The sequence below is a fragment of the Streptomyces sp. NPDC006512 genome (assembly GCF_040611935.1).
Taxonomy (GTDB): domain Bacteria; phylum Actinomycetota; class Actinomycetes; order Streptomycetales; family Streptomycetaceae; genus Streptomyces.
In genome coordinates, this window is the sequence record NZ_JBEXPG010000030.1 from 1 (window position 1) to 98,916 (window position 98,916).

Consider the following 98,916-nt stretch of genomic DNA (forward strand, 5'->3'; position numbering starts at 1 on the left):
TACGCGGGCTTCCGCCCGGCGCACCGAGAGCACGCACCAGACGCCGCAGGGCCGCCCTCCGGGCGACGACGGGAGTTTGACGACAGGCCCTAGGGAGGGTCGTCGGAGCCGGGCCGGCTTCGACGACCCTTCCTAGGAAGCCCGTTCCGGCAGGACGATCCGCTGCTCGCCCGCGTACACGTTCATGTCCCGGCCGCGCAGGAAGCCGACCAGGGTCAGCCCCGACTCCACCGCCAGGTCCACCGCCAGCGAGGACGGCGCCGAGACCGCCGCCAGCACGGGTATCCCGGCCATGACCGCCTTCTGCGCCAGCTCGAAGGAGGCCCGGCCCGAGACCAGCAGCACCGCACCGGTCAGCGGCAGGCCGCCCGCCCGCAACGCCCGCCCGACGATCTTGTCGACGGCGTTGTGCCGCCCGACGTCCTCCCGCAGGTCGAGCAGCTCGCCCTGCGCCGAGAACAGCCCGGCCGCGTGCAGCCCGCCGGTCCGGTCGAACACCTTCTGCGCCGCCCGCAGCCGGTCCGGCAGCTCGGACAGGAGCTCCGGGGTGACCCGTACGGGATCGGCGGCGATCCCCGGGAACCGGCTCGCGGTGCGCACCGCGTCCAGGCTGGCCTTCCCGCACAGTCCGCACGAGGAGGTCGTGTAGACGTTCCGTTCCAGCGTGATGTCCGGCAGCGGCACTCCCGCGGCCAGCTGCACGTTGACGACGTTGTAGGTGTTGGAACCGTCCTCGGTGGCGCCCTCGCAGTAGGTGACGGCCCGGACGTCCGCGGTGTGCGCGATCACGCCCTCGCTCACCAGGAATCCCACGGCGAGCGCGAAGTCGTCGCCCGGCGTGCGCATCGTGATGGCCAGCGGTTTCCCGTTCAGCCGGATCTCCAGCGGCTCCTCGGCGACCAGGGTGTCGGGGCGGACCCCCACCACCCCGTCCCGGATCCGGACGACGCGGCGCCGCTCGGTGACCCGTCCCATGGCGATCAGCCCACCCGTTCTGTCCTCGTCGTGCACCTGACGAGGACATTCTCGCGGATCTGCGGCCAACGGCGTCCCCGGCAGGAAGTTGCTCGGAATTCTCCAAACATAGGTGTCGGAATCCTGTCGGGTCACGCGCACCCGTACCCACCGGTAGCAGGCGAAGCTGGGAAATCCTGACTTCCGTACAGAGGGGGACCCCGCCCATGACCGGTTCACGCGTGGTGGCGCTAGGGCACTACCAGCCCGCGAAAGTGCTCACCAACGAGGACCTCGCGGCCATGGTCGACACGAACGACGAGTGGATCCGGTCCCGGGTCGGCATCCGGACCCGGCACGTCGCGGGGCCCGAGGAACCGGTGGACGAGCTGGCCTACCAGGCCGCCGGCAAGGCCCTCGCGAACGCCGGACTGACCCCCGACGACATCGACCTCGTGCTGGTGGCCACCTCCACCGCCATCGACCGCTCGCCCAACATGGCCGCCCGCGTCGCGGCCAAGCTGGGCATGGGCGGCGGCCCGGCCGTCATGGACATCAACGTCGTCTGCTCGGGCTTCACGCACGCCCTGGCCACCGCCGACCACGCGATCCGGGCCGGTTCCGCCACCCGCGCCCTGGTCATCGGCTCCGACAAGATGACCGAGATCACCGACTACAGCGACCGCACCACCTGCGTGCTCACCGGCGACGGCGCCGGCGCGGCCGTGGTCGAGGCCAGCGCGGAGCCGGGCATCGGGCCCGTCCTGTGGGGTTCGGTCCCGGAGATGGGTCACGCCGTCCGCATCGAGGGCACGCCCCCCGTCTTCGCGCAGGAGGGCCAGTCCGTCTACCGCTGGACCACCAGCCAGCTCCCGCCGCTGGCCCGCAAGGTCTGCGAGAAGGCCGGGGTCACCCCCGAGCAGCTGGCCGGCGTCGTCCTCCACCAGGCGAACCTGCGGATCATCGAACCCCTCGCGGCCCGGATCGGCGCCGTCAACGCCGTCGTGGCCCGTGATGTCGTGGACTCCGGCAACACTTCGGCGGCCAGCATCCCGATCGCCCTCTCGAAACTCGTCGAGCGCGGTGAGATCCCCTCCGGCGCCCCCGTCCTGCTGTTCGGCTTCGGCGGCAACCTCTCCTACGCCGGCCAGGTCATCCACTGCCCGTAACGCCGGGCCGCCCGCACCCCCCGGTGCCGGGCCCGTACGTCCTCCCCACCTTGCGAGACGGCCCGTCTCGCAAGAGGGTGTCGCGCATGCGTGCAGGTCAGCGCGGCGTGGCGGAGCGTGGCCGGTCGGATATGTGGTCGGAACCCCGCCGATCCTTTGCTATTGTTGTCCATGTCGCCGCGGGAAACCGGGGCCGACCACCTGGTCCGGGTGGCGGAATGGCAGACGCGCTAGCTTGAGGTGCTAGTGCCCTTTATCGGGCGTGGGGGTTCAAGTCCCCCCTCGGACACCAGCAAGAGCCCCACACATCGTGTGGGGCTCTTCTCGTTGTGCCCGCCCCCCGTCACATGCGCAGGACCACCAGGCCGTCGGGGGACGGAAGGGTGCCCGGGGCGACCTGGGTGAAGGTGCGGGGGAGCGAGAGGCGCGGGCCGTCCGGGTCGGGCGCGTCGAACAGGTACGCCGTCGCCGCCGCGGGGTCGCTGACCAGGTGGGGGCCGTCCGGCGCGCTGCACGTGATGCGGGTCAGCGGGGTGCGGAAGAGCCGGCCGAGGTGGCGCAGCGTCTCCGGGGTCATCCGGGTCGACGCCTGCGCGGCGCCCGCCGCCCCGGGGCCGCCCGGGGCATCGGCCAGAGGAACGGTCAGCGGATCGGCCGGGGCGTCGGCCGGCGGGGGGTCCGGGGGGATCGCGCCGGACAGGAGCAGGGCCAGGAGCACCGGGACGGCCTTGCGCCGCAGCGCCTCCGTCGCGGAGCGCAGTCGGTGGGCGTGGGCGGCGGGCAGGGACAGGGCGAGACTGCCGGCGGCGTCGCCCGTCGCGATCGGGACCGCCGAGCAGACGACCCCGGGGGAGTACTCGCGCAGGTCGAAGACGGGGGCACCCGGTGCGACCGCGTCGAGGGCACTGAACAGGACCCGGCTGTCGGTGATCGTGCGCGGGGTGAGGCGTGCCGGGCGGTGGCGGGCCACGTGGTCGGCGCGGCCGTCGCGGTCGAGCTGCGTCAGCAGGCACTTGCCGACCGCGCTGGCGTGCGCGGCCGCGCGGAAGTCCACCCACTCCCGCACCGGCGGGGTCCCCGGCCCGTCCGCCATCTGCGTGATCCGGACCTCGCCCTCCGCGTACCGGCTCAGGTAGACGGCGGCGCCCGCGCTGTCGCGCGCCAGGGCCAGGGTGCGCTGGAGCTGCCCCGCCAGGCCGTGGCCGCCGGGGGCCGCGAGCCGGTCCAGGGCCGGGCCGCGCCCGTAGACCCCCGCACCCGGGCGGTACGCATACTCCTCCTCGCACAGCATGGCCAGCAGCGGGCCGAGCTCCACCTCGGACAGGCCCGTCTCCCGGCGCAGCCGGCCGACCCGCACGCCCAGCGGATGGCGCTCCAGGACCCGTACGACGGCCAGCGCGCGGTGGGCCTGGGCCATGGCCTCGCCCGTGCCGGCCGGGGTGGACCGCGGGGTCCGGGGGGCGGTCCCCAGCGCGGCCGGCGCCGGCGCGGGTCGGGGCGGGGCGGGCAGCGGGGCCGGCGGCAGGAACGCGGCCAGTACCGCGGTCAGCCCCGGCCTCGGCAGCGGCACCGGGCCCAGGTCGGGATCGTCCAGCTGGTCGACGTAGCGCAGGACGGCGGCCTGGGCGCACAGCCGTACCTCGCGCAGCTCGCGGCGGCCGCTCGGGCGGAAGCCCCGCAGGCACAGCTCGCGCGCCCAGACCCGGGCGTCGTGGTGCTCGCCGCGCCGGGAGTGGTCGAGGAAGAGGCAGTACGCGGCGGGTGCGGTGCGCGCGCCACCGGATCCGGCCGCGAACTGCCACCAGAAGCGGGAGCCCTCGCGCAGTCCGGCGAGGTGCAGCAGGCAGCCGAAGACGACCGCCCCCGGCAGGTCGGCGTGGCCGCCGTCGAGGAAACGGCCGAGGTCGTGCTCCGCGCGCGGGTCGCAGACGACGGCGAGGCAGGCGGCCTTCAGGTCGCGGCGGGCCCGTTCGGCGTCGAGCGGACAGTCCCGGGCGGGATCGCTCCAGCCGAAGGGGCGGCGCCGGGCCCGGCCGCCGGCGGCCGCGGCCACGCCGGGGACGAGCGGGGCGCGCAGCAGCCGGGCCTCGGCCGCGCCGAGGTCGTAGTGCGGATAGCGGTCGCGGACGCCCGCCCGGGCCAGGAACTCGGCCAGCGCGCGCGGGCTGCCGTCGCCGTCACGGCCCTCGGGCGGCCTCATGATTCGGCGGACGCGTCGAGCAGCCGGGCCAGCCGCCGGTGCGCCTGGCCGAGCTGCGAGCGGACCGTGGCCTCGTCGACGCCCATCACGGCGGCGGCCTCTCCGGGGGTGCACTGGAGTCCGTAGCGCAGCATCACGGTGTCCCGCTGCCGCTCCGCGAGCCGGGAGACGGCGGAGTAGAAACGGATGGTGTCGGTCAGTACCTCGTACTGGTCGGCGTGCGCTTCCTTGAGGGCGGCCTCGAAGGCGCTGATGTCCATCGGTTCGGGCCGGCTGCGGCGGGGGTCGCGACGGCGCTGCCAGTCCACGAGACGCTGCTTGAGGACGGTCCAGGCGTACGCGTCGAGGCGGTCCATGTGCAGCATGCGGAGCCACTCGTTCATGATCGAGTCGAAGGCGGCGTCGACGGCGTCCTCGGCGGCCGCGTCGGAGCCGAGCTGAAGGTACGCGAAGCGCATGTACGCCGGCCGCCGGTTCGCGTGGAAGGCCCAGTACGACAGGCGCGCGGTCGGATCCCACTGGCTCATCGGCGTCGGCTGCCGGCGCCGGCTCGGCAGTCCCACGGCCCCACCGGACTCCTCCGGTCCGCCATCGTTCACCGTTCCCCACCTCATCCCCTGGTGCGGGGGCCATCAGATCAGCGCGGGCGCACTCGGAGGGCGCAGAGAAGAAACCTGGAAATATTACGTTCGGTGATGATCGGTTCATGACCGATGTCGACCGGGCAGCGGCCTGGCCAGCGCGTATGCATATGCCGCTGTGTGCGTCTCCCGAGGTGCAACGCGCACGGCGTGTGACCATCCCATGATTCACTCGTTCGTCTGACCGTGGCCACATCACAGCGATTCGGCTCCACCGCCGTGGAACGAGCAGAGGCGGTGCTCGTCGAGCACTACCCCCACCTGATCCGCCTCGCGTACGTCACCCTCCCGGGCTCCATGGGACGGCACTCCCGCGTCCTGCTGGCGCACCGGGCCGTGCAACGGGCCCTGCCCCGCGCGGGCGGCGGCCCCGACCCGGGCGGCCCCGGCGGCCCCGACAGTCCGGGCGGCCCCCTCGGGGGCGTACGCATCCGGGTACTGCGGGCCGCCCTCGCCCCCGCCGGACGGGCACGCGCCCTGTCGGCCCGGATCGGCACGCCACCCGCACCCCCCTTCGTCTGGGGCCTGCGGCTGTGGCCCCCGGCCGGCGGGATCGACGAGGTGGCCCGGCTGCTGGAGGGCGCGCCCGGCGCGGTCCGCGCCGCCTTCGTCCTGCACCGGCTGGACGGACTGCCCGAGGAGGCCGTCGTCCGGCTGCTCGGCGCGGCCGGAGCCGCCGATCCGGCCGACGCGGTGCGCGAAGCCCTGGCCCGGCCCGTCGACGAAACGCTCCTGCGCCCCCTGCGCACGCCGGAGCACGACGCCAGCGTGATCAGCACCCGGCCCACCGACCTGCTGCGCCGCCGCCGCAGGGTCCGCGCCGGGTGGGCCGCCGCCGCGGCGGTGGTGGCCCTGACCGGCGGGCTCCTCGTCGCCGACGGATCCCCGGCCGGAACCCCGGCGACGCCCGCCGCGGGGCCGGTCGCCGCCGGGGTGCTCGACCCCGCGCGGCTGGTCCGGGTCCCCGCCGAGGCCTGGGCCGACACCGCCCGGGTGGACTTCACCGCGTGGCCCGCCCGCGGCGCCCGCACCGCCGACCGGTCCCTCCTGGCCCGAGCGCTCGGCGCCTGGGCGGCCCGGCCCGGCGGCGTCTCCGTCACCGCCGCCCCCGGAACGGCCACCGACCCGCCGGCGCACCCGCCCCAGCTGCTGTACGCCGGGAACGTCCAGGGCGCGGCCGGCGCGGCGGACGGGCGGGCCCCGGCCGACGCGTCCCGGGCCGTGGTGCTGCTCCTCGACGGCGACCGGGTCGTCCGCTACACCGAAGCCGCGGCCGGCCCCCGCGGCCGGACCCTCGACTTCGCCCGCACCGACGAGGCCGGAGTCACCACCGCGGCCGCCCTCGCCCTCGGCCGCCCGGCGGACGGGCGGCCCGCGCGCTACCTCCTGGCCCCCTGGATCGCCCGGGCCGGCACCCGCGACCTGCTCCGCCCCGGGGACGACGCCACCGCGCTGGCCGTCGGCGCCGACGGGGTCACGGCCCCGGCCGCGGTGCCCCGTACCACCGGGGCCTGTGACGCCTGGCCCGTACTCGAACTGACCTCCTCCGCCCGCATCGTGGAGAAGCACTCCTTCGTCCTCGCCGACCTGGGCGCGCCGACGCCCGTCCACCTGACGCACACCCCGCTCCCCGACGGCCCGGGCGCCGTCCCCGCCCGCCAGCCGCGCGAGGCCACCGGCCCGGCCGCCCGTGCCGCCTGGGCGCCCGTCGCCTGCCGGCTGCGGGACCTGCGCGGCGGGGGCGTACGCGCCGTCAACGTCTGGGACTTCGCCGCCTCCGACCTCCCCGACGGCGCCGGGCGGGCGGTGTGGACCTGTACCCGCGCCTCCGGCTGGGCCGGGCCGGGCGACGTCCTGGTCCAGCTGCGCCTGCCCGCCGGACCACCGCAGGACGTGACGCGGGCCCGGTCCACCGCCGCCTGCGGACGCTTCGGCCAGCACCTCCTCGCCGGCACCCGCTGGCGGTCCCCGGCGGGCCGCTGGTACCTCCTCGCCGCCGGGAGCCGCGAGGTCGCGGCCGTCACCGCGACCGGCGCGGTCCGCGCGGAGGCGAACGGCCGCACCCTGACCGCCCCCGCCGGACCCGAGGGCGCCCCGGTCGCCCTGACGGCCCGGCTCGCGAGCGGCGCCCGGATCACCGCCCTCGACGGCGCGGGCGGCGGCCGCGACTGACGGGGGGCCGCGGGCCGGGGCGGCGCACGGCCGGGACGCGCCGCCACGGCGGTGTCCGCGCGCCGGACACCGGTCGGGGGCCTCGTCCGCCGCCTGTAGCATGGGCCCATCGCGAGGGCCGTGACGGAGAGGTCACTGCCCTCGCTTTTGCGTTACTCCACCCCCGCACAAATGCGGCGCGTGCCGTTTGGGCGGTTCGATACGATGAACCGCATCACGATCCGTCACGGCACATCGTCGCCGCATGAATCCGCACGAATGAAATGAATGGAGCATCCGAGGATGGCTCGACACCTGATCACCAGCGCGCTTCCCTACATCAACGGGATCAAGCACCTGGGCAACATGGTCGGGTCGATGCTTCCGGCGGATGTGTACTCCCGGTACCTCCGCCAGCGCGGCCACGACGTCCTGTACATCTGCGCCACCGACGAGCACGGCACCCCCGCCGAACTCGCCGCCAAGGAAGCGGGCGTCTCCGTCGCCGACTTCTGCGCGCAGGCACACGACGCCCAGAAGGCGGTCTACGACGGCTTCCAGCTGTCGTTCGACTACTTCGGCCGCAGCTCCTCCCGGCAGAACGCCGAGATCACCCAGCACTTCGCGCGGAAGCTCCAGGAGAACGGCTTCATCGAGGAGCGGGCGATCCGGCAGGTGTACTCGCCCGCCGACGGCCGCTTCCTGCCGGACCGCTACGTCGAGGGCACCTGTCCGCACTGCGGCTACGACAAGGCCCGCGGCGACCAGTGCGAGAACTGCACCCGCGTCCTGGACCCCACGGACCTGATCGAGCCCCGCTCGGCCATCTCCGGCTCCACCGAGCTGGAGGTCCGCGAGACCAAGCACCTCTTCCTCCTCCAGTCGAAGCTCCAGGTCGAGGTCGAGGCCTGGGTCGCCGAGCACGAGGAGGAGTGGCCGCAGCTGGCGTCCTCCATCGCCCGCAAGTGGCTGACCGAGGGCCTGCACGACCGCGCGATCACCCGTGACCTCGACTGGGGCGTCCCGGTCCCGGCCGACACGTGGCCCGAGCTGGCCGCCGAGGGCAAGGTCTTCTACGTCTGGTTCGACGCCCCGATCGAGTACATCGCCGCCACCAAGGAGTGGGCGGACGCCGAACCGGAGCACCGCGACTACACGTCCTGGTGGTTCGAGGCCGAGGACGTGCGCTACACGCAGTTCATGGCCAAGGACAACGTCCCGTTCCACACGGTGATGTTCCCGGCCACCGAGCTCGGCACCCGCGAGCCGTGGAAGAAGGTCGACTACGTCAAGGCCTTCAACTGGCTGACGTACTACGGCGGCAAGTTCTCCACCTCGCAGAAGCGCGGCGTCTTCACCGACCACGCGCTGGAGATCCTCCCGGCCGACTACTGGCGCTACTTCCTCATCGCCAACGCCCCCGAGTCCGACGACTCGTCCTTCACGTGGGAGCACTTCACCGCCACGGTCAACAAGGACCTCGCCGACACCCTCGGCAACTTCGTCAACCGCGTCCTCTCCTTCTCGCGCAAGCGCTTCGGTGACGACGTCCCCGCGGGCAACGCGGCCGGCGAGGCCGAGACGAAGCTCGGCGAGCAGATCGCCGAGCTGCTGGCCGAGTACGAGGGCCACATGGAGACGCTCCAGTACCGCAAGGCCGCGGCCGCGCTGCGCGCCCTGTGGTCGGCCGGCAACTCCTACCTGGAGGAGAAGGCCCCCTGGCTGGAGATCAAGACCGACCCGGAGGGCGCGGCGCTCACCCTGCGCACCGCGATGAACCTCATCCACCTGTACTCGGTGGTCTCCGAGCCCTTCATCCCGGCCTCGGCGCGCGCCATGCGCTCCGCGTTCTCCCTCGACGGCGACACCGCGACGTGGGTGACGCCGGAGCAGGCGAAGGCGCTGGACGCGGTCCCGGCCGGGACCCCGTTCACCGTGCCGCCGGTGCTCTTCGCGAAGATCACCGAGGAGGACCTGGAGTCCTACCGCGAGCGTTTCGGCGGCAACCCGGAGGCCTGAGGCCCCGTTCGTGACCGCCCGGAGGGGCGCTGCCGTACGCCGGCAGCGCCCCTCCGGCGCGTCCGGGGGTAGGGAAAACCCCACCACGAAGAGTCCACCTGGGCGTGCAGACCGGGAGGGGGCCGCGCGGCTGGAATGGGTCCATGACCCCTTCCCGTACCGCCCGTTGGACCGCGGCCTGGCTGATCGCCGCCGCCTGGGCGTTCTCGTTCCCCCTCGTCTCCTCGCTGGGCCCGCACCGGCTGTGGGGGTGGTGCGCGGGGGCCGGTTACCTCGCCGCCGCCGGTGCCACCGCCTGCGGCCGCCGCCGCGCCGCGCTGGGGGCGGCCCTGACCGGGGCTATCGCCGTACCGCTGCTGTACCTCGTGCTGACGGGACAGGGACAGTCCGAGGTGGGCGTGATCGAACGGTCCGGGCGGCTCCTGCTCACCTCCGGACGGATGTACGTCGACCAGCCCGCCGGGGTCGAGGACTACACCCCCTACCTGCCCGGGATGGCCCTGCTCGGCATCCCCCGCGCCCTGCTGGAAGGCGCCTTCGGCGCGGGCGGGGACTGGGCGGTACGACTGCTGGGCGACGCCCGGATCTGGTGCGCGGCCGCCCTGTTCGGGGGCATGTGGGCCGGCCGCCGGCTCCTCGGCGGCGTCCGCTCGCCGCTGCTGCCGCTGCTGGTGGCCTCTCCGGTGGTGGCCCTGCCCCTGGCGGTGAGCGGGGTGGACCTGCCGCTGGCGGGCCTGTGCTGCCTGGCGCTCGCCGCGGCCGGCTCCGGCCGGCCGGGCCTCTCCGGGGCGGCATTGGCCGCGGCGTGTGCCCTCAAGTGGACCGCGCTGCCCGCGGTGGCGGTGGCGGTCGCGCTGCTCGGCGTCGTCCGGGGCGCACGGGACGCCGTGCGCTGCGCGGCCGTCGCCGCGCTGGGGACGGCCCTGCTGGTGCTGCCGGGGCTGCTGCTCCAGCCGGCGGAGCTGTGGCGGCAGGTGTTCGCCTTCCCCACGGGCCGCGCGGACGTGCCGACCCCGGCGAGCAGCCCGCTGCCCGGGCACCTGCTGGCCGGACTCGGCCCGTGGGGCTGGCACCTGACGGTGGGTCTGCTGGCGGTCGGCGGGCTGGTCGTCGCGGCCTCCCTGGTGGTGCGCCCGCCGCGTACCGTCGTGGCCGCCGCCGACCGGCTCGCCCTCGGGCTGACGCTGGCCTTCCTGCTGGCCCCGGCGGGCCGCTTCGGCTACCTGGCGCTGCCCGTCCTGCTGGTGGCCTGGGCCCGCTCCACGGCCGGCCCGGGGGTCTCCCGCGTCGTGGCCCGCTCCGGGGAGCGCGTCGCCCGCCCGGCGGGGGCCCCGCACCCTTCGGGCGCCCGGCGCGGCTCTCACGACGCGCCGTAGTGCCGTGACCGCGCCCCGGCCGGGCCCGCGCGGCTACGGCTGTCCGGCGCCGCGGAGGTGGGCGAGTACGGCCAGGACCCGGCGGTTGCCCTCGGTGGGGTCCAGCTCCAGCTTCGAGAAGATGCTGCCGGCGTGCTTGACCACCGAGGCCTCGGTGATGAACAGCCGCTCGGCCAGGGCCTGGTTGTTGAGCCCCTCGGCCATCAGCGCCAGCACCTCCCGCTCGCGCGGGGTGAGCCGGCCGAGGGGGCGGTCGCCCGTCGGGGGAGCGAGCAGGACGCGGACCACCTCCGGATCGATGACCGTCTGCCCGGCGTGGACCCGCCCGAGGGCGTCGAGGAACTCGGTGACCTCTCCGACCCGGTCCTTCAGGAGGTAGCCGAGCCCGGCCGCGGGACCCCCGGAGAACAGCTGGGCGGCGTACGCGGTGGCCACGTACTGCGACAGCACCAGCACCGGCAAAGAGGCGTCGCGGGAACGGAGTTCGAGGGCCGCCCGCAGCCCTTCGTCGCGCTGGCCGGGCGGCATGCGCACGTCGGTGACCACCACGTCCGGCCGCTCTGCCGCCACCGCCGCCAGCAGGCCGGGGGCGTCGCCGACGGCCGCCAGGACCCGGTGCCCGCCGAGCGTCAGCAGCTCCGTCAGCCCGGCCCGCAGCAGGACGGAGTCCTCGGCGAGAATCACCCTGAGCACGGGACCTCCACCCTCAGTTCCGTCGGCCCGCCCACCGGACTGGAGACCATCAGCCTGCCCTGCAACATCGCCACCCTGTCCGCGAGACCCGCCAGGCCCGCCCCCGCGCCGGGATCCGCCCCGCCGCGGCCGTCGTCGCTGATGGTGAGGGTGAGCCGGCCGTCCTCGACCCTACCGGCGACGCCGACGCGCGAGGCGCCGCTGTGCTTGGCCGCGTTGGCGAGGGCCTCGGTGACGGTGAAGTAGGCGGTGATCTCCACCGGTTCGGGCAGCCGGGGCACCGGCAGGTCGACGCTCACCGGTACCGGATGGCGCAGCGCCACCTCGGCCACGGCCGCCGCGAGCCCGTGGTCGGTCAGCACCTGCGGGTGGATCCCCCGTACCAGGTCCCGCAGTTGCTCCAGCGCCCGCTTCGCCTCGCCGCGCCCCCGGCTCACGAGCGCGGCGGCGCCGGCCGACCCGGGGACCTTGCGCAGCTCCAGCTCGGCCAGCCCCAGCGTCATGCTGAGCGCGACCAGTTGCTGTTGCGCCCCGTCGTGCAGGTCCCGCTCGATCCGCCGCCGTTCCGCCTCGAAGGCGTCCACCAGGCGGACCCGGGACCGGGTCAGCTCCAGTACCCGGCCGTCCTCCTCGCGGGGGCCCAGCAGCAGCCGGGCGGTCTTCACCTGCGCCCCGGCCAGCAGCGCGCCCGCGTACGCCGACACCGTCAGCCCCGCCAGCCCGACGGCGGTCGCGGCGAGGGCCTCCAGGGGACCGGCGACCGGCCGGCCGGGGATCAGCATCACCGTGTCGGGGGCGATGGCCCACACGATGACGGGCGTGGCCACCAGGATCGCCGAGAACGCCAGCAGCGTCAGAACCCCGAACCCGGCCGCGCCGAAGACCGGCCCCAGCAGGGCGGCGTACCCGAACTCCCGCCAGGTGGCCCGCTCCCGCATCCGCGTCCGCACCCGGGCGGCCACACCGGCCCCGGCGAGCGAGGTGTGCGGATCCGCGACCGGGAGGGGTTCCACCCAGCGCAGCCGGCCCCGCTCCAGCCTCCCGAGCGGCACCGCCCCGGACACGGCCGCGAGCAGCAGCACCAGCCCGATCCCGGCCACGGACAGCAGGATCCCGAGCCCCACGAGCGCCGCGAGGACCATCAGCACCGCGTACCCGAGGACGGCCCCGCTCCCGAGGTACGCCCAGCACCGCCACGGCCACCACGAGCGGAGGAACCGGGCCGGCCGCCGCAGCATCCCCCACACGGCCACGGGGGGTTCGCCGCCCGGTGCGTCGCCGAATTGCTCCGAGGGGGCGGGCCGGGGCATGGGTCTCCTCGCACGGGGCGGCGTCGAACGGCTGTGGGCTGTGGGCTGTGGGCCGTGTCTGTGGTCTGTGGGCGTGGCCGTGGGCCGTGGCCAAGCCTACGTACGACCCGTCCGGGCGGGCGGGTGGCACCCCGTCACATCGCGGCGCCCACCGCCAGGAAGCCGCAGATCAGCACGAACAGGATCGCCAGGAGGGGCCAGACGAAGCGAAGGTACTTGTCGTAGCCGACCTTGGCGAGGGCGACGCCGCCGATCGTGACGGCCGTGGTGGGCACCCACAGGTTCATCCAGCCACTGGCCGCCTGCCAGGCCGTGACCACCACCGCGCGGGAGACGCCCGCGAAGTCGGCGAGCGGCGCCAGGATCGGCATCGCGAGGGTGGCGTGCCCCGACGTGGACGGGATCAAGAAGGCGAGGGGCAGGTTGACCACGAAGACGATCACCGCGAAGAGGCTGGACGGGGCGCCCTCCACCACGCCCTCGATGGAGTGCAGGACGGTGTCGGTGATCTTCGAGTTGTTCATGATGACGGTGACTCCGCGCGCCAGCATGATCACGAGGGCCGGGGACATGAAGTCGGCCGCGCCCTGGATGATCGTCGAACTGAGCCGCGCCTCGCCCATCCGCGCCACCAGGCCCACGAGCACCGCCGCGCACAGGAAGAGCGCGGAGAGCTGCGGGAAGGACCAGTCCAGCTCCCACCCGTACGGGGCGGCGTCCGCCTTGCCGGTGAGGGCGCCGGACCAGGGCACCACCGAGAAGATCATGAAGCCGAAGACCAGGACGAGCAGGACGAGGACGGTCCTGTGCAGGCGCGTCAGTTCGGGTTCCTCGACGGAGTCGGCGCTCGCCTTCTGCATGCGGTCGCCCGGCAGGAACCCGCACAGGGACTTCGCCGGGTCCTTCTGGACGCGCCGCGCGTAGCGGATGACGTAGAGGACCGTGACGGCGGTGAGCACCACCCACATGACGGAGCGCAACAGGATCCCGTCGCCCAGGGAGATGCCGGCCGCCGAGGAGGCCACGCCGGTGGCGAAGGGGTTGACGGTGGAGCAGAGCACCCCGATGCCCGCGCCGAGGATCGCGGTGCCGGCCGCGACGAGCCGGTCGTAGCCCAGGGCCAGCATCATCGGCACCAGCAGGCCGTAGAAACCGAGGGTCTCCTCGGCGAAGCCCTCCACCGTGCCGAGGACGGAGAAGACCACCATCACGGCGGCGATCAGCAGGGCGCCGCGGTCGCGCAGCCGGTGGGCCAGGCGGGCGATGCCCCGGTCGAGGGCGCCGGTGGCGAAGACGACGGTGATGAAGGAGCCGATGGCGAGGACGAACAGGAAGACGCCGGCGCTGCCGTACAGCGCGCCGGTGAAGCTCGGCCCGACCTCGCCGGTGGCGGTGTCCTGGATGCCGTAGAGGCCGTTGACGGGCGCCAGGAAGAGGTCGTTCAGCCGGTCGGTGAAGCTCTGGGTGGAGTCGACGCGGTGGTAGGTGCCGGAGACCGGGACGCCGTCGGCGTCGCGGGTGTACTGCCCGGCCGGGACGAGGAACGCCAGCAGCCAGACCGCCACCGTCACCAGGGCCAGGACGGTCAGGGCGCTGGGGAAGGCCATCCGCCCGGCCGGTGCGGGCGGCTCCTGCTCGGGGGCCGGCGGCGTGGTGGTGGTCACCCGGCGTCCTCCGCCGCCCGGCGGCCCTCCCGCCGGTGGCCGGCGCCCTGGTGGTCCTCGGGCCGGTGATCGGCGAACCGGTGCTCCTCGGGCCGGTCGTCGGCGGCGCCGCCGTCCTCCGGCGGGCGGGCGGCCGTCCGGTGGTCCGCCGCGTACTCCCGTACGAAGGCGGCCAGCGCGATCACCGTGGCTCGCAGCTCCGACAGCAGCACCCGTTCGTTGGGGGCGTGCAGGTTGCACATCCGGTCCTGGGCGCCGAACAGCAGTACCTCGGCCCCGGGCGCCGCCTTCGCGAGGCCGTTCACCAGCGGGATCGAGCCGCCCGTCGCCACGTACGAGGCCTCCGTGCCCCAGGCCTCCTTGAGCGCGGTGAGCGCGGCCCGGTACGCGGGGCCGCCGGTGCGGGCCTCGAAGCCGGGGCCGGTGTCGCCCGGGGTCACCGTGAGCGGGATGCCGAAGGGCTGCTGCGCACGCAGGTGCGCCACCAGCAGCGCGCGGGCCTCCACCGGGTCCTGACGGGGATGGAAGCGGAGGTTCAGCCTGGCCCGGGCGTAGGGGACCACCGCCGAGGCGGCGTGGTCCACGGCCGGCGCGTCCAGGCCGATCACCGTGACGGCGGGGCCGCTCCAGAGCCGTTCGCCGAGCGAGCCGCTGCCGATCAGCGGCAGGTCCTCCGGTACGGCGGCCAGCGCACGGAACTCCTCCTCGGTGTAGCCGGTCCCCTCCCAGGGCTCGCGCCACAGGCCCGGTACGGCGACGTCGCCGTTCGCGTCGTGCAGGGTCCCCAGGGCCCTGATCAGGACCAGCAGGGCGTCGGGGGCCGCGCCGCCGAACTCCCCGCTGTGGCGGGGCGCGTCGAGGGTGCGGACCTCGACGGTCACCTCGCAGGCGCCGCGCAGGCCCGTCGTCAGGGTTGGGGTGCCGGGGCGCAGGTTGCCGAGGTCGGCGATGACCATGGCGTCGCAGGCGAAGCGCCCCGGGTCGGAGGGCGGGTAGTCGTCGAAGGCACTGCCGTACTCCTCCTGGCCCTCGATGACGATCTTCAGGCCTACCGGGGGGCGGCCGCCGTAGAGCCGGAGCATGCCGATGTGCGCGATCACGTTCGCCTTGTCGTCGGCGATGCCGCGGGCCCGCAGGCCGCCCGGTACGGGGGTCGGCTCGAAGGGCGGCGAGAGCCACAGGTGGGGGGCGCCGGCGGGCTGGACGTCGTAGTGCCCGTAGAGCAGGACGGTGGGGGCCGCCGGGTCCGGCGGCGGGACCTCGCCGTAGACCACCGGGGCGGTACCGGGGAGGTCGATGCGCTCGACGGTGGTGACACCGGCCTCGCGCAGGAGGGAGACGACCAGGTCGTGGGCCTCCTCGACCGGTTCCGACGGGTATCCGGGGAAGGCGACCGAGGGGATCGCCGCGAGCCGTTCCAGATCGGCCCGCAGACCGTCCATGAGGGCGTCCGTCCTCGCCGCGAGGGCGTCCTGACCGTCTGCTTCCACCCGCCACCGTCCCTCTGGTGCCCGTCCGGTCCCCGCTGAGCTGCGGATTCGCTCCTCCGATCATGGGCGGGGCGGCCGGGGGCGGCGTGACGGAATGAGCCAGGAGGGTGAAGGGGGGAGGATGAGGGGGATAGTCGTAAGAGGGCGCGCCCGCCGGTCCCGGACCGGCCGGTACCCATCACCGGACGTGCGTAGGATCCGGTGCCCATCACCGGACGTGCATAGGATCTCGGACATGAACCGGACAGGGCCCAAGGCGGAACTCGGCGACTTCCTGCGGTCCCGCCGTGCGCGGATCCGCCCCGAGGACACCGGGGTGGCCTCCTTCGGCGGCCGCCGCCGGGTGCCCGGCCTGCGCCGGGAGGAGCTGGCGCAGCTCGCCGGCGTCAGCGTCGACTACTACACCCGGTTCGAGCAGGGCCGCGCCGAGAACGTCTCCGAGGCCGTCCTGGGCGCCGTGGCCACCGCCCTGCGGCTGGACGCCGCGGAGCGGGACCACCTGACCCGGCTGGTGCGCAACGCCGGCCGGGGCGCCCCGTCGGCGGCGGCCGCCGGGGCCGCCGCCCCCGAGGACGTGCAGGAGGTCCGTCCGGGTCTGCGCAGGCTGCTGGAGTCGATGCCCGACACCCCCGCCTTCGTCCTGGGCCGGCGGACCGACGTCCTCGCCTGGAACCCGCTCTTCGCGACCCTGGTGACCGACTTCGCCGCGCTGCCGCCGGAGCGCCGGAACAAGGCCTGGCTGGTCTTCCTGCACCCCGAGGTGCGCGGCCGGTTCGTCAACTGGGAGACCAAGGCGCGGGACCTGGTCGCCTACCTCCGCTACGACCTCGCGCGCCATCCGCACGACGCCCGCTTCGCCGCGCTCATCGAGGAACTGGGCGACCGCAGCCCGGAGTTCGGTCCGCTGTGGCAGGCCCAGGAAGTCGCCGAGAAGACCCACGGCGGCTATCACCTGCGGCACCCGCTGGTCGGCGAGTTCACCCTCGCGTACGAGAGCCTCAGCCTCCCGGACGATCCCGACCAGACGCTGATCACCTACACGGCGGAGGCCGGTTCCCCCTCCGAGGCGGCGCTGCGCATCCTGGCGGGCACGGCCTCGGCCGCTCCGGGGAGCCCTGCCCGGCCGCCGGGCACGACCAGCGACAGCCGCGCGTAGCTCCGGCCGCGCGGCGCGCCCCGCACCCGGCCGAGTGCCGGGCCCCGGGCCCGGGCGCGGCTCCCGCGGACGGTGTCCGCCCCGGGCCGGGGACCCGGAAGGGGTTTCGGACAAAGATCTTGACCTGTCTGCCGCGTGTCGAACCCGTCCCTTGATCGTTTCTTCAGCCGTAACCCTCATATCGGCTGCCGAATCGGGAGGACCGCGGTGACGGCTTGGCAGTACTTCGCCGGGGCGGGTCTGGTGGCGGTGCTCTGCCCCCTGCACGGCCACGTGGCCGTGGCGGGCGACGGCCACGGCCACGGGGCCCGCGTGGACGTGTGCGTGCCCGGCGGAACGCCTCGGCCCCCCTCGGTCCCGCCGCGGCCCGTCGAGCCGCCCCGGGCGCGGCCCCCGGCGCCGTCCCCGGTGCCGCCTTCGCCCCGGGTCACGGTGTCCCCGGCGGGGCGGCCCACCGTGCACCACCCCGGGCGGGCTCCCGGCCTTCCCGGAGCTCCCGCCCTGCCGGGGCCCGACGCCCCGGTGCCGGGGGACGATCCGAAGCCCGGCCAGGCTCCGCCGGAGGCCGTCGGGCCGTCGGAGCAGGCGTCGGCCGATGCTTCCGCCCCGCCCCGGCCCAGAGCCGCCGCCGCGCCCGCCAGGGCCTTCCACATGCGCCCGTACCACTCGGCGGCCTTGGAGCGGCGCGGCCCGGACGGCCTCGGGACCATGATGCTCATGGCCGTCGTCACCACCCCCGCCGTGCTCGCGGCCGCCGCGCTGCGCCCCCGCTCCAAGAGCCGCGCCTAGCGGCCCCCGGCCCCGCCCGAAAGCCGCGCCCAGCGGCCTCCGGCCCCGCCCGCCCCTCGTCGTACCACCGCACCCACGAACGGGAGATTTCTCGTGTCCGAATGGCTGGTCCTGGCCATCGCCATGGCGCTCGTCTGCGCCGTCGTCCTCGCCATCACCACGATCCGGCACCGCCGGGCCGCGGCCGACGAGGACACCAGCGAAACCCCAGACGTGATCGAGTACATGACGATGATGGTCGGGGTGGTCTACGCGATCGTGCTGGGCCTGGCCATCGCGGGAGTCTGGGAGGCGCGCGGCGCCGCCGAGGACAGCGTGCGCCGCGAGGCCCAGTCCCTGTACGAGGTCACCCAGCGCGCCGACGTCTACCCGGCCGCCGTCCGCGACCGGATCCGCGGGGAGGTGGACGCGTACGTCTCCCACACCGTCGACGTGGACTGGCCGCTGCTGACCTCCGGCGAGGCGGCCTCGCCCGAAGGCGCCCGGCTCCTCGGCAAGCTGCGCGGCGACGTCACCCACCAGAGCCCGGCCACCGAGCTCCAGGCGCAGGCCTACCAGCCGCTGCTCGACCACATCGCCACCGCCGACGACGCCCGGCACTCCCGCACCCAGAGCTCCGGGTCCACCCTGCCGGGGGTGGTGTGGGTCGGCCTGGTGGTGGGCGGCGTCGTCACGATCGGGCTGATCTTCACGCTGCAGATCCGCCGCTCCGGGCGCGAGCTGCTGCTGGCCGGCCTGTTCAGCGCGCTGATCGTGTTCCTGCTGTTCATGGTGTGGAGCTTCGACGCGCCGTACGGGCGGGACGGCATCGATTCCGCCGGCCCCTTCCAGGACCTGTTCCCGGCGGTGTCGGTGACGGCGTCCCGCTGAGCCGCGTCCCGGCCGGGCCGCCGTCCCCGGCCGGGGGCCCGCCCGCGCGGCGGGATCAGCCGCCCGGGACGGCCGCGTGCCGCCGGGCGGCAGCCACCAGCGGAGAATGCCGCAGGGCGTGCGAGATCCGGACGAGGTCGCGCGGCCCGTCGGCCATGATGAGCACTTGCCCCGCGTCCGCGTCGTCGTCCCCCGGACCGCCGGGTTCGGCGGCGCAGGCCCGGACGGCGGCCGCCACCATCGCCGCGTCGGCGATCGCGCGGGCCGTCACCTCGTCCGCGCCCTCCGCCAGGGCCCGCTCGTAGACCTCCTCGCGCCGCCGGCGGTCGAAGCAGGGGCCGAGCCGCAGGAACCCGTCGTGGATGTCCGACTCCCGCTGGATGACCCGGATCTCGGCCGGCGACCACCAGGACATCCGCACCGAGGGAGTACCGCTGGGCGCGGTGCTCTGCACCTCGTGCCACAGCGCGCCGAGCCGCCGGTACGTCGCCCAGGTCTGCCAGTGGTCGGACGCCCGCTGGCACACCAGCGGTATCACGAAGCCCACCGCGCTGACCAGTGCCCCGGCGGAGGCGAGCGGCGGGGCGGCGTAGGTGCTCAGGTCGTCCAGGTTGTTGCCGGTCCAGCGGGCGATGACCGCCGCGAACTTGGTGGCGTCGTAGGTGAGGCTGAAGGCGTACCCCGACACGATGGTCACGAGCCCGGTCCGCAGCCAGCCGCGGACCTGGAGGGACCAGCGCCAGCACATCGCGACCATCGTCATGGCGGCCACGTTGTGGGCCAGCAGGTAGAAGGCGATCATCACGCGGATGTACGGGGTGTTCGCGTAGTGCGTGTCGAAGTCGCGCAGCCGCTGTTCCGGCACGTCGCCGAGCAGGAACAGCACGATGATCGCCACGATCACGACGGAGTAGCCCGCGATCCAGCGCTGCGAGGTGGTCCGGATCTCCTCCGCGGGGCCGCCGCGCCAGTTGAACACCAGGACCAGGCAGGAGGCGCTGAAGGCGGTCATCAGGCAGTACACGAGCGGGGCGGAGAGGTTGGGGATCCCGGTCCAGCGGTTGACGGCCTCGATGGTGGGCGGGGCGGCGAAGGTGAAGACCGAACCGGCGAGGATGAGCAGGACGCAGACCGACCGCAGGAGCGGATCGCGCCAGTTGCTGCGCAGGGCCGGCAGCTTGAAGACGAGGGAGATCGCCATCGCGGCTGCCGGGATGTAGTAGTCCTGCCCCTTCAACGGTGGTTCCTGTTCAACGTTCTTTCCTGTGCCCCCGGTAGCCGAGCGAGGTCTCGATCCGACCTGCCAGTTCGTCGCGTTGCGCCGGGGCCCGGTGCCCGGCGGAACCGGCGAGCCAGGTGCGGCACCTGCTGCCCAGCAGTAAGCCGAAGGTCTCCGCCTCGGTCTCCTCCTGCACGTCGGCGCGGGTGCGCGCGGCGAAGCGGCGGACCGTCTCGCCGAGGTCGGCCTCGTCGGTGAGCAGGCGGGCGGCGACGGCCGCGCCGTCGACGTGGTGGCTGCAGTGTCCGGCCTTCATGTGCCACAGCTCGTGGCCGAGGATCACCAGCTGGTGGTCCGGAGCCGTGCGTTCCTCGATGACCACCAGATCGCGGTCCGCCATGTCGAGCCACAGGCCGCTGGCCGTGCCCTGCGGGAACGCAGCCATACGGAAGTCCACCCGGCGGCCTCGGTGCTTGCTCATGCCCTCGCAGAGGGCGGCGTAGAGGTCCACGGGTTCCACGGGCGCGGTCAGCCTGATACCGGCCACCAGTTCCGTGCACAACCGCCGCTGCGCTCTGCCTATGCTCACCGTTCTCCCCGTCGGCGCGGATCCGGATCAGGATTCAAGGATCAGATCCAGACTTTCGACTGGGTCATGATTCGTTCGGTTTGACACTTTCGAGAAGCATGTCCAGCCATTCGGTCACCTTGTCCCGGTGCTTGTCGCTGGGCAGTTGGGCGGCGCGCCAGGCGATGCCCCGTACACCGTGGTTCTGCAGGAGTCTTGCCAGCGGATCGCCCGCCGAAGCGGCTTCCGCCGGTACGGTTTGCCGCTCGCGCCCCGCGAAGTCCTGGAGCAGCTGCTGCTCGGTGCGCTGGAGGGCGTCGGTGAGGGCGTCGGCGTCGTGGGCGGTGAGGAAGCCCGCGTGCACCCCGAAGAAGCGCTGGATCGCGTCACAGTGCTCCATCGTGGGCCGCCGGTCGCCGTTGATCAGGGCGCCGGCCTGCTGCCGGGACATTCCGGCGCCGTCCGCGATCTCCTGCTGCGTGTAGCGGCGGCCGTTGGGTTTGACCCGGGTGCGCCGGAGCAGGTCGAGGCGCTGGAGGAACCGGGCCTGCAGGTCGGGTTCGCCGGCCCGGCGGCCGTCGAGGAGGGTCCGCACCACGTCCGTGGGGACCCCGGAGGCGTCCGAGAGGCGGCGGAGGTCGAAGACCTGGTTCACGTCGCGGCCCATTTTGTTCGCGAGTTCGGCGACCCGCGTGACGGTCGCTGCGAGGGGCGCGTTGGCCACCGCGACGGGAGCCGGGAAGCCGTCTGTCACCAGTGGTTCTCCTAGATCGCGCGAGGTCAGTGGGCACGTGTCGGCCTCAGGGAATCTATCCGGTCTGCCTCGGGAGAGCTAGAACTTGCCACAGCTGTGGCGGGAATGAGCTGTCGCCGGGCTGGAATTGCCACAATAGTTGACACTCGAATGAAGTCGGTAGCAGGATCGCCACACGGAAATGAAGATCCAGACCGTGAGGAGGGGGAGCTCTCGGTGCCACATCTCGCAGCGGTGGGCCCGTCCGATGGCCTCGTCCGAGCCGGTGAGGAGCGCCTGGCGGGCGAAGAGTCCGCCCGTGGCGCAGTGCGGTCGGAACGGCGCAAGGAGATTTTGCGCCAGCGTCGTGAAGAACTGGGGCTGAGCCAGGAGGACATCGCGTCACGCCTGCGCATCAGCGTGCGCGCCTACGGGAACTGGGAACGCGGGCTCGTCAAGGAATGGACGGACCGCAAGCTCCTCGCGCTGGCCGAGGCCCTGGAGATGAGCGAGCGGCAGTGCTTCTGGCTCTTCCGGGTCATGGTCGACCGGGACCCGCCGCCCACCTGGCGCGCGGCCGAGGAGAGCCGGCTGCCCCAGGACCCGGCCCAGCGCGACTACCTGGTCGACTACGCGGCCCTGATGGAGGCCGTGCCCTACCCGAGTTTCCTGGTGGACCACCGATGGGACGTGGCCCTCACCAACTCGGCCTTCGACCGGCTCTTCCAGTCGGTGCGCCCGCACCCGACGGCCCTGCCGGACGACAACTTCCTGCGCTTCGTGCTGTTCCACCCGGACGCCGCGGCGGTACTGGAGGACCACGAACCGGCCTGGTGCGTTCCGCTGCTGGCCCAGTTCGCGACCGCCCTGGCCGCGGCGCCCGAGGACGAGGGGCTGCGGAGCATCCGTCAGGAGGTGGCCCGCGACCCGTTCATGGAGGCGGCCTACCGGTACGGGGTCCCGCACTGGCTGAGCACCCACGGGGAAGCGGCGGCCGAACAGGACGGAGCGGTGCGGACCGTGCGCCACCCCGACCCCGGCTGGGGCGTGGTGCGGTGCCGCATGGTGGCGGAATCCAGCCGCATGCTGGAGGCGATGGGTCTCACCCGCGTCACCCTCGTGCTCTCGACCCCGCAGGGTCTGCCCTCGGGCCCCGTGCGCGGCGGGGGCGGGATCCCGCAGCAGCAGGGGGCGCGGCTGCGCGCCGTGCCGTCGCTGGACGACTGACCGTCCGGGGCCACGGGGTCCCGGCCGTGTGCCGCGGCGGGGTGCCCGCCGCGTGGATGCCACGATCCGTGCCACGATCCGCGTCACGCGCGGATGCCACGGACCGTGGCATCGTTCGCGTCCGGCCCCGGGCGCGGGCCGCGCGGCGGCTGGAGCACCGGTCGGGGCGCGGCTCGTGGCGCGGGGCGGCGGCGTAGGGTCGCGGAAGCGGCCCCGGCACGGGTCGCCCGGCGGTGACGGCGCTGACGGCGGAGACGGCGAAAAGGCGGTAAGAGGCGTGCGGTTGACCATCCTCGGCGGGGGCGGATTCCGCGTCCCGCTCGTCTACGGAGCACTCCTCGGGGACCACGCCGAGGGCCGGGTGTCCCACGTGACCCTCTACGACGAGGATCCCGGCCGGCTCACCGCCATGGCCCGGGTGCTCGCCGGCCAGGCGGCCGCCGCCGGGGTCCCGGACGCCCCGGCCGTCACCGCCACCGCGGACCTGGACGAGGCGCTGCGCGGAGCCGACTTCGTCTTCTCCGCGATCCGCGTCGGCGGCCTGGAGGGGCGGGCGGCGGACGAGCGGGTGGCCCTGGCCGAAGGGGTGCTGGGCCAGGAGACGGTCGGCGCGGGCGGGGTCGCGTACGGGCTGCGGACCGTGCCGGTGGCCCGGGAGCTCGCGCGCAGGATCGCCCGTACGGCCCCGGAGGCCTGGGTCATCAACTTCACCAACCCCGCCGGCGTGGTCACCGAGGCGATGGCGGAGGAACTGGGCGACCGGGTCATCGGCATCTGCGACTCGCCCGTCGGGCTCGGCCGCCGGATCGCCCGGCTGCTCGGCGCCCGGCCGCAGGACGCCTGGATCGACTACGTAGGCCTCAACCACCTCGGCTGGGTGCGCGGCCTGCGCGTCGCCGGCCGGGACGAACTGCCCCGGCTGCTCGCCGACACCGAGGCGCTGGAGTCCTTCGAGGAGGGCCGGCTGTTCGGGGCGGAATGGCTGCGCTCGCTGGGGGCGGTCCCGAACGAGTACCTGCACTACTACTACTTCAACCGTGACACCGTACGGGCTTACCAGGAGGCCAAGCAGACCCGCGGAGCCTTCCTGCGCGACCAGCAGCGCGGCTTCTACGCCGAGGCCGGCCGCCCGGGAGCGCCCGCCGCAGCGGCCCTGGCCGCCTGGGACCGGACGCGGGCCGAGCGGGAGGCCACGTACATGGCGGAGAACCGGGAGGCGGCCGGCGTCGGCGAGCGCGACGAGAGCGACCTGGAGTCCGGCGGCTACGAGAAGGTCGCCCTCGCCCTGATGCGGGCCATTGCCCGGGACGAGCGGACCACCCTGATCCTCAACGTCCGCAACCGGGGCACCCTCTCCGTCCTCGACGCGGAAGCGGTCATCGAGGTGCCCTGCCTCGTCGACGCGAACGGCGCCCACCCGGTGGCCGTGGACCCCCTGCCGCTGCACGCCGTGGGCCTGGTGACCTCGGTCAAGGCGGTGGAGCGCGAGGTGCTGGCGGCCGCGGAGAGCGGATCGCGGGCCGACGCGGTGAAGGCCTTCGCCCTGCACCCGCTGGTGGATTCCGTGAGCGTGGCCAGAAGGCTGCTCGACGGCTACGCGGCGGAGCACCCGGGGCTCGCCTACCTGCGCTGATCCCGCGCCGGGCTCACCCGTACGGCCTCGTGCCGCATGCGGGGTGGCGGGGGCGCTGTGAGAGTGCGAGATGTGACCACAGCCCCCGCCACGGCCGCCGCGCCCCCCGTGCTCGACCGGCGGCGGCGCAACGTCGTCTTCGGCACGATCATGCTGGGCGTGCTGCTGGCCGCACTCGACCAGACCATCGTGGGCACGGCCCTGCCCACCATCGTGGCGGACCTCGGCGGCGCCGCGCACATGTCGTGGGTGGTCACCGCCTACCTCCTCGCGGAGACCGTCGCGACGGTGCTGGTCGGCAAGTTCGGAGACCTCTTCGGCCGCAAGCTCATCTTCCAGATCTCCGCGGTCGTGTTCATCACCGGCTCCTTCCTCTGCGGTCTGGCCGGCAACATGACCATGCTCATCCTCTGGCGGGGCCTCCAGGGCATCGGCGCGGGCGGGCTCATGGTCACCGCGATGGCACTGATCGCCGACGTGGTGCCGCTGCGCGAACGGGGCAAGTACCAGGGCGCGATCGGCGCCGTCTTCGGCGTGGCGACCGTCATCGGCCCGCTGCTCGGCGGGCTGTTCACGGACCACCTGACCTGGCGCTGGTGCTTCTACGTCAACGTCCCGATCGCGATCCTGGTCGTCGTGGCCGCCGCCCGGACCATCCCGTCGGTACGGGTCGCCGGGCGGCCGGTGATCGACTACCTCGGCATCGCGCTCGTGTCCGTCGGCGCGAGCGCGCTGATCCTGGGCACGAGCTGGGGCGGGAACGAGTACGCCTGGAACTCCGGTGTGATCATCGCCCTGTTCGTGGGCGGCGCCCTGGCCCTGGCCCTGTTCTGCCGGGTGGAGGTCCGGGCCGCCGAACCGATGCTGCCGATGCGGCTCTTCCGCAATCCCGTCTTCGCGGTCTGCTCGGTGCTCAGCTTCGTCGTGGGCTTCGCCATGCTCGGCGCGATGACCTTCCTGCCCACCTACCTCCAGTTCGTGGACGGGGACTCGGCCACCGTCTCCGGCGTCCGGACCCTGCCGCTGGTCGTCGGCCTGCTGATCGCGTCCGTCTTCAGCGGCAACGTCACCAGCAAGACCGGTCGCTACCGCGTCTTCCCGATCGTCGGCTCCGCGGTGATGGGCTGCGGGCTGTACCTGCTGTCGACGATGGGGCCCGGCACCGGTACCTGGCTGGAATCGCTGTACATGTTCGTACTCGGCGTCGGCATCGGCCTGAGCATGCAGGTCCTGACGATCGCCGTGCAGAACACCGTGGACTACGCCGACCTCGGCACGGCCACCTCCGGCGTCACCTTCTTCCGTACGCTCGGCAGCGCCTTCGGGACCGCCGTCTTCGGCACCATCTACGCCAACACCCTGGAACCCGCGCTGCGGCGCGCCGTCGCGGAGGCCGCACGGGAGACCGGCACCGACCCGGTACGGCTGGGCGCCGCCGCCCAGAGCCCCCAAGGGGTCCACGGTCTCGACCCGGCCCAGGCGGAACCCGTCATCGCCGCCTACGCCGAGGCCCTGCACACGGTGTTCCTGTGGACCGTGCCGGTGGCCGCCGTCGGCTTCGTCGTCGCCCTGTTCCTGAAGCAGGTCCACCTGCGCGACAGCGCCCGCGCCGGGTCCACCGACATGGGCGACGGCTTCGCCTCCCCGGCCACGGCCTCGGGGGATTCGGCCAAACTGCTGGAGCTGGCGGTCGGCAAACTGGTGCGCACCATGGGCGCCGACACGGCCCGCGCGATCGTGAACTCCTCCGACACCCGGCTCGACATGGCGGGGGCGTGGACGGTCATGCAGGTCGACCTGATGACCCGGACCGTCGGCCACGCGAGCATCGGCCTGATCGCGGGGCGGCGTTCCCTGCCGCCCGAGGTCCTGCTCCCGGTCTTCGACCGCATGGTGGAGGAGGGCTTCCTCACCCACGAGGGCACCTTCTTCTCCCTCACCCCGGCCGGGGCGAGGGAGGCCGGCGTCATCTCGGCGGCGTGGGCGGCCTGGCTCGGCGACCAGCTGGAGAAGGACCGGGGCCGGCCGCGGAGCGCCGAACTGCGGGCGGCGGCCGACGCGATCGCCAAGCGGCTGCTCGCGGAAGACCTGGGCGACGGCAACTTCGCGCCACGCGCGGTACCGCGGGGGTGACCGGGCGGAACTCCGGGGGAACTCCGGGGGGCCGCCGGACGTCTTCGGGGGAGAAGCGCGAGGGCGGAACACGCCGGAGCGAGGACGCCGGAGCGAACACTCCGGAGCGAGGACGCCGGAACGGAACAACGGGGCGCGGGGCACTGGGGCCGGGGCAGCCGGGGACGGGGCACCGCAGACGGGCACCGCAGACGGGGCACCGGGGCCGGGACACCGTGCCGGGTCACACGAACGAACGACGGGGGACCGGGCATGACGATCACACTGGCCGAGGAGATCATGCTGCTGTCCCTGGACGACGAGTCCGGGGCGGCGAAGCAGCGGCAGGCGGCGGGCTGGGCCGTGGCGGGCGGGATCCTGCTCGAACTGGTCATGGCGGAACGGGTGTCGGTGACGGGCAAGTACCTCCAGCTCGTCGACCCCACCCCCACGGGCGAACCGCTGCTGGACGGCCGCATCCTGCTGATCGGCACCTGGCTGCGGGGCCGGGACAAGCGCCGGGTGACGGACTGGCTGACCAAGGACCACACGAAGGCCGTCGCCGCCGCCCTGGAGAGCCTGGGCGCGCGCGGGCTGGTCGGCACGGAGGTCCGCAAGGTCCTCGGCGTGTTCCCGCAGCGCCGCTACCCCGAGACCGACGGCTCCGTGGAGCGCGCCCTGCGGGACCGGCTCGAGGCCGCCGTGCTGCGGGACGCCGAGCCGGACGAGCGGACGGCGGGCCTCATCTCGCTGCTCCACTCGGCCAAGCTGCACCGGCTGGCGTTCCCGGAGCTGGCGCGCAAGACGGTGGCCCCGAGGATGGCGGAGATAGCCGCGGGCCAGTGGGCGGCCGAGAGCGTCCGGGTGGCCATCCGCGACATGCAGGCGGCGATGGCGGCGGCCACGGTGATCACGCTCGCCGCAGCTGCCGGCTGACCTGCTGACCCGGTTGACCTGCTGACCCGGTTGACCGCTGTCCGGCGGGCACGGTGGTCGCGGTCGACTCGGTGGCCGGCCGGCTGCCTCAGCTGGCTTCGGGGGTGGCCCGGTAGGTGTACGAGGGGCCGGGCGGCGGGGCCGTGAGGTCCGCGCGCCAGCTGTGGAGCACGGCGGCCGACGGGGCGTAGAGCTCTGCGGGGATCCCGGTGGGGGCGAACCACTGCCAGCGGACGATCTTGTCGGGTTCGGTGACGCGGGGCGTGCCGACGGCGGAGCGGGTCAGCGCGGCCGCCGTCAGCCGGGTCAGGCCGGGCGCCGGGCCGATCCCGACGGCGAACACCTCGATCGACCCGGGAGCCGCGCGCAGGTCCGTTTCCTCCGCCAGTTCCCGGGAAGCGGCCTGCTCGAAGCCCTCCCCGGGGTCGACCTTGCCGCCCGGGAGCTCCCAGCGGCCGTCGTGGGCCTGGCCCAGCAGGATCCGGCCGTCGGCGTCGATCACGATCAGCCCGACGCCGACCACGGCGTGGGGCCGGGGCGCGGCACGCTCGGGGCGCTGGTTCCCGTCGGTCATGGTTCCATTTGCCGGTTCGGCAACCCGATTTGTCAAGGACCGCACCCCCGGCGCACCCTCGCGGCCATGGACAACGTGACGTGGACCGAATCCGACGTGCTGGACCTGCTGGACGTGGTGATCGTGGGCGGCGGGGCCGCCGGGCTCGCCGGGGCGCTGACCCTGGCCCGGGCCCGCCGGTCCGTTCTCGTGCTCGACTCCGGGAGCCCGCGCAACGCCCCCTCCGCCCACCTGCACGGCTACCTCGGCCGCGACGGCGAGAGCCCCGCCCGGCTGCTGGCCCGGGGGAGGGAGGAGGCCGCCGGGTACGGGGCGCTGTTCCGGTCCGGGCGGGCGGGGACGGCCGTCGCCGCCGAGCGTGCGGACGACGGTGGCTTCCTGGTGCGCTGCGGCGACGGATCGGCCGTACGGGCCCGGCGGCTGCTGGTCGCGACCGGGCTGGTCGACGAGCTGCCGGAGCTGCCCGGCCTGCGGGCCCGCTGGGGGCGGGACGTGTTGCACTGCCCGTACTGCCACGGCTGGGAGGTGCGGGACGAGCCCTTGGCGGTCCTGGCGACCGGCCCGCTCGCGGCGCACCAGGCGCAGCTGTGGAGGCAGTGGAGCCCCCGGGTCACCCTGGTCGCGCACGGCTGGCGGCCCGGTGCCCCGGACCGGGAGGCCCTGGCCGCGCGGGGCATCGCCCTGGTCGAGGGGGAGGTGACGGGCCTGACGGTGGCCGGGGACCGGCTGACGGGGCTGGAGCTGGCCGGCGGCGGGACCCTGGAGTGCCGGGCCCTGGTGGTGGCTCCGCGGTTCACCGCCCGTTCGGGGGTGCTGACGGGCCTGGGCCTGCCCACGACGACCGTGGAGCGCGACGGGGTGCCGATCGGTACCTGCGTCGACTCCGACGCGGCGACCGGAGCCACGGCACTGCCGGGGGTGTGGGCGGCGGGCAACGTGACCTCACCCGTGGAGCAGGTCTCCGGTGCGGCCGCCCAGGGCGTGCGCGCGGCCGCCGCGATCAACGCCGACCTGATCGCGGCGGAGACGCGCGAGGCGGTCGCGGCGTGGCGCGCGGGGGCGGGGCGAGGGGCCGGACCGGAGGTTGGTCCGTAGGGCTGAGTGCTCCGGCTCCGGAGCCGGAGACGGGTCCCAAACGCTACGTTTCGGACACCTGTGCGGGTTTTGTTCGACGCCCGTCCGTGCAGGCTCTCTGCGGTGTGATCGTCGTACGGTTCATCGGGCCCAGGGGGACGCGCATGGCACACGTGCTGGTCATCGGCGGAGGGGTCGCGGGGCTGGCCACCGCCCTGCTCGCGGCCCGGCGGGGGCACACCGCCGAACTGTTCGAGCGGGACACCCGGGCCCCCGGCACCGCCCTCGACCGGGACTTCTTCCGCTGGCGGCGCCCGGCCGTACCGCAGGCGGCCCAGCCGCACGCGCTGCTCGGAGCCGCCCGCAAGGTGCTGATCGACGAACTCCCGGACGTACACGCCGAGATGCTCCGGCTCGGCGCCCGGGAACGGCACGAGCTGGACTGGTTCGACGCACGTCCGCCCGCGCTGCCCGGCGACGAGGACCTCGTCATGCTCCAGGCCCGCCGCATCGTGCTGGAGAGCGCCCTGGCCACGGCCCTGCGCGCCGAACCGGGTGTGGTCACCCGGTACGGGGAACCGGTCGCCGGGCTCGTCACCGTCGGCGACCCCGGGGCCGGCCCCGGCTGCGGCATCCGGGTGACCGGGGTGACCACGGGGATCGGGGCGTACGAGGGGGACCTCGTCGTGGACGCGGGCGGGCGGCGCGGCGGCGCCGAACGGATGCTGGCCGCGGCCGGCTGCCGGCCCGCCGCCGTGGAACGGCACCGCACCGGGCTCGCGTACTTCTGCCGCTGGTACCGGCTGCCCGACGGCATGGAGGAGGGGCCGCGCCGGCCGTGGACCGTGACCGGCGGGGCCTTCGCGGGCTGCGCCGTCTTCCCGGCCGACAACAGGACCTTCGCCGTGACCCTGTTCGTGCACACCGAAGACCCCAGCCGCGGCGCGCTGCGCAACCCCGCCGTCTTCGACGCCGCGGCCCGCGCCTTCCCGCCCGGCGCGGCCTGGCTGGAGACGGGCGCCGAACCGCTGTCCGGGGTACTGGCCATGGCGAGCCTCGACAACCGGTGGAGCGCCCTGGCGGACGAACGGGGGCCGGTGGTGCGGGGGCTGGTGCCGGTCGGGGACGCCCTCACCCACACCAACCCGACGCTGGGGCAGGGCACTTCGCTCGCGCTCTGGGCCGCACACCGGGTGGCCCGGTCGGCGCACCGGGATCCGGGATCGGCCCGCTTCGCCGCCGAACACCACGACTGGGCCGTGCGTACGCTGAAGCCCTGGTTCGACTTCCAGGTCGTCGCGGACACCGCCATCGGGGAACGCTTCGCGAGCCGCGCCGGGCGTACGGGAACGGCCCGCGAGGTGTCCGCCCTGTTCGACTGCGCGCTGGAGGACCCGGAGGTGATGCGCGCCCGGGCCAAGGTCCGGCACCTGGCCGAACCACCCGAACGGGCCTACGCGGACCCCCGGATCCGGGCCCGCGTGACCCGCTGGCTCGCGGCCCGTCCGGACTACGCCCCGAACGCGGTCGGCCCGGACCGGGCGGAGTGGGAGAGGCTCACCGCGGTCTGAGGCCGGGGCCGGCGGGTTCCCCGGGGCGGGTCGTCAGGCCCGGGTCATGGGGGCCTAGGCGCCCAGGACCTCGGCGAGGTCGTAGCCGACGACCTCCTCCAACTGGGCGTAGGTACAGCTCTGCGGGGTGCGGTCCGGGCGCCAGCGGCGGAACTGGGCGGTGTGCCGGAAACGGTCGCCCTCCATGTGGTCGTAGGCCACCTCGCAGACGCGTTCCGGGCGCAGCGGAACCCAGGACAGGTCCTTCTTGCCCGTCCAGCGGCTTTGGGCCCCGGGCAGGCGGGCGCTCTCGTGCGCGGATTCCTCGGCCCAGGCCGCCCACGGGTGGCCCTGCGGGTCGTCCATGCGCAGGGGTACGAGTTCCTCGACGAGTTCGGCGCGGCGCTTCATGGGGAAGGCCGCGCACACGCCGACGTGCTGGAGGGTTCCGTGCTGGTCGTGGAGGCCCAGGAGCAGCGATCCGACAATCGGACCGCTCTTGTGGAAACGGAAACCCGCGACGACGACGTCCGCCGTACGCTCGTGCTTGATCTTGAACATGAGGCGGGCATCGGGCCGGTAGGGGAGATCGAGGGGCTTCGCGATCACCCCGTCCAGCCCGGCGCCTTCGAACCGCTCGAACCACTCCCGCGCGAGCGCGGGATCGGTGGTCGCGGGCGCGAGATGCACGGGGGGCCGAGCAGTGGAGAGGACCTGGACGAGGGCGCTGCGGCGCTCGGCGAGCGGGGTGTCGAGGAGGGCTTCGTCGCCGAGGGCCAGCAGGTCGAAGGCGACGAAACTGGCGGGGGTCGTCCCGGCGAGCAGTTTCACGCGGGAGGCGGCGGGGTGGATCCGCTCGGTGAGCCGGTCGAAGTCGAGCCGCCCGCCGTGCACGATCACGATCTCCCCGTCCATGACGCAGCGGTCCGGGAGATTGTCCTTCAACGCCGTCACCAGCTCGGGGAAGTACCTGGTCAGGCTCTTTCCCGTGCGGCTTCCGACCTCGACCTCGTCACCGTCGCGGTGCACGATCGCCCGGAAGCCGTCCCACTTGGCCTCGTACTGCATGCCGGCCGGGATCGCGGCCACGGACTTGGCGAGCATCGGTTTCACGGGGGGCATCACCGGCAGGTCCATACCTAGGATTCTGCGGTGGTACGTCCGGCCCTGCCCGGTATGCGCACCCGGGCGGGCCCGCCTACCGTGGCGCACATGGGTGCTGCGGGTGGTGCGATCGAACTCGATGCCGGCGGGCGGGCGGTCCGGCTGTCCAGTCCGGACAAGGTGTACTTCCCCGAACGGGGCCTCACCAAGAGGGACGTCGCCGAGTACTACCTCGCCGTCGCCGACGGCATCACCCGCGCCCTGCGCAACCGCCCCACGACCCTGGAGCGGTTCCCGGACGGGGTCGAGGGGGAGTCCTTCTTCCAGAAGCGCGCCCCCAAGAACCTGCCCGACTGGATCCCGACCGCCCACATCTCCTTCCCCAGCGGCCGCACGGCGGACGAGATCTGCCCCACCGAGCCGGCCGCCGTCCTGTGGGCCGCCAACCTGGGCTGCCTCACCTTCCACCCCTGGCCGGTGCGCCGCGAGGACACCGACCGGCCCGACGAGCTGCGCATCGACCTCGATCCGCAGCCGGGCACCGACTACCACCACGCGGTGGCCGCCGCCCACGAACTGCGTGCCCTGCTGGAAGAACTGGGGCTGCGCGGCTGGCCCAAGACCTCGGGCGGGCGCGGCCTGCACGTCTTCGTGCCCATCGCACCCCGGTGGACCTTCACCGAGGTCCGGCGCTGCGCGATCGCCCTGGGCCGGGAGCTGGAGCGGCGCATGCCGGGCAAGGTCACCACGGCCTGGTGGAAGGAGGAGCGCGGGGAGCGCATCTTCGTCGACTACAACCAGACCGCACGCGACCGGACCATCGCCTCCGCCTACTCGGTCCGCCCGCGCCCCCACGCCCCGGTCTCCGCGCCGCTGCGCTGGGACGAGGTGGACGACGCGGAGCCGCGCGACTTCGACATCGTGACGATGCCGGCGCGCTTCGCCGAACTGGGCGACCTGCACGCCGACATGGACGACCACGCCTTCGTGCTGGACACGGTGCTGGAACTCGCCGACCGGCAGGAGCACGAGCACGGGCTCGGTGACATGCCCTACCCGCCGGACTACCCCAAGATGCCGGGTGAACCCAAGAGGGTGCAGCCGAGCCGGGCGAAACACGAGGACGGCCCCGACGCCGCCTGATCCGCCGACGGGGCCCGTCCGTCCGGGCCGCCACGGCCCGGCCCGGACGGACGGTCCCGGCCCGCAGGGCCCACCTGCGGGTGCGGTACGTACTCCGAAGTGCCGTCTTCCTCCCCCACGGAGCTCCTTCCTACGGTGATGACCAAGGAAGGCGGCACGGACGAGGAGGGGCTCGTGAGGGCAGTCGTGGTGAGGTCGGCCGGAGGGCCGGAGGCCTTGGAGCACGTGGAGACGGAGGTGCCCGTCACGGGCGCCGGCCGGATCCGGATCCGGATGGAGGCCGCGGCGGTCAATCCGGTGGACGCCGCGACGCGTTCGGGCGCGCTGACCGGAGCGGGCCTGATGGCGCCGCGCGAGGTCACCGGCATCGGCTGGGACGTCGCCGGGGTGGTGGAGGAGATCGGCCCCGGGGTGACGGGCTTCGCCGCCGGAGACCGGGTGATCGGCCTGCGGGACCGGCTGGACGTGCCGCTCGGCACGTACGCCGAGACGGTGGTGCTGGACGCGGGCGCCGTCGCCCGCGCCCCCGGCTCCGTCAGCGCGCAGGCCGCCGCGACGCTGCCGCTGAGCGGGCTCACCGCCTGGCAGGCCCTGGACCTGCTCGGCCTGTCACCGGGTGCGACCGTCCTGGTCACGGGCGCCGCCGGCGGGGTCGGCGGCTTCGCCGTGGAGCTCGCGGTGGAGCGCGGCCTGCGGGTGGTGGGCTCGGCGGCCGCGGCGGACGAGGAGTTCGTACGGTCCCGGGGCGCCCGCTGGTTCGTGCCGCGCGACACCGACCCGGCGGAGGGGGTCCGCGCGGTGGTGCCCGGGGGAGTGGACGGGGCCCTGGACGCGGCCGTGGTCGGCATCGCGGCCCTCGGCGCGGTCCGCAACCGGGGTTCCTTCGTGTCGGTCGTCGCCGGAGCGGCGCCCGTCGCGCTGCGCGGGATCCGGGTCGCCGAGGTCTGGGTCGCCGCCGACGGAGCGCAGCTGGCCGGCCTCTCCGCCCTCGTGGACGCCGGGCGCCTGACCCCGCGGGTGGCCGGTGTGCTCCCGCTGGCCCGGGCGGCCGAGGCCCACCGCAGACTGGCCCGGGGCGGACTGCGCGGCCGCCTGGTACTCGTCCCGTAGGAGGTGTTCCCACAGCGACTGCCCGTTCCGGTCACGGCACTAGACTGGGGTCCATGGTCGTCACCGGGCGTCGCCCCCTGCTGTTCCTCGACGTCGACGGGCCGCTGATCCCCTTCGGGGGGACGGGGTACCGCACGCGTTCCGGGGCGGGGGAGGCGTACGGGAACCCCCTGTTGGGGCGGCTCGACCCCGCGGTCGGTGCGCGGCTGCTGGCGCTGCCCTGCGATCCGGTGTGGGCCACGACGTGGGGTCAGGAGGCCAACGAGGCCGTCGCCCCGGTCCTCGGACTGCCCGAGCTGCCCGTGGTCGGCTGGCCGGAGCCGTCCGCCGAGGAGGGCCGCGACGGACTGCACTGGAAGACCCGGCCCCTCCTCGCCTGGGCGGCGGACCGGCCCTTCGCCTGGTTCGACGACGAGATCACCCCGGCCGACGGCACCTGGGCCGCGGCCCACCACCCGCGGCCCGCCCTCCTCCACCGGGTCGACCCCCGGACCGGCCTCACGGACGCGGACTTCGACGCCCTCACCGCCTGGCTGACCACCCTCACTCGCTGAGCCCGGCTGCGAGCCGGCTGTGAGCCGGCTGCCGGAAGGGACGACCTAGTGCCCGGTGGTTTCGGCCGGCCGGGCCTGCTGGTAGAGCGCCACCAGCACGCCGTGCAAGGGCTGGTCCTCCGCGTCCTCCTCGGCCTCGTCGACCAGTCGGGCGAGGGCCTCGCCGAGTTCTCTCGCCTTCGTGGGGCTCAGGCGCAGGTGGCGCAGTGTCAGGTGGGTCTCGGTGGGTGAGCGGTCCAGCTCCTGGGCGAACGCGGCGAGCATCGCGGCGGTGCCTGCCGCCCGGGGTTCGGCGACGAGCATGTGGCGGGCCGTGCGCTGGTAGTACTGCTCGGTGCCGCCGCGGACCTGGCGGGTCTCGGCGATGTGGACCAGCCCGGCTTCGCGGAGCACCTTGAGGTGGTGGGCCACGTTGCCCTTCTTCGCGTCGAGCTGCGCCGCGAGCTGCCTGACGGTGGCGGGCCGGTGGCCCAGGGAGAAGAGCAGCCGCTGACGCAACGGGTGGGCGAGTGCCGCGAACTGCTCGGGCGCACCGATCTCCAGAACGTCCTCGGGGGGCGGTGGACAGGGAGGCTGATCACGCATACCAAAAGTGTCTAAATTCTTTGACGCTTTGGCAAGGGCGGTGCTCTACTCCCTGTCATGACACCTTCAACGATTCTTTCGCCCGCCCCTGTCGTCGACGAGACGGCCCGGCTCCTGACCGAGCACTACGTTTTCCCCGAGGTGGCCGAGCAGGTCGCCGGCCTGCTGCGACGACGCCTCGCCGAGGGCGCCTATGACGTCGACGGCGCCGAGGACCTCGCCCGGACGGTCACCGCGGACCTGCAGTCCGTCAACGGCGACCGGCACCTGAGACTGAAGCACCACGCCGACCCGGTGTCCCCGGAACAGGGGGCGGCCACCCTGGAAGCCATGCGCCGGGACTTCGACACCTCGCTGGGCGGTGCGCCGCTGGTGCAGTTGCTCGACGGCGGGGTCGCCGTGGTGGAACTGGCGCCGATGCTGTTTCCGCTGGACTGGGCCGCCGAACCGCTGGGCGCCGCGCTCACCGTGGCCTCGCGCGCCCAGGCGCTGATCGTCGACCTCCGCGCCAACCGGGGCGGCGACCCGGATACGGTCGCCTTCGTCTGCAGCTACCTGCTCGACGAGCGCACCCACCTCAACACCATGAACTGGCGCGCCGGCGGGCGCAGCGAGCAGTCCTGGAGCCTGCCGCACGTTCCCGGCGCGCGCTTCGGCGGCAGCAAGCCCCTGTACGTGCTGTCCAGCGACAGCACCTTCTCCGCCGCTGAGGAGCTGGCGTACGACCTCCAGCAGCTCGGCCGCGCCGTGGTCGTCGGCGAGCGCACCCGCGGCGGCGCGCATCCCTGCAAGGGCTGGACGGTGCACCCGCACCTGGAAGTCACCGTCCCCGTCGGCCGCGCCGTCAACCCGGTCTCCGGCACGAACTGGGAGGGTACCGGCGTGCAGCCGGACGTCCCCTGCGCGGCCGCCGACTCCCTCGCCCGCGCGCACGCGCTGGCCCTCGCCCGACTGGCGGGCTGACCCGGTCCGGCCATCGATCGCAGCGCGCGGCGCCTCCCAAAATAAACACGAACGGTCGTGCTAATATCCTCGTATCGTCAGGCCGGTGCCGGCCGGCCTTCCGAGGAGATCCGGAGAACCGGGCATGCGTCCCATGGCTTCACTCCTGAGCATCACCCTCGACCTCTCCGCCCGCGTGGCCCCCGGACCCGCCGGGCGGGCGGCCTTCCGGGCGTTCGTCAAGCCCCTCGGGCGGCCCCGGGTGAAACCCGAGGAGGTCGAGGTGATGAGCCGGGCCGAGACCGGCCGGCTGAGCGTGAACGGCGCGTCCGTGACCACGTACCGCTGGGGCGACGGGGAGCGTCCCGTCCTGCTGGTGCACGGCTGGTCCTCGCGCGCCTCCCGGTTCGCCGCCTTCGTGGAGGCGCTCCGCGCGCAGGGGCACACGGTGGTGGCCTTCGACGCCCCCGGCCACGGGGAGTCCGGAGGCCGGGCCGCGTCGATACGCGACTTCCGGGACATCATCCTCCAACTGCACGAGGAGTACGGGGAGTTCTCCGCGATCGTGGCCCATTCCATCGGAGTCCTGTCCACCCTGTTCACCCTGCGGGACGGCATCCGCGTGGAGCGTGTGGTCGGCATCGGGGGCATCGCCCACTTCGACTACCTCGTCGACGGGTTCCGCCGCACCCTGAACGTCGGGCCGGCCGTCGTACGGGCCCTGCGCGGCCACGTCGAGCACCGGCTCTTCGCCGGGGTCCCGGACATCTGGCGCCGCCTGGACGCCAGGCTGGACCCGGGGCGGGCGGTCCCGGAGCGCATCCTGCTCGTGCACGACGCCGACGACGACACGTCGGTCCCCGCCCAGTCGCGGGCGCTCGCGGAGGCCTACGGGGAGCGCGCCCGGCTGATCGAGACCCGGGGCCTCGGGCACCGGCGCATCCTCCGCGACCCCGAAGTGGTCGCGGCCACGGCCGAGTTCCTCGCCGGGACGGAGTCCGTCGCGGTGCGCTGACCCGTCCGGTCAGACGGTCCCGCCGACGGCGGCCGGCCGCTCCGGGAGCTCCTCCGGGGCGGCCGCGACCGCCCTCAGCCGGCCGAGGATGCCCCGCCCGGCCCGCTCGTAGGACACCGGGTCGTCGAGGAGGACCGAGTGGGCGTTGGCCAGCTCCATCAACGCGATGATCTCGAAGGCCAGTTGGGGAACCTCCGCCGCCCCGAACCCGTCACGGAAGGCGCCGGCCAGCCGGGCCTCGTCCAGTACCCGCTCCACGTAACGCGTCCAGTCGGACCGGGCCTTGGCGATCTCGTCGCGGACGGGGCCGGGCCGCGCGTCGAACTCCGCCGAGACCGCGTAGAAGAAGCACCCGCCGGGGAAGACCCGGCCCGCGGAGTACCCGAGCCACCGCTCGCACAGCAGCCACGCCGTGGTGATGCCGGCGGGCTCCGCGCGCAGCGGACGTCCGACCTGCTCCACGAACACGTCCACCGCGGCGCGCACGGTCGCGAGCTGGAGGTCCTCCTTGGAGCCGAACAGGGCGAACACGCCGCTCTTGCTCAGTCCCAGATCGGTGGCGATCCTGCCCAGCGACAGGCCTTCGAGGCCGTCCACCGAAGCGATCCGCACCGTCCGCTCCAGTACGGTCCGCCGCGTCTGGTTGCCGCGCTCCACGCGCCCGTCTGCCATCCCACCAGCTTACCGAACGCACGGTCGTGCACTCTGTTCGGCCGCCGGGCGGGCGGGGAGTGCGCCGGTGTTGATCAGGCGTTGATGAGACGTACATCGGCGGGCGCCACGATCGGCGCATGTCGATGAACACCACCATCACCTCCACCCCCGCCTGGTACGACCTCGCCCTGTGCGCCCAGACGGGCCCGAGCTTCTTCTTCCCGGAGCCCGGCTCGTCGCACCGGGACGCCAAGCGGCTGTGCGGGGCGTGCGAGGGGAGAGTCGCCTGCCTGGAGTACGCCCTCGCCAACGACGAGCGCTTCGGCGTCTGGGGCGGGCTGTCGGAAGCGGAACGGCAGGCCCTGCGCCCGCGCGGCTGATCTGCGTACCGCCGCACCGAGGACGAGGCCCCCGGCAGCACGAAGCCCTGGCAGAGCGCGGCTCTGCCAGGGCTGTCGTCGTCCTGGTTCTGGTTCTTGGTTCCTGTTCCGCCCGGGCGGAACAGGAGGGCCGGTCAGCCCTTGCGGGCGGCCACGCGAGCGGCGCGGGCGGCGAGGCGCTCGTCGAACTTGCGGGCCTCCGAGTCGAGCCCGTTCATGAACAGACCGAGCTCCTCCTGGGCCTTCTGCCCCTCGGGGCCCAGACCGTCGATGTCCATGATCTTGAGGAAGCGGATCACGGGGCTCAGTACGTCGTCGTGGTGGATCCGCAGGTTGTAGACCCCGCCGATCGCCATCTGCGCGGCCATCCGCTCGAAGCCCGGCATGCCGTGGCCGGGCATCCGGAAGCCCACCACGACGTCCCGCACGGCCTTCATGGTCAGGTCGGGGGCGATCTCGAAGGCCGCGCCCAGCAGGTTGCGGTAGAAGATCATGTGCAGGTTCTCGTCCTGCGCGATGCGGGCCAGCATCCGGTCGCAGACGGGGTCGCCGGACTGGTGGCCGGTGTTGCGGTGCGAGATGCGGGTCGCGAGCTCCTGGAAGGCGACGTACGCGACCGAGTGCAGCATCGAGTGGCTGTTGTCGGACTCGAAGCCCTCGGACATGTGCTGCATCCGGAACGCTTCCAGCTTGTCCGGGTCCACGGCGCGCGAGGCCAGCAGGTAGTCGCGCATCACGATGCCGTGACGGCCCTCCTCGGCGGTCCAGCGGTGCACCCAGGTGCCCCACGCGCCGTTGCGGCCGAAGAGCGAGGCGATCTCGTGGTGGTAGCTGGGGAGGTTGTCCTCGGTCAGCAGGTTGACGACCAGCGCGATCTTGCCGATGTCGGTGACCTTGGACTGCTCCGGGTCCCAGGCCTCGCCGTCCTCGAAGAAGCCGGGGAAGTTGCGGCCGTCGCTCCACGGAACGTACTCGTGGGGCATCCAGTCCTTGGTGACCTTCAGGTGGCGGTTGAGTTCCTTTTCGACCACCTCTTCCAGCGCGAACAGCAGCTTGGCGTCCGTCCACGCCTCCGAGCTGCCGAGGTGGGGAGAGGTGATCGTCACGGGTGCTCCTGGGGACAAAGCGAATTACCTACGGTTCCGTAGCCTACGGAGTCGTAGGTTAAGCGCGGCATCAAGGCCAGCCAAGCCCGAGGGGTGGCTATGGCGGGTTACGCCCCGTTATTTACGCAGTTTGAGGGGGCGCTGGGCGGGGTTCCAGGGGGTGAGAATCAATCCGGAAGGTTGGCTGCGGGTTCCTGCTTTGACGGGTTCTGACGGGCCGGCCCGAGCCCGGCCGGGACGCGGGGCGGGCGCGTGGCCGCCGCCGACGGCGTCGCGCGGCGCCGTCGATGGCGGCCGGCTTGAGGGCTGATCCTGAAATGCCAGGAGAAACCATCATCTAGACGCACAAGTGGTAGCACCGCCCATCCGGTTGGGCTACGGTCTGTAGCGCGGGCCTCACCTGGGGCGACCCCGGCCCCGCCCCCAGGAGTCGGAAGCCAACAGGTGGAGCAGCACGATGACGGGCACCCTCCGCGGTCTGCGAGCGGTCCGCGCGTTCCGGCAGGAACCGCCCTTCGCGGAGAAGCTCAGCTACTCGGTGAGCCTGCCGGGCGGCGCCCACTGTCCGGCGGATGCCCGGGCGGCCGTACGGTCCCTGCTCCGGCGGCACGGGCTCGCCGACCTGTCCGCCACCGCGGCCCTCGCCGCCTCCGAGCTCGTCGCCTGCGCCGGCCGGTTCACGCCCGGCAAGGAGATGACGCTCAAAGTCCGCTGGCAGTACGACGCGCTGCGGATCGTCCTCTACGACCAGCACCCCGCGCACTCCTCGCCGGTGGCGAGCGAGGAGTGCCGGCGGCGCCGCAGCCGCGCGATGTGGCTGCTGGCCCGGGCCGTGGAAGCCGGTGGCGGCGACTGGGGGCTCACGCCCGTACTGACCCCGCTGGGCGGAACCAAGTCCTGGGCCCTGCTGCCCCGTTGAGCGGCCGGGCCAGCGGCCGGCTCAGCCGTCCCACCGGGACTCCCGGACCTCCTGCGCCGTCGTCGGCCGCAGCGTGCCGTCCAGCAGCAGCCAGCGCGTGATGCCGATCGACTCCAGGAACGGCACGTCGTGGCTCGCCACGAGCAGCGCGCCCTCGTACGACTCCAGGGCGCCGGTGAGCTGGCGTGCGCTCGCCAGGTCCAGGTTGTTCGTCGGCTCGTCCAGCATCAGCAGCTGGGGGGCCGGCTCCGCCAGCAGCAGCGCCGCGAGCGCCGCCCGGAAGCGCTCGCCCCCGGAGAGGGTGCCGGCGGCCCGGTCCGCGCGCGCTCCCCGGAAGAGGAAGTGCGCGAGCCGAGCCCGGATCACGTTGTTCGAGGCGTGCGGTGCGAACCGGGCCACGTTCTCCGCCACCGTCCGCCCGTCGTCCAGCACGTCGAGGCGCTGGGGCAGGAAGCGCGTCGGCACGTGCGTCACCGCTTCCCCCGAGGCGGGCGGGAGGAGCCCGGCGATCGTCCGCAGCAGCGTCGTCTTGCCCGAGCCGTTCCCGCCGACCAGGGCGATCCGCTCCGGCCCGCGCACCTCCCACTCGCCCTCCACCCTCGCCCCGTGGGCCAGGTGCAGATCGGTCAGGGTCAGTACCCGGCGTCCCGGATGGACCTGGGTGGCGGGGAGCTCGATCCGGATCTCGGCGTCGTCCCGGACCGCCTCCACGGCCTGGTCCAGCCGCTCCCGGGCCTCCGCCAGTTTCTCCGTGTGCATGATGCGGTGCTTGCCCGCCGACTCCTGGGCGGCCCGCTTGCGGGCACCCATGACGATCTTCGGCTCGCGCTTGTTCTCGAACATCTTCTGTCCGTAGCGCTTGCGCCGGGCCAACTTAAGGTGAGCCTCGGCGAGTTCGCGCTTCTGGCGCTCCACGTCTCCCTCCGCGACCCGCACCATCCGCTCGGCCGCCTCCTGCTCGGCGGCGAGCATCGCCTCGTAGTCGGTGAAGTTGCCGCCGTACCAGCGGACTTCGCCGTCCCGGAGGTCGGCGATCTGGTCGACGCGCTCCAGCAGCTCACGGTCGTGGCTGACCAGCACCATCACCCCGTTCCACGACTCGACGGCCGCGTACAGGCGGTGCCGGGCCCGCAGGTCCAGGTTGTTGGTGGGCTCGTCGAGGAGCAGCACGTCCGGGCGGGCGAGCAGCAGGGCCGCCAGCCGCAGCAGGACGCACTCGCCGCCCGACAGCTCGCCGACGGTGCGGTCCAGACCGATCCGGGCGAGCCCGAGCTGGTCTAGGGTGGCCAGGGCCCGCTCCTCGACGTCCCAGTCGTCGCCGACCGCGGCGAAGTTCGCCTCGGTGGCCTCGCCCGCCTCGATGGCGTGCAGGGCGGCGCGGGTGGTGCGGATGCCGAGGACCTCGTCCACCCGCGCCCCGGTGTCGAGCGTGACGTTCTGCGGGAGGTAGCCGAGGGTCCCGGCGACGGAGATCTGGCCTTCGCCCGGGCTCAGTTCGCCCGCGACGAGTTTCAGCAGGGTGGACTTCCCGCATCCGTTGAGGCCGATCAGGCCGGTGCGGCCGGGGCCGACGGCCCAGTGGAACCCGTCGAACACGGGGGTGCCGTCGGGCCAGTCGAAGGAAACGGCGGAACAGGTGACATGGGTAGGGGCATGGCTCATGGAGGCCTCCAGGTTGCGTGAATGGTGCGTGCAACGCGGGGAGACAGCCGACTGTCACGGTGTTGTGGTGGTGGTCGGTGTCTCGAACCTCAGACGAGCAACGTCCTGCTCCGTTTCGGCGGCAATGGGGCGTCAACGAAGCTACGGGCGGCCGGAGCCGCCCGCAACCGAATAACGGTCGGCGGGACCGGTCAGCAGGAGCCGCGCATCAGCTCGGCCAGGCCGTGGTCCATGTCGAGGTAGTGGTGCTCCAGCCCCAGGGGTACGACGGTCGCCGCCCGGTCCAGGAACCGCTGCAGCTCGGCCGTCACCATCAGCACGATCGCCACACCCTCGGGCGCGTGGAACTCGATCGTCGTGCGGTCCCCGTCGTACGGGCGCACCCGTACGTCGCCGTGGCCGGACGGGTGGCGGATGCCCGAGGCCAGCAGTTCGCGGGCGAACGTCCAGGAGACCTCGATGCCCTCCAGCGTGGCGAGCGCGGGGAAGGCCATGCGGACGGCGAAGGGATCGGCCCGGTCGTAGCAGAGGGTGACGGGCACGGTCTCGACCTTCGGCGCGGTGGCGATCAGTCGGGCCTGCACGGCCTGCTCGATGACAGTGATCAAGGCTCGCTCCCTTGCGGCGGATCTGCTGCCGGGCTTTGGGGTGGAGTCCGGCAACCGGATAGACGCCGGAATCGGCAAATCCGTGCATGCGAGATGACGTGAGCTGTGTCACCGAATGGCCGGATCTCGCCCGTGTGATCGCACAGAGTGACGACGGGGTGAGGGGGAGCCAAGGACCGTCCGCCGGACCGGCGCGCCGCCCGCGGTCCGAATCAGTCCTGTTACCGCTCACTCCACAGGCGCAACGCACCCCTCGGACCCCCGCGGGCGGGCCGCCGAGGCACCCTGGACGGAGATCGCGGGGTGCGTTAGCTTCCGGCGCCATGAGACTTCTGGGAGTTGGCATGTGCGCGGCAGCCCTGCTGGTGGGGCTGGTGGCCGCGCCGGTACAGGCGGACGCGGGGGCGAGGGACCGCGGCGCACCGGACCTCACCGAACTGGACCTCACCGAACCGGACCGCAACGCGACCGGCACCGCCGGAACCGATACCGCCGGAACGGGCTTACGCGGCCTGTCCTGGTCCGTGAAGGCCACCGGCAAGGACTCCCGCTTCCGCGGGCTGGCGGCGGTGAGCCGCGGCACGGCCTGGCTGGCCGGCTCCAAGGGAACCGTGCTGCGCACCACTGACGGGGGCCGCACCTGGCGGGACGTGTCGCCCCCCGCGGCGGTCGCCGAGGGGCTCGAACTGCGCGACATCGAGGCCTTCGACTCCCGCAGGGCGGTGGCCCTGTCCATCGGGGAGGGCGAGGCCTCCCGGGTCCTGCGGACCGAGGACGGCGGCGCGACCTGGACCGAGACCTTCCGCAACCCCGATCCGCGCGCCTTCTACGACTGCCTTACCTTCTTCGACTCCCGCCACGGGCTGGCCATGAGCGACCCGGTGGACGGCAGGTTCCGCATCCTGTCCACCGACGACGGAGGGCGCAGCTGGCGCGTCCTGCCGAACACCGGGATGCCGGACGCCCTGCCCGGCGAGGCCGGGTTCGCCGCGAGCGGCCAGTGCCTGGTCGCCTCCGGCCCGCGCGACGTGTGGCTGGCCACCGGCGGCGCCGCGACGGCGCGCGTACTGCACTCCGCGGACCGGGGCCGCACCTGGCGGGCCGCCGAATCCACGGTCCCCGCCGGGGACCCCGCGCGCGGCGTCTTCGCCCTGGCCTTCCGCGACCGTACGACGGGCCTCGCCGTCGGCGGCGACTACCGCACCGGCCAGGCCTCGCCCCTGGCGGCCGCCCGCTCCGCCGACTCGGGCCGAAGCTGGAACCAGGCGGCGACGCCGCCGCCGGGCTACCGGTCGGGCGCGGCCTGGTACCCGTACGGGCGGTCCACCGCCCTGGCGGTCGGGCCCACCGGCACCGACACCACCACGGACGGCGGCCGCACCTGGCGGGCGTTCGACGCGGGTTCCTTCGACACCGTCGACTGCGCGGCCGACGGCGGCTGCTGGGCGGCGGGGGAGAAGGGGCGGGCGGCCCGGCTGGAGCGGCGGTGACGGCAGCGCCGCCGGCGCCGCCGCCGTCCGTCAGGAAGCGGGCGCCATCGGCCCCGTGAACAGGTCCATGCCCGGGTAGCGGGCGGCGGTGAACCCGGCGGCCTTGTAGACGGGTTCACCGTCGGAGCTGGCGTGCAGCTGGACGTGGTGGATGCCCAGGCCGTCGAGCCAGGCGACCAGTCCGTCGACGATCCGCCGGCCGTGGCCGCGTCCGCGCGCCGCCGCGTCCGTGACGATGCCGTCGAGATAGCCCCGCCGGCCGTCGGGCCGCCGGGGGTTCGGCAGGTGGTACGTCACCCAGGCCATGCCGGTGGCGAGCAGGGGCTCGCCGGGCGCCCCGCCGACGACCAGGCAGTGCACGTCGGGGCGTTCGGTGAGCCGCTCGCGGAACCAGCCGATGGCCTCGTCCCGCCAGACCGCGTCGCCGGGGCCCGGATCCACTCCGAGCGATGCGAGCGCGACGGCGCGCAGCCGTATCAGCTCGGGGATGTCGGCGGGCTCGGCGGTGCGGGGCTGCATGGCGGTTCCTCCGGGATGGTGGGGGCGGGGGGTCAGACCGACGGGTTCTCGCGGACCGTGGACAGGTCCGCCGAGGTCTTCGAGGCGATGAACTCGGTGATGCGGTAGGCGCAGACGCCGGCCACGACGAAGGGGTCCTCGGCCGCGATCTTCTCGATCTCGGCGCGGGAGACCCCGCCGGCCAGGATGACGCCGCCGTCGCGCGGGACCTTGCGGCCGGACGCGAGGAAGACGCCGGCGGCGTAGTGACCGTCCAGCCAGCTGATGTGCGCGTCCATCTCCTCCTCGACGGCTTCGAGGGGCGCGGTGTAGGTGAGCTCCATGACGAACATGATCGTCAGGCTACTCTCGGACCATCATGACGAGTGTGAAGACCCCCGCCGACGAGGCCGAGGCCCGGGCGATACAGGACGAACTGCGCCACCACGTCGTGCTGTCGGAGACCGGACCGCCACCGGGGACGGGCCTGATCGCCGGAGTGGACGTGGCCTACGACGACGAGCGCGACCTCGTCGCGGCCGCGGCCGTCGTGCTCGACGCCGCCACGCTCGCGGTCGTGGCCGAGTCCACCGCCGTCGGGCACGTCAGCTTCCCCTACGTGCCGGGCCTGCTCGCCTTCCGCGAGCTGCCGACCGTACTCGCCGCGCTGGAGGCCCTGCCCGTCACCCCCGGCCTCGTCGTCTGCGACGGCTACGGGCTCGCCCACCCGCGCGGCTTCGGCCTCGCCTGCCACCTCGGGGTGGTCACCGGCCTCCCCAGCATGGGCGTCGCCAAGAACCCCTTCACCTTCTCGTACGAGGAGCCCGGCGCCCGGCGCGCCGACGCCTCCCCGCTGCTCGCGGCGGACGGCGCCGTCGTCGGCCGGGCCCTGCGCACCCAGGACGGGATCAAGCCGGTCTACGTGTCCGTGGGCCACCGCGTCACGCTGGACAACGCCTGCGCCCACGCGCTCGCGCTGAGCCCCCGCTTCCGGATCCCGGAGACCACCCGGCACGCCGACTCGCTGTGCCGCCGCGCCCTGCGCGAGGCGACGGAGTAGCGGGCCGGCGGACGGCGTGGCAGGCGAACGGCGGGGCACGGCGGACGCCGCGGAGCGGACCCGGCTCAGTCCTCGGCCGCCACCCGGAAGCGGATGCCGGCCTTCTGGAGCCGGTCCAGCAGGGCGTCGCCCATCGCGACCGCCGTGGTGAGCTGGCCGGCGGCCCGCGGCAGTGCGTCGTGGGCCAGGCACAGCGCGGACTCGGCCAGCATCTTCGCCGTCTCCCCGTAGCCCGGGTCGCCGCCCGAGACCTCGGTGAACACCCGCCGCCCGCCGCCCTCGCCGACGAAGCGGACGGTGAACCAGCTGCGCGCGCGCCGTTCCGCGTCCGGTCCGCTGCCGGGCTCCCAGCGGGACATCAGCCACCGCCGGGCCGCCGGAACCTGGGCCAGCGCCACCGTCGCGCCCAGCGCGGCCGTACCGCCGGCCGCGACCGGCAGGTGCCGGACCGAGGCGTAGTGCCGGTAGCGGAAGTCCGGCCCGTACCGCTCCAGCGCGGCCGCCGACCGGGCGACGACCGCCGGGTCCAGGGTGGGCAGCGGCATGGCCCAGGTCCCGGTCTCCCGGCTGAACCGGGGGGCGCCCACGGGTCCCCGTACGCGGCGGCCCGGCAGCCGGGGCTCGTGCAGGCGGCGGGCCCGGGCCGCGGCCAGGGTCTGCGGGCCGCGGCCCAGGGCGGTGAGCGCGGAGGCCAGGGTGCCGCCGGAGAAGAGGGCGTTGGAGCGCACGAACCCGTCCACGCGCAGCGGCACCCCCTCGGGCAGCCGGCTCACGGTGAAGTAGGCCCCGAGGTCCGCCGGGATCGAGTCGAAGCCGCAGGCGTGCACCAGCCGCGCCCCCGTTTCCCGGGCCCGCGCGTCGTGGGCTACGTACATCCGGTCGACGAACTCCGGCTCGCCGGTGAGGTCGACGTAGTCGGTGCCCTCCTCCGCGCAGGCTTCGACCAGCTCGGCGCCGTACCAGACGTACGGGCCCACGGTCGTGGCCAGCACCCGCGTGGAGGCGGCCAGTTCGCGCAGCGCCGGGCCGTCGGAGGCGTCCGCCCGCAGCAGCGGCAGGCCGGCGCAGGCCGGGTTCAGGGCGGTCAGCCGCTCGCGGAGCCGCTCCAGCTTGCCGGGGTCGCGCCCCGCGAGGGCCCACCGGCAGTCGGCGGGGGCGTGGACGGCGAGGTATTCGGCGGTCAGGGCCCCCACGAATCCGGTCGCGCCGAAGAGTACGACGTCGTAGGTCCGTTGCGGCCGGCCGTGCCGGACGTGCTCGTTCATGAACCGCTCCTCCCAGCTGGTCTCGGTGGCTGAGGCTAGCGTGGGAGGCGGCTGTCCGTGCGGGCAGGTGTGACCTGCGGTAACCAGGAGGCGTCGATGAAGGCTGCGGTGCGCAAGTGGCAGGCGGTGCGCGCGTTCGCGCTGGGGCTTCCGGAGGCCGTGGAGGAACATCCGTGGGGGCCCGGGGACGCCGTCGTGAAGGTCAACAAGAAGATCTTCGTCTTCCTGGGGAACGCGGACGGACCCGAGCCGCCCGGTCTGTCCGTGAAGCTCAAGGACGAAGCGCTCCACGGCCATGCCATGACGGCCCCGGGAGCCGAGCCCACCGGGTACGGACTGGGCCGGGCGGGCTGGGTCTCCGTACCGCTGGGGGAGAAGGGGGCGCCGGGCGCCGAGGTGCTGTGCGAATGGGTGGAGGAGAGCTACCGGACGGTCGCGCTCAAGCGGCACGTGAAGGAACTCGACGCGCGGATCCCGGATCGGGCGCCGGGCAAAAACGGCCGAGACGGCTAAGCGCTTGCTCTTGTGCTGAGTGGAACACGTTCCTAGCATCGCTGGTGTTACATCAGTTGTGTCACACACTCGCACCAGGGACGCTGGGGGTTCGATGGCAGTGACGGGGTCAGGGACGGTACCGGGAACAGGTCCGGATACGGGCCCGGCTGCGGGGAACGGGCCGCTCGCGGGCGTGCGCGTCGTCGAACTGGCGGGCATCGGCCCGGGCCCGTTCGCCGCCATGCTGCTGGCCGACCTGGGGGCGGACGTGGTCCGGGTGGACCGGCCCGGCGGCGGAGGCCTCGCGGTCGACCCGGCGTACGACGTCACCAACCGCAACAAGCGGTCCGTGCTCATCGACCTGAAGTCCGCCGACGGCCCGGCCCGGGTGCTGGACCTCGTGGAGCGCGCCGACGTGCTGATCGAGGGGTTCCGCCCCGGCGTGGCCGAACGCCTCGGCGTGGGCCCGGCCGACTGCCACGCCCGCAACCCCGCCCTGGTCTACGGCCGGATGACCGGCTGGGGCCAGGACGGGCCGCTGGCCCGCACCGCCGGGCACGACATCGCGTACATCGCCGTCACCGGGGCGCTCGGCATGATCGGCAACCCCGGCGAGCCGCCGGCCGTGCCCGCCAACCTGATCGGGGACTACGCGGGCGGCTCCCTCTACCTCGTCATCGGTGTCCTCGCGGCGCTCCGGCACGCCCGTACCCCCGGCGGCGCCGGACAGGTCGTGGACGCCGCGATCGTCGACGGCACCGCCCACCTCACCGCCATGATCCACGGCATGGTCGCCGCGGGCGGCTGGCAGGACCGGCGCGGGGCCAACCTCCTCGACGGCGGCTGTCCCTTCTACGGCACCTACGAGACCTCCGACGGCGGCTACATGGCGGTCGGCGCCCTGGAGCAGCAGTTCTACGACACCTTCGTGGAACTCCTCGGCATCGCCGACCGGGCGCCCGCCCGCAAGGACCTCGCCCGCTGGGGCGAACTGCGCGAGGCGGTCGCCGCCCGCTTCAAGACCCGGACGCGCGCACAGTGGACGGCCGTCTTCGAGGGCACCGACGCCTGCGTGGCCCCCGTACTGTCCCTGCGCGAGGCGCCGCACCACCCGCACCTCGCCGCGCGCGGCACCTTCACCGACTTCGGCGGGATCACCCAGCCCGCCCCCGCGCCCCGGTTCTCCGCGACCCCGACCGCCGTCACCGGCGGGCCGGCGCGGCCGGGTGCGCACACCGAGTCGGTGGCCGCCGACTGGGACGTACCGGCCCTGCTCGGGAAGGACTCGTGATGGAACTCTCCATGATGCTCGACTACGCGGGCGATCCGCGGCGGGCCGCCGACGGGGCCGCCGCGCTGGAGGCGGCCGGCCTCGACGCCCTCTGGGTCGCCGAGGCCTGGGGCTTCGACTCCCCGACGATCATGGGGTACCTGGCCGCGCGGACCGAGCGGATGAAGATCGGCTCGGCCATCGTCAACGTCTACTCCCGCACCCCCGCCCTCATCGCGCAGACGGCCGCGGGCCTCGACGCCCTCTCCGGCGGCCGGGCCCTGCTCGGCCTCGGCGCCTCCGGCCCGCAGGTGGTCGAGGGCTGGCACGGGAAGACGTACGACCGGCCGCTCGGCCGGACCCGGGAGACCGTCGAACTGTGCCGGCGCATCTGGCGTCGCGAGACCATCGACCACCACGGCATCACCGACATGCCGCTGCCGCCGGAGAAGGGCGGCCGGCACGGCAAGCCGCTGAAGATCCTGACCCGGCCCGTCCGCGACCGGATCCCCATCCACATCGCCTCCCTCGGCCCGGCGAACGTGGCCATGACCGCGGAGATCGCCGACGGCTGGCTGCCCACCCTGTTCATCCCCGAGAAGGCCGGCGCGGTCTGGGGCGAGGCGCTCGCCGCGGGCACGGCCAAGCGGGCGCCCGGACTCGGCCCGCTGGAGACCGTCGCGGGCGGACTGCTGGCCATCGGTGAGGACGCCGCCGCGGCGCGCGACCTCGCGCGCCCCCAGATCGCCCTGTACGTCGGGGGCATGGGGGCGCCGGGCAAGAACTTCTACAACGACCTCGCCGTCGCCTACGGGTACGGCGAGGAAGCCCGCAAGATCCAGGAGCTGTACCTGTCCGGCCGCAAGCGCGACGCGGCCGCCGCCGTCCCGGACGAGTTCTGCGAGCTCATGACCCTGTGCGGACCCGAGGGCTACGTCCGCGACCGCATCGAGGCCTTCCGGGAGGCGGGCGTCACCATGCTCAACGTCACCCCCGTGGGGCCCGAACCGGCCCGCCTCGTCGAAACCGTCAAGAACTGGCTGTAGGGAGTCCCACTGATGAAGCGCCGGATCTTCGACGCCGACCACGACGCGTTCCGCGAGACCGTCCGCACCTTCCTCGGCAAGGAGGTGCTGCCGCACTACGAGCAGTGGGAGAAGGACGGCATCGTCAGCCGCGGCGCCTGGCTGGCCGCGGGCCGCCAGGGCCTGCTCGGGCTGGCCGTCCCCGAGGAGTACGGCGGCGGCGGGAACACCGACTTCCGCTACGCCGCCGTCATCGCCGAGGAGTTCACCCGGGCCGGAGCCCCGGGCCTCGCCATCGGCCTGCACAACGACATCATCGGCCCCTACCTGACCTCGCTGGCCACCGAGGAGCAGAAGCGCCGCTGGCTGCCCGGCTTCTGCTCCGGCGAGACCATCACCGCCATCGCCATGACCGAGCCGGGCGCGGGCTCCGACCTCCAGGGGATCCGCACCACCGCCGAGGACCGGGGCGACCACTGGCTGCTGAACGGCTCCAAGACGTTCATCTCCAACGGCATCCTCGCCGACCTCGTCATCGTCGTCGCGAAGACCACCCCCGAGGGCGGGGCGCACGGCCTGTCCCTGCTCGTCGTCGAGCGCGGCGCGGAGGGCTTCGAACGCGGCCGCAACCTCGACAAGATCGGCCAGAAGGCCCAGGACACCGCCGAGCTGTTCTTCCACGACGTCCGCGTCCCCAAGGAGAACCTGCTCGGCGAACTCGACGGCGCCTTCCTCCACCTGATGACCAACCTCGCGCAGGAGCGGATGGGCATCGCCATGGCCGGCATCGCCGCCGCCGAACACCTGCTGGAGATCACCAGCACGTACGTGAAGGAACGCGAGGCCTTCGGCCGTCCCCTCTCCAAGCTCCAGCACATCCGCTTCGAGATCGCGGAGATGGCCACCGAGTGCGCGGTCACCCGCACCTTCCTCGACCGCTGCATCCTCGACCACGCGAACGGCGAACTCGACCACGTACACGCCTCGATGGCCAAGTGGTGGGCCACCGAACTCCAGAAGCGGGTCGCCGACCGCTGCCTGCAACTGCACGGCGGATACGGCTACATGTCCGAATACCGGGTCGCGCGCGCCTTCACCGACGGGCGCATCCAGACCATCTACGGCGGCACGACCGAGATCATGAAGGAGATCATCGGCCGTTCCCTGCTGGACTGACCGACCCCGCGGGCAGGAGCCCGATCCGGCTCCGCGGCCCGTCCGCGACCTCTGCGCGAACTCCCCCTTGGAAACCTCCGAAAGGCTTGACCAGTGAGCACCGAAGCTTACGTATACGACGCGATCCGCACCCCGCGCGGCCGCGGCAAGGCCAACGGCGCCCTGCACGGCACCAAGCCGATCGACCTGGTCGTCGGCCTCATCCACGCCCTGCGCGAGCGCAACCCCGGCCTCGACCCCGCCGCCATCGACGACATCGTCCTCGGCGTGGTCGGCCCCGTCGGAGACCAGGGCTCCGACATCGCCCGTATTGCGGCCATCGCCGCCGGACTGCCGGACACCGTGGCGGGCGTGCAGGAGAACCGCTTCTGCGCCTCCGGCCTGGAGGCCGTGAACATGGCCGCTGCCAAGGTCCGCTCCGGCTGGGAGGACCTGGTCCTGGCCGGCGGCGTCGAGTCGATGTCCCGCGTCCCGATGGCCTCCGACGGCGGCGCCTGGTTCGCCGACCCGATGACCAACTGGGACACCGGCTTCGTCCCGCAGGGCATCGGCGCCGACCTGATCGCCACCATCGAGGGCTTCTCCCGCCGCGACGTGGACGAGTACGCCGCCCTCTCCCAGGAACGCGCCGCCGCCGCCGTCAAGGAGGGGCGCTTCGCGAAGTCCGTCGTCCCCGTCACCGACCGCAACGGCCTGGTCGTCCTGGACCACGACGAGTTCATCCGTCCGGGGACCACCGCCGACACCCTCGCGAAGCTCAAGCCGTCCTTCGCGGACATCGGCGACCTCGGCGGCTTCGACGCCGTCGCCCTGCAGAAGTACCACTGGGTCGAGAAGATCGACCACGTCCACCACGCCGGCAACTCCTCCGGCATCGTCGACGGCGCCTCCCTCGTCGCGATCGGCTCCCGCGAGGCGGGGGAGCGGGGCGGCCTGACCCCGCGCGCCCGGATCGTCTCGGCCGCCGTCTCCGGCTCCGAGCCCACCATCATGCTCACCGGACCCGCCCCCGCCACCCGCAAGGCCCTCGCCAAGGCCGGGCTGACCATCGACGACATCGACCTCGTCGAAATCAACGAGGCCTTCGCCGGCGTGGTCCTGCGCTTCGTCAAGGACATGGGCCTCTCCCTCGACAAGGTCAACGTCAACGGCGGCGCCATCGCGCTCGGCCACCCGCTCGGCGCGACCGGCGCGATGATCCTCGGCACGCTCGTCGACGAACTGGAGCGCCAGGACAAGCGCTACGGGCTCGTCACCCTCTGTGTCGGCGGCGGCATGGGCGTCGCCACCATCGTCGAACGCCTCTGAACCGTCCCGTATCCCCGCCTCCCGGACCTTCCGAAACGAAAGCAGTGACCATGAGCGAGTCCACCACGATCCGCTGGGAACAGGACGAGACCGGCGTCGTCACCCTGGTCCTCGACGACCCCGACCAGTCCGCCAACACCATGAACCAGGCCTTCAAGGACTCCATCGCGGCGATCGCCGACCGCGCCGAGGCCGAGAAGGACTCCATCCGCGGCATCATCTACACCTCCGCGAAGAAGACCTTCTTCGCGGGCGGCGACCTCAAGGACATGATCCGGCTCCGCCCCGAGGACGCACGGCTGGCCTTCGACACCGGCACCGAGATCAAGCGCTCGCTGCGCCGCATCGAAACCCTCGGCAAGCCGGTCGTCGCCGCGATCAACGGAGCCGCTCTCGGCGGCGGTTACGAGATCTGCCTCGCCTCCCACCACCGCGTCGCCCTCGACGCGCCCGGCTCGAAGATCGGCCTTCCCGAGGTCACCCTCGGCCTCCTGCCGGCCGGCGGCGGCGTCACCCGTACCGTCCGCCTCATGGGCATCGCCGACGCGCTGCTCAAGGTCCTGCTCCAGGGCACCCAGTACAACCCGCAGCGCGCCCTCGACAACGGCCTGGTCCACGAACTGGCCACCACCCCCGAGGAGATGCTCGCCAAGGCGCGCGCCTTCATCGACGCCAACCCGCAGTCGCAGCAGCCCTGGGACGTACCCGGCTACAAGATCCCCGGCGGCACCCCGTCCAACCCGCGGTTCGCCGCGAACCTCCCGGCCTTCCCGGCCAACCTGAAGAAGCAGCTGAACGGCGCCCCGTACCCGGCCCCGCGCAACATCCTGGCCTGCGCCGTCGAGGGCTCCCAGGTGGACTTCGAGACCGCGCTGACCATCGAGGCCCGGTACTTCACCGAGCTGGTCACCGGCCAGACCGCCAAGAACATGATCCAGGCCTTCTTCTTCGACCTCCAGGCCGTCAACGCCGGACGCAGCCGCCCCCAGGGCGTCGAGCCGCGCACGGTCCGCAAGGTCGCCGTCCTCGGCGCGGGCATGATGGGCGCGGGCATCGCCTACTCCTGCGCCCGCGCGGGCATCGAGGTGGTCCTCAAGGACGTCACCGCCGAGGCCGCCGCCAAGGGCAAGGCGTACTCCGAGAAGCTCCTCGACAAGGCGCTCTCCCGCGGCCGCACCACCGAGGCCAAGCGCGCCGAGCTCCTCGCCCGGATCACCCCCACCGCGGACCCCGCCGACCTGGCCGGCTGCGACGCCGTGATCGAGGCGGTCTTCGAGGACACCTCCCTCAAGCACAAGGTGTTCCAGGAGATCCAGGACGTCGTCGCCCCCGACGCGCTGCTCTGCTCCAACACCTCCACGCTGCCGATCTCCGGACTCGCCGAAGGCGTGGCGCGGCCCGCCGACTTCATCGGCCTGCACTTCTTCTCGCCCGTCGACAAGATGCCGCTCGTCGAGATCATCAAGGGCGAGCGGACCGGCGACGAGGCCATCGCCCGCGCCTTCGACCTCGTGCGCCAGATCTCCAAGACGCCGATCGTCGTCAACGACTCGCGCGGCTTCTTCACCTCGCGGGTCATCGGCCAGTTCATCAACGAGGGCGTCGCGATGGTCGGCGAGGGCATCGAGCCCGCCTCGATCGAGCAGGCCGCCGCCCAGGCCGGCTACCCGGCCAAGGTGCTCTCGCTGATGGACGAGCTCACGCTCACCCTCCCGCGCAAGATCCGCAACGAGACCCGCAAGGCCTTCGAGGCCGAGGGCCGGGCCTGGACGCAGCACCCGGCGGACACGGTCATCGACCGGATGGTCGACGAGTTCGGCCGCCCCGGCCGCAGCGGTGGCGGCGGCTTCTACGAGTACGACGAGAGCGGCAAGCGCGCCCGCATCTGGCCCGGCCTGCGCGAGCACTTCACCAAGCCCGGCGTCGAGGTCCCCTTCGAGGACATGAAGGAGCGGATGCTCTTCTCCGAGGCCCTGGACACCGTCCGCTGCCTCGACGAGGGGGTCCTCACCTCGATCGCCGACGCCAACATCGGCTCCGTCATGGGCATCGGCTTCCCGGCCTGGACCGGTGGCGTCATCCAGTACGTCAACGGCTACGAGGGCGGCCTGCCGGGCTTCGTCGCCCGCGCCCGGGAACTCGCCGAGAAGTACGGCGAGCGCTTCACCCCGCCCGCCTCCCTGGTGGCGAAGGCCGAGCGCGGCGAGACGTACACCGACTGACCGGACCGGCCCCGGGCCCGCGCACCGGCGGGCCCGGGGCCGGTCCCGGCGGCCGGCCCCCTCCTCACGGAAGCCGCGGCACCTCGCGCAGGACGGCGAAGGAGCCGCTCCGTACGCTGCCGTCCGGGGCGGACCAGCGGGCCAGCACCTGTCCTCGTACGTCGTCCCCCGCGGCCGGACCGGGACGCAGGCGCCGCGACACCGTCAGGTTCAGCGCCGGCCCCTCCCCGTCCTCCGGGCCCACCGCGACCACGGTGGCGTCGGCGGTGTCCACCACCGGGCCGGGACCGGTCAGGCCCGCCCCCGCGCCCTGCGCCGCCGGGCGGACCTCCACGGTCGGGTCGGGGGTGTCGCTCTCGCTCTGGGCCTGTGCGACCGCCCCGCCCGCCAGCAGGGCGAGCAACTGCCCGACCAGGACCGGGTCGTGGGCGCCGTCGTAGACCCAGCGCGTGCCGAGCACGCCGTGCTCGCAGGTGCCGATCAGGCCCGCGTCGGCGCCCGGGAGCGGGGCTCCGCGGTAGGTGAGCGGCACCAGGTGGGCCGCTGCCGCGTCCCCGGCGCCGTCGGTGACGACCAGGAACTCGATGCCCACCTCGCCCTCGGGGTCGTCGAGCCGGAACCCGCCCGCCCGGGCGAGCGACGCGGTGTCCCGACCGCCCCCGTACCAGGGGCGCGACGGGAGCCAGCCGGCGAGGAGTTCGAGCTTGGTCGGGGTCAGCGTGGTGCGGTGGATGACTGCCATGATCCCGAACTTAACGCCGGGCGCCGGATTCCGTCACTCGGATTCGGAGACGAAGGCCGCCCTCAACTCCTCCTTGAGCGACCGCTGGAACGCCGTCACCAGAGCCTGCACCACCATCGGCTGCATGTGCGCGGACAGCGCCTTCATCGACTCCACCCGCTCCGGATCGTGCTCGCCCTCCGTGAACGGCCCCCACACCTCGTCCCGGAACAGGGCCGTCAGCTGGTGCGCCGCCGTCCGCGCGTGCTCCAGCAGCAGCTTCCGCGCCACCAGGATCGTCTCGTGCGCGATCGGTACGTCGAGCAGCGCCACTCCCAGCCGCAGCAGCCCCGGATCCACCCGGAACCCGTCCCCCGAGGCGGCCAGTACGTTCATCGCGGCCAGCCGCTCCAGATCGCTGTCCGACAGGTCCCGCCCGGCCCGCCGCTCCAGCTCCGCCCGCGACACCTCCTCGGCCGCGTCCGGCGCCCAGGACGCCACCAGCGCCCGGTGGATCGCCAGGTCGTGCGCGCTCAGGTCGTCCGGCAGCGCGTCCAGGTACCGCTGGATCGCCGACAGCGTCATGCCCTGGTGCTGCAACTCCTCGATCAGCGCCAGCCGGGACAGGTGCTCCATGCCGTAGTGCCCCACCCGACGGGGTCCGATCACGGGAGGGGGCAAAAGCCCGCGCGTGCTGTAGAACCGTACGGTGCGGACGGTGACTCCGGCCTTCGACGCCAGCTCGTCGACGGTGAGCATCGGCTCGGTTGCCTGGTCGGCCATCGTCTGCGCCTCGCTCTCTGCTCCACAGCTTGGGTTCAACAGTATTGCTGTCGCACCAACGATGTGAAACGGCCAGGAGCTGCCCATGACCACGAACCTGCGACTGCCCGGACAACCCGGAGAGATCACCCTCCCCGCCCTGCTCGCCCGCAACGCCACCGACCACGGATCCCTCGCCGCGCTCTCCTGGCGCGAGGGGACGGACTGGCGGACCCTCACCTGGAGCGAGGTCCGCCGCAAGGTGGCCGTCCTCGCCTCCGGATACGCCGCCCTCGGCGTCGAGCGCGGCGAACACGTACTGCTGATGATGGGCAACCGCCCCGAGCACTGGCTCAGCGACCTCGCCCTGGTCCACCTCGGCGCCGTCCCCGTCACCGTCTACGGAACCTCCGCGCCCGAGCAGATCGCCCACATCGCCCGCCACAGCCGGGCCAGACTGGCCGTCGTCGAGGGCGCCCGGGAACTCGCCCGGTGGGAGCCGCTGCTGGCCGACGCCACCGTCCCCCTGGAACGCCTCGTCGTCGCCGAGGCCGCCGAAGCGGGCCCGCACCGCACCTACGGATCCCTGCACGCGAGCGGCGCCCGGCTGCACCGCCCCGACGCCTTCGAGAAGGCCTGGCAGGAGACCCGGCCCGAGGACCCGCTGACCGTCGTCTACACCTCCGGGACCACAGGCGACCCCAAGGGCGTCCGCCTGACCCACCGCAACATCCTGCTCCAGGCCGTCCGCCTCGACCGCAACACCGACCTGCCCGAGCACGCCGAGCACATCTGCTACCTGCCGTTCGCCCACATCGCCGAGCGGATCCTCGGCCTCTACCTGCCCCTGCTGCGCGCCGCCCACGTCCGGCTGGTCGCCGACCCCACGGCCGTCGCGGCCGCCGTCCGCGAGCTGCACCCCGTGCAGTTCTTCGGGGTGCCCCGGGTCTGGGAGAAGCTCGCCGCCGGGGTACGGGCCGTGCTCGCGCAGCTGCCCGCGCAACAGCAGCGGGCCATCGAGGACGCGGGGGACCTGGCCCGCGCCCGCGCCGGCCACCGGGAACGCGGCGAGGAGGTGCCGGCCGCGCTCGAAGCCTCGTACGCCGAGGCCCGGGAGCAGGTCCTGGAACCGCTGCTGCGACTGGCGGGGCTGGACCGCCTCGTGTGGACGGCCAGCGCCACCGCCCCGATGCCGATCGACGTGGTGCGGTTCTGGGCCGGCTGGGGCATCACGATCATGGACGCCTGGGGGCTGACCGAGACCTCCGGCGTGTGCACCGTCAACAGCCCGGACGGTTTCCGGCTGGGCTCGGTGGGCCGCCCCATCGAGGGGCTGGAGCTGCGCGTCGCCGAGGACGGGGAGATCCTCACGCGCGGCGCGACCGTCTTCGCCGGCTACCTGCGGCCCGACGGATCGCTGGAGGACGCCTCCGACGCCGAGGGCTGGTTCCCCACGGGGGACGTCGGCCGGATCGACGAGGACGGCTTCCTCTGGCTGACCGACCGCAAGAAGGAACTGATCATCACCTCCACGGGCAAGAACGTCTCCCCGGCCCTGGTGGAGAACACCGTCAAGGAACACCCGCTGATCGGCCAGGCCCTGGTCCACGGCGACGGCCGCTCCTACCTCGTCGCCCTGCTGGTCCTCGACCCCGAGCTGGCCCCCGCCTGGGCGGCCGCCCGGGGCATCGGCGCCACCACCCCCGACGAGCTCGCCGCGCACCCGGCGGTCCTGGAGGAGGTCGCCCGGGCGGTCGAGAGCGCCAACGCCCGGCTCAACCGCACCGAGCAGATCAAACGCCACCGGCTGCTCGCCGCCGAGTGGGGCCCGGAGTCCGGCGAGCTCACGCCCTCGCTGAAACTGCGCCGCCGGGTGGTCCGGGAGAAGTACGGCGCCCTGATCGAGGAGCTGTACGAGGCCCGGTGACCCGGAGGGCCCGGGTGCCCGCCGCGGCGGGCACCCGCACCGGACCCGGGCCGGGCTCCTAGCGGCCGATCAGCGGGTAGTGGTCGCTGAGGTTCGTGTACGTGTAGGAGGTGCCCCAGCTGGAGACCGTCCAGGGCGCCGACTCCTCCTTGACCACGTCGTTGTTCCAGCCCGCCGGGCGGGCGTTGCCCTTGCGGTAGAGGACGTAGTCCAGGTCCTCGCGCGGGTCCGTCGGGTAGCGGTAGCTCGCGATCGAGTTCAGCGCGGTGTCGAAGGAGTACGGGTGCCCCGTGCGGGTGTCCGTGCCGGCCAGGTCGGCGTCGGCCAGCATGGAGGCGTACTCCGGGGTCCGCGAGTCGACGTTCATGTCGCCCGCCACGATGACCTGTTCGGCCGCCGGGATGTTCTTGGCGTCGAGGAACGCGTCGATCGCCTTGAACTGCCGGCTGCGCATCTGCGCCGCCTCGCCCGCGCCGCAGCCCGGGTCGGTGGACTGGGCGTGCGTGCCGACCACGTGCACCTTCGCGCCGTTCACGTTCAGCACGACGTACGCGAAGCCCTTGTTGGACCACCAGTCGGCGCCGCAGGCGTCCTTGTAGACGACCTGCTCCTTGCGGACGATCGGCCACTTGCTCAGCACCGTGACGCCGCCGTCCTCCGGGGTGGTGGCGGAGTACGCGCCGCCGGTGGCGTCCCAGCCGCTCTTGCTGCGGCCCACGACCGGGGTCTGGTACGGGTACTTCGAGGCCGAGTTGGCCTTCAGCGCGTCGGAGGCCGCGTTGTCGAAGGCCTCCTGGAGCACGACCACGTCGTGTCCCTGGTAGAACGACGCCTTCGGGATCTCCGCGGCCCGGTGGTCCTGGCCCCAGTTCGGGTACAGGTTCTTGCTCATCAGGAAGACGTTGTACGACAGGACGCTGAGCCGCGGGGCCGCGGCGCCCTCCGCGGCCGTGGCGGCGGGCGCGGTGGTGACGGCCAGGGCGCCGGCGGCGACCGCGGCGACGGCCGTGGCGGCGGCGCGGCGCGAGCGGGGCGAGGTGAGCAGCATGAAGGTCTCCATCATTCCTGCGGGGGAAGTGCGGGGAAGATCGACGCCCGTCATACAAGCAGCACCAGTTACCTCTGGGTAACACCCGTGCAGCGACTTTCTGTCCGGAACACGGCCGTCTGGGGCTCGCATACTTGTTTCATGGAGACGCCGCACCACGCACCCCCCGCCACCCCGACGGCCGGGCGCCGCCCCGACCCCGAGCCCCCCGCCCCCGGCGGCGTGCTGTGGACCATCGCCGGGGACGTCCGCGCCCTGCTGATGCTGCCCGCCGCCTTCACCATGCAGGTCGCCCACCCCGCCATCGGCGCCGGCGTCGACTCCTACTCGGTCTTCCGCACCGACCCCTGGGGGCGCGGCGAACGCTCCCTGCGCTCGGTGCAGCTGTGGGTGTACGGAGGAGCCGGGGCCGCGGAGGAGGGCCGCCGGGTGCGCCGCCTGCACAAGGAGATCCAGGGCACCGACACCCGCGGACGCCGCTACCACTCCCTCGACCCCGCCTGCTACTCCTGGGTCCACGCCACCGGCTTCCCCGTCTACCTCCACGCGGGGCGCTACCTGCTGCGCCGCTTCACCCCCGCCCAGGAACGGCAGCTCTACCGGGAGTGGCTCCAGGTGGGCCGGATCCTCGGCATCCACGACCGGGACATGCCGCAGAGCATCGAGGACTACTGGGTCTACTACCGCCGGATGCTCGCGGAGGAGATCGAGCCGACCGCGGTGGCGCGGGAACTGGTCGCCACCGACGTGGACCTGCCCAGGCCCGTGGCCGGATCCGCGCCGGTCCGCCTGATGCTGCGGCTCACCTGGCCGCTGCTGCGGAAGGCGTTCCTGCACCTGCGCGCCTTCGTCAGCGTCGGGTACATGCCGCCCGAGGCGCGGGAGGCCATCGGGCTGGAGTGGACCCCCGCGCAGGAGCGCAGGCTCCGGCGGTTCAGCGCGGTCGTGCGGATCCTCGTACCGCTGCTGCCCGAGCGGCTGCGCTACCTGCCGATCGCCCGCGCCGCGCGGGCACGGTGGCGCGCCGGCACCCCCTGAGGGGCGCCGGCGCGCGGGCCGGACCGGGGCCGGTGACCCCGCCGTGATCAGTGGTCGTGGTCGTGGACCGTGTTCGTCGCGGCGATCTTCTTCCAGGACTTCGGCTCCACGGGCGGCTTGGCCGGGGCCTGGAGGGAACGGGCCCCCGCGGCCTTGGCGGCCGGCGGGGCGAAGGCCGGCTTGCCCGGGGTGTACAGCCAGGTCTCGAACAGCTGCGCCAGGGGCTTGTTGGAGACCTTCTCCGCGTACCGGACGAAGTCGCCGACCTTGGCGTTCCCGTAGGCCCGCTCGGCCGGCCAGCCCTTGAGGATCTGGAAGAACTTCTCGTCGCCGATCTCGTTCCGCAGCGCCTGGAGCGCGATCGCGCCACGGTCGTACACCGCACCGTGGAACTGGTTCTCCGCACCCGGGTCGCCCGGCTTGACCTGCCAGAACGGGTCCTCGGCGGGACGGGAGGCGTAGGTCCAGTCGGCGAGCTCCTGCGCGGTGCCCTCGCCCTCCTTCTCCGACCACAGCCACTGGCTGTAGCGGGCGAAGCCCTCGTTGACCCAGATGTCCTTCCAGTTGTCGACGGACACGCTGTCGCCGTACCACTGGTGGGCCAGCTCGTGGACGACGACGGAGACGTTCGCGCCGTTCTGGAACTGGCGGGGGCCGTAGAACGGCCGCGTCTGGGTCTCCAGGGCGTAGCCCGCGCTCACGTTGGGGACGTAGCCGCCCAGCGCGTTGAAGGGGTACGGGCCGAAGACCCCCTCCAGCCACTCGGCGACCTCGCCGGTCCGCTCGACGCTCGCGCGCGCCGCGCCCGCGTTGTCGCCGAGGTCCTTGCTGTAGGCGTTGAGGATCGGCAGACCGCTCGCCGTCTTGTCGGTGGTGATGTCGAACTTGCCGATCGCGAGCGTGGCCAGGTACGTGGCCTGCGGCTTGTTCGAGCGCCAGTTGTAGCGGGTCCAGCCGAGCTTCGACGTCTGCGACTGGAGCACGCCGTTGCTGATCGCCTGCGTGCCGTCCGGGACGTTGACCGACACGTCGAAGGTGGCCTTGTCGAGCGGGTGGTCGTTGCTCGGGAACCACCAGATCGCCGAGTCCGGCTCCTGCGCCGCCACGCCGCCGTCCGGGGTGCGCTGCCAGGCCGTCCAGCCGTCGACCTTGAACTCCGAGGGCTTGCCCGCGTACTTGACGACGACGGAGGACTGCTTGCCCTTCTGGAGCGGCTGGGCGGGGGTCACCTCCAGTTCCTGGGTGCCGGTCGCGGCGAACTTCGCCTTGACCCCGTTGACGCGGACCTCGCTCACCTTGAGGCCGAAGTCGAGGTTGAAACGGGACAGGTCCTGCTTGGCGGTGGTCAGGAGGGTGGCGGTGCCCTCCAGCAGGTCCGTCTTCGGCTGGTACTGCAGGCGCAGGTCGTAGTGGGAGACGTCGTAGCCGCCGTTCCCGCTGGCCGGGTAGTAGGGATCGCCGATACCCGCCGCGCCCGGACCGGCACTGGCCGCCGACGCCGGGATCACCAGCAGGAGGGAAGCGGCCAGGACGCTCGGGGCGATGACTTTGCGGTGCACGAAGAGCTCCAAGTGGTAGGGGAGACAGATCGGTTCAAGGTCTGGTCGGTCGACCGTATTCACCCGTGACCGCCCACGTCATGTCCATGGCTCCTGCTGTCACACGATCGCCATTCGGCCGTCACACCCCGCTGAGCGGACGCGCCGGTCGGTGAGCGGGCCCGGGCGGGCGGCGGCGCCGGAGTGCTCCCGGAGCGGTCCCGGGCCGGTCGGGAGGCCGGGGGAGCGCCGTACGGAGGGGCCCGGCGACCGCGCGCACGCGCCGCGCCCAACTCCGCGCACCGTACGAGAAAGGCCGGAAACGGCGGGCGCGCCGCGGCCCCCGGGGAGTCGCCGGAGGGCCGCGCCGGGGCGGTCCGGACCTGGGTCTACCCGGCATACTGAGCAGTCGGTAACCTGCGGCGCATGACGCTTCCTCCGCACGCCGCCCGCCGCTGCTGGCACGCCGCCGTCAACCCCCTGCACTCCACCATCTACTTCTCGCCGGACCTCGCGACCGAGCTCGCCGCCCTCGGCATCACCCACCGCGTCGCCGTGAACCTCGCCACCCGGTCCGCCGCCATGGGCGCCGTCGGCCCCGGCGTGGTGACCGCCACCTTCTACAACTACCGCCACGACCTGGTCACCGCGCACCTTCCCGCCGTCTGGGACACCGCCACCCCCGAGCAGGTCCTCGCCGCCCGGCTCCGTGCCGCCGACACCACCCTGCGCCGCCTCCTCGGCCCGGAGGTCATCGACTCGCCCGAGCTGGCCGAGGCCGCCGACCTGGCCGTGCGCGCCACCGAGGGCTGCACCCGGCACGCCCGCACCCTCTACGCCGCCCACGCCGACCTGCCCGTGCCCGAGGAGCCGCACCTGCGCCTGTGGCACGCCACCACCCTGCTGCGCGAGCACCGCGGCGACGGCCACCTCGCCGCCCTCCTCCTCACCGGCCTCGACCCGCTGGAGGCCCTGGTCAGCCACACCGCCACCGGCCGCGGCATGACCCCGAAGTGGGTCAAGAGCATCCGCGGCTGGCACCAGGACGACCTCGACGCCGCCGCCGCCCGGCTGCGCGCCCGCGGCATCCTCGACCCCGACGGCGAGCTCACCGACGAGGGCAGGTCCGTCCGCGAACGCCTGGAGACCGAGACCGATCGGCTCGACGAGGCCCCGTACGAACACCTCGGCGCCCAGGGCCTCGCCCGGCTCGCCGAACTGGGCGGCGGATTCGTCAAGCGGGCCGTCGCCGCGGGCGCCTTCCCCCGCGACCTGTTCGGCAAGGCCTGAGGGGCTCCCGCCGTCCGGCGCGGTCACCTGCCACAATTGGCAGCCTTCCACGCAAACGAAGGCAGGCGGGACCGCACAGTGACGATGTCCATCGAAGGCAGGATCGCCGAGGAGCTCGGCGTACGGGAGCGGCAGGTCAAGGCCGCCGTCGAGCTGCTCGACGGCGGTTCCACCGTCCCCTTCATCGCGCGCTACCGCAAGGAAGCGACCGAGATGCTCGACGACGCCCAGCTGCGCACCCTGGAGGAGCGGCTGCGGTACCTGCGCGAACTGGAGGACCGGCGGGCCGCCATCCTCGAATCCGTGCGCGAGCAGGGCAAGCTCGACGAAGCGCTGGAGGCCCGCATCAACGCGGCCGACACCAAGGCCCGGCTGGAGGACATCTACCTCCCCTTCAAGCCCAAGCGCCGCACCAAGGCCCAGATCGCCCGCGAGGCCGGCCTGGAGCCGCTCGCCGAGGGCCTGCTCGCCGACCCCTCCGTCGAACCGGCCGCCGCCGCGGCCGCCTTCGTCGACGAGGGCAAGGGCGTCGCCGACCCGGCCGCGGCGCTGGAGGGCGCCCGCGCCATCCTCACCGAGAAGTTCGCCGAGGACGCCGACCTGATCGGCGAGCTCCGCGAACGCATGTGGGGCCGCGGCCGGCTCGCCGCGAAGGTCCGCGAGGGCAAGGAGGAGGCCGGCGCCAAGTTCGCCGACTACTTCGACTTCGCCGAACCGTTCACCGCCCTCCCCTCGCACCGCGTGCTCGCCATGCTCCGCGGCGAGAAGGAGGACGTCCTGACCCTCGACCTGGAGCCGGAGGAGCCCTCCGAGGTCCCCGGGCCGTCCACGTACGAGGGGATGATCGCCCGCCGCTTCGGCGTCGCGGACCGCGACCGTCCCGGCGACAAGTGGCTGGCCGACACCGTCCGCTGGGCCTGGCGCACGAAGATCCAGGTGCACCTCGGCATCGACCTGCGCTCCCGGCTGCGCGCCGCCGCCGAGGACGAGGCCGTACGGGTCTTCGCGGCGAACCTGCGCGACCTGCTCCTCGCCGCCCCCGCCGGCACCAGGGCCACGCTCGGCCTGGACCCGGGCTTCCGCACCGGCGTCAAGGTGGCCGTCGTCGACGCGACCGGCAAGGTCGTCGCCACGGACGTCATCCACCCCCACGTACCGGCGAACCGGTGGGACGAGTCCCTCGCCAAGCTGGCCCGCCTCGCCCGGGAGCACGCGGTCGAGCTGGTCGCCATCGGCAACGGCACCGCCTCCCGCGAGACCGACAAGCTCGCCGGGGACCTCATCACCCGCCACCCCGAGCTGGGCCTGACCAAGGTGATGGTCTCCGAGGCCGGCGCGTCCGTGTACTCCGCCTCGGCCTTCGCCTCTCAGGAACTCCCGGGCATGGACGTGTCGTTGCGCGGCGCCGTCTCCATCGCCCGCCGGCTCCAGGACCCGCTCGCCGAGCTCGTCAAGATCGACCCGAAGTCGATCGGCGTCGGCCAGTACCAGCACGACCTGTCCGAGGTGAAGCTCTCCCGCTCCCTCGACGCGGTCGTCGAGGACTGCGTGAACGGCGTCGGCGTGGACGTCAACACCGCGTCCGCGCCCCTGCTCTCGCGGGTGTCGGGCATCAGCGGCACCCTCGCCGAGAACATCGTGTCCCACCGCGACTCCAACGGCCCCTTCCGTAGCCGCAAGGGCCTCAAGGACGTGGCCCGCCTCGGCCCGAAGGCGTACGAGCAGTGCGCCGGCTTCCTGCGCATCCGCGACGGCGACGACCCGCTGGACGCCTCCGCCGTGCACCCGGAGACGTACCCGGTCGTCCGGGCGATGGGCAAGACGGCGGGCGGCGAGGTCGCGGCCCTCATCGGGAACCCGGCCGTCCTGCGCTCCCTGCGGCCCGAGCAGTTCGTCACCGAGGCCTTCGGCCTGCCCACGGTCACCGACATCCTGCGCGAGCTGGAGAAGCCGGGCCGCGACCCGCGACCCGCCTTCAAGACGGCCACCTTCAAGGAGGGCGTGGAGAAGATCGGCGACCTGGCCCCGGGGATGATCCTGGAGGGCGTCGTCACCAACGTGGCGGCCTTCGGGGCGTTCATCGACATCGGCGTCCACCAAGACGGCCTCGCCCACGTCTCGGCCCTGTCGAAGACCTTCGTCAAGGACCCGCGGGACGTGGTCAAGCCGGGCGACATCGTCCGGGTCAAGGTCATGGACGTGGACATCCCGCGCAAGCGGATCTCGCTGACCCTGCGCCTGGAGGACGAGGCCGGGGCGGAACGCGGCGCGGGCGCGCCGAGGCAGCGCGAGGAGCGCCGGGGCGGCGGGGGCCGGCCCCCGCAGCAGCGCGGCGCGGCGGCCCAGGGCGGCGGCCAGGGCGGCCAGGGCGCGGCCCAGGGCGGCCAGGGCCGTCCGGGCGGCGGCGCCCCGGCCCCCGCGAACAGCGCGATGGCCGACGCCCTGCGCCGGGCCGGGCTCACCGGCCCCGAGGACCGCCGCAAGCGGTCCTGACGGAGCGTCGGCGGCGAAAGTCCTGACCGGGCGGCGGACATGGCCGGATAGGCACCCCACCTGGGGACATGCCTTGCCAACCCCCGTACGGAATCTGTAGGCATGGTGGAACGTCCGTTCGTCTCGACGGACGGGCGTTCCACCTTCCCTCCTCCGGAGCGCACTCCCGAGGCCGCCTCAAGGCACAGGACCGTATGCCGATGCCCCCGCACGCCTACCGACGCTGCCCGAGAAAGGGTCCGAAGAGGGAACACATGGCCCATGGGGATCCCAGCCTCCGCAAACGGTGCGAGTTGATTCTCGGCCATTTGGATCTGCCACGCCCGTTCTCCCTCGACGGACTGTGCGCACGCGTCGCCGAACAGCGTGGACGCCCGATCCGGCTGCACCCCCTGCCGCGCGAGGCCGCCGAATCCGGTGTCTGCGGCCTGTGGGTGGGCACCGCGAGCGTCGACTACGTCTTCTACGAGGCCCGGACCACCCCCCTGCACCGGGAGCACATCGTGCTCCACGAACTCGGGCACATCCTCTTCGGCCACCACTCCCTCGAAGGCGAGGAGAGGGACGGCCGGGCCCCCGAGGTCCTCGGCCGCACCAACTACACCACCCGCCAGGAACGGGAGGCGGAGATGCTCGCCAGCATGATCCGCACCCGCACCGCCGGCCCGGCACGGCCGCGGCCGGCCACCCCGGCCCGGGGCGCGCTCGCCCGGCTGGAGTCCGCCATGGGCTACGAGCGGGGTCCGCGCGATGACGGCTGACCTCGCCCGCATCGGCGACTGGCTCGCCGTACCGAGCGTCCTGTGCCTGTGGGCGGCCGTCCTGCTGCGCGCCCCCGGCGCCCTGCGCTCCCCCCAGCAGCGCGGCCTGTGGCTCGCGGTCGCCACCGCCGCCGCGGCGATGACCCTCAACCTGCCCGCCGTAGTCGCCCACGCCACGAGCCGCGATCCCGACTACGCGCACGCCGTCGGCCTCGTCCGCAACCTCATCGGCGTCCTGTCCGCCGGCGCCGTGCTCTACTTCGTGGCCGCCGCCACCCGCGGCCGCGGCCTCCAGCGGGCCGCCTGGGCCGGCACCCTGCTGTGGCTGGCCGCCCTCGTCGGCCTGGACGCGGCCGCGCCCGGCCACGGCAGCCACACCATGCCGCCCGTCGGCGACCCGGTGCCCTCGCTCACCTACTGGCTCGTCCTGATCTCCGCCCACCTGATCGCCAACACCGTCTGCGTCTTCGTCTGCTGGCGCTACAGCCTCCGTACGGAGAGCCGCGGACTGGCCGCCGGGCTCCGGCTGTTCGGCCTCGGCACCGCCCTGGCCGGGCTGTTCTGGTTCGCGTACCTGCTCAAGGCGCTGTTCGGCAGCACCTGGGCCATGCCCGCCCTGCCGCTGCTCATGAACCTGCACGGCCTGCTGCGCGCCGCCGCGATCCTCGTGCCGACCCTGTTCACGCTGCGCCGCACCGCCGCCGACATCACCACCGCCTGGCGGCTGTGGCCGCTGTGGCGGGACCTCGTCGAGGCCGTGCCGCACGTGGTGCTCTCCCGGCCCCGGGCCGGACGCGTGCTGGAACTGCTCTGGCCGCCGCTGCCGCGCGGCCTGCTCGTCTACCGCAAGGTCATCGAGACCCGCGACGCCATCCTGATCCTCGGCGAGTACGTCGCCCCGGGCGTGCCGGAGCTCGCGCGCGGCCACGTCGCCGGGAGCGGGATCCCCGAGCCGCGGCGCACGGCGGCCGCGCTGGCCTGCGTACTCAAACAGGCCCGGCAGGCGAAGCTCGCCGGACTGCCCGGCCGGCCGGACCTGGCCGCGGCCCTCGAACTGCCGGCCGCGATCCAGACGTCGGCGCAGGACGGCGACCTGGAGGGCGAGGCCGGTTTCCTGGTGGACGTCGCCCACGCCTGGGCCGCGCCCGAGACCACCGCCTTCGACCCCCGTACCGCCTGAACCGAACCCGTAGGAAGTGGACTCGCCTTGACCACCGTTCTCATCACCGGAGCCAGCGCCGGACTCGGTGCGGCCTTCGCCCGCGGCTTCGCGGCGAAGGGCTGCGACCTGGTCCTCGTCGCCCGCGACAAGGACCGCCTGGACTCGGTCGCCGCGGAGCTCGGCCGGGAGTACGGCGCCGTCTGCGAGGTGCTGCCCGCCGACCTGCTGGACGCGGGGCAGTGCGCGGTCGTCGCCGGACGGCTCGCCGACCCGGCCCGGCCCGTGGACGTCCTGGTCAACAACGCCGGGTTCGGCCTGCCCGCGCCCTTCCCGTACAGCCCGGTCGAGGACGAGGAGCGGATGCTGGACCTCCTCGTGAAGGTCCCGCTGCGCCTCACGCACGCCGTGCTGCCCGGGCTGCGCGAGCGCCGCCGGGGCGCCGTGCTGAACGTGGCGTCCGTCGCGGGGCTGCTGCCGACGGGGACGTACGGGGCCGCCAAGGCCTGGGTGACGGCCTTCAGCGAATCCCTGCGGGTGGACATGGAGCCGTACGGGGTCCGGGTGCTGGCCGTGGTGCCGGGCTTCACCCGCACCGAGTTCCAGGAGCGGGCCGGCATGGACGTCAGCTCGCTGCGCGACGCGGTCTGGCTGGAGCCGGAGGCCGTGGTGGCCAAGGCCCTGCGCGACCTGGCCCTGCGCCGCCCGGTCAGCATCACGGGCCGCCGCTACCAGGCGTACGCCCTCGCCGCCCGCCACCTGCCGCGCGGCTTCGTGGCCCGCAGGATGGCCCGCACCCGGCGGGCGCCGGCCGAGCCCGCGAACTGACCCGCCGGGAGCCGGCCGTGGCCGGGGCCGCGGAGATCGCGGCCCGGCCCGACGGCACCGGGGGCACGACGCCTCCGGATGCTCGAAGCCTCCAGGGGCTCGATGCCCCTTACAGCTCCGTGACCTTGCCGCCGGCGACCTCCAGGCGGCGGGTCACGTGGACGGCGTCCAGCATGCGGCGGTCGTGGGTGACCAGCAGCAGGGTGCCCTCGTAGGCCTCCAGCGCGGCCTCCAGCTGCTCGATCGCCGGCAGGTCGAGGTGGTTCGTCGGCTCGTCGAGGACCAGCAGGTTCACCCCGCGGCCCTGGAGCAGCGCCAGCGCCGCCCGGGTGCGCTCGCCGGGGGAGAGGGTCGCCGCCGGACGCAGGACGTGCGCCGCCTTCAGACCGAACTTGGCCAGCAGCGTACGGACCTCCGCCGGTTCGGTGTCCGGGACCGCCGCGCAGAACGCCTCCAGCAGCGGCTCGCCGCCGAGGAACAGCCCGCGGGCCTGGTCCACCTCGCCGACCAGGACGCCGGAGCCGAGTACGGCGGAGCCGGAGTCCGGTGCGAGACGGCCCAGCAGGACCGCGAGCAGGGTGGACTTCCCGGCGCCGTTCGCCCCGGTGATCGCGACCCGGTCCGCCCAGTCGATCTGGAGGCTGGCCGGACCGAAGGCGAAGTCCCCGCGCCGCACGGCCGCTTCGCGCAGCGTGGCGACGACCGAGCCGGAGCGCGGGGCCGCCGCGATCTCCATGCGCAGCTCCCACTCCTTGCGGGGCTCCTCGACGACCTCCAGCCGCTCGATCGCGCGCTGCGTCTGGCGGGCCTTGGCGGCCTGCTTCTCGCTGGACTCGCCGCGCAGGTTCTTGCCGATCTTGTCGTTGTCGGAGGACTTGCGGCGGGCGTTGCGCACGCCCTTGTCCATCCAGTTGCGCTGCATCTGCGCCCGGCCCTCCAGGGCCGACTTCTTGCCCGCGTACTCCTCGAACTCCTCGCGGGCGTGGCCGCGGGCCCGCTCCCGCTCCTCCAGGTAGGAGTCGTAGCCGCCGCCGTAGAGGTTGATCTGCTGCTGGGCCAGGTCGAGTTCGAGGACCTTGGTGACCGTGCGGGTCAGGAACTCGCGGTCGTGGCTGATCACCACGGTGCCCGCGCGCAGCCCCTTGACGAACTGCTCCAGCCGCTCCAGACCCGCCAGGTCCAGGTCGTTGGTGGGCTCGTCCAGCAGGAACACGTCGTACCGGGACAGCAGCAGCGAGGCCAGACCGGCGCGGGCGGCCTGGCCGCCGGACAGCGCCGTCATCGGCAGGTCCAGGCCGACTCCGAGACTGAGCTCGTCGGCGACCTCCTGGGCCCGCTCGTCGAGATCGGCGCCACCGAGGTTCAGCCACCGGTCGAGGGCGTCGGCATAGGCGTCGTCCGCACCCGGGGTGCCGTCCACGAGCCCCTGGGTGGCCCCGTCCAGTTCGGCCTGCGCGGCGGCGACGCCGGTGCGCCGGGCGAGGAACTCCCGGACCGACTCGCCGGGACGCCGCTCGGGCTCCTGCGGCAGGTGGCCGACGGCCGCCCCGGGCGGGGAGAGCCGCAGCTCACCGGTCTCGGGGGTGTCCAGCCCGGCGAGGAGCCGCAGCAGGGTGGACTTCCCGGCGCCGTTGACGCCGACGAGTCCGATGACGTCGCCGGGCGCGACGACGAGGTCGAGATCGGCGAAGAGCGTGCGCTCACCGTGCGCGGCGGTGAGCTTCTTGGCGACGAGGGTGGCAGTCATGATGCCCCGATCCTATCCGCGCACCGGACAGGCCCCGGGCCCGGCCCGAACGGCCGGACACCCCGCCCTACGCGCCGATCAGCCGCAGTCCGGCCCACAGGGCGGTGACCGCCGCGACGAGCGCCGCGGGGGTGGTGATCAGCCCGAGCCGGGTGAAGTCCCCGAGCGCGACGCGTTCGCCGTGCCCGTGCAGGATGCGCCGCCACAGCAGCGTGGCCAGCGAACCCGCGTACGTCAGGTTCGGGCCGATGTTGACGCCGATCAGCACCGCCAGCACCGGCCCGGCCCCGCCCGGCGCGGCCAGCGGGAGCAGCGCGAGCACCGCCGGCAGGTTGTTGATCAGGTTGGCGAGTACGGCGGCCACGCCCGCCACCGCGAGCAGCGCGGGCAGCGAGTCCCCGGCCGGCAGCACCCGCTCCAGCCCGTCACCGAGACCGTGGTCCACCACGGCCCGTACCACCACCCCGAGCGCGAGGACGAACACGCAGAAGGCCGGCGCCGCCGACGCCACCAGCCGGAACGGCGTGGTCTCGCGGCGGCGCAGCGCCCGTACGCCCAGGACCACCGCTCCGGCCAGCGCCGCCCAGGCCGGACTGGCCCCCGCGAAGGAGGCCACGGCGAACCCGGCCAGCGTCAGGATGAGCACGGCGAGCGCGAAGCGCGGCATCGGCACCCGCTCGACGGCCTCCGGGGCGTGCTCGGGCGGGGCCGTGAGATCGGCACGGAACCAGCGGCGGAACACCGCGTACTCGATCCCGATCGCCACCGCCCAGGGCAGCGCCATCAGCGCCGCGAACCGGGTGAAGGTGAGTCCGCTCGCCGCGAAGGCGAGGAGGTTGGTCAGGTTCGACACGGGAAGCAGCAGCGAGGCCGTGTTCGCGAGGTGCGCGGTGGCGAACACGTACGGCCGCGGCCGCGCCCCGAGGTGGGCGGCGGTCGCCAGGACGACCGGGGTCAGCAGCACCACGGTGGCGTCCAGGCTCAGCGAGGCGGTGACCAGCGACGCCACCAGGAAGACCGGGCCCAGCAGGGTCCCCGGCCCCCGCCCGGCCGACCGCCGGGCCACGGCCGCGCCGACGGCACGGAACAGCCCCTCGTCGGCGCACAGCTGGGCGAGGACCAGGATCACGGCCAGGAATCCGACCACGGGCAGCAGCTCGCGCAGCTGCCCCCAGGCGTCGGCGGGGGAGACCGCGCCGAGGGCGACGAGCAGCGCGGCGGCCGGTACGGCGGCCGCGGCCTCCGGCAGTCCGCGCGGGCGCAGCACGGCGAAGGCCAGCACGCCGAGGAGGGCGGCGACCGACAGGGACTCGGCGAGGACGGTGTTCAGGGCACTGCTCCGGGACGTGGGCGGCCGGGATCCCGGCCGGACCTGTGCGGGGGTGTTCCGGAAGGATCGCACGGCCGCCGTCATGGCCGGATAGGTGGGATGCACGTCATTGCGGCCATGGGGGCGGGGTCACACCATGGAGGCATGTCACCGCGCAACGTGCTGGTCCTCCTCTACGACGGCGTCCAGAGCCTGGACGTGACCGGACCCGTCGAGGTGTTCGGCGCCGTCGCCCGCTCCCCGGCGGAGGGCGGGTACACGATCCGGACGGTGTCCCCGGGAGGCGCTCCCGTACGGACCTCCAGCGGGCTGGTCCTGGTTCCCGACGGGGACCTGGAGGGCGCCCGCCCGGGTCCGGGGGCCACCGTGCTGGTGCCCGGCGGCCGGTACACGGGCGACTTCGAGCCCCGGCTCACCGACTGGCTCCGGGCGCACGGGGGGCGTGCGGAACGGCTCGTGTCCGTGTGCACCGGGGGACTGCTGCTGGCCGAGGCCGGGCTGCTGGACGGCCGCCGGGCCACGACGCACTGGAGCGTGTGCGAGCAGATGGCCCGGGACTACCCGCGGGTGACGGTCGAGCCGGACCCGATCTACGTCCTGGACGGCCGCGTGGCCACCTCGGCGGGGGTGACCGCCGGGATCGACCTGGCGCTCGCCCTGGTCGAGGAGGACTTCGGCCGGGACACGGCCCTGCTGATCGCCCGCCACCTCGTGGTGTTCCTGCGCCGGCCCGGCAACCAGGCCCAGTTCAGTGCCCAGCTGGCCGCGCAGACGGCCCGCCGGGAGCCGCTGCGGGACGTCCAGCAGTGGATCACCGAGCATCCGGACGGGGACCTCAGCGTGGAAGCCCTCGCCGCCCGCGCCGCGCTCTCGCCGCGGCACTTCGCGCGGGCCTTCCAGGCGGAGACCGGGGTGACGCCGGGGCGGTACGTCGAGCGGGTCCGGGTGGAGCACGCCCGGCGGCTCCTGGAGGACGGCCGGGACGGGGTCGCGCGGATATCCCGGGAGTGCGGCTACGGCACCCCGGAGGCGCTCCGCCGGGCCTTCGTCAGGACCCTCGGCCAGTCCCCCGCCGAATACCGGCGCCGCTTCGGCCCGCAGCCGCCGCCCGTCCCGGCCCCGGCCCGCTGACCACCCGAGCCCGCTGCCTGACCACCACCGCGGACGCCCGGACCCCGACGCCCGGACCCCGACGCCCGGACCCACGGGCGCCCGGACCCCCGGGCGCCCGGACCCCCGGGCGCCCGGACCCCGCCCCACCCGACCACGACTCCGGAGGAACCATGCAGATCGCCGTACTGCTCTACGACCGCTTCACCGCCCTCGACGCCATCGGCCCCTTCGACACCCTCGGCCGGCTCGACGGCGCGGAGACCGTCTTCGTCTCCGAGCGCCCGGGGCCGGTGCGCACCGACAACGGGGCCCTCGCGCTCGTCGCGGACCGCTCGCTCGGCGAGGTGACGCGCCCGGACATCGTCGTCGTGCCCGGCGGACCGCACCCGGAGCTGGAGATGAAGAACCCCGCCGTCCTCGACTGGCTCCGCGAGGTCGACGCGACGACGACCTGGACCACCTCCGTCTGCACCGGCTCCCTGCTGCTCGCCGCCGCCGGGCTGCTCGACGGCCGCAAGGCCGCCGGGCACTGGCTCTACCTCGACCAGCTGGTCCCCTTCGGCGCCCGGCCCACCGGGGAACGGGTGGTGTACGACGGCAAGTACGTGACCGCCGCCGGGGTCTCGTCCGGCATCGACATGGGCCTCGGCCTGCTCGGCCGGATCGCGGGGGACACGTACGCGCAGACCGTCCAGCTGATGTGCGAGTACGACCCCCAGCCCCCGTACGACGCGGGTTCCCCGGAGAAGGCCCCGGCGGAGATCGTCGCCCGGCTGCGGGCCGCTAATCCGCTGACGGCCAGCTGAACACCGGAGCGCGGCGCTCCAGGAACGCGGCGACGCCCTCCGCGGTGTCGCCGCTCGCCGCGGCCTGTCCCGTCCAGTACGCGTCCCGGTCCGTCCGGCCGTCCGCGAACTCCTTGGCCGCGGCCTGGGTCAGCCGCGAGCGGGTGGTCAGGACCCGGGTGAACTCCGCGACCCGCCCGTCGAGTTCGCCGGGGGGCAGCAGCTCGTTCAGGAACCCGGCCCGCAGGGCCTGCTCCGCGCTGATCAACTCGGCGGAGAACAGCAGGTACTTGGCCCAGGACGGGCCGACCAGCGAGGCGAGCCTGCGGGTGGAGGACGCCGGGTAGACGATGCCCAGCTTCGCCGGGGTCACCCCGAAGGAGGCGCCCTGCTCGGCGAAGCGCAGGTCGCAGGCCGCCGCGAGCTGGCTCCCGCCGCCCACGCAGAAGCCCCGGATCGCCGCGACGGTCGGCTTCGGGAAGGCCGCGAGGGCCTCCTCGGCCGCCACGGACAGGGTCTGGGGGTCGTCGTCCCCGGTGAGCGAGGAGATGTCGGCGCCCGCGCAGAAGGTGGGACCGGCCCCGGTCAGCACCAGCACCCGGACGGCGGGGTCCGCGGCGAGCCCCGGCAGCAGCGCGGGCATCGCCCGCCACATCGAGGCGGTCATGGCGTTGCGCTTGGCGGGGTGGGTGATGACGACGGTGGCCACCCCGTCGACGACCGTGTGGGGGAGGGCTGCGTCCCGGGCTGCGTCCATGCGCCGGATGCTATCCGGGGCCGCCGATCCTATGATCAAGGGGAGTCCGGCCCCGGGGGGTGCGGAAAGGTGGCACGTCCATGCGCGCAGACCGTACCGACCCCGAACGGAAGCAGGAGAAGAAGGAGCTCAGCCGCAGCTACGGGCTGCTGGCCCTGCTCGGGGCGGTCCTCGTGCTGGCCGGACTCGTGGGCCTCGTGTACACCGGCCTGGCCACCTTGACGTCGATGTACCTCTTCGGCTGGCTGCTGCTGACCGGCGGTGTGGTGGGCCTCGCGCAGGCCGTGCTGTCGCGGGGGACCAACTACTTCTGGCTCGCGGTCGTCGTCGCCGCGATCAACATCGCCGCGGGGTTCGTGATCCTGCGCCGCCCCGAGGCCGGCGCGGAGGCGCTGACCATGTTCGCGGCCCTGCTGTTCCTGACCGGCGGCCTGTTCCGGCTCGTCGGCGCGCTGGTGGTGCGGGGGGCCGAGTGCGGGCTCACCCTCGTCCAGGGTGCGTTCGGCGTCCTGCTCGGCGTGCTGGTGCTGTGGAGCTGGCCGGGCAGCAGCCAGTACGTGATCGGCGCCTTCTTCTCCCTCGCGCTGCTGTTCGACGGCCTGAGCCTGATCGCCCTGGGCATGGGTGCCCGGCGGATCCTCGGCCTGGTCAGGGAGGACGAGGTGGCGGCAGGGCCGGAGGCGGCGGGCGCGGTGGAGGGGGCGCGGGAGACCTCCCGTGAAGCACCCGGATCGGATCAGGAACAGTCCAACAACTGACTCTGTCATACGCCAGTGGTCAGAAAGTGTCCGATAGACGCTGACTTCTGGTCAGCGGTCCGGTCCGGACCAGGCTGTTCCCCACTCTTGTCGCGTGGAGACGATCGAGCGCGAAGACGGGGGCCTGAACATGAACGACAGCGGGAGCGTCCCGCCAGCCGGGGGAGGTGAGGCGCCTGCTCCGGCGGACCCCCTCGCGTACGAGGGAGTGTGGCGCTTCACCGCGCCGGCGGTAGAAGAATCCGTTCCGCAGGCCCGCCGGGCGGTCCGCGACCTGCTCGGCCGCCAGGGGGTGCCGGCCCATCAGGACCTGGTGTACTCCCTGCTGCTGATCGTCTCCGAACTGGTGACGAACTCGGTCCGGCACGCGGCCCTGCTGTCGCCCGAGGTGGCCGTCGAGGTCGCGGTGGGCCGCGAGTGGGTCCGGGTGGCCGTCGAGGACAACCACCCGTACCGCCCCAAGGCGCTGGAGGCCGACTTCGGCCAGACCGGCGGCCGGGGTCTGCTCCTCGTGCGTGAGGTCACGCGGGAGGCGGGCGGGGTCTGCGACGTCGAGCACACCTCGACGGGCGGCAAGGTGATCTGGGCGGCCCTGCCCCTGACCGCCCCGCGGACCCCCGCGCCCTGACCGGCCCGTGCGCGCGTACGGGCCGGCGGACGTGCGGGCCGTCGGCCGGCGGACGGGCCGACCGGACCCGGGGGCCTACGGGCTACCAGCCCGCGGCGTCGCCGGTCAGCTCGCGGATCGCGGGCCGCGCCGCGTCCAGCACGGTCATGAACCAGGCCGAGAACGGCTGCTCCGCGTGCCGCTTGGCGAGCTCCTCCGCGGTGACGAACGCGGTGTCGCCGACCTCCTCGGGATCGGGCTTCGGCGCGGACTGCGCGAGTCCCACGAAAAGGTGGTTGTACTCCTGCTCCACCAGCCCGGACGCGGGGTCCGGATGGTTGTAGCGCACGGTCCCCGCCTCCGCGAGCAGCGAGGGCGACAGCCCCAGCTCCTCATGGGTGCGCCGGGCCGCCGCCGCGAACGGGGACTCCCCGGGGTAGGGGTGACCGCAGCACGTGTTCGACCAGACGCCGGGGGAGTGGTACTTCCCGAGGGCGCGCTGCTGGAGCAGCAGCCGGCCCTGCTCGTCGAAGAGGAACACGGAGAACGCCCGGTGCAGCAGCCCCGGGGCCTGATGGGCGGACAGCTTCTCCGCCGTGCCGATGGTGTTGCCGGACTCGTCGACCAGTTCGAGCATGATCGCTTCCTGAGTGCCGGTGCCGGGGGACACGCTCTGCGCGGCGGTGGCTGGTGTGGTCGGCATACCCATCCTTCGCTTCGGAATCCGGCCTTCAGTCTGCCGTACAAAAGCGGCTTGTCCCCACTTCGGTGATCCGCGCATGTCCGCCCCCCGCCGCGTGATAGGCGACGGAGGGCGGACGGCTCACCCGTTCAAGGACGGCGTCAGACGCCGAACGGCGCCGGGTACGCGATGGTTCCGGCCGGCACCGGAACGCGGTCGTCGAGCACGAGTGCCATCATCGCCGCGTCCGGTACCTCGAAGGGGGCCCGGATTCCGAACCGCGACGCCGGCACGAAACCGAAGCGCGGATAGTACGCGGGATGCCCGAGGACCAGCACCAGCGATTCCCCCCGTTCCCGGGCGGCCGCGAGCAGGGCCCGGACGACGGCGCTGCCGGCCCCCGACCGCTGGACCGCGGGGTCGGCGGCCACCGGGGCGAGCGCGAGCGCCGGTGCCCCGTCCACCGTGCAGCGGGTCAGCAGGGCGTGGGCCGCCACCGACCCGTCGGGGGCCCCGGCCACGTACGAGAGCCCCGGCAGCCACGACCCGTCGGCGCGCAGCGCGTCCACGAGGTCCGCCTCCAGCGGGGTCCCGAAGGCCGCCAGGTTGACGGCCCGTACGGCGGCCGCGTCGGCCGGGGTCTCGGGCCGTACGGGCCAGCGCCCGTCGCCGCCGGCGGTGACCGGGGCGAGGACGTGGCCGGTGTACCCGTACTCGTGGCCGTGCCGGGCCCGCACGTCGAGCTCCTCGCGGGTCAGGCCGAGCGCGGCCCGCCGGGCGGGGGTCGAGGGGGCGAAGTCCCGGACCCGGTCCCGCAGCGGACCGTAGTACGCGTCCCAGTCGGCGTCCGGGAGCGGGTGGACGCCGAGGATCCGGTATCCGGCGGCCTGCGCGGCCGCCACGTTGCGGGCGGTGGAGCGCAGCGCGTACTGCGCGTCCCAGAACGCCCGCGCCCCGGCCGAGGGCTCGTCGACGGTCCACTCGCACTCGGTGACGACGAGGGTGCCGCCGGGGGCGAGCAGCCGCTTCCAGGCGGCGAGCGCCGCGTCGAAGCCGATGACGTAGGCGGAGCCCTCCGCCCACACGAGGTCGAAGGAGCCGTCCTCGAAGGGCAGCGCGGCCATGTCCGCCCGGACGGGGTGGACGCGGTCGTCGAGGCCGAGGTCCTCGGCGGCCGTGCGCAGCTCGTCGAGGAACGGCTGGTGGAGGTCGACGGCGGTCACCTCGGCGAGGCCGGCGCCGCCCGCCTCGGCGGCGAGCAGCAGGGCGCTGCGGCCCGGACCGCAGCCCAGGTCGAGGACGCGCGGCCGCTCGGGAAGGGGACCGCAGAGGGAGAGGAGTCGCCGGGTGGTCGCGTCGGAGCCGGGGGCCTGCCGGGGCAGGCCGCCGTGCAGCTCCATGAAGGCGGCGAAGACGGGGTCGTCGGCGCCGGAGGCGGAGCCGGAAGGAGTGGAGCCGGAAGGAGTGGAGCCGGTGTGGTCGGTCAACGTGAACCCTTGGAAAGGGGGCTCCGGCCGACGGGGTCGATCTCTGCTGGATTCAGACCCGGCCGGAGGCCCGGAAGGAAGTGGGGACGTACCGGAGTTCGCTGCTCATGGCCGCGACCACTACGACGGTCATCAACCCCACCTCTTTCTCGCTCGTGTGCCGTCCAGACGATGACGACGCGTTCACATGAATCGAACGCATCTGCGTCCACCGTAACATCCGGCCGTAAAAGGCTGATGAATGTCGGCTTCCATTCATCCGATAGCCTCTGCCGACGTGCCGCCGCCCCCCGTGGCGCCCGTCCCGCACGCCCTGCAAGGAGTGAGTTCGTCTGCCGACCGTCATCCTCACCGGCCCGCCGGTACCCGGATCACCGCTTGCGGACGAGCTCCTGTCCCTCGGGTTCGACGTCCGTCCGGTCCCCGGTCCCGAAGACACCGCCGCCGCCCTGGCCGACGTACCCGCCGACCAGCGGGTGGCCGTCGTCGACAGCGCCTTCGTCGGTCACGTCCACGCGCTGCGCCTCGCGCTGACCGACCCCCGCTTCGACGCCTGCGCCGTCACCGGGGCCCTCGCGGTGCGCGGCGGCGCCCACGCCGCCCGCGCCGCGCTCGACGAGGTCGCGGCCCTGGAGCCCGGGGCGCTCGGCACCGGCCCCTACCCGGACCGGCTGGCCGCTGCCGTCGAGGGCTCCGGCACCGCCGTCCAGCGGCCCGAGCTCGGCACCCTGGTCGCCGCCGTTCCCGTGGGGGAGGCGGAGCGCGAGAGCGCCGTCGCCGCCGTCGCCGCCGTCGACGACGAGGCCGTGCGGCTGCGGACCGCGGTCAAGTCCCGCGACGGCTTCTTCACCACCTTCTTCATCAGCCCGTACTCGCGCTACATCGCCCGCTGGTGCGCGCGCCGCGGCCTGACCCCGAACCAGGTCACCACCGCCTCGCTGATCACCGCGCTGATCGCGGCCGGCTGCGCCGCCACCGGCGACCGCTGGGGCTACGTCGCGGCGGGCGTACTGCTGCTGGTCTCCTTCGTCCTGGACTGCACGGACGGGCAGCTCGCCCGCTACTCGCTCCAATACTCGACGATGGGTGCCTGGCTCGACGCGACGTTCGACCGCGCGAAGGAGTACTCCTTCTACGCGGGCCTCGCCCTCGGCGCGGCCCGCGACGGCGACGACGTCTGGGCCCTGGCGCTCGGCGCCATGATCCTCATGACCTGTCGGCACGTCGTCGACTTCTCCTTCAACGAGGCGAACCACGACGCGACCGCGAACACGAGCCCGACCGCCGCCCTGTCCGACCGGCTCGACAGCGTCGGGTGGACGGTCTGGGTCCGGCGGATGATCATCCTTCCGATCGGTGAGCGCTGGGCGATGATCGCGGTCCTGACCGCCCTCACCACCCCGCGGACCGTCTTCTACGCCCTGCTGATCGGCTGCGCCTTCGGGGCGCTCTACACCACCGCGGGCCGCGTCCTGCGCTCCCTGACCCGCAAGGCGACCCGTACCGACCGGGCGGCCCGCGCCCTCGCCGACCTCGCGGACTCCGGTGTCCTCGCCTGGACCGGTTACCCCGTGCCCGGCAAGCGGCCCGACCGCGCCGCGGTGTGGCTGGCGGCGGCCGGCGCCGTGCTGATGGCCGGCGGCGCCGCCACCCGCGACTTCGGCGACCCGTGGCTGATCGGCACGGCGGTGGCCTACGCCACGTTGTCGGCGGCGGCCCTCGCCCGCCCCCTGAAGGGCCCCCTCGACTGGCTGATCCCGCCGCTCTTCCGGTTCGCCGAGTACGTGACCGTCCTCGCGCTCGCCGCGAAGTCGGACGTGCCCGGAGCCCTTCCCGCCGCATTCGGACTGGTCGCGGCGGTCGCCTACCATCACTACGACACGGTCTACCGCATCCGCGGTGGCTCGGGCGCGCCCCCGCACTGGCTGGTGCGGACGACCGGCGGCCACGAGGGCCGGGTCCTACTGACCGTGGTCCTGGCCACCGTCCTCGCCCGTGACGCGTTCCCCGTCGCGCTCACGGCCACGGCCGTGTTCGTGGCACTGGTGGTGCTCGTGGAGAGCATCCGCTTCTGGGTCTCCGCTGGAGCACCCGCCGTACATGACGAAGGAGAACCAGCATGATCGGCCTTGTACTCGCTGCCGGTGCCGGACGCCGCCTGCGTCCCTACACCGACACCCTGCCCAAGGCCCTCGTGCCCGTCGGCCCCGAGGGCCAGGAGGAGAGCCTCACGGTCCTCGACCTGACCCTGGGCAACTTCGCCGAGGTCGGCCTCACCGAGGTCGCGATCGTCGTCGGCTACCGCAAGGAGGCCGTGCACGAGCGCCGCGAGGCCCTGGAGGCCAAGTACGGCGTCAAGATCACGCTGATCGACAACGACAAGGCCGAGGAGTGGAACAACGCCTACTCCCTGTGGTGCGCGCGTGACGTCATCAAGCAGGGCGTGATCCTCGCCAACGGGGACACCGTCCACCCCGTCTCCGTCGAGAAGACGCTGCTCGCCGCCCGCGGCAAGGGCCAGAAGATCATCCTCGCCCTCGACACGGTCAAGCACCTGGCCGACGAGGAGATGAAGGTCATCACGGCCGACGGCCAGGGCGTGCGGAAGATCACCAAGCTGATGGACCCGGCCGACGCGACGGGCGAGTACATCGGCGTCACCCTCATCGAGCCCGAGGCCGCCGAGCAGCTCGCCGAGGCCCTCAAGACCACCTTCGAGCGCGACCCCGACCTGTACTACGAGGACGGCTACCAGCAGCTCGTGAACGACGGCTTCACCATCGACGTCGCCCCCATCGGTGACGTCAAGTGGGTCGAGATCGACAACCACGACGACCTCGCCAAGGGCCGGACGATCGCATGCCAGTACTGACGCGGCTGATCCCCTCGCCTGTTGTCGTCGACATCAGCCGAGGGGCGATGGACGACCTGGCCGGCCTCCTGGCCGACCAGCGCATCTCCGCGTCCGGCAAACTCGCCATCGCGATCAGCGGGGGCTCCGGTCAGGCGCTGCGCGCCAAGCTGGAACCCGTCCTGCCGCACGCCGACTGGTACCCGGTCGTCGACGGCACCATCGACTCCGCGGTCAAACTGGCCGACGACATAAAGGGCCGCCGCTACGACGCCGTCGTGGGCCTCGGCGGCGGCAAGATCATCGACGTGGCCAAGTACGCCGCGGCGCGGGTCGGCCTGCCCATGGTGGCCGTCGCCACCAACCTCTCGCACGACGGGATCTGCTCCCCGGTGTCCATCCTGGACAACGACAACGGGCGCGGCTCCTACGGGGTGCCCACCCCGATCGCGATGGTGATCGACCTCGACGTGATCAAGGACGCCCCGGTGCGGTTCATCCGCGCCGGCATCGGCGACGCGATCTCCAACATCTCGGCGATCGCCGACTGGGAGCTCTCGCACGCGATCACCGGCGAGGCCGTCGACGGCCTCGCGGCCGCGATGGCCCGCACCGCCGGCGAGTCCGTGCTCCGCCACCCCGGCGGATGCGGGGACGACGAGTTCCTCACCGTGCTCTCCGAGGCCCTCGTGCTCTCCGGCATCGCCATGTCGATCAGCGGCGACAGCCGGCCCTCCTCCGGCGCCTGCCACGAGATCAGCCACGCCTTCGACCTGCTCTACCCGGGCCGCTCCGCGCTCCACGGCGAGCAGGTCGGCATCGGCGCGGCCTTCGCGATGCACCTGCGGGGGGCCGCCGAGAAGGCCGGACTCTTCGTCCAGGTGCTGCGCGGCCACGGACTGCCCGTACTGCCCGAGGAGATCGGGTTCAGCGTGGACGAGTTCGTCGCGGCCGTCGAGTACGCCCCCCAGACCCGTCCGGGACGCTTCACGATCCTGGAACACCTCAACCTGTCCGCCGCCGAGATCAGGGACGCTTACGCCGACTATGCCAAGACCATCCGTAGCTGAACTCCGGCCCGTCGTCCACCCGGCGGGCGTGAAGGACCGGCGCAGCGGGGAGCACTGGGGCGGCCGCCTGTACATGCGCGAGATCTCCCTGCGCATCACCCGCGTGCTGGTCACCACCAAGGTCACGCCGAACCAGCTGACCTACGTGATGACCCTGGCCGGCGTCCTCGCCTGCCCGGCCCTGCTGGTGCCGGGCATCTGGGGCGCCGTCCTCGGCGTGGTCATGGTCCAGCTGTACCTGCTGCTCGACTGCGTCGACGGCGAGGTGGCCCGCTGGAAGCAGCAGTTCTCGCTCTCCGGCGTGTACCTGGACCGCGTCGGCGCCTACCTGTGCGACGCGGCGGTCCTGGTGGGCTTCGGCCTGCGCGCCGCCGACCTGTGGGGCACCGGCCGGACCGACTGGCTCTGGGCCTTCCTGGGCACCCTCGCGGCCCTCGGCGCGATCCTGATCAAGGCCGAGACCGACCTCGTCGGCGTCGCCCGCCACCAGGTGGGCAAGCCGCCCGTCAAGGAAGCGGCGTCCGAGCCCCGCTCCTCCGGCATGGCCCTGGCCCGCCGGGCGGCGGCCGCGCTGAAGTTCCACCGCCTGGTCCTGGGCATCGAGGCCTCCCTGCTCATCCTGGTGCTGGCCGTCCTCGACCAGGTCCGGGGCGACCTGTTCTTCTCCCGGCTCGGCGTCGCCGTCCTCGCCGGCATCGCCCTGCTCCAGACCGTGCTGCACCTGGTGTCCGTCCTCGCGTCGAGCAGGCTCCGGTGAGCGCCCCGCTGCGCGTCGGCGCGGTCGTCATCACCATGGGCAACCGCCCCGACGACCTCAAGGCCCTGATCGACTCGGTCGCCCGGCAGGACGGCGACCCGGTCGAGGTCGTCGTCGTCGGCCAGGGCGTGGAGCTCACCGCGGAGACGGGCGTCCCGGACGGCGTCCGCACCGTGGAGCTGCCCGAGAACCTGGGCATCCCCGGCGGCCGCAACGCCGGCATCGAGGCCTTCGGCCCCGGCGGCCGCGACGTCGACGTCCTGCTCTTCCTGGACGACGACGGCCTCCTGGAGCGCACCGACACCGCCGAGCTGTGCCGGCAGGCCTTCACCGAGGACCCGGCGCTCGGCATCGTCAGCTTCCGCATCGCCGATCCGCAGACCGGGGCGACCCAGCGCCGCCACGTGCCGCGGCTGCGCGCCTCGGACCCCATGCGTTCCTCCCGCGTCACCACCTTCCTGGGTGGCGCCAACGCCGTCCGCACGAAGGTGTTCGAGCAGGTCGGAACGCTGCCGGGCGAGTTCTTCTACGCCCACGAGGAGACCGACCTGGCCTGGCGGGCCCTCGACGCCGGGTGGCTGATCGACTACCGGGCGGACATGGTGCTGCTGCACCCGACCACCGCCCCGTCCCGGCACGCGGTCTACCACCGTATGGTGGCCCGTAACCGGGTGTGGCTCGCCCGCCGCAACCTGCCCGCCCCGCTGGTGCCGGTCTACCTGGGCGTCTGGCTCGCGCTGACGCTCGTGCGCAAGCCCTCGGCCCCGGCGCTCAAGGCCTGGTTCGGCGGCTTCAAGGAGGGCTGGACCACTCCCTGCGGTCCCAGACGTCCCATGAAGTGGCGTACGGTGTGGCGGCTGACCCGGCTGGGCCGACCGCCCGTCATCTGACAAGCCCGCGTCTGGGACCATGGGCCCGATCACGGGTCCGGCGCTCCAGGCCGGTGCCCCTTCTGCCGCATCTTGAAGACGGAAAGTTTCAACTTGTGAGTGACACAACCCACGACGGCGCCCTCGCCACGAGCAAGCCGCCGTCCGACGACGCGGGGCTGAGCCCCGCGGAGCTCGCCAGGAAGTACGGCCTGTCCGTGAGCGGCGCCCGGCCCAGCCTGGGCGGGTACGTGCGGCAGCTCTGGGGGCGGCGCCACTTCATCATGGCCTTCTCCCGGGCCAAGCTGGTCGCGCAGTACAGCCAGGCGAAGCTCGGCCAGCTCTGGCAGGTGGCGACCCCCCTGCTGAACGCCCTGGTCTACTACCTGATCTTCGGCCTGATCCTCGACGCCGGCCGCGGCATGGAGAAGGGGGTGTACATCCCCTTCCTGGTGATGGGCATCTTCGTCTTCACCTTCACCCAGAACTCGCTGATGGCGGGTGTCCGGGCGATCCCCACCAACCTGGGCCTGGTGCGCGCGCTGCACTTCCCGCGCGCATCGCTGCCGATCTCCTTCTCGATGCAGCAGCTCCAGCAGCTGATGTACTCGATGATCGTCGTGCTCGTGGTGGCCGTCGCCTTCGGGAACTACCCGCAGCTGTCCTGGCTGCTGGTCATCCCGACCCTGGCGCTGCAGTTCGTCTTCAACACCGGCCTCGCGCTGGTCTTCGCGCGGATGGGTTCCAAGACCCCCGACCTCGCGCAGCTGATGCCCTTCCTGACCCGCACGTGGATGTACGCCTCGGGCGTCATGTTCTCGATCAACGAGATGCTGAAGGACAAGCCGCAGTGGATCGCGGACGTGCTCCAGTGGAACCCCGCGGCGATCTACATGGACCTGGTGCGCTTCGCGCTGATCGACGACTACGGCCCCGAGAACCTGCCGCCGCACGTCTGGGCCTTCGCCGTCGGCTGGGCCGTCCTGATCGGCGTCGGCGGTTTCGTGTACTTCTGGAAGGCTGAGGAGCGTTACGGCCGTGGCTGATCTCACCAAGGGCAAGGTGCCCACCGTCATCGCGGACGAGGTCCACATCGTCTACCGCGTCAACACGGGCAGCTCCGGCAAGGGCAGCGCCACCGCGGCGCTCAGCAAGATACTCCGCCGCGGCAAGGGCGACGCCCCCGGCGTGCGCCGCGTCCACGCCGTGCGCGGCGTCTCCTTCACGGCGTACCGCGGCGAGGCCATCGGCGTCATCGGCTCCAACGGCTCCGGCAAGTCCACCCTGCTGCGCGCCATCGCGGGGCTGCTGCCCTGCGAGACCGGCAAGGTCTACACCGACGGCCAGCCCTCCCTGCTGGGCGTCAACGCCGCGCTGATGAACGACCTGACCGGCGAACGCAACGTCGTCCTCGGCGGACTCGCGATGGGCATGACCCGCGAGCAGATCAAGGAGCGCTACCAGGACATCGTCGACTTCTCGGGGATCAACGAGAAGGGGGACTTCATTTCCCTTCCGATGCGCACCTACTCCTCGGGAATGGCGGCGCGCCTGCGCTTCTCGATCGCGGCCGCCAAGGACCACGACGTACTGATGATCGACGAGGCGCTCGCCACCGGTGACCGGAAGTTCCAGGTCCGTTCCGAGGCGCGCATTCGCGAACTACGGGAGAAGGCCGGCACGGTCTTCCTCGTGAGCCACAACAACAACTCCATCCGCGACACCTGCAGCCGGGTGCTGTGGCTGGAGAAGGGCGAACTCCTGATGGACGGGCCCACCGAGGAAGTCGTCGCGGCGTACGAGAAGGCCACCAGTCACTGACCGGTGGATCCTCGCAGGCCAAGGGCCCCTGCCGCGTAGCGCGGCGGGGGCCTCGCCATGCCGGTGCGGCCACGGCGGGGCGGGCGCAGCGGCCGCGGCCCGGGTCATGGGGGCGGAAGGCGGCATTCGGGGGTCCGGTGAATACCCGATAGGCCCCCGCGACGTTGTACAGCGTAAGCTGGAGCAGTTCTCAATCGCGCCAAGAGGGGACGATTCCCCGCAGCCGAATCTCCCCGGTACCCCGGGTAAACTCCGGCGGCGTGTCCGAAATAGGATGACTTGGGTCGGCAGTGTAGAACGGGAGACGTGACGGCAATGGCTACGGGAATTCTCCGGCCCCCAGGCACAGTGGCCGTCCCCGCCCCGGGCGGCGGGCGGTGACCCCGGGGCACGGCATCCGGCCCGGCGCCGCAGGCGCCCCCGACGGGGCCCTCGACCTCCACGCCCGCGCCACCCTCGGCAAGGCCGCCGCGGAGAACTTCCCCGTCGCCCCCGTCTTCCTCCCCCGCGCCTGGCGCGACGGCCTGACCGCGGTCTACGGGTACGCCCGCCTCGTCGACGACATCGGCGACGGCGACCTCGCCCCCGGTGGCCGCGACGCGGTGCTCCTGGGCCTCGACCCGGCCGCCGCCGACGACCCGCCGGCCATGCTCGACGCCCTCGAAGCCGACCTGGGGCGCGTCTTCGGCGGCACCGACGGCCCCCCGCGCCACCCGCTGATGCTGGCCCTCCAGCCCGTCGTGCGCGCCCACGGCCTCACCCCCGAACCCTTCCTCGGGCTCATCGAGGCCAACCGCCAGGACCAGCGGGTCACCCGCTACGGCACGTACGGGGACCTCCTCGGCTACTGCGAGCTCTCCGCGAACCCCGTCGGCCGCCTCGTGCTCTCCCTCACCGGCACCAGCACCCCCGAGCGCGTCCGCCTCTCCGACGCGGTCTGCACCGGCCTCCAGATCGCCGAGCACCTCCAGGACGTCACCGAGGACCTCGGCCGCGACCGCGTCTACCTCCCCGCCGAGGACATGCGCCGCTTCCACGTCACCGAGGCCGACCTCAAGGCGCCGACCGCCGGTGCTTCCGTACGCGCCCTCATCGCATTCGAAACCGAACGCGCGCGCCGGCTCCTGGACGAGGGCACCCCGCTCGTGGGCAGCGTGCACGGCAGGCTCCGGCTGCTGCTCGCGGGCTTCGTGGGTGGAGGGCGCGCCGCCCTGAGAGCGGTCTCGGCCGCGGGCTTCGACGTACTTCCCGGACCGCCCAAGCCCACCCGGAGCGGCCTGCTCCGCGAGGTGGCCGCCGTCCTGCGCACAGCGCCGAGAAAGGGGTGAGCCCGAACGTGGAGGGCCCCACACACGCGTCCGCACCGTCCGCACCGGTCATCGCCGCCTACAGCTACTGCGAGGCCGTGACCGGTACGCAGGCACGCAACTTCGCGTACGGCATCCGGCTGCTGCCCACCGACAAGCGGCACGCGATGTCCGCGCTGTACGCGTTCTCCCGGCGCGTCGACGACATCGGCGACGGCACGCTCCCGCCCGAGGCGAAGCTCGTCCGGCTGGAGGAGACCCGCGCCCTCCTCGGACGCGTCCGCGCCGAAGAGGTCGACGAGGACGACACCGACCCGGTCGCCGTCGCCCTCGCGCACGCCGCGCGCCGCTTCCCCATCCCGCTCGGCGGACTTGACGAACTCATCGACGGGGTCCTGATGGACGTCCGCGGCCAGGAGTACGAGACCTGGGACGACCTCAAGGTCTACTGCCGCTGCGTGGCCGGGGCCATCGGCCGCCTCTCGCTCGGCGTGTTCGGCACCGCCGGCACCGCGGGCCTCGGCGCACACGACGCCGCACGCGCCGACGAGTACGCCGACACCCTCGGCCTCGCCCTGCAACTCACCAACATCCTGCGCGACGTTCGCGAGGACGCCGCCAACGGACGGACCTACCTGCCCGCCGAGGACCTCGCCAAGTTCGGCTGTTCCGAAGGCTTCCGCGGCGACCGGGCCCCCGCCGGCTCCGACTTCGCCGGGCTCGTCCACCACGAAGTCCGCCGCGCCCGGGCCCTGTTCGTCGAGGGCTACCGGCTGCTGCCCATGCTCGACCGGCGCAGCGGCGCCTGCGTGGCCGCCATGGCCGGGATCTACCGCCGCCTCCTCGACCGCATCGAACGCGAGCCCGAGGCCGTCCTGCGCGGCCGCGTCTCGCTGCCGACGCACGAGAAGGCGTACGTCGCCGTACGGGGCCTGTCGGGACTCGACGCGCGCACCATCTCGCGCCAGAGCACGCGGAGGCGGATCTGATGCACCGCACCACGGCCCCCGCCGCGCCCGCCGCCCGGGCAACCACCCGGGGCACCGCCGCGTCTTCCCCGTCGGGCTCCGCCGGACACGCCCCCGCGGGGGAGGGCTCATGAGCGGCAGCGACCAGCGCGCCGACCAGCGCACCGACGACCGCGCCGACGACCGCGCCGTCGTCGTGGGCGGCGGACTCGCCGGAGTCACCGCCGCGCTCGAACTCGCCGACGCCGGACTGCGCGTCACCCTGCTGGAAGGACGCCCGCGGCTCGGCGGACTCGCCTTCTCCTTCAAACGCGGCGACCTCACCGTCGACAACGGCCAGCACGTCTACCTGCGCTGCTGCACCGCCTACCGCTGGTTCCTCGACCGCGTCGACGGCGCGGACCTCGCCCCGCTCCAGGACCGCCTCGACGTCCCCGTCCTCGACGTCGCCCACCCGCGCGGCCCCCGCCTCGGCCGGCTCCGCCGCAGCGCCCTGCCCGTGCCCCTGCACCTCGCCGGGTCGCTCGCCCGCTACCCGCACCTCTCCCTCGCCGAACGGGCCTCCGTCGGACGCGCCGCCCTCGCGCTGCGCCGCCTCGACCCCGCCGACCCGGCCCTCGACGGCCTCGACTTCGCCACCTGGCTCGGCCGCTACGGCCAGTCCCCGCGCACCATCGAGGCCCTGTGGGACCTCGTCGGCATCGCCACGCTCAACGCCACCGCCGAGCAGTCCTCCCTCGGCCTGGCCGCCATGGTCTTCAAGACCGGCCTGCTCTCCGAGAACGGCGCCGCCGACATCGGCTGGGCCAAGGTCCCGCTCGGCGACCTCCACGACACCCTCGCCCGCAAGGCGCTCGACGCGGCCGGAGTACGCACCGAACTGCGCACCCGCGTCACCGCCGTCTCCCGCACCGGGGAAGGCAACTGGCGGGTCGACACCGAGGCGGAGTCCCTCGGCGCCGGCACCGTCGTCCTCGCCGTCCCGCAGCGCGAGGCGCACGCCCTGCTGCCCGCCGGGGCCCTCGCGGACCCCGACAAGCTCCTGGACATCGGCACCGCCCCCATCCTCAACGTCCACGTCGTCTACGACCGCAAGGTGCTCAAGCGGCCCTTCTTCGCGGCCCTCGGCTCCCCCGTCCAGTGGGTTTTCGACCGCACCGACGCCTCCGGCCTCACCGACGGCGGCCAGTACCTCGCCCTGTCCCAGTCGGTCGCCCAGGACGACATCGACGAGCCCGTCACGGTCCTGCGCGCCAAGTACCTGCCCGAGCTGGAACGGCTGCTGCCCGCCGCGCGCGGCGCGAAGGTACGGGACTTCTTCGTGACCCGGGAACGGACCGCGACCTTCGCCCCCGCCCCCGGGGTCGGCCGGCTGCGCCCCGGACCGCGGACCGACACGCCGGGGCTGTACCTCGCCGGTGCATGGACCGCGACGGGCTGGCCCGCGACCATGGAGGGTGCCGTCCGCAGCGGCCTCGGCGCGGCACACACCGCGCTCGCAGCCCTCGGCCGCCCCCGCGAACACCCGCTGCAGGAGGCGGTATGACGACCGGCACCAGCACCACCGCCACAGGCACAGCACGCACAGCACGTACAGGAACCAGAGGAGAGCCAGTGAACCCGGGGAACCCGGCTGTCGAGAACACGGCTGCCAGTGTGGGCACGGCCGCAGCGAGCACGGAGAAGGCGGACACGCTCGCCCTCCTGGAACGCGGCCGCACGCTGTCGACTCCCGTGCTCCGCGCCGCCGTAGACCGGCTCGCGGCGCCCATGGACACCGTCGCCGCCTACCACTTCGGCTGGATCGACGCCGACGGCAACGCGGCGGACGGCGACGGCGGCAAGGCCGTCCGCCCCGCCCTCGCCCTGCTCTCCGCCGAAGCCGCGGGCGCCGCCGCCGAGGTCGGCATCCCCGGCGCCGTCGCCGTGGAGCTCGTCCACAACTTCTCCCTCCTGCACGACGACCTGATGGACGGCGACGAGCAGCGCCGCCACCGCGACACCGTGTGGAAGGTCCACGGCCCCGCCCTGGCCATCCTCGTCGGCGACGCCCTCTTCGCCCTCGCCAACGAGGTCCTGCTGGAACTGGGCACCGTCGAGGCGGGCCGGGCCGCCCGCCGCCTGACCACCGCCAGCCGCAAGCTCATCGACGGCCAGGCACAGGACATCTCCTACGAGCACCGCGAGCGCGTCAGCGTCGAGGAGTGCCTGGAGATGGAGGGCAACAAGACCGGCGCCCTCCTCGCCTGCGCGGTCTCCATCGGCGCCGTCCTCGGCGGCGCCGACGACCGCACCGCCGACAAGCTGGAGGAGTACGGCTACCACCTCGGCCTCGCCTTCCAGGCCGTCGACGACCTCCTCGGCATCTGGGGCGACCCGGAGGCGACCGGCAAGCAGACCTGGAGCGACCTGCGCCAGCGCAAGAAGTCCCTGCCCGTCGTCGCCGCCCTCGCCGCCGGCGGACCCGCCTGCGAGGAGCTCGGCCGGCTGCTCGCCGCCGACGCCAAGAGCAACGACTTCGAGAACTTCTCGGAAGAGGAGTTCGCGGCCCGCGCGGCGCTCATCGAAGCCGCCGGCGGGCGCCAGTGGACCGCCGACGAGGCACGCCGCCAGCACGCGGTCGCGATCCGCGCCCTGGACGACGTCGACATGCCGCAGCGGGTCCGCGACCAGCTCGTCGCCCTCGCCGACTTCGTCGTCGTGCGCAAGAGGTGATCGCCACCCGGCAGCGGATATGACGCCGGTCGCCGGCCGGCGCCGCCCCACGTGAGGCGCGCACCGGCCGACGGCAGACCCCAGCACAGCAGAGGACAGACTGCAGACTGCGACGGAGGGGAAGCCATGACTGCGACGACCGACGGCGGCGGTGCGATGGCCGGCGGCGCCGATCCGGAACACGACGGCGCGCCGGGCCCGGCCGGATCCGCGAAGACGGCGGGCCCGCCCGCCGGCCCCGGAGCCCCGCCGGGCCACGGCACGGCCGGACTGCTGCGCGGAATCCAGGACGCCACCGACCGGGCCACCCGCAACCTGCTGGAACGCCAGGACCCGGCGGGCTGGTGGAAGGGCGACCTGGAGACCAACGTCACCATGGACGCCGAGGACCTGCTCCTGCGGCAGTTCCTCGGCATCCGCGACGAGGCCACCACCCGCGCCGCCGCCCTGTTCATCCGCGGCGAGCAGCGGGACGACGGCACCTGGGCCACCTTCCACGGCGGCCCCCCGGACCTCTCCGCCACCATCGAGGCGTACGTCGCCCTGCGCCTCGCCGGAGACGCGCCCGACACCCCCCACATGAGCCGCGCCTCGGCGTGGATCCGCGCCCACGGGGGCATCGCCGCAGCCCGGGTCTTCACCCGGATCTGGCTGGCCCTCTTCGGCTGGTGGAAGTGGGAGAACCTGCCCGAACTCCCGCCCGAACTGCTCTTCCTGCCCTCCTGGGTACCGCTCAACATCTACGACTTCGGCTGCTGGGCCCGCCAGACCATCGTCCCGCTCACCGTGGTCTCCGCCCTGCGCCCCGTCCGGCCCGCCCCCTTCGCCCTGGACGAGCTGCACGCCGACGCCCGCAACCCCAGCCCCGCAGTCCGGCCGGCGCCGCTGACCAGCTGGGACGGCGCCTTCCAGCGCATGGACAAGGCCCTGCACGTCTACCGGCGGTTCGCCCCGAAGGCCCTGCGCAAGGCCGCGATGGCCAGCGCGGCCCGCTGGATCGTCGAGCGGCAGGAGAACGACGGCTGCTGGGGCGGGATCCAGCCGCCCGCCGTGTACTCCGTCATCGCCCTGCACCTGCTCGGCTACGACCTGGGCCACCCGGTGATGCGGGCCGGTCTGGAATCCCTCGACCGGTTCGCGGTGTGGCGCGAGGACGGCGCCCGCATGATCGAAGCCTGCCAGTCCCCGGTGTGGGACACCTGCCTGGCCGCCATCGCCCTCGCCGACGCCGGCGTCCGCCCCGACCACCCGGCCCTGGTCAAGGCCGCGGACTGGATGCTCGGCGAGGAGATCCGGCGCAGCGGCGACTGGGCCGTCCGCAGGCCCGGACTGGCCCCCGGCGGCTGGGCGTTCGAGTTCCACAACGACAACTACCCCGACATCGACGACACCGCCGAGGTGGTCCTGGCCCTGCGCCGGATCGCCCACCCCGACCCGGCGAGGGTCGAGGGCGCCATCGCCCGCGGCGTCTCGTGGAACCTCGGCATGCAGTCGCGCAACGGTGCCTGGGGCGCCTTCGACGCCGACAACACCAGCACCCTGCCCAACCGGCTGCCCTTCTGCGACTTCGGCGAGGTCATCGACCCGCCCTCCGCCGACGTCACCGCCCACGTGGTGGAGATGCTGGCGGTCGAGGGCCGGGCCGGCGACCCCCGGACCCGCCGCGGCATCGCCTGGCTGCTCGCCGAACAGGAGCCGGACGGCGGCTGGTTCGGCCGCTGGGGCACCAACTACGTGTACGGCACGGGCTCGGTCCTCCCGGCCCTGGCGGCCGCCGGGATCGCCCCGTCCCACCCCGCCGTCCGGCGGGCCGTGCGCTGGCTGGAATCCGTACAGAACGACGACGGCGGCTGGGGCGAGGACCAGCGCTCCTACCAGGACCGCTCCTGGGCCGGGCGGGGCGCCTCCACCCCCTCGCAGACCGCGTGGGCGCTGATGGCCCTGCTGTCGGCCGGGGAACGCGGGAGCAAGGCCGTCGAGCGGGGCCTCGCACACCTGGTGGACACCCAGCGCGCCGACGGCACCTGGGACGAACCGCACTTCACCGGCACCGGCTTCCCCTGGGACTTCTCCATCAACTACCACCTGTACCGGCAGGTGTTCCCCCTCACCGCCCTCGGCCGCTACCTCTACGGTGAACCCTTCGGCCCCGCCGGACGCCACCCCACCGCGGCCGCCGCCCTCGCCGAGGACTCGTGATGGGCGCCCCCCGGGACCGGCCCCCGCCCGCACCGCTGCTGATCGCCTGCGCCCTGCGCATCGAGCGGGCGGCGCTGCGCGGCGCCGCCCGCGGCGCGGGCGACTGCGGCACGGTCCTGCGCACCGGCATGGGGCCGCGCGCCGCCGAACGCGCCGTCACCCGCGCGCTGGAGCGGCCGGGGATGGCGGGGGCCGCCGTCCTCGCGACCGGTTTCTGTGCCGGACTGGTCCCCGGCATGCACCCCGGCGACCTCGTCGTCGCCGACGAGACCCGGGACCCGCACGGGACCGTCCCGTGCACCGGTACCCGCCTGCTCGCCGAGGCGCTGGCGCTGGCCCTGCCGGGCCGGACCGTGCACACCGGCGCGCTGACCGGATCCGACCACGTCGTCCGCGGCCAGGAACGCGCGCAGCTGCGCGCCACCGGCGCCGTAGCGGTCGACATGGAGTCCGCGGCCACCCTGTGGGCCGCCACCCGGGCCGCCGGCGCCCCCTCCGGGGAGGTACGCCCCGTTGCGGCCGTCCGGGTGATCGTGGACGCTCCGGAGCACGAGCTCGTCCGCATCGGCACCGTCCGCGGTGGAATATCGGCCTTCCGCGTACTGCGTGCCCTACTGCCCGCGTTCCATGACTGGCACCGTTCTTCGCTGCTCCCCAGGAGGTGAGCCAGATGGCCATGCCGCTGCGACAGTCCATCAGGGTCGGGACCTATCTTCTCGAACAGAAGCTCCGCAAGCGTGAGAAGTTCCCGCTGATCGTCGAGCTGGAGCCGCTCTACGCCTGCAACCTGGCCTGCGAGGGGTGCGGGAAGATCCAGCACCCGGCCGGAGTCCTCAAGCAGCGCATGCCGGTGGCCCAGGCCGTCGGCGCCGTGCTGGAGTCAGGGGCCCCGATGGTGTCCATCGCGGGGGGCGAACCCCTGATGCACCCGCAGATCCACGAGATCGTCCGCCAGCTGGTGGCCAGGCGGAAGTACGTCTTCCTCTGCACCAACGCGATGCTGCTCCGCAAGAAGATCGAGAAATTCACCCCGTCCCCCTATTTCGCGTTCGCCGTCCACATCGACGGGCTCCGCGAACGCCACGACGAATCGGTGGCCAAGGAGGGCGTCTTCGACGAGGCGGTCGCGGCCATCAAGGAGGCCAAGCGGCGCGGATTCCGGGTGACGACCAACTCCACCTTCTTCAACACCGACACCCCGCAGACCATCATCGAGGTGCTGAACTACCTCAATGACGACCTCCGGGTCGACGAGATGATGATCTCGCCCGCCTACGCCTACGAAAAGGCCCCTGACCAGGAACACTTCCTCGGCGTCGAACAGACCCGCGAACTGTTCAAGAAGGCTTTCGCGGGCGGCAACCGGCGGCGCTGGCGGCTGAACCACTCCCCGCTCTTCCTCGACTTCCTGGAAGGCAAGGCCGATTTCCCCTGCACGGCCTGGGCGATTCCGAATTACTCCCTCTTCGGCTGGCAGCGCCCCTGCTACCTGATGAGCGACGGATACGTCCCGACGTACCGGGAACTGGTCGACGAGACCGACTGGAGCAAGTACGGCCGCGGCAAGGACCCGCGCTGCGCGAACTGCATGGCGCACTGCGGCTACGAGCCCACCGCCGTCCTCGCCACCATGGGCTCCCTCAAGGAGTCCCTGCGCGCGGCCCGGGAGACGATCGGCGGCAACCGGGGCGCCTCGTCATGACCGCCGGGCAGGGGGGCGGCGGGGGCTTCGACCTCGGCGCCCTGCTCGCCGAGCGCGGGGGCGAGCGCTACGAGCTGCACTCCCGCCACCTCAACCACCAGCTGCCCCGCATGCTGCACACCATCGGCTTCGACAAGGTGTACGTACGTGCCGAGGGAGCCCACTTCTGGGACGCCGAGGGCAACGACTACCTCGACATGCTGGCCGGCTTCGGGGTCATGGGCCTGGGCCGGCACCACCCGGTCGTCCGCCGGGCCCTGCACGACGTCCTGGACGCCCAGCTCGCCGACCTGACCCGGTTCGACTGCCAGCCGCTGCCCGGTCTGCTCGCCGAGAAGCTGCTCTCGTACAGCCCGCACCTGGACCGGGTCTTCTTCGGCAACAGCGGCACCGAGGCGGTGGAGACGGCCCTGAAGTTCGCCCGGTACGCCACCGGCCGGCCCAGGATCCTCTACTGCGACCACGCCTTCCACGGGCTCACCACCGGCTCGCTCTCGGTCAACGGCGAAGCCGGGTTCCGGGACGGCTTCGCCCCGCTGCTGCCCGACACCAAGATCGCCCTCGGGGACCTGGACGCCCTCGGGCGCGAGCTGCGGCGGGGCGACGTGGCGGCCCTCGTCGTGGAGCCGGTCCAGGGCAAGGGGGTGCTCGCCGCGCCCCCCGGATTCCTGCGCGCCGCACAGGAGCTGCTCCACCGCCACAAGGCGCTGCTGATCGCCGACGAGGTGCAGACCGGACTCGGCCGGACCGGTGATTTCTACGCGTACCAACACGAGCCGGGCGTCGAGCCCGATCTGGTGTGCGTGGCCAAGGCCCTGTCGGGCGGCTACGTGCCGGTCGGCGCGACCCTGGGCAAGGACTGGATCTTCCAGCGCGTGTACTCGTCGATGGACCGCGTGCTCGTCCACTCGGCGAGCTTCGGGTCCAACGCGCAGGCGATGGCGGCGGGCCTGGCGGTGCTGAGCGTCATGGACGACGAGCAGCTGACCGCCAACGCGCGGGCCATGGGCGACCTGTTGCGCGGGCGGCTCGCCGCGCTCGTGGACGAGTACGAGCTGCTGCACGAGGTGCGCGGGCGCGGGCTGATGATCGGCATCGAGTTCGGCCGGCCCTCCTCGCTCGGCCTGCGCAGCCGCTGGGCGATGCTCCAGGCGGCCCGCAAGGGGCTGTTCGCGCAGATGGTCGTGGTGCCGCTGCTGCGCAAGCACCGGATCCTCACCCAGGTCTCCGGAGACCACCTGGAGGTCATCAAGCTCATCCCGCCGCTGATCGTGGACGAGCGGGACGTGGACCGGTTCGTCGGGGCCTTCCGCGAGGTCATGGACGAGGCGCACGGCGGGGGCTCCCTCATGTGGGACTTCGGCCGGACGCTGGTGAAGCAGGCCGTCGGCAACCGCTGACGGCCCGCCGGTCACCCCCTACGGTTCCAGCAGCCGCTCCCGCAGCCGGAACAGGGTCTCGGGCGCGAGCCCGAGACCCTCGGCGAGGTAGCGGTCCACCCCGCCCCACTCCTCCTCGATGGTGGCGTACGCCGCCTCCAGGTACTCGGCGCGCGCGTCGAAGAGCGGCGCCAGCAGCTCCATCACCTCGGGCGAGCGGGCCTCGGCCGCGTCGCTGCCCCGGCGCACCCGGTAGCGGCGGTGCGGGGCGTTCGACTCCAGGTAGTCCGCCACGATCGCCCCGCGCTCGACGCCGAGGGCCAGCAGCGTGACGGCGATCGACAGGCCGGCCCGGTCCTTGCCCGCCGCGCAGTGCATCAGCGCCGGCACGCTGTCCTCGGCCAGGGCGTGCACGACCCGGCCGTGCTCCGCGGTGCGCGTACGGATCATCGTGCGGTACGAGTTCGCCATGCGGGCGGCCGCCCTGCCCTCGCCGAGCACGGACCGCAGCTGGGCCAGGTCGCCGTCGCGGACCATCTTCCAGAACTCCCGTCCGTCGGCCGGATCGGACAGCGGGATGTTCACGTAGCGCACCCCCGGCAGCACCACGTCCGGCCCCTCCAGGGCGTGGTCGGCGCGGTTGCGGAAGTCGAAGACGGTGTGGAGGCCGAGCGAAGCGAGGAACTCTGCTCCGGTTTCGGTGGCATGCGCGAGATGTCCGCTTCGGAAGAGTCGTCCCGACCTGACCCTCCGTCCGTCGACGGTCGGCAACCCGCCCACGTCACGGAAATTACGCACTCCCGTCAGCTCCGGTTCAGGTTCGGGCCGCGCCGGAAGGGGCTGGGGTATCTGCTGGGTCACGGGTACTCCTCCGCGTCGCTGGGGTGTCCGAATTACGCCGGTTGGGAACAACTTGCCATACGTGGAGGCGAGATCGCGCCAGGCCCCGTGAGCCAGATCATACGGTGACCGTCTGTGCCCGATCGCGAAATCCGAATTCCCATGCCAGGGCCGTTGTTGGTGGTTCGGAATGGACAGAGGGTGACCGGAATTCCGTCGGTCCCTCATACCTGCGATTCCGTCAGGGAATTCGTGGCTTGTTGCCTGCGGACCCGCTCGATTACCTTCACGACCGATCCGGGTGGACCGCCTAATCCTGCCGCCGCCCGGGAACCGCACCCGACTATCGACGCGCGCGGCAGGAGCGGGGGAACCAGGTAGGCCGCCGGACCGGATCCTTCTTCCGGGACGGCTCGGGGTGAAGCCGGACACGTCCCCGACGTGCACGGCCGGACATCTCCAGTCCGAACCCGACAGCTCACCTCGCAGGCGACGGAGAGGAATTCGCCATGCCCGGAAAGGGTAAGCACCGCCGCCCGAAGTCCCGCTCCATGTCACGTGGTTTCGCCGCCGCGGGCACCGGCGGCGCGGCCCTCGCGCTGCCGCTGATGGGTGCCACCGGCGCCCAGGCCGCGGCCCCCTCGACGGCCCCGGCCGCCGTCCCCGCGCAGGCCCCGCAGGCTCCGGCCGCCGTCCAGGCCGCACCGGCCGCGGCTCCCGCCGCCGCGCCGACGGTCTACACGGTCGTCTCCGGCGACTACCTGTCGAAGATCGCCGCCGAGCGTCACCTCACCGGCGGCTGGGAGCAGCTCTACGCCGACAACCGCGAGGCGGTCGGCGCCGACCCCTCCCTCATCCACCCCGGTCTGAAGCTGACCCTCGGCGCCCCGGGCGCGAAGTCCGGCGCGCCGGCCCCCGCGAAGGAGCAGGCGGCGCCCCCGGCTTCGGCGCAGGGCTCCGGCTCCGAGGCGGGCTCCGGTGACCGCCCCGCCAAGACCGAGCGCTCCTCGAGCCGTCCTGCGGCGTCCGGCGAGGACTCCTCCGCCCGCGCCAAGGCGCCCAAGAAGTCCGCGCCGGAACAGAAGGCCCCCGCCGCCGGGCAGGCCGAGCAGTCCGCGCCCTCGAAGAGCGCCGGATTCGTGGCGCCCGTCGGCGGCGGCGTCTCCACCGCGTACCGCATGGGCGGCAGCATGTGGTCCTCCGGCTACCACACCGGCGTCGACTTCATGGCGAGCACCGGCACCACCGTCAAGGCCGTCGGCGCGGGCACCGTCGTCTCCGCCGGCTCCGGCGGTTCGTACGGCAACGAGGTCGTCATCAAGCACGCCGACGGCAAGTACTCCCAGTACGCGCACCTCTCCTCGCTGTCCGTCTCGGCCGGGCAGACCGTCACCGCCGGCCAGCGCGTCGGCCTCTCCGGCGCGACCGGCAACGTGACCGGCCCGCACCTCCACTTCGAGATCCGCACCGGTCCTTCCTACGGCTCGGACATCGACCCGCTGGCCTACCTCCGGTCGAAGGGCGTCAGCCTCTGACGGCAGCCGCCGCCGGGCACGGACGCTCGTGGGGCCGGGACCCGAGGGGGGTCCCGGCCCCACGTGTACTTATTCCTTATCTCCCGCGTGGTATAGATCACGGTCCGTCAACCCCTCATTACGTTGGCGTAGGTTGGTTGCGGCGGTGAAGGATGTGTTCCCGTGGCAGCGACGACGACGACACTCAAGACCATCGGCTCGTACGCGGCGATCGGGGACAGCTTCACCGAAGGCGTGGGGGACCCGGGACCCGGGGATTCCTATCTCGGCTGGGCGGACCGGCTCGCCGTACTCCTCGCCGATCAGCGCGACGAACACGACTTCCGTTACGCGAATCTGGCCGTGCGGGGGAAGATCCTCGACCAGATCGTGGCCGACCAGGTGCCCAGGGCCAAGGCCCTCGCGCCGGACCTCGTGACCTTCTGCGCGGGCGGCAACGACATCATCCGTCCCGGCAGCGACCCGGACGACGTGGCGGCGCGGTTCGAGGCGGCCGTGGCCGACCTCACCGGCTCCGTGGGCCTCGTCATGATCACGACCGGTTTCGACACCCGGGGCGTACCGGTGCTCAAGCACCTCCGGGGCAAGGTGGCCACGTACAGCGCACACGTGCGCGCCATCGCCGACCGCTACGACTGCCCGGTCCTCGACCTGTGGTCGCTGCGCTCCGTGCAGGACCGGCGGGCCTGGGACGGCGACCGGCTGCACCTCTCTCCCGAGGGGCACACCCGCGTCGCGCTGCGCGCCGCGCAGGTGCTCGGCTACGCGGTGCCGGCCGACCCGGACCAGCCGTGGCCGCCGACGCCGCCGCGCGGATCGGTGGACGTCACCCGCGACAACATCCAGTGGGCGCGCGAGCACCTCGTGCCCTGGATCGGACGGCGACTGCGCGGGGAGTCCTCCGGCGACCACGTCGAGGCCAAGCGCCCCGACCTGCTGCCGCTGTAGGACCTGCCGGGGCCGGGATCCCGGCCCCGGCTCCGGCGGGGCGGAATCCTCGCGGGCCGGTGCGCGTTGGAAGGTCGTGTACGTACTACCGTGCCACCCCGACCCGCACCCTCTTCAGGAGGCGCCTTGACCGGCTCCCTTCCCCTGCGTCCCCGGCTGCGCGCCCTGCGGCCCGAAGCCTTCGGCGCGGACCCGTCCGGCGCGCGGCTGGCGCGGATCCAGCGTTCGCCGAACTTCGCGGACGGCGCCTTCCAGAACCCGGTGAAGGCCCAGACCAGGCCCTCCGGGTCGATGGCCGAGTTCGCCAAGATCTACTTCCACAAGGAACAGCGGGTCAGGCGCAGCCCCGGCGCGCCGATCCCCGTCTACCCGACCACCCTGGCCGAACTGGCGAAGCCGCCGGTCAGCGGCCTGCGCGTGACGTGGATGGGCCACTCCAGCGTGCTCACGGAGATCGACGGGCGCCGGGTCCTCTTCGACCCGGTCTGGGGCGACCGCTGCTCGCCCTTCCCCTTCGCCGGGCCCAAGCGGCTGCACCCCGTGCCGGTCCCGCTCGCCTCGCTGGGCGAGGTCGACGTCGTGGTGATCTCCCACGACCACTACGACCACCTCGACCTGCCGACGATCAAGGCGCTGGCCGGCACGGACACCGTCTTCGCCGTCCCGCTGGGCGTCGGCGCCCACCTGGAGCGCTGGGGCGTGCGGCCCGACCGGCTGCGCGAGCTGGACTGGAACGAGGCCACCGAGGTCGCCGGGCTCACCCTCACGGCCACCCCGGCCCAGCACTTCTGCGGGCGCGGCCTGCGCAACCAGCAGTCCACCCTGTGGGCCTCCTGGGTCGTCGCGGGCGAGGAGCACCGGGTCTTCCACAGCGGCGACACCGGCTACTTCACGGGCTTCAAGGAGATCGGCGCCGCCCACGGCCCCTTCGACGCCACGATGATCCAGATCGGTGCCTACTCCGAGTACTGGCCCGACATCCACATGACGCCGGAGGAGGGCATGCGCGCCCACCTCGACCTCCAGGGCGGCACCCCGCGCGGCACGATGCTGCCGATCCACTGGGGCACCTTCAACCTGGCCCTGCACCCGTGGGACGAGCCCGGCGAAGGCACCGTCGCCGCCGCCGGGGCGGCCGGGGCCGCCATCGCGCTGCCCATCCCGGGCCAGCCCTTCGAACCCGGCGCCGCCGACGCCCCGGCCGAGGCCTGGTGGCGGCCCTTCGTCGCGGCGGGCGCGGCCCCGCCGGCCCGGCCCGCGGCCTCCGTACCGACGCGGCCGAAGGCCACGGCCGCCGAAGCCGGGCGGGCCGAGCCGGAGGCGGTGGGGTCCTAGGGCCTGTCGTCAAACTCCCGTCGTCGCCCGGAGGGCGGCCCTGCGGCGTCTGGTGCGTGCTCTCGGTGCGCCGGGCGGAAGCCCGCGTAC

Annotated in this window: 87 protein-coding genes, 1 tRNA gene, 1 pseudogene and 1 riboswitch; of the genes and pseudogenes, 58 read left to right on the forward strand and 31 right to left on the reverse strand. The window is 73.4% G+C overall.

The window, feature by feature from the left end; genetic code table 11:
• Positions 1–132 precede the first annotated feature (132 nt).
• The gene (gene fdhD / locus ABZZ17_RS21695) at positions 133–975 is read right to left on the reverse strand and encodes a formate dehydrogenase accessory sulfurtransferase FdhD (RefSeq protein ID WP_356878009.1); all 843 of its coding nucleotides are present in this window, start codon (positions 973–975) and stop codon (positions 133–135) included.
• Between the two features lie 206 nt (positions 976–1,181).
• Between fdhD and ABZZ17_RS21700 the strand changes: the two genes are divergently transcribed.
• Both ABZZ17_RS21700 and ABZZ17_RS21705 read left to right on the forward strand, forming a co-directional pair.
• Positions 1,182–2,123 (forward strand): beta-ketoacyl-ACP synthase III, encoded by a 942-nt coding sequence (locus ABZZ17_RS21700; protein WP_356877928.1) that lies wholly within the window; start codon positions 1,182–1,184, stop codon positions 2,121–2,123.
• 204 nt (positions 2,124–2,327) lie between these two features.
• A tRNA-Leu gene (locus ABZZ17_RS21705) sits at positions 2,328–2,415 on the forward strand.
• 405 nt (positions 2,416–2,820) lie between these two features.
• Here ABZZ17_RS21705 and ABZZ17_RS21710 read toward each other — a convergent pair.
• Positions 2,821–3,540: pseudogene (locus tag ABZZ17_RS21710) on the reverse strand (IclR family transcriptional regulator C-terminal domain-containing protein); the annotation flags it as partial.
• Positions 3,541–4,319: 779 nt separating this feature from the next.
• Complete coding sequence (locus tag ABZZ17_RS21715) at positions 4,320–4,922, reverse strand: sigma-70 family RNA polymerase sigma factor (protein ID WP_356877929.1); 603 nt, start codon at positions 4,920–4,922, stop codon at positions 4,320–4,322.
• A 261-nt stretch (positions 4,923–5,183) separates the two neighbouring features.
• Here ABZZ17_RS21715 and ABZZ17_RS21720 point away from each other — a divergent pair, with 261 nt between their 5' ends.
• The 3 genes from ABZZ17_RS21720 to ABZZ17_RS21730 all read left to right on the forward strand — a co-directional run bounded on the left by ABZZ17_RS21720 (position 5,184) and on the right by ABZZ17_RS21730 (position 10,510).
• Positions 5,184–7,136 (forward strand): hypothetical protein, encoded by a 1,953-nt coding sequence (locus ABZZ17_RS21720; protein WP_356877930.1) that lies wholly within the window; start codon positions 5,184–5,186, stop codon positions 7,134–7,136.
• A gap of 282 nt (positions 7,137–7,418) precedes the next feature.
• The gene (gene metG, locus ABZZ17_RS21725) at positions 7,419–9,134 is read left to right on the forward strand and encodes a methionine--tRNA ligase (RefSeq protein WP_356877931.1); all 1,716 of its coding nucleotides are present in this window, start codon (positions 7,419–7,421) and stop codon (positions 9,132–9,134) included.
• A gap of 143 nt (positions 9,135–9,277) precedes the next feature.
• Positions 9,278–10,510 carry a glycosyltransferase 87 family protein gene (locus tag ABZZ17_RS21730; protein WP_356877932.1) on the forward strand — a complete coding sequence of 411 codons (1,233 nt, stop codon included), beginning with the start codon at positions 9,278–9,280 and terminating at the stop codon, positions 10,508–10,510.
• Positions 10,511–10,543: 33 nt separating this feature from the next.
• On the opposite strand, the gene ABZZ17_RS21735 is transcribed toward ABZZ17_RS21730, so the two are convergent.
• From ABZZ17_RS21735 to ABZZ17_RS21750, 4 genes are all read right to left on the reverse strand, one after another.
• Positions 10,544–11,203 carry a response regulator transcription factor gene (locus ABZZ17_RS21735; protein WP_356877933.1) on the reverse strand — a complete coding sequence of 220 codons (660 nt, stop codon included), beginning with the start codon at positions 11,201–11,203 and terminating at the stop codon, positions 10,544–10,546.
• The gene (locus ABZZ17_RS21740) at positions 11,191–12,513 is read right to left on the reverse strand and encodes a sensor domain-containing protein (protein WP_356877934.1); all 1,323 of its coding nucleotides are present in this window, start codon (positions 12,511–12,513) and stop codon (positions 11,191–11,193) included. The genes ABZZ17_RS21735 and ABZZ17_RS21740 overlap by 13 nt, the downstream gene beginning before the upstream one ends.
• Before the next feature lie 134 nt (positions 12,514–12,647).
• Positions 12,648–14,120 (reverse strand): Na+/H+ antiporter NhaC family protein, encoded by a 1,473-nt coding sequence (locus ABZZ17_RS21745; protein WP_356878010.1) that lies wholly within the window; start codon positions 14,118–14,120, stop codon positions 12,648–12,650.
• A gap of 53 nt (positions 14,121–14,173) precedes the next feature.
• Positions 14,174–15,667, reverse strand: a complete 1,494-nt coding sequence (locus ABZZ17_RS21750) for a M20/M25/M40 family metallo-hydrolase (RefSeq protein WP_356877935.1) — start codon at positions 15,665–15,667, stop codon at positions 14,174–14,176.
• A gap of 235 nt (positions 15,668–15,902) precedes the next feature.
• Between ABZZ17_RS21750 and ABZZ17_RS21755 the strand changes: the two genes are divergently transcribed.
• The 3 genes from ABZZ17_RS21755 (at position 15,903) to ABZZ17_RS21765 (ending at position 18,482) form a co-directional block, all read left to right on the forward strand.
• Positions 15,903–16,823 (forward strand): helix-turn-helix transcriptional regulator, encoded by a 921-nt coding sequence (locus ABZZ17_RS21755; protein WP_356877936.1) that lies wholly within the window; start codon positions 15,903–15,905, stop codon positions 16,821–16,823.
• A 207-nt stretch (positions 16,824–17,030) separates the two neighbouring features.
• Positions 17,031–17,612: a hypothetical protein gene (locus ABZZ17_RS21760; RefSeq protein ID WP_356877937.1), complete on the forward strand. Its 582-nt coding sequence runs from the start codon at positions 17,031–17,033 to the stop codon at positions 17,610–17,612.
• A gap of 93 nt (positions 17,613–17,705) precedes the next feature.
• Complete coding sequence (locus ABZZ17_RS21765; protein WP_356877938.1) at positions 17,706–18,482, forward strand: hypothetical protein; 777 nt, start codon at positions 17,706–17,708, stop codon at positions 18,480–18,482.
• A gap of 55 nt (positions 18,483–18,537) precedes the next feature.
• Here the strand turns inward: ABZZ17_RS21765 and ABZZ17_RS21770 are convergent, their stop codons facing one another.
• The 3 genes from ABZZ17_RS21770 to ABZZ17_RS21780 all read right to left on the reverse strand — a co-directional run bounded on the left by ABZZ17_RS21770 (position 18,538) and on the right by ABZZ17_RS21780 (position 21,023).
• Positions 18,538–19,719, reverse strand: coding sequence for an MAB_1171c family putative transporter (locus tag ABZZ17_RS21770; protein WP_356877939.1), 1,182 nt, complete (start codon positions 19,717–19,719; stop codon positions 18,538–18,540).
• 13 nt (positions 19,720–19,732) lie between these two features.
• Entirely contained in the window at positions 19,733–20,290 is a 558-nt protein-coding gene (locus ABZZ17_RS21775) for a toxin-antitoxin system, toxin component (RefSeq protein ID WP_356877940.1), read from the reverse strand.
• A 64-nt stretch (positions 20,291–20,354) separates the two neighbouring features.
• Positions 20,355–21,023 carry a helix-turn-helix transcriptional regulator gene (locus tag ABZZ17_RS21780; protein WP_356877941.1) on the reverse strand — a complete coding sequence of 223 codons (669 nt, stop codon included), beginning with the start codon at positions 21,021–21,023 and terminating at the stop codon, positions 20,355–20,357.
• A 333-nt stretch (positions 21,024–21,356) separates the two neighbouring features.
• Between ABZZ17_RS21780 and ABZZ17_RS21785 the strand changes: the two genes are divergently transcribed.
• From ABZZ17_RS21785 to ABZZ17_RS21800, 4 genes are all read left to right on the forward strand, one after another.
• On the forward strand, positions 21,357–22,229 hold the full coding sequence (locus ABZZ17_RS21785) for a helix-turn-helix domain-containing protein (protein ID WP_356877942.1): 873 nt from the start codon (positions 21,357–21,359) through the stop codon (positions 22,227–22,229).
• A gap of 277 nt (positions 22,230–22,506) precedes the next feature.
• Entirely contained in the window at positions 22,507–23,862 is a 1,356-nt protein-coding gene (locus tag ABZZ17_RS21790) for a 6-phospho-beta-glucosidase (protein ID WP_356877943.1), read from the forward strand.
• Between the two features lie 36 nt (positions 23,863–23,898).
• Positions 23,899–25,995: an MDR family MFS transporter gene (locus ABZZ17_RS21795; protein WP_356877944.1), complete on the forward strand. Its 2,097-nt coding sequence runs from the start codon at positions 23,899–23,901 to the stop codon at positions 25,993–25,995.
• A 252-nt stretch (positions 25,996–26,247) separates the two neighbouring features.
• Entirely contained in the window at positions 26,248–26,910 is a 663-nt protein-coding gene (locus ABZZ17_RS21800; protein ID WP_356877945.1) for a GPP34 family phosphoprotein, read from the forward strand.
• An 88-nt stretch (positions 26,911–26,998) separates the two neighbouring features.
• Here ABZZ17_RS21800 and ABZZ17_RS21805 read toward each other — a convergent pair whose 3' ends face one another.
• Positions 26,999–27,484 carry an NUDIX hydrolase gene (locus ABZZ17_RS21805; protein WP_356877946.1) on the reverse strand — a complete coding sequence of 162 codons (486 nt, stop codon included), beginning with the start codon at positions 27,482–27,484 and terminating at the stop codon, positions 26,999–27,001.
• 66 nt (positions 27,485–27,550) lie between these two features.
• Here ABZZ17_RS21805 and ABZZ17_RS21810 point away from each other — a divergent pair, with 66 nt between their 5' ends.
• Both ABZZ17_RS21810 and ABZZ17_RS21815 read left to right on the forward strand, forming a co-directional pair.
• On the forward strand, positions 27,551–28,579 hold the full coding sequence (locus ABZZ17_RS21810) for an NAD(P)/FAD-dependent oxidoreductase (RefSeq protein WP_356877947.1): 1,029 nt from the start codon (positions 27,551–27,553) through the stop codon (positions 28,577–28,579).
• Positions 28,580–28,722: 143 nt separating this feature from the next.
• Positions 28,723–30,129, forward strand: coding sequence for an NAD(P)-binding protein (locus tag ABZZ17_RS21815; protein ID WP_356877948.1), 1,407 nt, complete (start codon positions 28,723–28,725; stop codon positions 30,127–30,129).
• 54 nt (positions 30,130–30,183) lie between these two features.
• On the opposite strand, the gene ABZZ17_RS21820 is transcribed toward ABZZ17_RS21815, so the two are convergent.
• A complete protein-coding gene (locus tag ABZZ17_RS21820) occupies positions 30,184–31,245 on the reverse strand; it encodes an ATP-dependent DNA ligase (RefSeq protein WP_356877949.1) in 1,062 nt (353 codons plus the stop codon).
• Positions 31,246–31,320: 75 nt separating this feature from the next.
• On the opposite strand from ABZZ17_RS21820, the gene ligD reads away from it, so the two are divergent.
• The 3 genes from ligD (at position 31,321) to ABZZ17_RS21835 (ending at position 34,019) form a co-directional block, all read left to right on the forward strand.
• Positions 31,321–32,355 (forward strand): non-homologous end-joining DNA ligase, encoded by a 1,035-nt coding sequence (gene ligD, locus ABZZ17_RS21825; RefSeq protein WP_356877950.1) that lies wholly within the window; start codon positions 31,321–31,323, stop codon positions 32,353–32,355.
• A gap of 138 nt (positions 32,356–32,493) precedes the next feature.
• Positions 32,494–33,465 carry an NADP-dependent oxidoreductase gene (locus ABZZ17_RS21830; RefSeq protein ID WP_356877951.1) on the forward strand — a complete coding sequence of 324 codons (972 nt, stop codon included), beginning with the start codon at positions 32,494–32,496 and terminating at the stop codon, positions 33,463–33,465.
• Positions 33,466–33,518: 53 nt separating this feature from the next.
• Entirely contained in the window at positions 33,519–34,019 is a 501-nt protein-coding gene (locus tag ABZZ17_RS21835) for an HAD domain-containing protein (protein WP_356877952.1), read from the forward strand.
• A 45-nt stretch (positions 34,020–34,064) separates the two neighbouring features.
• Here ABZZ17_RS21835 and ABZZ17_RS21840 read toward each other — a convergent pair whose 3' ends face one another.
• The gene (locus tag ABZZ17_RS21840) at positions 34,065–34,604 is read right to left on the reverse strand and encodes a winged helix-turn-helix domain-containing protein (RefSeq protein WP_356877953.1); all 540 of its coding nucleotides are present in this window, start codon (positions 34,602–34,604) and stop codon (positions 34,065–34,067) included.
• Positions 34,605–34,661: 57 nt separating this feature from the next.
• On the opposite strand from ABZZ17_RS21840, the gene ABZZ17_RS21845 reads away from it, so the two are divergent.
• Together ABZZ17_RS21845 and ABZZ17_RS21850 are read left to right on the forward strand one after the other, a co-directional pair.
• The gene (locus tag ABZZ17_RS21845; protein ID WP_356877954.1) at positions 34,662–35,567 is read left to right on the forward strand and encodes a S41 family peptidase; all 906 of its coding nucleotides are present in this window, start codon (positions 34,662–34,664) and stop codon (positions 35,565–35,567) included.
• 133 nt (positions 35,568–35,700) lie between these two features.
• On the forward strand, positions 35,701–36,561 hold the full coding sequence (locus tag ABZZ17_RS21850) for an alpha/beta hydrolase (RefSeq protein ID WP_356877955.1): 861 nt from the start codon (positions 35,701–35,703) through the stop codon (positions 36,559–36,561).
• A 9-nt stretch (positions 36,562–36,570) separates the two neighbouring features.
• Here ABZZ17_RS21850 and ABZZ17_RS21855 read toward each other — a convergent pair whose 3' ends face one another.
• The gene (locus tag ABZZ17_RS21855; protein WP_356877956.1) at positions 36,571–37,233 is read right to left on the reverse strand and encodes a TetR/AcrR family transcriptional regulator; all 663 of its coding nucleotides are present in this window, start codon (positions 37,231–37,233) and stop codon (positions 36,571–36,573) included.
• Positions 37,234–37,352: 119 nt separating this feature from the next.
• Between ABZZ17_RS21855 and ABZZ17_RS21860 the strand changes: the two genes are divergently transcribed.
• Complete coding sequence (locus tag ABZZ17_RS21860) at positions 37,353–37,595, forward strand: WhiB family transcriptional regulator (protein ID WP_356877957.1); 243 nt, start codon at positions 37,353–37,355, stop codon at positions 37,593–37,595.
• Between the two features lie 134 nt (positions 37,596–37,729).
• Here ABZZ17_RS21860 and ABZZ17_RS21865 read toward each other — a convergent pair whose 3' ends face one another.
• The gene (locus ABZZ17_RS21865) at positions 37,730–38,701 is read right to left on the reverse strand and encodes an acyl-ACP desaturase (RefSeq protein ID WP_356877958.1); all 972 of its coding nucleotides are present in this window, start codon (positions 38,699–38,701) and stop codon (positions 37,730–37,732) included.
• Between the two features lie 457 nt (positions 38,702–39,158).
• On the opposite strand from ABZZ17_RS21865, the gene ABZZ17_RS21870 reads away from it, so the two are divergent.
• On the forward strand, positions 39,159–39,620 hold the full coding sequence (locus tag ABZZ17_RS21870; RefSeq protein WP_356877959.1) for an ATP-binding protein: 462 nt from the start codon (positions 39,159–39,161) through the stop codon (positions 39,618–39,620).
• Positions 39,621–39,641: 21 nt separating this feature from the next.
• Here the strand turns inward: ABZZ17_RS21870 and ABZZ17_RS21875 are convergent, their stop codons facing one another.
• Both ABZZ17_RS21875 and ABZZ17_RS21880 read right to left on the reverse strand, forming a co-directional pair.
• Positions 39,642–41,282: an ATP-binding cassette domain-containing protein gene (locus ABZZ17_RS21875; RefSeq protein WP_356877960.1), complete on the reverse strand. Its 1,641-nt coding sequence runs from the start codon at positions 41,280–41,282 to the stop codon at positions 39,642–39,644.
• Between the two features lie 191 nt (positions 41,283–41,473).
• On the reverse strand, positions 41,474–41,890 hold the full coding sequence (locus ABZZ17_RS21880; protein ID WP_356877961.1) for an SsgA family sporulation/cell division regulator: 417 nt from the start codon (positions 41,888–41,890) through the stop codon (positions 41,474–41,476).
• A 344-nt stretch (positions 41,891–42,234) separates the two neighbouring features.
• On the opposite strand from ABZZ17_RS21880, the gene ABZZ17_RS21885 reads away from it, so the two are divergent.
• Complete coding sequence (locus tag ABZZ17_RS21885; RefSeq protein WP_356877962.1) at positions 42,235–43,380, forward strand: oxidoreductase; 1,146 nt, start codon at positions 42,235–42,237, stop codon at positions 43,378–43,380.
• Between the two features lie 30 nt (positions 43,381–43,410).
• On the opposite strand, the gene ABZZ17_RS21890 is transcribed toward ABZZ17_RS21885, so the two are convergent.
• Together ABZZ17_RS21890 and ABZZ17_RS21895 are read right to left on the reverse strand one after the other, a co-directional pair.
• Complete coding sequence (locus ABZZ17_RS21890) at positions 43,411–43,899, reverse strand: GNAT family N-acetyltransferase (protein ID WP_356877963.1); 489 nt, start codon at positions 43,897–43,899, stop codon at positions 43,411–43,413.
• A 32-nt stretch (positions 43,900–43,931) separates the two neighbouring features.
• Positions 43,932–44,231, reverse strand: a complete 300-nt coding sequence (locus ABZZ17_RS21895; RefSeq protein ID WP_356877964.1) for a YciI family protein — start codon at positions 44,229–44,231, stop codon at positions 43,932–43,934.
• A gap of 26 nt (positions 44,232–44,257) precedes the next feature.
• Here ABZZ17_RS21895 and ABZZ17_RS21900 point away from each other — a divergent pair, with 26 nt between their 5' ends.
• On the forward strand, positions 44,258–44,938 hold the full coding sequence (locus ABZZ17_RS21900) for an endonuclease V (RefSeq protein WP_356877965.1): 681 nt from the start codon (positions 44,258–44,260) through the stop codon (positions 44,936–44,938).
• 65 nt (positions 44,939–45,003) lie between these two features.
• Here the strand turns inward: ABZZ17_RS21900 and ABZZ17_RS21905 are convergent, their stop codons facing one another.
• Positions 45,004–46,203: a saccharopine dehydrogenase NADP-binding domain-containing protein gene (locus ABZZ17_RS21905; RefSeq protein ID WP_356877966.1), complete on the reverse strand. Its 1,200-nt coding sequence runs from the start codon at positions 46,201–46,203 to the stop codon at positions 45,004–45,006.
• Positions 46,204–46,299: 96 nt separating this feature from the next.
• Between ABZZ17_RS21905 and ABZZ17_RS21910 the strand changes: the two genes are divergently transcribed.
• The 6 genes from ABZZ17_RS21910 to ABZZ17_RS21935 all read left to right on the forward strand — a co-directional run bounded on the left by ABZZ17_RS21910 (position 46,300) and on the right by ABZZ17_RS21935 (position 53,699).
• Positions 46,300–46,716, forward strand: coding sequence for an MmcQ/YjbR family DNA-binding protein (locus ABZZ17_RS21910; protein ID WP_356877967.1), 417 nt, complete (start codon positions 46,300–46,302; stop codon positions 46,714–46,716).
• Positions 46,717–46,810: 94 nt separating this feature from the next.
• A complete protein-coding gene (locus ABZZ17_RS21915) occupies positions 46,811–47,989 on the forward strand; it encodes a CaiB/BaiF CoA-transferase family protein (protein ID WP_356877968.1) in 1,179 nt (392 codons plus the stop codon).
• Positions 47,989–49,014, forward strand: coding sequence for an LLM class F420-dependent oxidoreductase (locus tag ABZZ17_RS21920; RefSeq protein WP_356877969.1), 1,026 nt, complete (start codon positions 47,989–47,991; stop codon positions 49,012–49,014). The genes ABZZ17_RS21915 and ABZZ17_RS21920 overlap by 1 nt, the downstream gene beginning before the upstream one ends.
• Positions 49,015–49,026: 12 nt before the next feature.
• The gene (locus tag ABZZ17_RS21925; protein WP_356877970.1) at positions 49,027–50,169 is read left to right on the forward strand and encodes an acyl-CoA dehydrogenase family protein; all 1,143 of its coding nucleotides are present in this window, start codon (positions 49,027–49,029) and stop codon (positions 50,167–50,169) included.
• 93 nt (positions 50,170–50,262) lie between these two features.
• Entirely contained in the window at positions 50,263–51,477 is a 1,215-nt protein-coding gene (locus tag ABZZ17_RS21930) for an acetyl-CoA C-acetyltransferase (RefSeq protein ID WP_356877971.1), read from the forward strand.
• Positions 51,478–51,527: 50 nt separating this feature from the next.
• Positions 51,528–53,699 (forward strand): 3-hydroxyacyl-CoA dehydrogenase NAD-binding domain-containing protein, encoded by a 2,172-nt coding sequence (locus ABZZ17_RS21935; protein WP_356877972.1) that lies wholly within the window; start codon positions 51,528–51,530, stop codon positions 53,697–53,699.
• A gap of 64 nt (positions 53,700–53,763) precedes the next feature.
• Here the strand turns inward: ABZZ17_RS21935 and ABZZ17_RS21940 are convergent, their stop codons facing one another.
• The gene (locus ABZZ17_RS21940) at positions 53,764–54,441 is read right to left on the reverse strand and encodes a 1,4-alpha-glucan branching protein (protein WP_356877973.1); all 678 of its coding nucleotides are present in this window, start codon (positions 54,439–54,441) and stop codon (positions 53,764–53,766) included.
• A gap of 33 nt (positions 54,442–54,474) precedes the next feature.
• Positions 54,475–55,203 carry a MerR family transcriptional regulator gene (locus ABZZ17_RS21945; protein WP_356877974.1) on the reverse strand — a complete coding sequence of 243 codons (729 nt, stop codon included), beginning with the start codon at positions 55,201–55,203 and terminating at the stop codon, positions 54,475–54,477.
• An 85-nt stretch (positions 55,204–55,288) separates the two neighbouring features.
• On the opposite strand from ABZZ17_RS21945, the gene ABZZ17_RS21950 reads away from it, so the two are divergent.
• On the forward strand, positions 55,289–57,109 hold the full coding sequence (locus ABZZ17_RS21950; RefSeq protein ID WP_356877975.1) for an AMP-dependent synthetase/ligase: 1,821 nt from the start codon (positions 55,289–55,291) through the stop codon (positions 57,107–57,109).
• 58 nt (positions 57,110–57,167) lie between these two features.
• On the opposite strand, the gene sph is transcribed toward ABZZ17_RS21950, so the two are convergent.
• The gene (gene sph, locus ABZZ17_RS21955) at positions 57,168–58,157 is read right to left on the reverse strand and encodes a sphingomyelin phosphodiesterase (RefSeq protein WP_356877976.1); all 990 of its coding nucleotides are present in this window, start codon (positions 58,155–58,157) and stop codon (positions 57,168–57,170) included.
• A 141-nt stretch (positions 58,158–58,298) separates the two neighbouring features.
• On the opposite strand from sph, the gene ABZZ17_RS21960 reads away from it, so the two are divergent.
• Complete coding sequence (locus ABZZ17_RS21960; RefSeq protein WP_356877977.1) at positions 58,299–59,195, forward strand: oxygenase MpaB family protein; 897 nt, start codon at positions 58,299–58,301, stop codon at positions 59,193–59,195.
• A gap of 47 nt (positions 59,196–59,242) precedes the next feature.
• On the opposite strand, the gene ABZZ17_RS21965 is transcribed toward ABZZ17_RS21960, so the two are convergent.
• The gene (locus ABZZ17_RS21965; RefSeq protein WP_356877978.1) at positions 59,243–60,754 is read right to left on the reverse strand and encodes a M1 family metallopeptidase; all 1,512 of its coding nucleotides are present in this window, start codon (positions 60,752–60,754) and stop codon (positions 59,243–59,245) included.
• 405 nt (positions 60,755–61,159) lie between these two features.
• Here ABZZ17_RS21965 and ABZZ17_RS21970 point away from each other — a divergent pair, with 405 nt between their 5' ends.
• The 5 genes from ABZZ17_RS21970 to ABZZ17_RS21990 all read left to right on the forward strand — a co-directional run bounded on the left by ABZZ17_RS21970 (position 61,160) and on the right by ABZZ17_RS21990 (position 67,264).
• Positions 61,160–62,023: a hypothetical protein gene (locus ABZZ17_RS21970; protein ID WP_356877979.1), complete on the forward strand. Its 864-nt coding sequence runs from the start codon at positions 61,160–61,162 to the stop codon at positions 62,021–62,023.
• Between the two features lie 78 nt (positions 62,024–62,101).
• The gene (locus ABZZ17_RS21975) at positions 62,102–64,516 is read left to right on the forward strand and encodes a Tex family protein (RefSeq protein ID WP_356877980.1); all 2,415 of its coding nucleotides are present in this window, start codon (positions 62,102–62,104) and stop codon (positions 64,514–64,516) included.
• Between the two features lie 308 nt (positions 64,517–64,824).
• On the forward strand, positions 64,825–65,277 hold the full coding sequence (locus ABZZ17_RS21980) for a hypothetical protein (RefSeq protein ID WP_356877981.1): 453 nt from the start codon (positions 64,825–64,827) through the stop codon (positions 65,275–65,277).
• Positions 65,267–66,457, forward strand: a complete 1,191-nt coding sequence (locus ABZZ17_RS21985; protein WP_356877982.1) for an MAB_1171c family putative transporter — start codon at positions 65,267–65,269, stop codon at positions 66,455–66,457. The genes ABZZ17_RS21980 and ABZZ17_RS21985 overlap by 11 nt, the downstream gene beginning before the upstream one ends.
• 27 nt (positions 66,458–66,484) lie before the next feature.
• Entirely contained in the window at positions 66,485–67,264 is a 780-nt protein-coding gene (locus tag ABZZ17_RS21990; RefSeq protein WP_356877983.1) for an SDR family oxidoreductase, read from the forward strand.
• Positions 67,265–67,373: 109 nt separating this feature from the next.
• On the opposite strand, the gene ABZZ17_RS21995 is transcribed toward ABZZ17_RS21990, so the two are convergent.
• Together ABZZ17_RS21995 and ABZZ17_RS22000 are read right to left on the reverse strand one after the other, a co-directional pair.
• On the reverse strand, positions 67,374–69,011 hold the full coding sequence (locus tag ABZZ17_RS21995; RefSeq protein ID WP_356877984.1) for an ABC-F family ATP-binding cassette domain-containing protein: 1,638 nt from the start codon (positions 69,009–69,011) through the stop codon (positions 67,374–67,376).
• 67 nt (positions 69,012–69,078) lie between these two features.
• Positions 69,079–70,341: an ArsB/NhaD family transporter gene (locus tag ABZZ17_RS22000; RefSeq protein WP_356878011.1), complete on the reverse strand. Its 1,263-nt coding sequence runs from the start codon at positions 70,339–70,341 to the stop codon at positions 69,079–69,081.
• Between the two features lie 144 nt (positions 70,342–70,485).
• Here ABZZ17_RS22000 and ABZZ17_RS22005 point away from each other — a divergent pair, with 144 nt between their 5' ends.
• Both ABZZ17_RS22005 and ABZZ17_RS22010 read left to right on the forward strand, forming a co-directional pair.
• On the forward strand, positions 70,486–71,472 hold the full coding sequence (locus ABZZ17_RS22005) for a GlxA family transcriptional regulator (protein ID WP_356877985.1): 987 nt from the start codon (positions 70,486–70,488) through the stop codon (positions 71,470–71,472).
• A gap of 152 nt (positions 71,473–71,624) precedes the next feature.
• A complete protein-coding gene (locus ABZZ17_RS22010) occupies positions 71,625–72,260 on the forward strand; it encodes a DJ-1/PfpI family protein (protein ID WP_356877986.1) in 636 nt (211 codons plus the stop codon).
• On the opposite strand, the gene ABZZ17_RS22015 is transcribed toward ABZZ17_RS22010, so the two are convergent.
• Positions 72,238–72,996 carry an enoyl-CoA hydratase/isomerase family protein gene (locus ABZZ17_RS22015; protein ID WP_356877987.1) on the reverse strand — a complete coding sequence of 253 codons (759 nt, stop codon included), beginning with the start codon at positions 72,994–72,996 and terminating at the stop codon, positions 72,238–72,240. The genes ABZZ17_RS22010 and ABZZ17_RS22015 overlap by 23 nt on opposite strands.
• Positions 72,997–73,076: 80 nt before the next feature.
• On the opposite strand from ABZZ17_RS22015, the gene ABZZ17_RS22020 reads away from it, so the two are divergent.
• Positions 73,077–73,754, forward strand: coding sequence for a DUF308 domain-containing protein (locus ABZZ17_RS22020; RefSeq protein WP_356877988.1), 678 nt, complete (start codon positions 73,077–73,079; stop codon positions 73,752–73,754).
• Between the two features lie 130 nt (positions 73,755–73,884).
• Positions 73,885–74,382, forward strand: coding sequence for an ATP-binding protein (locus ABZZ17_RS22025; protein WP_356878012.1), 498 nt, complete (start codon positions 73,885–73,887; stop codon positions 74,380–74,382).
• 82 nt (positions 74,383–74,464) lie between these two features.
• Here ABZZ17_RS22025 and idi read toward each other — a convergent pair whose 3' ends face one another.
• From idi to ABZZ17_RS22040, 3 genes are all read right to left on the reverse strand, one after another.
• Positions 74,465–75,064 (reverse strand): isopentenyl-diphosphate Delta-isomerase, encoded by a 600-nt coding sequence (gene idi / locus ABZZ17_RS22030; RefSeq protein WP_356877989.1) that lies wholly within the window; start codon positions 75,062–75,064, stop codon positions 74,465–74,467.
• A 140-nt stretch (positions 75,065–75,204) separates the two neighbouring features.
• Complete coding sequence (locus ABZZ17_RS22035; protein WP_356878013.1) at positions 75,205–76,443, reverse strand: bifunctional class I SAM-dependent methyltransferase/N-acetyltransferase; 1,239 nt, start codon at positions 76,441–76,443, stop codon at positions 75,205–75,207.
• 458 nt (positions 76,444–76,901) lie between these two features.
• Complete coding sequence (locus tag ABZZ17_RS22040; RefSeq protein WP_356877990.1) at positions 76,902–77,039, reverse strand: hypothetical protein; 138 nt, start codon at positions 77,037–77,039, stop codon at positions 76,902–76,904.
• On the opposite strand from ABZZ17_RS22040, the gene ABZZ17_RS22045 reads away from it, so the two are divergent.
• The 15 genes from ABZZ17_RS22045 to ABZZ17_RS22115 all read left to right on the forward strand — a co-directional run bounded on the left by ABZZ17_RS22045 (position 77,007) and on the right by ABZZ17_RS22115 (position 94,189).
• Positions 77,007–78,653 (forward strand): DUF5941 domain-containing protein, encoded by a 1,647-nt coding sequence (locus tag ABZZ17_RS22045; RefSeq protein ID WP_356877991.1) that lies wholly within the window; start codon positions 77,007–77,009, stop codon positions 78,651–78,653. The genes ABZZ17_RS22040 and ABZZ17_RS22045 overlap by 33 nt on opposite strands.
• Positions 78,650–79,402: a phosphocholine cytidylyltransferase family protein gene (locus tag ABZZ17_RS22050; RefSeq protein WP_356877992.1), complete on the forward strand. Its 753-nt coding sequence runs from the start codon at positions 78,650–78,652 to the stop codon at positions 79,400–79,402. Before ABZZ17_RS22045 ends, ABZZ17_RS22050 begins: the two co-directional genes overlap by 4 nt.
• Positions 79,390–80,451: an iron-containing alcohol dehydrogenase family protein gene (locus tag ABZZ17_RS22055; RefSeq protein WP_356877993.1), complete on the forward strand. Its 1,062-nt coding sequence runs from the start codon at positions 79,390–79,392 to the stop codon at positions 80,449–80,451. The genes ABZZ17_RS22050 and ABZZ17_RS22055 overlap by 13 nt, the downstream gene beginning before the upstream one ends.
• Entirely contained in the window at positions 80,429–81,208 is a 780-nt protein-coding gene (locus tag ABZZ17_RS22060) for a CDP-alcohol phosphatidyltransferase family protein (RefSeq protein ID WP_356877994.1), read from the forward strand. The genes ABZZ17_RS22055 and ABZZ17_RS22060 overlap by 23 nt, the downstream gene beginning before the upstream one ends.
• Entirely contained in the window at positions 81,205–82,098 is an 894-nt protein-coding gene (locus ABZZ17_RS22065) for a glycosyltransferase (RefSeq protein ID WP_356877995.1), read from the forward strand. The genes ABZZ17_RS22060 and ABZZ17_RS22065 overlap by 4 nt, the downstream gene beginning before the upstream one ends.
• Positions 82,099–82,193: 95 nt before the next feature.
• Entirely contained in the window at positions 82,194–83,123 is a 930-nt protein-coding gene (locus ABZZ17_RS22070; protein ID WP_356877996.1) for an ABC transporter permease, read from the forward strand.
• Positions 83,116–83,898 (forward strand): ABC transporter ATP-binding protein, encoded by a 783-nt coding sequence (locus ABZZ17_RS22075; RefSeq protein ID WP_356877997.1) that lies wholly within the window; start codon positions 83,116–83,118, stop codon positions 83,896–83,898. The genes ABZZ17_RS22070 and ABZZ17_RS22075 overlap by 8 nt, the downstream gene beginning before the upstream one ends.
• Positions 83,899–84,293: 395 nt before the next feature.
• Positions 84,294–85,226, forward strand: coding sequence for a squalene synthase HpnC (gene hpnC, locus ABZZ17_RS22080; protein WP_356878014.1), 933 nt, complete (start codon positions 84,294–84,296; stop codon positions 85,224–85,226).
• A gap of 8 nt (positions 85,227–85,234) precedes the next feature.
• Entirely contained in the window at positions 85,235–86,194 is a 960-nt protein-coding gene (gene hpnD / locus ABZZ17_RS22085; protein ID WP_356877998.1) for a presqualene diphosphate synthase HpnD, read from the forward strand.
• A gap of 109 nt (positions 86,195–86,303) precedes the next feature.
• Complete coding sequence (gene hpnE, locus ABZZ17_RS22090; RefSeq protein WP_356877999.1) at positions 86,304–87,719, forward strand: hydroxysqualene dehydroxylase HpnE; 1,416 nt, start codon at positions 86,304–86,306, stop codon at positions 87,717–87,719.
• On the forward strand, positions 87,716–88,888 hold the full coding sequence (locus tag ABZZ17_RS22095; protein ID WP_356878000.1) for a polyprenyl synthetase family protein: 1,173 nt from the start codon (positions 87,716–87,718) through the stop codon (positions 88,886–88,888). The genes hpnE and ABZZ17_RS22095 overlap by 4 nt, the downstream gene beginning before the upstream one ends.
• A gap of 126 nt (positions 88,889–89,014) precedes the next feature.
• Entirely contained in the window at positions 89,015–91,087 is a 2,073-nt protein-coding gene (gene shc / locus ABZZ17_RS22100) for a squalene--hopene cyclase (protein WP_356878001.1), read from the forward strand.
• A complete protein-coding gene (locus tag ABZZ17_RS22105) occupies positions 91,087–91,752 on the forward strand; it encodes a 1-hydroxy-2-methyl-2-butenyl 4-diphosphate reductase (protein WP_356878002.1) in 666 nt (221 codons plus the stop codon). The genes shc and ABZZ17_RS22105 overlap by 1 nt, the downstream gene beginning before the upstream one ends.
• Before the next feature lie 5 nt (positions 91,753–91,757).
• Positions 91,758–92,789, forward strand: a complete 1,032-nt coding sequence (gene hpnH / locus ABZZ17_RS22110; protein WP_356878003.1) for an adenosyl-hopene transferase HpnH — start codon at positions 91,758–91,760, stop codon at positions 92,787–92,789.
• Positions 92,786–94,189, forward strand: a complete 1,404-nt coding sequence (locus tag ABZZ17_RS22115) for an aspartate aminotransferase family protein (RefSeq protein ID WP_356878004.1) — start codon at positions 92,786–92,788, stop codon at positions 94,187–94,189. Before hpnH ends, ABZZ17_RS22115 begins: the two co-directional genes overlap by 4 nt.
• Positions 94,190–94,207: 18 nt before the next feature.
• Here ABZZ17_RS22115 and ABZZ17_RS22120 read toward each other — a convergent pair whose 3' ends face one another.
• A complete protein-coding gene (locus ABZZ17_RS22120) occupies positions 94,208–95,029 on the reverse strand; it encodes a tyrosine-protein phosphatase (RefSeq protein WP_356878005.1) in 822 nt (273 codons plus the stop codon).
• A 316-nt stretch (positions 95,030–95,345) separates the two neighbouring features.
• A riboswitch (cyclic di-AMP (ydaO/yuaA leader) is annotated at positions 95,346–95,513 on the forward strand.
• Positions 95,514–95,517: 4 nt separating this feature from the next.
• Here ABZZ17_RS22120 and ABZZ17_RS22125 point away from each other — a divergent pair.
• From ABZZ17_RS22125 to ABZZ17_RS22135, 3 genes are all read left to right on the forward strand, one after another.
• A complete protein-coding gene (locus tag ABZZ17_RS22125; protein WP_356878006.1) occupies positions 95,518–96,543 on the forward strand; it encodes a M23 family metallopeptidase in 1,026 nt (341 codons plus the stop codon).
• A 162-nt stretch (positions 96,544–96,705) separates the two neighbouring features.
• Positions 96,706–97,491, forward strand: a complete 786-nt coding sequence (locus ABZZ17_RS22130) for an SGNH/GDSL hydrolase family protein (protein ID WP_356878007.1) — start codon at positions 96,706–96,708, stop codon at positions 97,489–97,491.
• A 126-nt stretch (positions 97,492–97,617) separates the two neighbouring features.
• Positions 97,618–98,826, forward strand: a complete 1,209-nt coding sequence (locus ABZZ17_RS22135; RefSeq protein ID WP_356878008.1) for an MBL fold metallo-hydrolase — start codon at positions 97,618–97,620, stop codon at positions 98,824–98,826.
• Positions 98,827–98,916: the final 90 nt, after the last annotated feature.

What these genes read in the sequence shown, in the direction of transcription:
- ligD (WP_356877950.1), top strand. Translation starts at nt 31,321, where the DNA reads ATGGGTGCTGCGGGTGGTGCGATCGAACTCGATGCCGGCGGGCGGGCG.
- ABZZ17_RS21885 (WP_356877962.1), top strand. Translation starts at nt 42,235, where the DNA reads ATGTGCGCGGCAGCCCTGCTGGTGGGGCTGGTGGCCGCGCCGGTACAG.
- ABZZ17_RS21815 (WP_356877948.1), top strand. Translation starts at nt 28,723, where the DNA reads ATGGCACACGTGCTGGTCATCGGCGGAGGGGTCGCGGGGCTGGCCACC.
- ABZZ17_RS21845 (WP_356877954.1), top strand. Translation starts at nt 34,662, where the DNA reads ATGACACCTTCAACGATTCTTTCGCCCGCCCCTGTCGTCGACGAGACG.
- ABZZ17_RS21900 (WP_356877965.1), top strand. Translation starts at nt 44,258, where the DNA reads ATGACGAGTGTGAAGACCCCCGCCGACGAGGCCGAGGCCCGGGCGATA.
- ABZZ17_RS21805 (WP_356877946.1), bottom strand. Translation starts at nt 27,484, where the DNA reads ATGACCGACGGGAACCAGCGCCCCGAGCGTGCCGCGCCCCGGCCCCAC.
- hpnE (WP_356877999.1), top strand. Translation starts at nt 86,304, where the DNA reads ATGAGCGGCAGCGACCAGCGCGCCGACCAGCGCACCGACGACCGCGCC.
- ABZZ17_RS21745 (WP_356878010.1), bottom strand. Translation starts at nt 14,120, where the DNA reads ATGGCCTTCCCCAGCGCCCTGACCGTCCTGGCCCTGGTGACGGTGGCG.
- ABZZ17_RS22105 (WP_356878002.1), top strand. Translation starts at nt 91,087, where the DNA reads ATGGGCGCCCCCCGGGACCGGCCCCCGCCCGCACCGCTGCTGATCGCC.
- ABZZ17_RS21730 (WP_356877932.1), top strand. Translation starts at nt 9,278, where the DNA reads ATGACCCCTTCCCGTACCGCCCGTTGGACCGCGGCCTGGCTGATCGCC.
- shc (WP_356878001.1), top strand. Translation starts at nt 89,015, where the DNA reads ATGACTGCGACGACCGACGGCGGCGGTGCGATGGCCGGCGGCGCCGAT.
- ABZZ17_RS21905 (WP_356877966.1), bottom strand. Translation starts at nt 46,203, where the DNA reads ATGAACGAGCACGTCCGGCACGGCCGGCCGCAACGGACCTACGACGTC.
- ABZZ17_RS22005 (WP_356877985.1), top strand. Translation starts at nt 70,486, where the DNA reads ATGTCACCGCGCAACGTGCTGGTCCTCCTCTACGACGGCGTCCAGAGC.
- metG (WP_356877931.1), top strand. Translation starts at nt 7,419, where the DNA reads ATGGCTCGACACCTGATCACCAGCGCGCTTCCCTACATCAACGGGATC.
- ABZZ17_RS21915 (WP_356877968.1), top strand. Translation starts at nt 46,811, where the DNA reads ATGGCAGTGACGGGGTCAGGGACGGTACCGGGAACAGGTCCGGATACG.
- ABZZ17_RS22010 (WP_356877986.1), top strand. Translation starts at nt 71,625, where the DNA reads ATGCAGATCGCCGTACTGCTCTACGACCGCTTCACCGCCCTCGACGCC.
- ABZZ17_RS21935 (WP_356877972.1), top strand. Translation starts at nt 51,528, where the DNA reads ATGAGCGAGTCCACCACGATCCGCTGGGAACAGGACGAGACCGGCGTC.
- sph (WP_356877976.1), bottom strand. Translation starts at nt 58,157, where the DNA reads ATGCTGCTCACCTCGCCCCGCTCGCGCCGCGCCGCCGCCACGGCCGTC.
- ABZZ17_RS21830 (WP_356877951.1), top strand. Translation starts at nt 32,494, where the DNA reads ATGACCAAGGAAGGCGGCACGGACGAGGAGGGGCTCGTGAGGGCAGTC.
- ABZZ17_RS21890 (WP_356877963.1), bottom strand. Translation starts at nt 43,899, where the DNA reads ATGCAGCCCCGCACCGCCGAGCCCGCCGACATCCCCGAGCTGATACGG.
- ABZZ17_RS21860 (WP_356877957.1), top strand. Translation starts at nt 37,353, where the DNA reads ATGTCGATGAACACCACCATCACCTCCACCCCCGCCTGGTACGACCTC.
- ABZZ17_RS21800 (WP_356877945.1), top strand. Translation starts at nt 26,248, where the DNA reads ATGACGATCACACTGGCCGAGGAGATCATGCTGCTGTCCCTGGACGAC.
- ABZZ17_RS22025 (WP_356878012.1), top strand. Translation starts at nt 73,885, where the DNA reads ATGAACGACAGCGGGAGCGTCCCGCCAGCCGGGGGAGGTGAGGCGCCT.
- ABZZ17_RS22055 (WP_356877993.1), top strand. Translation starts at nt 79,390, where the DNA reads ATGCCAGTACTGACGCGGCTGATCCCCTCGCCTGTTGTCGTCGACATC.
- ABZZ17_RS21925 (WP_356877970.1), top strand. Translation starts at nt 49,027, where the DNA reads ATGAAGCGCCGGATCTTCGACGCCGACCACGACGCGTTCCGCGAGACC.
- ABZZ17_RS22015 (WP_356877987.1), bottom strand. Translation starts at nt 72,996, where the DNA reads ATGGACGCAGCCCGGGACGCAGCCCTCCCCCACACGGTCGTCGACGGG.
- ABZZ17_RS21795 (WP_356877944.1), top strand. Translation starts at nt 23,899, where the DNA reads ATGCGGGGTGGCGGGGGCGCTGTGAGAGTGCGAGATGTGACCACAGCC.
- ABZZ17_RS22050 (WP_356877992.1), top strand. Translation starts at nt 78,650, where the DNA reads ATGATCGGCCTTGTACTCGCTGCCGGTGCCGGACGCCGCCTGCGTCCC.
- ABZZ17_RS22020 (WP_356877988.1), top strand. Translation starts at nt 73,077, where the DNA reads ATGCGCGCAGACCGTACCGACCCCGAACGGAAGCAGGAGAAGAAGGAG.
- ABZZ17_RS21855 (WP_356877956.1), bottom strand. Translation starts at nt 37,233, where the DNA reads ATGGCAGACGGGCGCGTGGAGCGCGGCAACCAGACGCGGCGGACCGTA.
- ABZZ17_RS22125 (WP_356878006.1), top strand. Translation starts at nt 95,518, where the DNA reads ATGCCCGGAAAGGGTAAGCACCGCCGCCCGAAGTCCCGCTCCATGTCA.
- fdhD (WP_356878009.1), bottom strand. Translation starts at nt 975, where the DNA reads ATGGGACGGGTCACCGAGCGGCGCCGCGTCGTCCGGATCCGGGACGGG.
- ABZZ17_RS21870 (WP_356877959.1), top strand. Translation starts at nt 39,159, where the DNA reads ATGACGGGCACCCTCCGCGGTCTGCGAGCGGTCCGCGCGTTCCGGCAG.
- ABZZ17_RS21995 (WP_356877984.1), bottom strand. Translation starts at nt 69,011, where the DNA reads ATGACTGCCACCCTCGTCGCCAAGAAGCTCACCGCCGCGCACGGTGAG.
- ABZZ17_RS21960 (WP_356877977.1), top strand. Translation starts at nt 58,299, where the DNA reads ATGGAGACGCCGCACCACGCACCCCCCGCCACCCCGACGGCCGGGCGC.
- ABZZ17_RS21920 (WP_356877969.1), top strand. Translation starts at nt 47,989, where the DNA reads ATGGAACTCTCCATGATGCTCGACTACGCGGGCGATCCGCGGCGGGCC.
- ABZZ17_RS21810 (WP_356877947.1), top strand. Translation starts at nt 27,551, where the DNA reads ATGGACAACGTGACGTGGACCGAATCCGACGTGCTGGACCTGCTGGAC.
- ABZZ17_RS21985 (WP_356877982.1), top strand. Translation starts at nt 65,267, where the DNA reads ATGACGGCTGACCTCGCCCGCATCGGCGACTGGCTCGCCGTACCGAGC.
- ABZZ17_RS21910 (WP_356877967.1), top strand. Translation starts at nt 46,300, where the DNA reads ATGAAGGCTGCGGTGCGCAAGTGGCAGGCGGTGCGCGCGTTCGCGCTG.
- hpnH (WP_356878003.1), top strand. Translation starts at nt 91,758, where the DNA reads ATGGCCATGCCGCTGCGACAGTCCATCAGGGTCGGGACCTATCTTCTC.
- ABZZ17_RS21945 (WP_356877974.1), bottom strand. Translation starts at nt 55,203, where the DNA reads ATGGCCGACCAGGCAACCGAGCCGATGCTCACCGTCGACGAGCTGGCG.
- ABZZ17_RS22060 (WP_356877994.1), top strand. Translation starts at nt 80,429, where the DNA reads ATGCCAAGACCATCCGTAGCTGAACTCCGGCCCGTCGTCCACCCGGCG.
- ABZZ17_RS22115 (WP_356878004.1), top strand. Translation starts at nt 92,786, where the DNA reads ATGACCGCCGGGCAGGGGGGCGGCGGGGGCTTCGACCTCGGCGCCCTG.
- ABZZ17_RS21835 (WP_356877952.1), top strand. Translation starts at nt 33,519, where the DNA reads ATGGTCGTCACCGGGCGTCGCCCCCTGCTGTTCCTCGACGTCGACGGG.
- ABZZ17_RS21840 (WP_356877953.1), bottom strand. Translation starts at nt 34,604, where the DNA reads ATGCGTGATCAGCCTCCCTGTCCACCGCCCCCCGAGGACGTTCTGGAG.
- ABZZ17_RS21940 (WP_356877973.1), bottom strand. Translation starts at nt 54,441, where the DNA reads ATGGCAGTCATCCACCGCACCACGCTGACCCCGACCAAGCTCGAACTC.
- ABZZ17_RS22095 (WP_356878000.1), top strand. Translation starts at nt 87,716, where the DNA reads ATGACGACCGGCACCAGCACCACCGCCACAGGCACAGCACGCACAGCA.
- ABZZ17_RS21820 (WP_356877949.1), bottom strand. Translation starts at nt 31,245, where the DNA reads ATGGACCTGCCGGTGATGCCCCCCGTGAAACCGATGCTCGCCAAGTCC.
- ABZZ17_RS21950 (WP_356877975.1), top strand. Translation starts at nt 55,289, where the DNA reads ATGACCACGAACCTGCGACTGCCCGGACAACCCGGAGAGATCACCCTC.
- ABZZ17_RS21740 (WP_356877934.1), bottom strand. Translation starts at nt 12,513, where the DNA reads ATGCCCCGGCCCGCCCCCTCGGAGCAATTCGGCGACGCACCGGGCGGC.
- ABZZ17_RS22035 (WP_356878013.1), bottom strand. Translation starts at nt 76,443, where the DNA reads ATGGAGCTGCACGGCGGCCTGCCCCGGCAGGCCCCCGGCTCCGACGCG.
- ABZZ17_RS21700 (WP_356877928.1), top strand. Translation starts at nt 1,182, where the DNA reads ATGACCGGTTCACGCGTGGTGGCGCTAGGGCACTACCAGCCCGCGAAA.
- ABZZ17_RS21850 (WP_356877955.1), top strand. Translation starts at nt 35,701, where the DNA reads ATGGCTTCACTCCTGAGCATCACCCTCGACCTCTCCGCCCGCGTGGCC.
- ABZZ17_RS21755 (WP_356877936.1), top strand. Translation starts at nt 15,903, where the DNA reads ATGAACCGGACAGGGCCCAAGGCGGAACTCGGCGACTTCCTGCGGTCC.
- idi (WP_356877989.1), bottom strand. Translation starts at nt 75,064, where the DNA reads ATGCCGACCACACCAGCCACCGCCGCGCAGAGCGTGTCCCCCGGCACC.
- ABZZ17_RS21875 (WP_356877960.1), bottom strand. Translation starts at nt 41,282, where the DNA reads ATGAGCCATGCCCCTACCCATGTCACCTGTTCCGCCGTTTCCTTCGAC.
- ABZZ17_RS21970 (WP_356877979.1), top strand. Translation starts at nt 61,160, where the DNA reads ATGACGCTTCCTCCGCACGCCGCCCGCCGCTGCTGGCACGCCGCCGTC.
- ABZZ17_RS21895 (WP_356877964.1), bottom strand. Translation starts at nt 44,231, where the DNA reads ATGTTCGTCATGGAGCTCACCTACACCGCGCCCCTCGAAGCCGTCGAG.